At 64.3% G+C, this 113083-nt stretch carries 111 protein-coding genes, 1 other RNA gene and 1 pseudogene (1 of these 113 cut by a window edge); 62 read left to right on the top strand and 51 right to left on the bottom strand.

Going from position 1 to position 113083, the window contains the following annotated elements:
• Nucleotides 1-75 precede the first annotated feature (75 nt).
• From L5014_RS17905 to L5014_RS17925, 5 genes and pseudogenes are all read left to right on the top strand, one after another.
• Nucleotides 76-564: pseudogene (locus tag L5014_RS17905) on the top strand (SIS domain-containing protein); the annotation flags it as partial.
• 158 nt (nt 565-722) lie between these two features.
• Nucleotides 723-1559: a glycosyltransferase family 2 protein gene (locus L5014_RS17910; protein WP_238465210.1), complete on the top strand. Its 837-nt coding sequence runs from the start codon at nt 723-725 to the stop codon at nt 1557-1559.
• A complete protein-coding gene (locus L5014_RS17915) occupies nt 1556-2512 on the top strand; it encodes an NAD-dependent epimerase/dehydratase family protein (RefSeq protein WP_238465081.1) in 957 nt (318 codons plus the stop codon). The genes L5014_RS17910 and L5014_RS17915 overlap by 4 nt, the downstream gene beginning before the upstream one ends.
• Before the next feature lie 38 nt (nt 2513-2550).
• Entirely contained in the window at nt 2551-3552 is a 1002-nt protein-coding gene (locus L5014_RS17920) for an MraY family glycosyltransferase (RefSeq protein WP_238465211.1), read from the top strand.
• A 12-nt stretch (nt 3553-3564) separates the two neighbouring features.
• Nucleotides 3565-5448 carry a polysaccharide biosynthesis protein gene (locus tag L5014_RS17925; RefSeq protein ID WP_238465082.1) on the top strand — a complete coding sequence of 628 codons (1884 nt, stop codon included), beginning with the start codon at nt 3565-3567 and terminating at the stop codon, nt 5446-5448.
• Nucleotides 5449-5510: 62 nt separating this feature from the next.
• On the opposite strand, the gene galE is transcribed toward L5014_RS17925, so the two are convergent.
• Together galE and L5014_RS17935 are read right to left on the bottom strand one after the other, a co-directional pair.
• A complete protein-coding gene (gene galE, locus L5014_RS17930) occupies nt 5511-6542 on the bottom strand; it encodes a UDP-glucose 4-epimerase GalE (protein WP_238465083.1) in 1032 nt (343 codons plus the stop codon).
• A 28-nt stretch (nt 6543-6570) separates the two neighbouring features.
• Entirely contained in the window at nt 6571-7689 is a 1119-nt protein-coding gene (locus L5014_RS17935) for a glycosyltransferase family 4 protein (protein WP_274389417.1), read from the bottom strand.
• 329 nt (nt 7690-8018) lie between these two features.
• Here L5014_RS17935 and L5014_RS17940 point away from each other — a divergent pair, with 329 nt between their 5' ends.
• From L5014_RS17940 to L5014_RS17950, 3 genes are all read left to right on the top strand, one after another.
• Nucleotides 8019-8387 (top strand): CidA/LrgA family protein, encoded by a 369-nt coding sequence (locus L5014_RS17940; RefSeq protein ID WP_238465085.1) that lies wholly within the window; start codon nt 8019-8021, stop codon nt 8385-8387.
• On the top strand, nt 8387-9130 hold the full coding sequence (locus L5014_RS17945; protein ID WP_238465212.1) for an LrgB family protein: 744 nt from the start codon (nt 8387-8389) through the stop codon (nt 9128-9130). The genes L5014_RS17940 and L5014_RS17945 overlap by 1 nt, the downstream gene beginning before the upstream one ends.
• Nucleotides 9131-9248: 118 nt before the next feature.
• Nucleotides 9249-10040 (top strand): phytanoyl-CoA dioxygenase family protein, encoded by a 792-nt coding sequence (locus tag L5014_RS17950; RefSeq protein WP_238465086.1) that lies wholly within the window; start codon nt 9249-9251, stop codon nt 10038-10040.
• Nucleotides 10041-10079: 39 nt separating this feature from the next.
• Here the strand turns inward: L5014_RS17950 and L5014_RS17955 are convergent, their stop codons facing one another.
• Nucleotides 10080-11231, bottom strand: coding sequence for an aromatic ring-hydroxylating oxygenase subunit alpha (locus tag L5014_RS17955; protein WP_238465087.1), 1152 nt, complete (start codon nt 11229-11231; stop codon nt 10080-10082).
• Nucleotides 11232-11437: 206 nt separating this feature from the next.
• Between L5014_RS17955 and L5014_RS17960 the strand changes: the two genes are divergently transcribed.
• Nucleotides 11438-12355, top strand: coding sequence for a LysR family transcriptional regulator (locus L5014_RS17960; protein WP_238465088.1), 918 nt, complete (start codon nt 11438-11440; stop codon nt 12353-12355).
• A gap of 25 nt (nt 12356-12380) precedes the next feature.
• On the opposite strand, the gene L5014_RS17965 is transcribed toward L5014_RS17960, so the two are convergent.
• The 6 genes from L5014_RS17965 to L5014_RS17990 all read right to left on the bottom strand — a co-directional run bounded on the left by L5014_RS17965 (nt 12381) and on the right by L5014_RS17990 (nt 19091).
• Nucleotides 12381-13208: an ABC transporter permease gene (locus L5014_RS17965; protein WP_238465089.1), complete on the bottom strand. Its 828-nt coding sequence runs from the start codon at nt 13206-13208 to the stop codon at nt 12381-12383.
• Between the two features lie 15 nt (nt 13209-13223).
• A complete protein-coding gene (locus tag L5014_RS17970; RefSeq protein ID WP_238465090.1) occupies nt 13224-14471 on the bottom strand; it encodes an ABC transporter permease in 1248 nt (415 codons plus the stop codon).
• 62 nt (nt 14472-14533) lie between these two features.
• Nucleotides 14534-15580 carry a polyamine ABC transporter substrate-binding protein gene (locus L5014_RS17975; protein WP_238465091.1) on the bottom strand — a complete coding sequence of 349 codons (1047 nt, stop codon included), beginning with the start codon at nt 15578-15580 and terminating at the stop codon, nt 14534-14536.
• Nucleotide 15581: 1 nt separating this feature from the next.
• Entirely contained in the window at nt 15582-16811 is a 1230-nt protein-coding gene (locus L5014_RS17980; protein WP_238465092.1) for an ABC transporter ATP-binding protein, read from the bottom strand.
• Between the two features lie 29 nt (nt 16812-16840).
• A complete protein-coding gene (locus tag L5014_RS17985; RefSeq protein WP_238465093.1) occupies nt 16841-17989 on the bottom strand; it encodes an SRPBCC family protein in 1149 nt (382 codons plus the stop codon).
• 175 nt (nt 17990-18164) lie between these two features.
• Nucleotides 18165-19091, bottom strand: coding sequence for a LysR family transcriptional regulator (locus L5014_RS17990; RefSeq protein WP_238465094.1), 927 nt, complete (start codon nt 19089-19091; stop codon nt 18165-18167).
• A 216-nt stretch (nt 19092-19307) separates the two neighbouring features.
• On the opposite strand from L5014_RS17990, the gene L5014_RS17995 reads away from it, so the two are divergent.
• The 6 genes from L5014_RS17995 (at nt 19308) to L5014_RS18020 (ending at nt 25902) form a co-directional block, all read left to right on the top strand.
• Nucleotides 19308-20657, top strand: a complete 1350-nt coding sequence (locus tag L5014_RS17995) for a flavin-containing monooxygenase (RefSeq protein ID WP_238465095.1) — start codon at nt 19308-19310, stop codon at nt 20655-20657.
• A 31-nt stretch (nt 20658-20688) separates the two neighbouring features.
• The gene (locus L5014_RS18000) at nt 20689-21126 is read left to right on the top strand and encodes a RidA family protein (protein WP_238465096.1); all 438 of its coding nucleotides are present in this window, start codon (nt 20689-20691) and stop codon (nt 21124-21126) included.
• Nucleotides 21127-21157: 31 nt separating this feature from the next.
• Nucleotides 21158-21835 carry a DUF1028 domain-containing protein gene (locus L5014_RS18005; RefSeq protein WP_238465097.1) on the top strand — a complete coding sequence of 226 codons (678 nt, stop codon included), beginning with the start codon at nt 21158-21160 and terminating at the stop codon, nt 21833-21835.
• On the top strand, nt 21828-22991 hold the full coding sequence (gene argE, locus L5014_RS18010) for an acetylornithine deacetylase (RefSeq protein WP_238465098.1): 1164 nt from the start codon (nt 21828-21830) through the stop codon (nt 22989-22991). Before L5014_RS18005 ends, argE begins: the two co-directional genes overlap by 8 nt.
• Nucleotides 22992-24153: 1162 nt before the next feature.
• The gene (locus L5014_RS38635) at nt 24154-25212 is read left to right on the top strand and encodes a hypothetical protein (RefSeq protein WP_274389413.1); all 1059 of its coding nucleotides are present in this window, start codon (nt 24154-24156) and stop codon (nt 25210-25212) included.
• A 552-nt stretch (nt 25213-25764) separates the two neighbouring features.
• On the top strand, nt 25765-25902 hold the full coding sequence (locus tag L5014_RS18020) for a hypothetical protein (RefSeq protein WP_238465099.1): 138 nt from the start codon (nt 25765-25767) through the stop codon (nt 25900-25902).
• A gap of 147 nt (nt 25903-26049) precedes the next feature.
• Here the strand turns inward: L5014_RS18020 and L5014_RS18025 are convergent, their stop codons facing one another.
• The 3 genes from L5014_RS18025 to L5014_RS18035 all read right to left on the bottom strand — a co-directional run bounded on the left by L5014_RS18025 (nt 26050) and on the right by L5014_RS18035 (nt 29561).
• Nucleotides 26050-27270 (bottom strand): glycosyltransferase family 87 protein, encoded by a 1221-nt coding sequence (locus L5014_RS18025; protein WP_238465100.1) that lies wholly within the window; start codon nt 27268-27270, stop codon nt 26050-26052.
• Nucleotides 27271-27462: 192 nt separating this feature from the next.
• Entirely contained in the window at nt 27463-28302 is an 840-nt protein-coding gene (locus L5014_RS18030) for a glycosyltransferase (protein WP_238465101.1), read from the bottom strand.
• Nucleotides 28299-29561 carry an oligosaccharide flippase family protein gene (locus L5014_RS18035; protein ID WP_238465102.1) on the bottom strand — a complete coding sequence of 421 codons (1263 nt, stop codon included), beginning with the start codon at nt 29559-29561 and terminating at the stop codon, nt 28299-28301. Before L5014_RS18035 ends, L5014_RS18030 begins: the two co-directional genes overlap by 4 nt.
• A 317-nt stretch (nt 29562-29878) precedes the next feature.
• Between L5014_RS18035 and L5014_RS18040 the strand changes: the two genes are divergently transcribed.
• From L5014_RS18040 to L5014_RS18070, 7 genes are all read left to right on the top strand, one after another.
• Nucleotides 29879-31273 (top strand): phosphomannomutase/phosphoglucomutase, encoded by a 1395-nt coding sequence (locus L5014_RS18040; protein WP_238465103.1) that lies wholly within the window; start codon nt 29879-29881, stop codon nt 31271-31273.
• A gap of 230 nt (nt 31274-31503) precedes the next feature.
• Nucleotides 31504-32718: a glycosyltransferase family 87 protein gene (locus tag L5014_RS18045; RefSeq protein WP_238465104.1), complete on the top strand. Its 1215-nt coding sequence runs from the start codon at nt 31504-31506 to the stop codon at nt 32716-32718.
• 12 nt (nt 32719-32730) lie between these two features.
• Nucleotides 32731-33831: an acyltransferase family protein gene (locus L5014_RS18050; protein WP_238465105.1), complete on the top strand. Its 1101-nt coding sequence runs from the start codon at nt 32731-32733 to the stop codon at nt 33829-33831.
• A gap of 248 nt (nt 33832-34079) precedes the next feature.
• Nucleotides 34080-34439: a GtrA family protein gene (locus L5014_RS18055; RefSeq protein ID WP_238465106.1), complete on the top strand. Its 360-nt coding sequence runs from the start codon at nt 34080-34082 to the stop codon at nt 34437-34439.
• A 95-nt stretch (nt 34440-34534) separates the two neighbouring features.
• Nucleotides 34535-35719 (top strand): glycosyltransferase family 87 protein, encoded by a 1185-nt coding sequence (locus tag L5014_RS18060; protein ID WP_238465107.1) that lies wholly within the window; start codon nt 34535-34537, stop codon nt 35717-35719.
• Nucleotides 35720-35774: 55 nt separating this feature from the next.
• A complete protein-coding gene (locus L5014_RS18065; protein ID WP_238465108.1) occupies nt 35775-36899 on the top strand; it encodes an acyltransferase family protein in 1125 nt (374 codons plus the stop codon).
• Nucleotides 36900-36959: 60 nt separating this feature from the next.
• The gene (locus L5014_RS18070) at nt 36960-38060 is read left to right on the top strand and encodes an acyltransferase family protein (protein ID WP_238465109.1); all 1101 of its coding nucleotides are present in this window, start codon (nt 36960-36962) and stop codon (nt 38058-38060) included.
• A gap of 53 nt (nt 38061-38113) precedes the next feature.
• On the opposite strand, the gene L5014_RS18075 is transcribed toward L5014_RS18070, so the two are convergent.
• Genes L5014_RS18075 through L5014_RS18085 form a run of 3 tightly spaced genes read right to left on the bottom strand, consistent with a single transcriptional unit; the run spans nt 38114 to nt 41683 of the window.
• Entirely contained in the window at nt 38114-39205 is a 1092-nt protein-coding gene (locus L5014_RS18075) for a glycosyltransferase family 2 protein (RefSeq protein ID WP_238465110.1), read from the bottom strand.
• Nucleotides 39206-39221: 16 nt separating this feature from the next.
• On the bottom strand, nt 39222-40517 hold the full coding sequence (locus L5014_RS18080; RefSeq protein ID WP_238465111.1) for a glycosyltransferase family 87 protein: 1296 nt from the start codon (nt 40515-40517) through the stop codon (nt 39222-39224).
• Complete coding sequence (locus tag L5014_RS18085) at nt 40514-41683, bottom strand: glycosyltransferase family 87 protein (protein WP_238465112.1); 1170 nt, start codon at nt 41681-41683, stop codon at nt 40514-40516. The genes L5014_RS18080 and L5014_RS18085 overlap by 4 nt, the downstream gene beginning before the upstream one ends.
• A 561-nt stretch (nt 41684-42244) precedes the next feature.
• Here L5014_RS18085 and L5014_RS18090 point away from each other — a divergent pair.
• The 16 genes from L5014_RS18090 (at nt 42245) to waaA (ending at nt 57285) form a co-directional block, all read left to right on the top strand.
• Entirely contained in the window at nt 42245-42415 is a 171-nt protein-coding gene (locus tag L5014_RS18090) for a Flp family type IVb pilin (RefSeq protein ID WP_238465113.1), read from the top strand.
• A 365-nt stretch (nt 42416-42780) separates the two neighbouring features.
• Complete coding sequence (locus L5014_RS18095) at nt 42781-42951, top strand: Flp family type IVb pilin (protein WP_238465114.1); 171 nt, start codon at nt 42781-42783, stop codon at nt 42949-42951.
• A gap of 254 nt (nt 42952-43205) precedes the next feature.
• Nucleotides 43206-43376, top strand: a complete 171-nt coding sequence (locus tag L5014_RS18100; RefSeq protein WP_238465115.1) for a Flp family type IVb pilin — start codon at nt 43206-43208, stop codon at nt 43374-43376.
• 24 nt (nt 43377-43400) lie between these two features.
• Nucleotides 43401-43961 carry an A24 family peptidase gene (locus L5014_RS18105; RefSeq protein ID WP_420800090.1) on the top strand — a complete coding sequence of 187 codons (561 nt, stop codon included), beginning with the start codon at nt 43401-43403 and terminating at the stop codon, nt 43959-43961.
• A 102-nt stretch (nt 43962-44063) separates the two neighbouring features.
• Complete coding sequence (gene cpaB, locus L5014_RS18110) at nt 44064-44900, top strand: Flp pilus assembly protein CpaB (RefSeq protein WP_238465116.1); 837 nt, start codon at nt 44064-44066, stop codon at nt 44898-44900.
• 105 nt (nt 44901-45005) lie between these two features.
• On the top strand, nt 45006-46856 hold the full coding sequence (locus tag L5014_RS18115) for a type II and III secretion system protein family protein (protein WP_238465117.1): 1851 nt from the start codon (nt 45006-45008) through the stop codon (nt 46854-46856).
• A 21-nt stretch (nt 46857-46877) separates the two neighbouring features.
• On the top strand, nt 46878-47171 hold the full coding sequence (locus L5014_RS18120) for a hypothetical protein (RefSeq protein WP_238465118.1): 294 nt from the start codon (nt 46878-46880) through the stop codon (nt 47169-47171).
• A gap of 53 nt (nt 47172-47224) precedes the next feature.
• Nucleotides 47225-48433 (top strand): CpaE/TadZ family protein, encoded by a 1209-nt coding sequence (locus L5014_RS18125; protein ID WP_238465119.1) that lies wholly within the window; start codon nt 47225-47227, stop codon nt 48431-48433.
• 12 nt (nt 48434-48445) lie between these two features.
• Nucleotides 48446-49855: a TadA family conjugal transfer-associated ATPase gene (locus tag L5014_RS18130; protein ID WP_238465120.1), complete on the top strand. Its 1410-nt coding sequence runs from the start codon at nt 48446-48448 to the stop codon at nt 49853-49855.
• A 31-nt stretch (nt 49856-49886) separates the two neighbouring features.
• Entirely contained in the window at nt 49887-50864 is a 978-nt protein-coding gene (locus L5014_RS18135) for a type II secretion system F family protein (RefSeq protein WP_238465121.1), read from the top strand.
• Nucleotides 50865-50909: 45 nt separating this feature from the next.
• Entirely contained in the window at nt 50910-51872 is a 963-nt protein-coding gene (locus L5014_RS18140) for a type II secretion system F family protein (protein ID WP_238465122.1), read from the top strand.
• A 179-nt stretch (nt 51873-52051) separates the two neighbouring features.
• Nucleotides 52052-52432 (top strand): TadE family protein, encoded by a 381-nt coding sequence (locus L5014_RS18145; RefSeq protein WP_238465123.1) that lies wholly within the window; start codon nt 52052-52054, stop codon nt 52430-52432.
• A 47-nt stretch (nt 52433-52479) separates the two neighbouring features.
• Nucleotides 52480-53562 carry a pilus assembly protein TadG-related protein gene (locus tag L5014_RS18150; protein WP_238465124.1) on the top strand — a complete coding sequence of 361 codons (1083 nt, stop codon included), beginning with the start codon at nt 52480-52482 and terminating at the stop codon, nt 53560-53562.
• 243 nt (nt 53563-53805) lie between these two features.
• Nucleotides 53806-54807: a lipopolysaccharide heptosyltransferase I gene (waaC, locus tag L5014_RS18155; protein ID WP_238465125.1), complete on the top strand. Its 1002-nt coding sequence runs from the start codon at nt 53806-53808 to the stop codon at nt 54805-54807.
• Nucleotides 54808-54905: 98 nt separating this feature from the next.
• Entirely contained in the window at nt 54906-55790 is an 885-nt protein-coding gene (locus L5014_RS18160; RefSeq protein ID WP_238465126.1) for a Kdo hydroxylase KdoO, read from the top strand.
• A 100-nt stretch (nt 55791-55890) separates the two neighbouring features.
• Nucleotides 55891-57285 (top strand): lipid IV(A) 3-deoxy-D-manno-octulosonic acid transferase, encoded by a 1395-nt coding sequence (waaA, locus tag L5014_RS18165; RefSeq protein ID WP_238465127.1) that lies wholly within the window; start codon nt 55891-55893, stop codon nt 57283-57285.
• An 8-nt stretch (nt 57286-57293) separates the two neighbouring features.
• Here waaA and L5014_RS18170 read toward each other — a convergent pair whose 3' ends face one another.
• The 12 genes from L5014_RS18170 to L5014_RS18225 form a co-directional block, all read right to left on the bottom strand.
• Nucleotides 57294-58343 (bottom strand): TadG family pilus assembly protein, encoded by a 1050-nt coding sequence (locus tag L5014_RS18170; RefSeq protein WP_274389419.1) that lies wholly within the window; start codon nt 58341-58343, stop codon nt 57294-57296.
• A gap of 103 nt (nt 58344-58446) precedes the next feature.
• Nucleotides 58447-58896 carry a TadE/TadG family type IV pilus assembly protein gene (locus tag L5014_RS18175; protein ID WP_238465129.1) on the bottom strand — a complete coding sequence of 150 codons (450 nt, stop codon included), beginning with the start codon at nt 58894-58896 and terminating at the stop codon, nt 58447-58449.
• Complete coding sequence (locus L5014_RS18180) at nt 58893-59804, bottom strand: tetratricopeptide repeat protein (protein WP_420800091.1); 912 nt, start codon at nt 59802-59804, stop codon at nt 58893-58895. Before L5014_RS18180 ends, L5014_RS18175 begins: the two co-directional genes overlap by 4 nt.
• 38 nt (nt 59805-59842) lie before the next feature.
• Complete coding sequence (locus tag L5014_RS18185) at nt 59843-60799, bottom strand: type II secretion system F family protein (protein WP_238465130.1); 957 nt, start codon at nt 60797-60799, stop codon at nt 59843-59845.
• A complete protein-coding gene (locus L5014_RS18190) occupies nt 60796-61782 on the bottom strand; it encodes a type II secretion system F family protein (protein WP_238465131.1) in 987 nt (328 codons plus the stop codon). The genes L5014_RS18185 and L5014_RS18190 overlap by 4 nt, the downstream gene beginning before the upstream one ends.
• Nucleotides 61779-63266 carry a TadA family conjugal transfer-associated ATPase gene (locus tag L5014_RS18195; protein WP_238465132.1) on the bottom strand — a complete coding sequence of 496 codons (1488 nt, stop codon included), beginning with the start codon at nt 63264-63266 and terminating at the stop codon, nt 61779-61781. The genes L5014_RS18190 and L5014_RS18195 overlap by 4 nt, the downstream gene beginning before the upstream one ends.
• Entirely contained in the window at nt 63266-64492 is a 1227-nt protein-coding gene (locus L5014_RS18200) for a CpaE/TadZ family protein (protein ID WP_238465133.1), read from the bottom strand. The genes L5014_RS18195 and L5014_RS18200 overlap by 1 nt, the downstream gene beginning before the upstream one ends.
• Nucleotides 64493-64506: 14 nt before the next feature.
• Complete coding sequence (locus tag L5014_RS18205) at nt 64507-64959, bottom strand: CpaD family pilus assembly lipoprotein (protein WP_420800092.1); 453 nt, start codon at nt 64957-64959, stop codon at nt 64507-64509.
• A gap of 7 nt (nt 64960-64966) precedes the next feature.
• Nucleotides 64967-66304 (bottom strand): type II and III secretion system protein family protein, encoded by a 1338-nt coding sequence (locus tag L5014_RS18210; protein WP_238465216.1) that lies wholly within the window; start codon nt 66302-66304, stop codon nt 64967-64969.
• A gap of 113 nt (nt 66305-66417) precedes the next feature.
• Nucleotides 66418-67473, bottom strand: a complete 1056-nt coding sequence (gene cpaB, locus L5014_RS18215) for a Flp pilus assembly protein CpaB (protein ID WP_238465134.1) — start codon at nt 67471-67473, stop codon at nt 66418-66420.
• A 59-nt stretch (nt 67474-67532) separates the two neighbouring features.
• Nucleotides 67533-68060 carry a prepilin peptidase gene (locus L5014_RS18220; RefSeq protein WP_238465135.1) on the bottom strand — a complete coding sequence of 176 codons (528 nt, stop codon included), beginning with the start codon at nt 68058-68060 and terminating at the stop codon, nt 67533-67535.
• 71 nt (nt 68061-68131) lie between these two features.
• On the bottom strand, nt 68132-68317 hold the full coding sequence (locus tag L5014_RS18225) for a Flp family type IVb pilin (RefSeq protein ID WP_238465136.1): 186 nt from the start codon (nt 68315-68317) through the stop codon (nt 68132-68134).
• A gap of 145 nt (nt 68318-68462) precedes the next feature.
• On the opposite strand from L5014_RS18225, the gene L5014_RS18230 reads away from it, so the two are divergent.
• Nucleotides 68463-68645 (top strand): hypothetical protein, encoded by a 183-nt coding sequence (locus tag L5014_RS18230; protein WP_238465137.1) that lies wholly within the window; start codon nt 68463-68465, stop codon nt 68643-68645.
• A 179-nt stretch (nt 68646-68824) separates the two neighbouring features.
• Here L5014_RS18230 and ureG read toward each other — a convergent pair whose 3' ends face one another.
• From ureG to L5014_RS18275, 9 genes are all read right to left on the bottom strand, one after another.
• Nucleotides 68825-69478, bottom strand: a complete 654-nt coding sequence (ureG, locus tag L5014_RS18235; RefSeq protein ID WP_238465138.1) for an urease accessory protein UreG — start codon at nt 69476-69478, stop codon at nt 68825-68827.
• 88 nt (nt 69479-69566) lie between these two features.
• Nucleotides 69567-70247, bottom strand: a complete 681-nt coding sequence (locus L5014_RS18240) for an urease accessory protein UreF (RefSeq protein WP_238465217.1) — start codon at nt 70245-70247, stop codon at nt 69567-69569.
• On the bottom strand, nt 70234-70935 hold the full coding sequence (gene ureE, locus L5014_RS18245) for an urease accessory protein UreE (protein WP_238465139.1): 702 nt from the start codon (nt 70933-70935) through the stop codon (nt 70234-70236). Before ureE ends, L5014_RS18240 begins: the two co-directional genes overlap by 14 nt.
• A 36-nt stretch (nt 70936-70971) precedes the next feature.
• Nucleotides 70972-72690: an urease subunit alpha gene (ureC, locus tag L5014_RS18250; protein WP_238465140.1), complete on the bottom strand. Its 1719-nt coding sequence runs from the start codon at nt 72688-72690 to the stop codon at nt 70972-70974.
• Nucleotides 72691-72730: 40 nt separating this feature from the next.
• Nucleotides 72731-73036, bottom strand: a complete 306-nt coding sequence (locus tag L5014_RS18255) for an urease subunit beta (protein WP_213297028.1) — start codon at nt 73034-73036, stop codon at nt 72731-72733.
• A gap of 37 nt (nt 73037-73073) precedes the next feature.
• Nucleotides 73074-73376, bottom strand: a complete 303-nt coding sequence (gene ureA, locus L5014_RS18260) for an urease subunit gamma (protein ID WP_017773123.1) — start codon at nt 73374-73376, stop codon at nt 73074-73076.
• Nucleotides 73377-73663: 287 nt separating this feature from the next.
• Nucleotides 73664-74566, bottom strand: coding sequence for an urease accessory protein UreD (locus L5014_RS18265; RefSeq protein ID WP_238465141.1), 903 nt, complete (start codon nt 74564-74566; stop codon nt 73664-73666).
• A gap of 45 nt (nt 74567-74611) precedes the next feature.
• Entirely contained in the window at nt 74612-74935 is a 324-nt protein-coding gene (locus L5014_RS18270; protein ID WP_134749952.1) for a rhodanese-like domain-containing protein, read from the bottom strand.
• Nucleotides 74936-74995: 60 nt separating this feature from the next.
• Nucleotides 74996-75649: a protein-L-isoaspartate O-methyltransferase family protein gene (locus tag L5014_RS18275; RefSeq protein ID WP_238465142.1), complete on the bottom strand. Its 654-nt coding sequence runs from the start codon at nt 75647-75649 to the stop codon at nt 74996-74998.
• A 246-nt stretch (nt 75650-75895) separates the two neighbouring features.
• Between L5014_RS18275 and L5014_RS18280 the strand changes: the two genes are divergently transcribed.
• The 7 genes from L5014_RS18280 (at nt 75896) to L5014_RS18310 (ending at nt 83476) form a co-directional block, all read left to right on the top strand.
• Nucleotides 75896-77026: a LacI family DNA-binding transcriptional regulator gene (locus L5014_RS18280; protein WP_238465143.1), complete on the top strand. Its 1131-nt coding sequence runs from the start codon at nt 75896-75898 to the stop codon at nt 77024-77026.
• 60 nt (nt 77027-77086) lie between these two features.
• The gene (locus L5014_RS18285) at nt 77087-78574 is read left to right on the top strand and encodes a sugar ABC transporter ATP-binding protein (protein WP_238465144.1); all 1488 of its coding nucleotides are present in this window, start codon (nt 77087-77089) and stop codon (nt 78572-78574) included.
• Nucleotides 78555-79580 carry an ABC transporter permease gene (locus L5014_RS18290; protein ID WP_238465145.1) on the top strand — a complete coding sequence of 342 codons (1026 nt, stop codon included), beginning with the start codon at nt 78555-78557 and terminating at the stop codon, nt 79578-79580. The genes L5014_RS18285 and L5014_RS18290 overlap by 20 nt, the downstream gene beginning before the upstream one ends.
• A gap of 121 nt (nt 79581-79701) precedes the next feature.
• A complete protein-coding gene (locus L5014_RS18295; RefSeq protein WP_238465146.1) occupies nt 79702-80691 on the top strand; it encodes a substrate-binding domain-containing protein in 990 nt (329 codons plus the stop codon).
• A gap of 61 nt (nt 80692-80752) precedes the next feature.
• On the top strand, nt 80753-81802 hold the full coding sequence (locus tag L5014_RS18300) for a sugar phosphate isomerase/epimerase family protein (protein ID WP_238465147.1): 1050 nt from the start codon (nt 80753-80755) through the stop codon (nt 81800-81802).
• A gap of 25 nt (nt 81803-81827) precedes the next feature.
• On the top strand, nt 81828-82982 hold the full coding sequence (locus L5014_RS18305; protein WP_238465148.1) for a Gfo/Idh/MocA family protein: 1155 nt from the start codon (nt 81828-81830) through the stop codon (nt 82980-82982).
• Nucleotides 82983-83188: 206 nt separating this feature from the next.
• Nucleotides 83189-83476, top strand: a complete 288-nt coding sequence (locus L5014_RS18310) for a type II toxin-antitoxin system RelB/DinJ family antitoxin (protein ID WP_238465149.1) — start codon at nt 83189-83191, stop codon at nt 83474-83476.
• Between the two features lie 13 nt (nt 83477-83489).
• On the opposite strand, the gene L5014_RS18315 is transcribed toward L5014_RS18310, so the two are convergent.
• A complete protein-coding gene (locus tag L5014_RS18315; RefSeq protein ID WP_238465150.1) occupies nt 83490-84734 on the bottom strand; it encodes an ABC transporter substrate-binding protein in 1245 nt (414 codons plus the stop codon).
• Between the two features lie 128 nt (nt 84735-84862).
• Nucleotides 84863-85804 (bottom strand): CysB family HTH-type transcriptional regulator, encoded by a 942-nt coding sequence (locus L5014_RS18320; RefSeq protein ID WP_238465151.1) that lies wholly within the window; start codon nt 85802-85804, stop codon nt 84863-84865.
• A gap of 226 nt (nt 85805-86030) precedes the next feature.
• Here L5014_RS18320 and L5014_RS18325 point away from each other — a divergent pair, with 226 nt between their 5' ends.
• The 6 genes from L5014_RS18325 to cobA all read left to right on the top strand — a co-directional run bounded on the left by L5014_RS18325 (nt 86031) and on the right by cobA (nt 92338).
• Nucleotides 86031-87710 carry a nitrite/sulfite reductase gene (locus L5014_RS18325; protein WP_238465152.1) on the top strand — a complete coding sequence of 560 codons (1680 nt, stop codon included), beginning with the start codon at nt 86031-86033 and terminating at the stop codon, nt 87708-87710.
• 33 nt (nt 87711-87743) lie between these two features.
• Nucleotides 87744-88313 (top strand): DUF934 domain-containing protein, encoded by a 570-nt coding sequence (locus tag L5014_RS18330; RefSeq protein WP_238465153.1) that lies wholly within the window; start codon nt 87744-87746, stop codon nt 88311-88313.
• Nucleotides 88310-89065, top strand: coding sequence for a phosphoadenylyl-sulfate reductase (locus L5014_RS18335; protein ID WP_238465154.1), 756 nt, complete (start codon nt 88310-88312; stop codon nt 89063-89065). The genes L5014_RS18330 and L5014_RS18335 overlap by 4 nt, the downstream gene beginning before the upstream one ends.
• A 98-nt stretch (nt 89066-89163) precedes the next feature.
• Nucleotides 89164-90126, top strand: coding sequence for a sulfate adenylyltransferase subunit CysD (gene cysD / locus L5014_RS18340; RefSeq protein WP_238465155.1), 963 nt, complete (start codon nt 89164-89166; stop codon nt 90124-90126).
• Between the two features lie 25 nt (nt 90127-90151).
• The gene (locus tag L5014_RS18345) at nt 90152-91468 is read left to right on the top strand and encodes a sulfate adenylyltransferase subunit 1 (protein ID WP_238465156.1); all 1317 of its coding nucleotides are present in this window, start codon (nt 90152-90154) and stop codon (nt 91466-91468) included.
• 99 nt (nt 91469-91567) lie between these two features.
• Entirely contained in the window at nt 91568-92338 is a 771-nt protein-coding gene (cobA, locus tag L5014_RS18350; protein ID WP_238465157.1) for a uroporphyrinogen-III C-methyltransferase, read from the top strand.
• 640 nt (nt 92339-92978) lie between these two features.
• On the opposite strand, the gene L5014_RS18355 is transcribed toward cobA, so the two are convergent.
• The 3 genes from L5014_RS18355 to lptF form a co-directional block, all read right to left on the bottom strand.
• Nucleotides 92979-93356 (bottom strand): sirohydrochlorin chelatase, encoded by a 378-nt coding sequence (locus tag L5014_RS18355; protein WP_238465158.1) that lies wholly within the window; start codon nt 93354-93356, stop codon nt 92979-92981.
• A 76-nt stretch (nt 93357-93432) separates the two neighbouring features.
• Nucleotides 93433-94578, bottom strand: a complete 1146-nt coding sequence (lptG, locus tag L5014_RS18360) for an LPS export ABC transporter permease LptG (RefSeq protein ID WP_238465159.1) — start codon at nt 94576-94578, stop codon at nt 93433-93435.
• Between the two features lie 3 nt (nt 94579-94581).
• On the bottom strand, nt 94582-95682 hold the full coding sequence (gene lptF, locus L5014_RS18365; protein ID WP_238465160.1) for an LPS export ABC transporter permease LptF: 1101 nt from the start codon (nt 95680-95682) through the stop codon (nt 94582-94584).
• A 134-nt stretch (nt 95683-95816) separates the two neighbouring features.
• On the opposite strand from lptF, the gene L5014_RS18370 reads away from it, so the two are divergent.
• The 3 genes from L5014_RS18370 (at nt 95817) to L5014_RS18380 (ending at nt 98247) form a co-directional block, all read left to right on the top strand.
• Nucleotides 95817-97328, top strand: coding sequence for a leucyl aminopeptidase (locus L5014_RS18370; RefSeq protein ID WP_238465161.1), 1512 nt, complete (start codon nt 95817-95819; stop codon nt 97326-97328).
• Nucleotides 97325-97741, top strand: a complete 417-nt coding sequence (locus L5014_RS18375) for a DNA polymerase III subunit chi (protein ID WP_238465162.1) — start codon at nt 97325-97327, stop codon at nt 97739-97741. Before L5014_RS18370 ends, L5014_RS18375 begins: the two co-directional genes overlap by 4 nt.
• Nucleotides 97742-97803: 62 nt before the next feature.
• Nucleotides 97804-98247 carry a DUF2486 family protein gene (locus tag L5014_RS18380; RefSeq protein ID WP_238465163.1) on the top strand — a complete coding sequence of 148 codons (444 nt, stop codon included), beginning with the start codon at nt 97804-97806 and terminating at the stop codon, nt 98245-98247.
• Nucleotides 98248-98370: 123 nt separating this feature from the next.
• Here the strand turns inward: L5014_RS18380 and L5014_RS18385 are convergent, their stop codons facing one another.
• Nucleotides 98371-98724 carry a c-type cytochrome gene (locus L5014_RS18385; protein ID WP_238465164.1) on the bottom strand — a complete coding sequence of 118 codons (354 nt, stop codon included), beginning with the start codon at nt 98722-98724 and terminating at the stop codon, nt 98371-98373.
• A 213-nt stretch (nt 98725-98937) separates the two neighbouring features.
• Entirely contained in the window at nt 98938-100611 is a 1674-nt protein-coding gene (gene ilvD, locus L5014_RS18390; RefSeq protein ID WP_238465165.1) for a dihydroxy-acid dehydratase, read from the bottom strand.
• A gap of 224 nt (nt 100612-100835) precedes the next feature.
• Between ilvD and L5014_RS18395 the strand changes: the two genes are divergently transcribed.
• Both L5014_RS18395 and lgt read left to right on the top strand, forming a co-directional pair.
• On the top strand, nt 100836-101816 hold the full coding sequence (locus L5014_RS18395) for a LysR family transcriptional regulator (RefSeq protein WP_238465166.1): 981 nt from the start codon (nt 100836-100838) through the stop codon (nt 101814-101816).
• A gap of 310 nt (nt 101817-102126) precedes the next feature.
• Nucleotides 102127-103041 (top strand): prolipoprotein diacylglyceryl transferase, encoded by a 915-nt coding sequence (gene lgt, locus L5014_RS18400; RefSeq protein WP_238465167.1) that lies wholly within the window; start codon nt 102127-102129, stop codon nt 103039-103041.
• Between the two features lie 147 nt (nt 103042-103188).
• Here the strand turns inward: lgt and L5014_RS18405 are convergent, their stop codons facing one another.
• The 5 genes from L5014_RS18405 to L5014_RS18420 form a co-directional block, all read right to left on the bottom strand.
• The gene (locus tag L5014_RS18405) at nt 103189-103920 is read right to left on the bottom strand and encodes an SIMPL domain-containing protein (RefSeq protein ID WP_238465168.1); all 732 of its coding nucleotides are present in this window, start codon (nt 103918-103920) and stop codon (nt 103189-103191) included.
• 225 nt (nt 103921-104145) lie between these two features.
• Nucleotides 104146-104604 carry an EVE domain-containing protein gene (locus L5014_RS18410; RefSeq protein WP_238465169.1) on the bottom strand — a complete coding sequence of 153 codons (459 nt, stop codon included), beginning with the start codon at nt 104602-104604 and terminating at the stop codon, nt 104146-104148.
• A 120-nt stretch (nt 104605-104724) separates the two neighbouring features.
• Nucleotides 104725-104905, bottom strand: a non-coding RNA gene (gene ssrS, locus L5014_RS39205) — 6S RNA.
• A gap of 83 nt (nt 104906-104988) precedes the next feature.
• Nucleotides 104989-105303, bottom strand: a complete 315-nt coding sequence (locus L5014_RS18415) for a cell division protein ZapA (RefSeq protein WP_238465170.1) — start codon at nt 105301-105303, stop codon at nt 104989-104991.
• Nucleotides 105300-105650: an ATPase gene (locus L5014_RS18420; RefSeq protein WP_238465171.1), complete on the bottom strand. Its 351-nt coding sequence runs from the start codon at nt 105648-105650 to the stop codon at nt 105300-105302. Before L5014_RS18420 ends, L5014_RS18415 begins: the two co-directional genes overlap by 4 nt.
• A gap of 452 nt (nt 105651-106102) precedes the next feature.
• Between L5014_RS18420 and L5014_RS18425 the strand changes: the two genes are divergently transcribed.
• From L5014_RS18425 to cobC, 5 genes are all read left to right on the top strand, one after another.
• Nucleotides 106103-107116 (top strand): FecCD family ABC transporter permease, encoded by a 1014-nt coding sequence (locus L5014_RS18425; RefSeq protein WP_238465218.1) that lies wholly within the window; start codon nt 106103-106105, stop codon nt 107114-107116.
• Nucleotides 107113-107928, top strand: a complete 816-nt coding sequence (locus L5014_RS18430; protein ID WP_238465172.1) for an ABC transporter ATP-binding protein — start codon at nt 107113-107115, stop codon at nt 107926-107928. The genes L5014_RS18425 and L5014_RS18430 overlap by 4 nt, the downstream gene beginning before the upstream one ends.
• Before the next feature lie 66 nt (nt 107929-107994).
• The gene (gene cobT, locus L5014_RS18435; protein ID WP_238465173.1) at nt 107995-109074 is read left to right on the top strand and encodes a nicotinate-nucleotide--dimethylbenzimidazole phosphoribosyltransferase; all 1080 of its coding nucleotides are present in this window, start codon (nt 107995-107997) and stop codon (nt 109072-109074) included.
• A gap of 16 nt (nt 109075-109090) precedes the next feature.
• Nucleotides 109091-109858 carry an adenosylcobinamide-GDP ribazoletransferase gene (locus L5014_RS18440; RefSeq protein WP_238465174.1) on the top strand — a complete coding sequence of 256 codons (768 nt, stop codon included), beginning with the start codon at nt 109091-109093 and terminating at the stop codon, nt 109856-109858.
• Nucleotides 109843-110442 carry an alpha-ribazole phosphatase gene (gene cobC / locus L5014_RS18445; RefSeq protein ID WP_238465175.1) on the top strand — a complete coding sequence of 200 codons (600 nt, stop codon included), beginning with the start codon at nt 109843-109845 and terminating at the stop codon, nt 110440-110442. The genes L5014_RS18440 and cobC overlap by 16 nt, the downstream gene beginning before the upstream one ends.
• 30 nt (nt 110443-110472) lie before the next feature.
• Here cobC and L5014_RS18450 read toward each other — a convergent pair whose 3' ends face one another.
• The 3 genes in view from L5014_RS18450 to cbiB are tightly spaced (each overlapping or abutting the next) and all read right to left on the bottom strand, a layout consistent with a single transcriptional unit that may run on beyond the window.
• Nucleotides 110473-111495: a cobalamin-binding protein gene (locus L5014_RS18450; protein ID WP_238465176.1), complete on the bottom strand. Its 1023-nt coding sequence runs from the start codon at nt 111493-111495 to the stop codon at nt 110473-110475.
• Nucleotides 111495-112568, bottom strand: coding sequence for a threonine-phosphate decarboxylase CobD (cobD, locus tag L5014_RS18455; RefSeq protein ID WP_238465177.1), 1074 nt, complete (start codon nt 112566-112568; stop codon nt 111495-111497). The genes L5014_RS18450 and cobD overlap by 1 nt, the downstream gene beginning before the upstream one ends.
• On the bottom strand, nt 112561-113083 hold the 3' portion of the coding sequence (gene cbiB, locus L5014_RS18460; protein ID WP_238465219.1) for an adenosylcobinamide-phosphate synthase CbiB. 413 nt of this gene lie beyond the right edge of the window; only the last 523 of its 936 coding nucleotides appear in the window; its start codon lies off the right edge, out of view — the gene reads right to left on this strand; its stop codon occupies nt 112561-112563. Before cbiB ends, cobD begins: the two co-directional genes overlap by 8 nt.

Below are 113083 nucleotides of genomic sequence, written 5' to 3' on the forward strand. Positions count from 1 at the left end.
TTGTCGCGCAAAAGGAACGCGCGCTTAAGGACGCTGGTGCGTTACTAGACGCCGAGGTCGCGGTCGTGCGGTGGCGTGCTGGCGCTGGAGCCGCAGATCATTGCGTGGTCGCAGGAATTCGCGCGCAAGGAAAACGCGCTGTTCCTCGGGCGCGGGCTGCACTACCCGATCGCACTCGAAGGCGCGCTCAAGCTCAAGGAAATCTCGTATATCCACGCCGAGGCGTATCCGGCGGGTGAACTGAAGCACGGGCCGCTCGCGCTGGTGACGGAAGCCATGCCGGTGGTGACGGTCGCACCGAACGACGCGCTGCTGGAGAAGCTCAAGTCGAACATGCAGGAAGTGCGCGCGCGTGGCGGCCAGCTCTATGTGTTCGCCGACGCGGACACGCATATCGCGAGCGAGGAGGGCATTCACGTGATCCGCATGCCGGAGCACTATGGGCTGCTCTCGCCGATCCTGCATGTGGTGCCGCTGCAGATGCTCGCGTATCACACGGCCTGCACACGCGGCACGGATGTGGACAAGCCGCGTAATCTCGCGAAGTCGGTGACGGTGGAATAAGGGGGGAGTAAGGGTGGAGTAAGCGCCTTCGTTTGAATTAGCGGTCGCTGCGCAGGACATACTATGGTCGCCCGTCACCGACGGTGCCAAAATGGAGCCCGATGTCTTCAGCCAATCCATCATTATCGGCTTCCAGTCTGGAGCGCCATCGGACGACAATGAACGCAGTGTCAGGCGGCAATTCTTTCGAAGTTTCAATATCCGTGGTCGTATTCCGGCCCGATCGGACGTTGCTGGCTCGCACGCTGGCGAGCCTCGCAGCTGCCAGTGATGCGCTTGCGGCGGGTAAAGAGCAGGCGTTCCATCTCTACCTGATCGATAACGGCGGCTTGCCCGATATGGGCGAAAGCCTCGAAACGCTTGAGCGTGCCGGAGTCGGTCACACGTTGATCGAGGGGCATGGCAATGTCGGTTACGGGCGTGGACACAATCTCGCGATTACGCAGCCTCTAGGTCGCTATCACCTGATCCTCAATCCCGATATCGACATGAATCCAGACGCGCTGGCTATGGCGATTGAATTCATGGAGTCGCACCCCGACGCAGGTTTGCTTACTCCTGCCATATTCGACGATAAGGGGGAGATGCAATTCCTCTGTCGCCAATACCCGACCCTGATCGACCTGTTTGTGCGCGGCTTTCTACCCGCATCGACACGGCGCCCGTTCGCGCGCCGGCTCGCGCGTTATGAAATGCGCGCCCAGATCAACGGTAGTGACACGGTTTGGGATCCGCCAATCGTGAGCGGCTGTTTCATGCTGTTCAGATCGGACGTCCTGGAAAAGCTCGAGGGATTCGACCCCCGCTATTTCCTCTACTTCGAGGATTATGATTTGAGCCTGCGGGCTCACGATGTGGCACGCGTTGTCTACGTGCCCGCGGTGCGCGTGCTCCATCACGGCGGCGGCGCTTCGCGAAAGGGCTTCGAGCACATCCGCATGTTCGCGGCATCCGCTTTCAAGTTCTTCAACCGTTTCGGATGGAAGTGGCTTTGAGCAGCATTCTGGTCACAGGCGCCAACGGCTTCGTTGGCCGCTCGGTATGCCGCACATTGATGGCCAACGGCCACGACGTGACGGCGCTTGTACGTCGTCACGGCACGTCCACTGAGGCAGCGCGCGAATGGAATCATGACGGGGCGGACTTCGCAGGCCTCGCCGAGGCATGGCCGCGCGAGCTCGTACCTGACTGCGTCGTGCATCTCGCGGCGCGCGTGCACGTGATGAACGACACGGCGGCCGACCCATTCGCCGCCTTTCGCGCCACTAACGTCGAAGGCGTATTGCGAGTGGCGCGTGCCGCTCGCGAGCGCGGTGCACGGCGTATGGTGTTCGTGAGCAGCGTGAAAGCGGCGGCCGAGTTCGATGGTGGCGTGCCGCTTGCCGAGTCCATGCCGGCGACTCCTGATGATGCGTATGGCCTCTCGAAGCTGCTGGCGGAGGAGACACTCTGGCAATATGGCGAACAGAGCGGTCTCGAAATCGTGATCGTGCGGCCACCGCTCGTATATGGTCCCGAAGTCGGCGCGAATTTCCTGCAGATGATGAACGCGTTATGGCGGCGTCTGCCGCTACCGCTCGGAGCAGTCGACGCGCGGCGCAGCCTCGTCTACGTCGAAAACCTCGCCGATGCGCTCATGCGCTGCGCCGTCGACCCGCGTGCTGCGAACGCCTGTTTCTACGTTCGCGACGATCAGGATCCATCGGTGGCCGGGCTGCTGCGCGCGCTGGGACGCCATCTGGACCGTCCCGCGCGGCTCCTGCCGGTACCGGTATCATTGTTGCGCGCGGCCGGCGCGCTGACGGGGCGTGGCGCGCAAATAGACCGGCTGACCCAAAGCTTGAGAGTCGACGATTCGCGCCTTCGCGAGACGCTCGGCTGGACAGGCCCTTACACATTGGACGAAGGACTGGCCGCGACGGCGCGCTGGTACCGCTCCACCCATTGAACCAACGAAGAGCGCTGAAGCAGATGTTGCAGGCCCCGATGTCGATATCCTTGTGCGCCGCCGTAACCGCAGTCACGTGCGCCGCCTTATGCGCGGCGGTGCTAGGCGTACTGCTGAAGACGGGTCTCGCCTGGCGTCTCGCCACCGATATTCCGAACGAACGTTCCCTTCACGAGCGACCGACACCGCGTGTTGGTGGTTGGGGCATGATGCCCGTGATCGTGCTGGCGATCTTGATTCTGGCCCCATCAATGTGGCTGATCGCCGTTGGCGTTGCTTTTCTGGCCGCGGTTTCGCAGATCGACGACCGTCGTGGCTTGCCCGCGCGCGTGCGTTTTGCGGCGCACTTCGTGGCCGTCATGGCGGTGATCGTTGTCTATCCGGCTCCGGTCCCCTGGTGGTGTCTCGCCGGATTGGTATTTTTGATGCTGTGGCTAGTCAATCTTTACAATTTCATGGATGGTTCGGACGGCCTTGCCGGCGGCATGGCGCTGTTCGGCTTCGGCGCGTACGCGGTCGCGGCGCTGTTTGGGCCGGCGCCGATGCGTGAGTTGAGTTGGGCTTGTGCCGCCGTAGCGGGTGCGGCAGCCGGATTTTTACTTTTTAATTTCCACCCCGCAAAGATTTTTCTCGGCGATGCCGGATCGATCCCCTCGGGCTTTCTGGCCGGCGCGCTGGGCTACTGGGGCTGGCGCGGCGGCGCCTGGCCGGTCTGGTTTCCGGCGCTCGTGTTCGCGCCCTTTATTGGCGATGCATCGGTGACGTTGATCCGGCGGCTCCTGCGCGGCGAAAAATTTTGGCAAGCGCATCGCGAACATTACTATCAACGCATGGTTCGTCTTGGGACCGGGCATGCAGCAACGGCACTGACATGGTATCTGGTCATGTTTGCCGGCATAATACTTGCTCTTTGGGCCTTGGCATTATCAACGGCCCTGCAGTGGGGGATCGTTGCAGGTTGGGCTGTCGTTCTTGTTCTGATGGGCGCGGCAATTGACGTGCGCTGGCGCCATTTTCAGTCTCTCACCAGACAACCCTGAGGTCGAATGCTGATGCTCCGCAATAAAGCCTCCTGGCTCTCATTCAGCGCCTTTTTCTTCGATATCGGCGCGGTGGCCGCTGCATGGCTGACGGCCTATCTGCTGCGCTTCAACGCATCCGTCCCGACTGAGTTCTGGCACGGCGCCATCGAAAATCTGATCTGGGTATTGCCCGTCTACGCCATCATGTTCCGCATTTTCGGGCTGTATCGCGGCATGTGGGTTTTCGCGAGCCTGCCCGATCTGATGCGCATTTCGAAGGCGATCGTCTCGGCTGCGCTCATCGTGATGGTGGCGTCGGTCATGCTGCAGCCGTCGCCAATCATTCCGCGCTCGGTGCTGATCGTCTCGCCGCTGCTGCTCTTTTTCGTCATGGGCGGCGCGCGCGCTCTCTATCGCGCGACCAAAGAGTTTTATCTGTACGGTGGCCTCGTTGCGCAAGGCAAACCTGTGATCGTCGTGGGCGCGGGTGGGGCCGGCGCGAGTCTCGCGCGTGAGTTGTCGCGCTCGGCGGAGTGGCGCCTCGTGGGCCTGCTCGACGACGATCCGGCCAAGAAGGGGCGCGAGATTTACGGTTACAAGGTGCTTGGTCCAATTAGCGACATCGAGCACTGGGCCGCTACGCTGCGCTGCGAGTTTGCCATCATCGCCATTCCTTCCGCGTCGGCTGAGGTGCAGCGCCATGTCGCCTCGCAATGCCTGCGCGCTGGCGTGAATGCGTTGATGCTGCCCGCATTGACAGAACTTACGCCTGGTCAGGGGTTTCTTTCGCAGGTCCGCAACATCGATCTCGAAGACCTGCTTGGCCGCGATGCGGTCAACATCGATACGCCACACGTCGAGGCTCTCTTGAGCGGGCGAGTGGTCATGGTGACAGGGGCGGGCGGCTCGATTGGCTCGGAGTTGTGTCGCCAGATTCTGCGTTTCGCGCCCGCGCAACTCGTCGCGCTCGATCTGTCCGAATACGCGATGTACCGGCTCACGGAGGAAATTCGCGAGCGCTTCCCAGAGCTTTCCGTGATGCCCATCATCGGCGACGCGAAGGACGCGTTGCTGCTCGATCAGGTGATGGCGCGCTACACGCCGTACATCGTGTTCCACGCGGCGGCATACAAGCACGTGCCGCTGATGGAAGAGCTCAACGCGTGGCAGGCGATCCGCAACAACGTGCTGGGCACGTATCGCGTGGCGCGGGCGGCAATCAAGCACCAGGTCCGGCATTTCGTCCTCATTTCGACCGATAAGGCTGTCAATCCGACGAACGTGATGGGCGCGAGCAAGCGTCTGGCGGAGATGGCCTGCCAGGCCATGCAGCAGACGAGCGAGCGTACCCAGTTCGAGACCGTGCGCTTTGGCAATGTGCTGGGCAGCGCGGGCAGTGTGATTCCAAAATTCCAGCAGCAGATCGCGAAGGGCGGGCCGGTGACGGTCACGCATCCGGAGATCACGCGCTTCTTCATGACGATTCCCGAGGCTTCTCAACTCGTGCTACAGGCTTCGAGCATGGGGCACGGTGGCGAGATCTTCATTCTCGACATGGGCAAGCCGGTCAAGATCGTCGATCTTGCTCGCGACTTGATCCGCTTGTATGGCTTCACGGAAGAGCACATCCGCATCGCTTTCACGGGCTTGCGTCCCGGCGAGAAGCTGTATGAAGAGCTACTCGCCGACGATGAAACCACGACACGTACCCCGCATCCGAAGCTTCGTATTGCGCGTGCGCGTGAAGTGCCTGAAAACTTGCTTGATGATTTGCTGCCCTGGTTGATGCAGCACCGAGTGCCCACCGATGATGAAGTGCGCCGGGATTTGCGCCGCTGGGTGCCGGAATATCAGCCGTCTAGCGCGCCTAAGCTGCAGAGCGTAGGTGGGGCGCCGGCGCGAGCGGCCGGCTAAGGCGAATGCGAGGACAGTCTGTCCTCGCGTGCTGAGCGGCGTCTGGCGCCGCCCCTTCTGCCTTACTTGAACCCCCTCGGATTCCTCTCCTGCCAGCGCCAGTGATCGACGCACATGCGCTCGATTCCGAACTGCGCCTTCCACCCAATGAGCTTTTCCGCGTTCACGGGATTCGCATAGCATTCCGCGATATCGCCAGGCCGACGCGCGACGATTTCGTACGGGACAGGACGGCCCGAAGCCTTCTCGAATGCCTTCACGACTTCGATCACGCTGTAGCCCTGGCCGGTGCCGAGATTCACTACAAAGCCCTTCTCGAGCGAAACCAGCGCATCCAGCGCCTTGAGGTGCCCCTGCGCCAGATCGACCACGTGAATATAGTCGCGCACGCCGGTCCCATCCGGCGTCGGATAATCGCCGCCGAACACGCGCAGTTTCTCGAGTTTGCCCACCGCCACCTGCGCGACATAAGGCATGAGGTTGTTCGGCACACCGGCCGGATCTTCGCCGATTAGACCGCTCTCATGCGCGCCCACCGGGTTGAAATAGCGCAGCACCGCAATACGCCACGTTGGGTCCGAGATTTCGACATCGCGCAGGATCTGTTCGGCGATCAGCTTGGACTGACCATACGGGTTCGTTGCCGAAAGCGGGAATGTCTCGTCGATGGGTGAGCGCTCGGGCACGCCATACACGGTTGCGGACGAACTGAACACGAACTGCTTGACGTCGTACTGGCGCATGACGTCGAGCACGACGAGCAGGCCGTCGACGTTGTTGCGGTAGTACTCGATGGGCTTGGCGACCGATTCACCCACGGCCTTGAGCGCCGCGAAGTGGATCACGCCCGTGATCTTATGGGCTTCAAAAATACGCGTGAGGGCTTGTGTGTCGCGCACATCGGCTTCATAGAACGCGACCGGCTTGCCGGTGATCTGCGTGACGCGCGCAAGCGATTCCTGGCGGCTGTTGACGAGATTGTCGACCGCGACTACGTCGTAGCCGTCGTTGAGGAGCTCGACGCAGGTGTGCGAGCCAATGTAGCCCGCGCCGCCCGTAACGAGGATCGTGCCTTTGGAGTTCGTTGCTGCCATTCGATATTCCCGTGTCATCCCTAATTGTTCAAAACGTCAATCCGGTCAACTCCCGGATCAGTTCCCGGTAGCGTTGTACCACAACCCGTTCGTCGAATTCTTTCGCAATTTTTTTCCGGCCCCGCTCGGCCATGGCAGCGCGCGCTGTTGGGGCCATATCGAGCATGCGAGAAAGCGCGTCCGCAAGCGACGCTGCATCGCGTGCCGCGCAAAGCAGTCCGTTCTCGCCATCCGACACCACTTCGCGGCAGCCGGGCACGTCGGTGGCCACGATCGGGCGGCCCATTGCGCTCGCCTCCATCAGCGTGCGCGGCACGCCCTCGCGGTACGACGGCAGGACGACACAGTCCGCATCGGCGATATAGGGACGCACGTCGGCGGTCTCGCCCAGATATTCGATCACGCCTTCGCGCTCCCACGCGGCCACTTCCTCACGCGTAATGGCGCTCGGGTTGTCGGCGCCCACCGGGCCAAGCAGGCGAAACCGCGCATGCGGATAGCGCGCACGCAACTGCCGGGCGGCCTCGACATATTCGCCCACGCCCTTGTCCCACAGCAGCCGGCCGATCAGCACGAACGCGAACTCGTCGCGCTCGGGCAGCGGTGTAAAGGCGAATTCGTCCAGATCGACGCCTTCGCCATGCAGCAGGCGCGCGCGTTCGGGATGCACGAGCAGGTTTTCCTGCCGGAAGGCGGTTTCGTCATCGCGGTTCAGGAACCAGACTTCGCGCGGAAAGCGGAAGGCGAAGCGGTAGAGGCGCTTGGCGACCTGTGCCGCGCGGCTCTTCTGGATAAATACGTAACCGAGACCGGTTGTGACCGCAACCGATTGCACGCGCGCCAGCCAAGCCGCGACCGAGCCGTAGATATTCGGCTTGATCGTGTAATGGAACACGACGTCGGGCTTGAGCGCGCGATAGTGCTTGAAGAGGGCGAGCAGCGTGCGCAGGTCGTCGAGCGGATTCGTGCCCTTCGAGGCAACCGGCAGATCGACGCAATTGCAGCCCATCGCTTCAAGCGGCTCGAACGTGCGGTCGCGCGGCGCGATCACCGTGACTTGCGCGCCCGCTGCGTTGAGTGCGCGCAGGAAGCCCTGACGGTAGGTATAGATCGCCCACGCGGTGTTGCAGACGAGGGCGACGTGCAACGAGAGCCGGTGGGGCGGGGCTTCACGCGGGACAAGCGAGGTTGGAGCAGCGGGGGAATTCACGAAGGCCTGGTCGCTGATGAGCGTCGATAGGTGGAGAAAGCGGGGGCGTCGGTGCTGCGTGCTGCGCCGACGGGGCTATATTTTAGCCGAGCCTGGATGCGTTTCGCCGTAGCCCCATGACCCCATAACGACCCCATAGCGCCTTCCCTCGGCCAATGCGGCCGATCCGGCAGATTGGCCGCTACCCTGCGCATTTGCTCCTCCTCGGCTACACTGCCGGCCGCGCGGACCGCCGTCGCGCGCCATTTTTTCGCTGAATCCCAGCCATGCTCCGTTCCCTAGCCGCCTTACTGATCTTCCAGTGCCTCGGCGAGAGCGTTTCCTACGTTCTCTCGCTGCCCGTTCCCGGTCCCGTGATCGGCATGCTGTTGCTGTTCGCGTTCGCGATGTTCCGGCCCGCTGCGGCCGAGGCAATCGAGCCCACCGCGCTCGAGTTGCTGCGCCATCTCTCGCTGCTCTTCATTCCCGCGGGCGTGGGCATCATGGTTTCCGCGCAGGCCGTGCGCGGCGAGGCGCTCGCCGTGATCGCGAGCCTCGTCGTGAGCACGACGCTCGGCATCGCGGTCACTGCGCTCGTCACGCGCGCATTGCTGCGGCGTCAGCGTGGCCGCGAGAACGCCGGGGAGGGCGCATGATGAATTCGCACCTGCCGTTGGCGAAGCTCGATGCCATCTGGGTCTATCTTGCCGCTTCGCCGCTGCTCGGCCTCACGGTCACCCTGGTCGCGTATCTGATTGCGCTGAGCATCTACGCCCGCGCGAAGCACAATCCGCTCGCCAACCCCGTGTTGATCGCGGTGGCGATCGTCGTTGCCGCGTTGAAGATCACCAACACGCCGTATCACACTTATTTCGAGGGCGCGCAGTTCGTCCACTTCTTGCTCGGGCCAGCGACGGTCGCGCTTGCGTTGCCGCTGTACCGGCAGTGGGACAAGCTCAAGCGCGGTGCGCTGCCGCTCTTGGGTGGGCTCGTGGCCGGCTCGCTCACGGCGATCGTTTCGGCGGTCGGCATTGCCAGGCTTTTTGGCGCCTCGCATCAAACGCTGGCCTCGCTTGCGCCGAAGTCGGTCACGACGCCCATCGCCATGGCCGTCGCCGAGAAGGTGGGCGGGATTCCCTCGCTCACTGCCGTGCTCGTGATTTCGACGGGTGTGTTCGGCGCCGTGAGCGCGCGCTGGATTCTCGATATCGTGCGCGTGCGTGAGACGGAGGTACGCGGTTTTGCGATTGGCGTGGCGTCGCACGGCATTGGCACTGCGCGGGCGTTTCAGGTGAGCGAGGAGATGGGCGCGTTCTCGGGTCTCGGCATGGGCCTGAATGGTGTGTTCACGGCGTTCGTCGTGCCGGTGTTGCTGCCCGTGCTTCTACGGTGGTTATAGAGCGGCACGAAACAAGGCCATAAGACTTTGCTGGTTCGGTTATAGGATTTTGTTAATTTCGCGAAGCTCTACGTCGTGTCATTCTCGCTCTACACCACCGAACTGAAAGGAGACGAGCATGCCGAGCGCCGAGCGAGAAGCATTTGCACGCGATGGAGTGACCGTTTTGCGGGGCGTGTTCACTGATTGGGTGGACGTTTTACGCGACGGCGTGGACTTCAACGAAAAGCACCCTGGACCCGATTTTCGCGACTACACCAAGGGCACGTCGTCAGGGCGGTTCTTTGGAGACTATTGCAACTGGCAGCGTATCGAGCCATTTCGCCGGTTCGTCGAGGAAAGCCCGGCGGCAAGCATCGCAAGAGCGTTGATGGCGTCAAAGCGTGCGCGAATCTTTCACGAGCACGTTCTCGTCAAGGAGGCGGGCGCGGACAAGATCACGCCCTGGCATCACGACGAACCCTACTATTGCGTGAGCGCCGAGCAGTCGGTGAGCATGTGGGTGCCGCTCGATCCCGTGCCGCGCGAAACCACGCTCGAATTCGTCGCCGGCTCGCATCGTTGGGGAAAGCTCTTTCGGCCGAGGAAATTCACGGGTGTCGCATACGACCGTAATACAGACGGACTGGAAGAAATGCCGGACATCGACGCTCATCGTAGCAATTACGAAATTCTTGGCTGGGATCTGGAGCCCGGTGACGCAGTGGCTTTTAACTATCTCACGGTGCACGGTGCGCCGGGAAATCGGTCGGGGTCCGTTTCCCGACGCGTGGTGTCGTTTCGCTGGCTCGGCGACAATGCCGTGTATGTCGACAGAGGCGGCGAGACTTCGCCGCCGTACCGCCATCTGGCCGATCGACTCGCTCCGGGCGATCCGCTGCCGGAAGAGGAATTTCCGTTCGTCGTCTGATCGTGTTCAGCGTGAAAGTGACGGAAGGCCTATTCGGAATCAGTCACAGATCCGATGAGCTATGTAGCTATAAAAGTCGCGTAGCGTGCCTTCCAGATTCTCAGTTGAAAGTGGCCCGGGTGAATAGAAGGTCGAGCCGAGTCCCTTCTGCAGCGTCTCCAGCTTTGCGCGATCTTCGGCATTGAACGCGTTGGCGAACGCAACGTATCGTTCGATGCTGTCCTTACCCGGGCTGCGCTCGTGTCCGGCGATACCCCACCTCAACGCGACCTGATCGGTTGCCACTGGCCTCAGACAAAGATAGATCGTCTGATGAGGCATATACGTGACGACGAGGTTGGGAAATACACTGAAAAGAAAACTGGATCGCCGTTCGATCTGCGTGAGTTTTTCGTGAAACGGCGTGCGCTGAGGCGAGTCGAGCGTGTAATGCGCGCGATAGGCCGAGAAGTGACCGTTTCCGGGCACGTATTCGCACAGTTCGGTTGGCGTCACCGGCCTCAAGGTTCGCGGATGGGTGGCGTTCAGGTGATAGCCCTCCATGAAGTTCTCCGCCAGGCATTTCCAGTTCGTGTTCCAAACTTCCTCCTGGAAGTGGTAAAGCTCGCGATCCTCGTGGTGATAGTTGCGGATATGGGCCTCGAGAGGACGAAGCACATCGCCGAGCGGCGGTGCGTTACCGTCGATGTTCGCGAAGATGAAGTTCTGCCAGATCGTTGAATGGATTTTTGGCAGCGCGCATCGCGCGGCATCGAGATCCTTGCAATCTTGCATCAGCGGAGCGCGTTTGAGCTTGCCGTTGAGCTCATAGCTCCACGCGTGATATGCGCACGCGTGCACCCGGGCATTGCCGCGGCCGAGCGCAACCAGGTTGCCGCGATGCCGGCACACGTTCGCGAGCACATGAATTTCGCCCTGCGCGTCGAGCTGAACCAGCAGGGGTTCTCCGACTATTTCAGTCGTGTAGTAGTCGCCTGCATCAGGAATTTCGCCGACGTGGCCGACGCAAACCCAGGTCTGTCGAAAGACGCGTTGTCGTTCGAGTTCAGCGAAGTGAGCAGAGGTATAGAACGCTCCTGGCATGCCGTGAGTGGCCCGATCGGGCGAGCACGACAACGTCGACAGTCTGTCCAGCAGAGCCCGGTCGCCCGGCGCAAGCATATCGGTAGGTAGAACTGCTGGCGCATTCATCACTATTCAATCTCCTGACCCGGCCGAGCGCCGATAACTCATAAAATAAACGGGTTAAAACATCGAGGAAACCATTGTTTTTCAATGCGCTCCCCAGCTTTTCGCTATGCAGGATTGCCTCAGAAAAAAGGTGAATACGTGGGGCAACCGAAATAGTTCGGCCACCGTTATCATTCATGGTTTGAGCACATACACAGCGAGCGCGTATGTCACCTCCATTCACGTTGCGCCAACTGAAGTACTTCGTTGCCACGGTGGACTACGGGAGCGTCGCGGAGGCCTCACGAAAGCTCTTTATCGCGCAGCCGGCGATATCGGTTGCCATCAAGAGTCTCGAAGAGGGTTTCGGCACACAGCTCATCATCCGGCATCATGCGCAGGGTATTTCACTGACTCCGGCCGGCACGAGATTCTATGAGCGCGCAAAAGCGCTGCTTCAGTCGGTGCACGAGTTCGAGCAAAACGCGCTTGCTGATGGAGACGTTTCATCCGGCCGAGTCGATATCGGGTGTTTCGAGACATTCGCGCCGCTGTATCTTCCGAGTTTGATTCGCGGCTTCAATACGCTTTATCCCGGCATTGAAATCAAGGTACGGGATGGAGATCAGGATGAGCTTCTGCAAGGGCTCGAGAAAGGTCGATTCGATCTTGTCGTGGTGTACGACCTGGGACTCGACGAGACGCTCTCTACTCACCAATTGACGTCGGGGCAACCGCCGTATGTCTTGTTGCCAGCGACACATCGGCTTGGTGGTGCCGATAAGGTCAGTCTCTTCGACCTGTGTGACGAGCCATTGATTCTGCTCGATGTCGCACCGAGCAGAGACTATTTTGTCGGCCTGTTTGAACCTTATGGACTGAGCCCGAAAGTAGGGTTCAGTTCACCCTCGCTGGAACTGGTTCGCGGTATGGTGGGGCAGGGATTCGGATATTCCCTTCTGGTCACGCGGCCGCACGCGCCGACGACCTATGACGGGCACGAAGTCGTTGCGGTCGAGATCGCGGAGTCAGTTGCCTGTTCGGGCCTCGTGGCTGCGTGGCTGAAGCGGAATCAACTGACCGTGCCCGCTCGATTGTTCCTCGAGTACACCGAGACTCGATTCCGCTCGATGTCCCATTCCTGAGTCTGTTCGCCCGTCTTCCGCCGAATCAGATCAGCGCCTGACTCGCGGCTGCGGCGCGGCTCCGCAGCCAGTTGATGCTCATGAATAACACCACAGCGAACACAATCAGCATGGTCGCCACGGCCAGAATCGATGGATCGATGGAGTCCCTGATGCCGCTCCACATCTGTCGTGGAACGGTCTTCTGATTGGGGCCGCCGATAAACAGAATAACGATCACTTCATCGAACGAAGTTGCAAAGGCGAAGACGCTTCCCGTCGCTACGGCGGGCGTGATCATCGGCAGCGTCACGCGCCTGAACGCGACCCATGGCGGTGCGCCCAGCCCGGACGCTGCGCGCAGCAGGCTCTGATCGAAAGACAGCAGCGACGCCGTCACCGTGATGACGACAAACGGCGTGCCGAGCGCGGCGTGCGCAAGAATGACACCGGGGTACGAATTCACGAGCCCAAGCGGAGCGAACACAAGATAGAAGCCGGCCGCGACCACGACAATTGGCACGATCATCGGCGAGATGATGATCGGCATGACGATCGAGCGCAGTGGAAACTGCGTGCGCGAGAGGCCGAGCGCTGCCAGCGTCCCGAGACAGGTTGCAATCAGCGTGGACGCAGCGCCTATCCCGACACTGTTCAAAAGCGCAAGTTGCCAGTCCGGGCTCGTGAGCGCCTGTTCATACCAGCGCAGCGAGAATCCTTGCAGCGGATATGAAAAGTACGAGCCGGAGTTGAACGAAAGCGGAATGAGCGCGAGAATCGGCGCGACCAGAAAGAACAGAACGAGCGCGCAATGCACGCGTGCCCAGCGGAAAGCGACGCGCTCCGTTAGTACCGTATTGCGTTTGTCTTGCATGGTCGTTCCTGTGTCTCAACCAAACCGCAAACGGTCGATGCCGACGATGCGGTTGAAGATGAAATAGAAAATCGCCGTAAAGATCACGAGATAGGCCGATAGCGCGCCCGCGAGTCCCCAGTTGAGCTGTGTGTTCGTCTGGTTCGCGATGAGCTGGCTGATCATCTCGTCGCCCGCGCCGCCGAGCAGGGCAGGCGTGATGTAGTAGCCGAGGGCCAGCACGAACACCAGGAAGCAGCCTGCTCCAACGCCTGGCAAAGTTTGGGGAATATAGACGCGCACGAAAGCCGTGAATGGGTGAGCGCCCAGCGACTTCGCGGCGCGCAGATACACGGGCGAAACGCCTTTCATCACCGAGAAAATCGCGAGAATCATGTATGGCAGCAGCACGTGCGTCATGCCGATCAACACGCCAGTGCGATTGAAAACGAGCGGTACGGGATGCGTCACGATGCCGAGACTCATCAGCACGCTGTTGACGATACCGCCCGGTTGCAGGAGCACGTACCACGCCGTCGTTCGCACCAGCAGCGAGGTCCAGAACGGCACGATGACAAACAGCATCAGTCGGCTGCTGCTTTTCTCGGGCAGATTCGCGAGCAGCCACGCAACGGGATAACCGAGCAGCAAGCAAAGCAAGGTGACGGTGACGCTGATCGAGATCGTGCGCAAGAACGCCTCGCGATAGACCGTGGCGTTCGCGGGCAGGGAGACGATCGAGCCTTGCGGCGTCACCTTCGCGTCCACGGCGTTCAACAGATAGTCGGGCGTCGGCGACGTAGCGGCACGCTTGAGCAAGCGCCATGTCTCAGGCGAGTTCCACCGTTCATCGATTTCGATCAGCGCCGGTTTCCACGCGGGAGGCGCATCGTGACGAACGCCACGTGCCGTTTTCAACAACAGGCTGCGGAATTCCGGTTGCGCGAAGTTCATGCGCCTTGCGACGGCGCCGAGTTCTCCGCTTTGCTGTGCATCCTTGATTCCGGATGCGAGCAGGGCGAACGTATGTTCATCGGGCACGCCATGGCCATCCCAGGCATCGAGTGTGCGGGAAAGCGCGGGCATGCTGTCGGGCACTTCGCTGTTCTGCACGCTGCGCGCGAGCAAAAGCGCAATGGGCGCAATGAACGTCGACAGCAGGAATACGATCAGCGGAAGCGCCAGCATCAGCGCTCGAATCGAAGCACGGCGTTGCGCCTTTTGATAAGACGCGCGGCCGACGGCTCTCGTCGGAGAGCCCGTGGCCGGAGAACTGGCCGTCATGGGCTTATGGGTAGTCGCGGTCACAGCGGGCTCTCTTTCGATGGGAGTATTACTGCGGAGTGTTACTGCGTCAGCCAAACCTGGAAGCGCTTGTTGATCTCGTCGGCGTTATCGGCCCAGAAGGTCGAATTGATCTGGATCGCGCGCTTGAAGTTATCCGGCGCGGTCGGCAGATCGGCGAGCCGTTGTTTGTCGACGAGTGCGATCGCGTCCTTGCGCGGCGGCGCGTACGCGATGTACTTCGAAAGGTCGGCATAGGCTTTCGGCTGCGATGCGAAAGCGATGAACTTCGCCGCCTCGTCGGCGTGCTTTGCGCCTGCCGGAATGCCCCACCATTCATAGTCGTAGACTTGCGCATCCCAGACGATCTTGAAGGGCTTCTGGTCTTTCTTCGCGGCATCGTCGATTCGGCCGTTGTACGCCTGCGTCATCACGACGGCGCCATCGGCGAGCAGTTGAGGCGCCTGCGCGCCGGACTCCCACCACACGATGTTCTTCTTGATCGTGTCGAGCTTCTTGAATGCGCGATCAACGCCCGCTGGCGTTCCGAGAACCTTGTAGACGTCTTTCGGATCTACGCCATCGGCAATGAGCGCCCATTCCATCGAACCTTTCGGCGACTTGCGCAAGCCCCGCTTGCCGGGAAACTTCTTCAAGTCGAAGAAGTCGCTGATGGTTTGCGGCGGTGTCTTGAGCTTGCTCGCATCGTAGGCGTAGACCGTGGACCACACCATGCTCGCCACCGCGCAGTCGCTGATGGACCCCGGAATGAAGTCGCTCGTATTGCCGAGGCTCTTCTTGTCGAACTTCTTGAGGAGCCCTTCATCGCAGGCCGTGATCGCGTCATTGCTCTCGAGATCGATGAGATCCCAAGTTGTGTTCTTCGCCTGCTCCATCGCCGAAAGCTTTGCGAGGCCACCGTCATACGATTCCAGCGAAAAATTGACGCCAGTGGATTGCGTGAACGGACCGAAATAGGCCTTCTTCGCCGCCGCCTCATAGGCGCCGCCGAAGGTGACGACATTGAGCGTCTGCGCAGCCTGCGCCGAAACAGTAGCGAAGGCGACTACAGCGAGTGCGGCGCATTGTGCTTTGATGTGAGTGCGCATATCAGTTGGCTCCTGCGGGTGCGGTCGAGATGATGGAAGGTGAGGGCGATGCTGGGGGAGGCACTGCGGGGGCGCTGCGAGGTACGCTCGAAGCGAGAATCTTGCAGTCGTCGTGGCGCCAGGCCACCTCGATGGTGTCGCCGGCCGCAGGCAAGCTGTGGCGTTGCGTGTTGGGGACCTTCACAACGAGCGCGTCGCGCGAGCCGAGCGTCAAATGCACTCGATGATGATCGCCGCAATACACGAGTTCCTGCACCCTGGCGCGCACGACGTTGCTCTGCGTATGGGCTTGCGTGTCGGCCTGCATGTAGGCCTGTGCATTGGCCTGTGCATTGGCCTGTGTTCGCTCGGCGCCATGAATATGCGCGCGCTCGGGCCGCAAGGCGAGCATCGCCTCGTTTCCTTCGCTCAGGTCTTGCTCGCAGCGGCCACGAATGATGCTGCCATCGGCGAGCATCAAGGTCGCCCAGTTGTCCTTCACCGTCACGACGCGCCCGCGCAGGCCGTTGTTCTCGCCCACGAAGTTCGCGACGAAGGCGTTGCGCGCGTTTTCATAAAGCTCGGTGGGCGTCGCGGCCTGCTGAATGCGTCCATCGGAAAAGACGGCGACCCGATCCGACATGGTCAGCGCCTCCGCCTGATCGTGCGTCACGTAAACGATGGTGAGCGACAGTTCGCGATGCAGTCGCATGATTTCGTACTGCATGGTTTCGCGCAGCCGCTTGTCGAGCGCGCCGAGCGGCTCGTCCATCAAAACGACGCTGGGTTCGAAGACGAGTGCGCGCGCCAGCGCCACGCGCTGCTGTTGTCCGCCCGAGAGTTGCGCTGGACGCCGGTTTGCCAGATGCGGCAACTCGATCATCTCCAGCGCACGCTTCACGCGCACTTTCTGGTCCGCGCGGCTCACACGTCGCACGGATAAGGGAAAGGCGACGTTCTCGGCAATCGTGAGATGCGGAAAGAGCGCGTAGTTTTGAAACACCATGCCGATGTCACGCTGATGCGGAGGCTTGTCGTCGAGACGCTTTCCGTCGAGGCGTATTTCGCCTTGCGTGGGCGACTCGAAGCCCGCAAGCATCATGAGCGTGGTCGTTTTGCCCGAACCCGACGGGCCAAGCAGCGACAGAAACTCGCCCTTTCGCACATCAAGGTTCAAATCGTCGACGACGTAATTCGCGCCGTCGTACGACTTGCTCACACCTGAGAACGAAATGAAGGATGGGTTAGACATCGTGATAGCGTCCTGTCGGGGGGCTTCGATTAACGCGCAGTGAGCTTCGACGCGAGATAACGGGCGAAGTCAAAGTTCGGGCGTTCGAGGTGGCTCAGGTGGCCGGGCTTCGCAAGCGGGGCATGCACACCGCGAAACACGGCTTCCACGCCGCGCTTGTCCTCCGCATTCACTTCGTCGAGCAATGTCTTGAGCGTCGCCATGTGCGCATTGGCTTCGGGGTCGGCGATAAATTCGGGCGCAAGACCGCCACCGAAGCGGATATGCACGCGGCCGACGCCTTGCGGCTGCAACACCAGATACCAGAAGTAACCCGGCGTCAGCGTGATGAGATGCGTCGGATAGATTGCGAGCAACGCGGTGGTCTTGCGCCAGTGTCCGGTCAGGCGGTTATTGTCGGGATGGGCATTCCCGATGGGAAGCGATGCTTCCTTCGTGATCCAGTGATAGTTGAACGCGGGATAACCCGGCGGGCACTCCATCTCTTCGAGTCTGGAATGCGGCCCGACCGTGGCGCGATGCAACATCGGCAGGTGATAGCTTTCCATGAAGTTCTCGGCGAGGATTTTCCAGTTGGTATCCCAGACGTGTTCTTCATAGAAAGTCTCGACGTAGTCCGTCATGCCGTATGCGCCAATCAACTCCCCCAGTTGCGCGAGTTGCTGATTAACGGGCTGTGCATGCTGATCGAGCGTCACGTAGATCCAGCCTTGCCATTCTTCGCAGCGGATCGCCGGCAACTGGTAGCTCTCCTTGCAGAAGCCCGCTTGCTGGTCCATCAAAGGCGCGCCCTTCAATGCGCCGTCGAGTCCATAATTCCACGCGTGATACGGGCAGACGATCCGTCTTATGTTTCCTCGGCCTTCGAGCAGAACGGACATGCGATGCAGGCACACATTCGACATTGCGCGCAGCGCCATCTTCTCGTCGCGCACCACAACGATCGGTTGAGTCGCGATGTTCGCGCTCAGATAATCGCCGGGCGCCTTCAGCGCGCTCGCACGCCCCACGCATTGCCATTCCTTCGCAAAGATCGCGCGCTCTTCGAGCGCCAGGAACTCGGGCGATGTGTACACGCCAGGCGGCATCGAGCGCGCATCGCTGAATGGTCGCTCGCAGCCGGTCACAAGCGCGTCGACCAAAGCATGGGTTGCCGTTTGCACGGTGGGGTTTTCCATGAGGCGCTCCTGATGTCGAGTGCGTTCGCGCTACGGGAAGGTTTGCGCTTTAATCGCCTCGCCTGACAGTTAATCTACCAAGCCAAATTACCAGTCAAAATATTGTTTTCGGATACTAAAGAAAGGATTTGGCTATGCAGCCCGCGAAGAACGCCCGCGCCGTTGCGATGGACGGTTACGTATCGAGCTTCAGGCGGCGTATATAGCTTTCGCTAAAGGCTGAGAATCGGGACACCACCTGCCGCGCCTTCATCGTTTTCGATTGGGCGATCCCGAGCGTTGTCGCGTTGACGTTGTCCCTGAAGCGCTTGATCACGAACTCGCTGCCGTCGACGGTTCGCGTCGAACTCAGCGGGAAGTTCAGGATGCTGTAGCCAAGCCCGTTGGCGACCATCCCCCGCACCACTTCGGGCTGGGACGAACGAAAAGCCGGCACAGGCCGGCTGCCGACGGCATCGAAGAGCGCGGCGAAATAGTCCCGGCTGTGCGGCAGATCCAGCATCACATAGGGTTCGTCGATCAAATCCTGCAACGACACTTTGCGCGCGCGAGCGAGCCGATGCGTGGCGGGCAGGATCGCGTAAGGCGGCAAGGGGAGCAGCGGGGTAAACGCGATGTCTTCGGTCAGGTCGAGACTATAGGTGAGCACGAGGTCGAGCGAACCGTCGTGCAGGCCTTTTATTAGCTCGTCCTGATGCGCCTCGACGGTGCGAAAGCTGATGCCGCTATGCTCGCTCGTAAAACGGCTGATGAGCCCCGGCATTAGCGGCGGCGCCAGAGAAACGAGGCAGCCGAGCGCAATCGAACCCGTCATGCCGCCGTCCATTTCGGTGGCGGTCGTCTGCAGTTCTTCCGCAATCTTCAGGAGATTGCGTGCCTGGCCGAGAAGATCGCGCCCCGCCTGAGTAAGCGACAGGCCGCTCGCGTGATGCCGGATGAACAGTTGCACGCCGAACGAGATCTCGAGATCGGCGAGAGCGGTCGAGATGGACGGCTGCGAAATATGCAGCCGCTTCGCAGCGGCGGTGAAAGACAAGATTTCGGCAGTCACCACGAAGTACCGCAACTGGCGCAGTGAGTAACGCAACGGCTGACTTTCCATATGCTCCGCTCCGGAATGACGTCCTCAGATGGATCGCATTGTGAAGTGATCAAAATTCACTGCATAGGTGAATCCGATGCTCTGCATTTTTTTAATATATTTTTCGGATTCTGCAAGCGGGCGTAGATTCCTATCCGAAAGATCACGCAGGGTGTCTGGAGGCCGCGCGAGGCCGACGCAAGCACACCGAACATTGCTTCTTCGAAGGACTCAGCCATGACAGTCGAAATAAAGGCAACGGACACGCTCGTTGTGGGCGCAGGGCAAGCTGGCATCGCCATGAGCGAACACCTGGGCAAGCTCGGCGTCCCGCATATCGTGCTCGAGCGCGATCGCATTGCCGAGCGCTGGCGAACCGGGCGATGGGACTCGCTCGTGGCCAATGGACCTGCCTGGCACGACCGTTTTCCTAACCTCGAATTCGCCGATTTCGATCCCGACGGCTTTCCGGGCAAGGAGCAGATCGCAGACTATTTTGTTGCCTACGCGAAGAAGTTCGACGCGCCGATTCGCACCGGCGTCGAAGTGAAGAAGGTCGTGCGCAATGTCGGGCGGCCCGGCTTTACCGTCGAGACATCGGATGGAACGATCGAAGCGCAGCGCGTCGTTGTCGCGACCGGGCCGTTTCAGCGGCCCGTGATTCCGCCGATTGCGCCAGGCCCGGATCGAATCACGCAGATTCATTCCGCCGACTATCGCAATCCGCAGCAATTGCCCGAAGGCGGCGTGCTGGTGGTCGGCGCGGGGTCGTCGGGCGTGCAGATCGCCGATGAATTGCAGCGTTCGGGCCGGCGCGTTTATTTGTCGGTCGGCGCGCACGATCGTCCGCCGCGCGGGTATCGCGGACGCGACTTCTGCTGGTGGCTCGGCGTGCTCGGCGAATGGGACGCGGAAGTCATGAAGCCAGGCCGCGAGCACGTGACGATCGCGGTGAGCGGCGCGCGCGGCGGGCATACGGTCGACTTCAGGCGTCTCGCGTATCAGGGCATCACGCTCGTCGGCCTGACGAAATCGTTCAACGATACGACCGTCACGTTCGAAGCCGATCTCGCCGATAACATCCGTCGCGGCGATGAAAACTATCTGTCACTGCTAGATGCGGCCGATGCCTATGCACGCCGCAATGGCCTGGACCTTCCTGAGGAACCCGAAGCGCGCATCATCGGCTCCGATCCGGAATGCATGACGCATCCGCTTTCCGAACTCGATCTGGTGAAGGCCGGCGTGACGTCGATTATCTGGGCCACGGGTTATGCCGTCGACTTCAACTGGCTGAAAGTCGATACGTTCGACGAGAAGGGCAAGCCGAAACACCAGCGCGGCGTCGCGAAGGAGCCAGGCATCTATTTCCTCGGCCTGCCGTGGCTTTCGCGCCGTGGCTCCGCGTTTATCTGGGGTGTGTGGCACGACGCGAAACACATTGCCGATCACATCGTCACGCAGCGCAAATACCTCACCCATTACGATACGCCGCAACGGCACGTGGAAGACAAGCGCGTCGAAAGCGTCGAGAGCGCGCCTGACGAATCGCGCGTGGGCAAGGTCAGCGAGTTGGGCGTGAACTGATTTCAAACCTATCCAGTATCAAGGTGCATCGATGAGTCAACCTACGCATACCCGTATCCGCATGTTCAACACCAAGGATACGTACCCCAATCAATCGCTCGACAACGATCTTTGCCAGGCCGTGCGTGCCGGCAATACCGTCTATGTGCGCGGCCAGATCGGCACGGACTTCGACGGCAACCTCGTTGGTCTCGGCGATCCGCGCGCGCAGGCCGAGCAGGCAATGAAGAACGTGAAGCAGTTGCTCGAAGAGGCGGGCAGCGATCTCTCGCATGTCGTCAAGACGACGACCTATCTCACCGACGTGCGCTTTCGCGAGCCCGTGTATCGCGAAGTCGGCAAATGGCTCAAGGGCGTGTTTCCCATTTCCACCGGTCTTACCGTCGTGGCGCTGGGGCAGCCGGAATGGCTGATGGAAATCGACGTGATCGCCGTCATTCCCGATGGATGGGGGCAGCCGCAGGACTGAAAGACGTTAAAGGGGTGTTAAAGGAGGGGACATGACTTTTTCTATCGTCGGGCGTTGTGAGCGGACCGGGCAGCTTGGTATCGCGATCAGTTCATCGAGCATCGCGGTGGGCGCGCGGTGTCCGTGGGTACGCGCGGGCGTCGGCGTGGTCGCGACGCAGAACGTCACGCTGCCCGCACTCGGTCCGCGGGTCCTCGACCATATGGAGAGCGCGAAGCTCGATCCAGCCGCAGCGCTGGATCGCGCGTTGAGCGAGAGCGAATGGAACGAGTACCGACAGGTGACGGTGGTCGATGCACAAGGGCGCACCGCGTTTTTCAGCGGCAAGCAAGCGCTCGGCACGTATCACGCGGTCGCGGGCAAGCAATGCGTCGCGGCGGGCAATATGCTCTCGGGTGTTTACGTGATCGAGGCGATGATTCCCGCATTCGAGAGCGCGTCGGGTCATCTTGCGGACCGACTGCTTGCGGCGATGCATGCGGCGATCTCGGCGGGCGGCGAAGCGGGGCCCGTGCATTCGGCCGCGCTGAAAATCGCCGGGGAACAGAGCTGGCCGCTCGTCGATCTGCGCGTCGATTGGGCCGACGATGATCCCATCGGCAAGCTCGATGGTCTCTGGCAGGCGTACCAGCCGCAGATGCAGGACTACGTGACTCGTGCATTGAACCCAACCGCCGCGCCAAGCTACGGAGTCCCTGGCGATGAGTGAAATGACGAGCCGCGATCTGCTTGAGCAGTTGATCGGCTTTGCGACGGTCAGCCGCGATTCGAATCTGAAGCTGATCGAGTTCGTTCGCGATTACCTTGCACAACTACACATCGAGTGCGAGCTGTTCTACAACGCGGAGCGCACGAAGGCGAACTTGTTCGCGACCATCGGGCCGAGTGACCGAGGCGGCATCGTGCTGTCGGGGCATACCGATGTCGTGCCGGTCGACGGTCAAGCGTGGAGTGTCGATCCGTTCAGCCTGAGCGAGCAAGACGGGCGGCTCTACGGACGTGGGACGGCTGATATGAAAGGCTATCTCGCGTCGGCTTTAGCCGCGGTGCCGTTGTTCCTCGAAAGTGAATTGAAGATTCCGGTGCATCTCGCGTTCTCATACGATGAGGAAGTCGGATGCCTGGGCGTGAGGCCGATGCTCGCGGAGCTAGAAAAGCGGCCGCACAAGCCGTTGTTGTGTTTGATCGGCGAGCCTACCGAACTGAAGCCTGTGCTCGGCCACAAAGGCAAGCTCGCGATGCGCTGCCAGGTGAAGGGCGCGGCTTGCCATTCCGCGTATGCGCCATACGGCGTCAACGCCATTCAGCACGCGGCGCGTCTGATCAATCGCCTGGAAGAGATCGGCGCGCGCCTGGCGCGGCCCGAGCATCATGACGAGCGGTTCGACCCACCGTATTCGACCGTACAGACAGGCGTCATCAAAGGTGGTCGCGCACTCAACATCGTACCGGCGGAGTGCGAATTCGATTTTGAAGTGCGCGCGCTTCCGGGCTTCGATGCGAACGCGGTTGCCGACGACTTGCAGACGTATGCGCAAACGGAACTGCTACCGAAGATGCGTGCCGTGAAATCCGATACCGAGATCCGTTTTGAACTGCTGTCCGCCTATCCGGGGCTCGCGACACCGCCCGATAGCGAAGCCGCGCGCATTCTGTCGATGCTCAGCGGCTCTCAGGCGTTTGGTACGGTCGCGTACGGATCCGAGGGCGGGCTGTTCAACTACGCGGGTATTCCCTCCGTCGTGTGCGGCCCGGGCAGCATGGATCAAGGCCACAAACCCGACGAATATGTGACGGTCGAACAACTTCACGGCTGCGATTCGATGATGGAGCGCGTCGCACGGTACGCCGTTGGCGCCGGTTGAGTCATCGCGGCAGGCACATAATGCATCGCCCGGCGTGTTGCTCACGCTCCGCGCGTGAACGAAGCACGCTTCAGCAGGAGTGGCTGCTGTCCGACGCGAAAGCTTGAAAATGTTGCATGGACATCGGAGTGGCTACCGGTGTTAACCCTCTCGCTCCTGCCTTTCGACAACGAACCGGACTGCGTCACCGAGTCTTGTCCAACCATCGATCGCCACATCGGTGGTTGCTTCGCGCCGCGCGCAAACGATTCCGGCCATCGCCCAGTGAATCGTCCCGTCAGGTTTTCTGCCGTCGATCAACAGGTCTAAAAACGCCGAAGTCTACCGATCTGCCGATCCCTGCGCTTTTACGCGCGCTCGGCCTCGGTCAAATGTTGCCGCCCGCACATTCCGCCATGCCGTCATTCGAACGGCCGATCCCATCCGTAACGCGCTGGACGCCCAATTGCGACGTTTCTGCCAAGGCGATCGTTGGCTTGGCAACCTGTCCGCTATCGGCACGATTGACTTCCTGAGACCGGTCTGCCCAGCGGTCGTCCGTCGGGTTCTTTATTTCAGACTTCCTCCCGCTTTCAATCGCTCAGTGAGGTAGCGAACGGTTCCTTCTTCGTGTCCCGGATACCTTGGCGACACAAGGGGGGCGGCAAGCGCTGAGCAATCGGCGGTGCTGCTCGAGGTAGCGTCGAAAGTTGACGTCGACAATTTATTAATTAGGAATTCAAAATGAAAAGGAAGAGCCGGGGAGGTAGGGAGCGGGCGTCATTGAAAATTCTGGCGATGCTGGCGGTTAGTCTGCAAGCGGGAACGGGGATGGCGAGCCCGTCCACTGCGGAGAACGCGCCGGATGTCCTCGCAGATAGCGTAGGTCCGTCATTCCGACAAGGCGGCATCGATTGGCCTATAGGCGCAACTGATGCTCTCGCTGCGACCGGCCCGCAGATGCCAGGAGGCGCACGCGCCACGGGGGCAGGCGTCGGTTCGGCAGCCAGCCCGGGATCGGGTGCGAGCGATGGCGACGGGTCCGGTGGGGCCGGCATGGCTGGCGTTGCGACGGACGGCGGCACGGGCGCCAGCACCGGAAATCCGGGTATTGCCGGTGGGACGGGGATCGCTGGCAGTGTCGGAGCCAACGTGGGGGCCGCGACCGCAGGAGCTGCAAACGGTGGCGCAGGTGACGCTGGAACGACGGGTACTGGGGTGGGAGGTACCACTGTGGGCAGTTCAAGTAGCGGGGGCGCGGGTGCAGGAAGCACAGGCGGCACTGGTACTGGAAGCACGGGAAGTCAAGCTAGCGGCGGCCAGCAGGGTGCCGGTGGTCAGGGCGCGGGAGCACAGACTGGCAGCGGCCAGGGTAGCGGTGCGCAAGGTACTGGCAGTCAAGGTAGCGGTGGTCAGGGCAGCGGAGGCCAGGGCGGCGGAGGCCAGGGCGGCGGTGGTCAGGGCGGCGGCGGTCACGGTAACGGAGGCCAGGGCAACGGAGGCCAAGGCAGCGGAGGCCAAGGCAGCGGAGGCCAAGGCAGCGGCGGTCACGGTAACGGCGGCCAGGGCAGCGGAGGCCAAGGCAGCGGCGGCCAGGGCAACGGAGGCCAGGGCAACGGAGGCCAGGGCAGCGGCGGTCACGGTAACGGCGGCCAGGGCAACGGAGGCCAAGGTAACGGAGGCCAAGGTAACGGTGGCCAAGGCAGCGGCGGTCACGGTAACGGCGGCCAGGGCGGTGGAGGCCAAGGCAGCGGAGGCCAGGGCAGCGGCGGCCAGGGCGGCGGAGGCCAAGGCAGCGGAGGCCAGGGCAGCGGCGGTCACGGTAACGGCGGCCAGGGCAACGGAGGCCAGGGCAACGGAGGCCAGGGCAGCGGAGGCCAGGGCAGCGGAGGCCAAGGCAGCGGCGGCCAGGGCAACGGCGGTCACGGTAACGGCGGCCAGGGCAGCGGAGGCCAAGGCAACGGCGGTCACGGTAACGGCGGCCAGGGCAGCGGAGGCCAAGGCAGCGGCGGTCACGGTAACGGCGGCCAGGGCAGCGGAGGCCAAGGCAGCGGCGGCCAGGGCAACGGAGGCCAGGGCAGCGGAGGCCAAGGCAACGGAGGCCAAGGCAACGGAGGCCAGGGTAACGGTGGTCAGGGTAACGGTGGTCAGGGTAACGGTGGTCAGGGTAACGGTGGGCAAGGCAACGGTGGGCAAGGTAGCGGCGGCCACGGTTCGCACTAGTAAATCAATCGACTGCTGATGCCTGGAAAGCCCTTGCAGTGAACAGCCGCACCTCGCGGCTGCTTCCTCCAGAAATCCTCCCCCCCTTCATGGGGCGGAGGATTTCAACCGGCACAAGCGCATTCTCTCCTCGTGAAAACGAGGCTGACGGAACGGCGGAAAATTCAGACAGTCACCGGTACGCGCGACGCATATCGCGCCATAAAACGCGACTCCCACTAGTCCTCGAAGTCGGTGCCACGTGGCCTGTGCAGCATGACCTTGTTCGCCACCGTGCGTGCCCAGCTCGATCTGGTTCAGGTTGAGGCAGTGGACCTGACGCAACGGGCCGATCCTGGCCGAATCTTGCTTACTGATTGCCGGGCCACGAGGAACATCATGAAATCCACGTTCGATACGACGTTCTATGCGTTTGCGCACGGACCCACTACGCGCGGACGTGGAAACATTGCACATCCACGCGCAATGCGGAATTGATCACAATTTTGGGTCACTCGATGATGTACAGCGACGCGAAGAAAGCGGCAGCAGAAGCAAAGCGACGCAATGCAACCCTCATCATGGTGCGCTCATGATGAGTGCATTCACTTTCTGGCTGTCGAGTGTGATGGCAGGTGCTGGACTAGGCACGTCCAGTCTGTTCGGCGATCTGTTCGTCTGGTCGTCCGTTCTGCTGCTGCTTGTGTCGATCGCACTCGATAACGAATAGCTCGCGACCTCCAACCTGGTTATCGTCAGCCACAACGAGCAGCTATTTGGCGATCTCGTCGCGCTCAATGCGTCCCCACGACGCGTCCCACAACGCACCCGAACACCTGACCGATGATGACGCCCACGAGCGCATCGAGCGTGAAGGCTAGCGTGCCGAAAGGAATCCGTTATCCCGGCAGTGAACGACCATAGTGGCTGTTCTCGACGACCTGGCTGCACGACGCACGGCGATGATCAGCAGCGCGATCAGGACAAACGGGGCAATTTGAACATGCAGCACGATCGCCACCGGATCCATCGCCAACGGTAATAACCACGCCGCCACGAGCACTTCCCTTTCACCGCGTAGCCAGCCGCTACGCAGGCCGGCCAGCGCTAGCCACCCGATTGGAAACGCTAGCCATGCGAGGTCATAGTCATACATGTAGGGACTGCAAAGGAATGTCGCTGCGAACAGAGTGGCGCCGCGCAGTTCCCAGTCTGCGCAACGGCGCCAGACGTACCACACGGCAATTACGGCGCCCGCAGCGACCAGGCCATGCACGGCATACGCGCCGATAACAGGCGTGCCGAGTAGCCGCAGGAACGCGAAGACGTTCGGCATCTTGGCCCAGGGGAGCACGCCGCTTTCGAGAAATTGCCGCGCATCGCCCAGTCCGGCAATACATCCTCTAATCGTGGCGGTCCCTAGCACTGCGGTACCGAGACCGAAAAAGCACAGGGCAGTCAAGGCGGCGGAGATCAACGTACGCCACGCGCCGATCGCGAGTAATGCGACCGGAAATAACACGGCAAGTTGGGGCTTCAGAGTGAGCAGCCCGATGAACACGCCGGCCAGGATGGGCCGCCGCCTGAGGCAAAGCATTGCGGTCCCGGCGAGCGCCGCCGTCAGGAACGCGTTCTGACCATGAAAGACGTTCATCCATAAGCCGGGGAACGCCGCCAGACACCACTTCGCGGTAGTGTTGAAAACGATGCGACGCAGGGCCAGCAGATAGCAGGCCAGCGTCGATAGCGTGAAGGTCAGATATGCCGCCAGGTAGGGCAATAGCGCCAGTGGCAGCACGACCAGATAGAAGCTGGGTGGATAGTACCAGGCGAAGATCGACTGCGAAGCAGGCACTGCGACCTGCACGGCCTTGAAAAACGACGAGAGGTTGTAGGCGTCCTCAGCATGCCCGGCAAGTGCGATATGAGAGGCAGCCCAGAACGCAATGAAGTCGCCGCCGAGGGGTTTGCCTTGCAGGTCCAGCAGATTCTTCGACAGGAGGACCCAGGCAATGGAGACGGCCACGATCAAACCCAGCACGGTTCGCGGGTAGATTTTGAGGCGCTCCTGATTCAGCCAGTGTGTACTGCGGCCCATGAACGGCTCCCCCGCAATTCCTGCTTGTGCATTGATTCCGCCAACGGTGGAATCGTGACAGTTTGGGGGAGTCACAAGAGACTGTTTGTCGGCAAACGAACAAACATTCTTTCTTTTTGTTCTCGGATGGCCCGTTCGTATGCGAGCGAGTCCGGCCGGAACGGGCGAGGGTTTTGTGCGCGCCGCTGGTGCTCACGCGCCGCGCGCAAACAACGCGCGCTTCATCCGCTGCAACGCTCCATAAGGCGTCACGAAATGCAGCAGGCTCTTGGCGATCCCCGCCCAGTCACGCCAATTCAACACGTTCAGATAGCGCGCCTGCAAACGCAGCGTGGAGGTAATCTGACGCCGCCGTTTCGTCGCGCTGATGCCACCTTCATTGAGCTCGTAATAAAGCCCAAGCTCCGGCAAGTTAGCGCAGTCATAACGTTCCATCAGGCGCAAAAACAGATCGAGGTCCTCAGCGGCCGGATACTGCACGCGATAATTTCCCACCGCGAGCACCGCATCGATTCTCAGCATCACCGAAGGATGTACGAGCGGCGAGCGCAGCATGCGCGTGCGGCGCAACGTGCGTGCATCGGCGGCGGGCCGCAGCATGAAGAGTGGCGCGCCAGCGCGGTTCACTACCTGCGTCCACGTCCCGAGCGCGGCCAGCCTGGGCTCCGCTTCCATACGCGCGCGCTGCTTCGTCAGGCGCTGTGGCGCGGCGAGATCGCCCGAATCGATGCGCGCCGCGTAGCGAAAGCCGCGCGCCTCAAGCGCGTCCACGCCAGCCTTTAGCGCGCGCTCGATCCCGCCGTTTTGCGGCATGCGCAGCACCTCGATCTGCATGCCCGGCACGCGCGGCGCGACGATCGGCGGCGTGCTGCCGTCGTCGACGACTAGCGCGTACACCGGCGCTTCTTCTTCGAACGAGGCGAGCGTGCGCTCGACGTCGGCCTGACCGTTGAAGGCGGGCATCAGCACGGCCACGTCGGCGAGTGCGCCGGTGCGTGCATCGGCGTGCGTGGCGGCGGGGGAATTCGTCATGAAGCCAACTTGAAGCGGATGTAATAGAAGTTCACGCAGGCCGCCGCGAGATAGCCGCACGCGAGACCGACGAGCGCGCCATAGGAACCCAGGCGCGGAATCGCCACGAGATTCACGGCAAACGCCACCGCGAGCGCGAGCAGCCATTTGGCGAGCAGCACGAACTTCGCCTGGTACTTGAGCACGACGAGATTGCCGATTGCCTCGATGCCCGCTGGCAGCGAAAGCCACACGGCCCAGCGGAAGATGCCGATCGCGTCCGCATAGTCCGGTCCGAACACGTGACCGATGATGAATCCCGCGAGCGCATCGAGCACGATTGCGCCCGCAACCATCAGCGCGGCGGTCATCGCGAAGAGGCGCACGAGATTGCGGCGCAGTTGCGCGGTCTGCTGCACGCGGTAGACGAAGGCGGGCGCGATCGTCTGCGAGAGCATGAGCGCGAGCGTGATCCAGTTTTCGTTGAGCTGCTGCGCGGCGGAGTAGCGGCCGAGATCGGCGAACGAGATCGTGCGCTCGAGCATGAGCCGATCGAGCTTCAGGAACAGGTACATGCAGATCAGGCCGAGCCAGAACACGGTGCCCGCGGTCGCGAAATGCTTGAAGAGCGTGCGGTCCACGTGCCAGCCGAGCTTGCCGCCGTGCTGGCGCCGGAAATAGAGCACGAGCGCCGCGCCGATGGCCGCCGATTCGAGCGCCCAGAGCCAGCCGAAGCTGGCGGGCGCGAACGCCGCGCGCGCGAGCAGGAACACGAGCAGCGCCTTGACCACGGCCGTGCACATGCTCGCGAGCAACTGCGGCTTGCTGTACGTCATGCTCTGTAGCCAGGCGTTGATCACGCCGACGAACGGCTCCCGAAACAGCATCGTGACGGCGAGCCCAGCGAGCATCGCGCCCACGAGCGGGTCGGTCACGCCCAGCGCGATTCCGCCCCAGGTCAGGAGCAGCGCCGCCGCCGAGACGCCGATACGCAGCGCGAAGGCGCTGCCGAGCACGGTGCCCAGCGCCTCGCGCGGTTTGTTCACAATGGTCGGCACGAGAATCTCGGCGCCGCAGACCCAGGTGATGGGCGCGAGCACGAGCAGCAGCGTGTTGGCGTATTGCCACTTGCCGAACACATCGGGGCCGAAATAGCGTGCGAGCACGCCGCTGATGACGATGGCCACGGCAATCTGCGTGACGCGTTCGAGGCCGAGCCAGACGATGTTGGCGAACGCGCGCCTCACGTCGGGGTTCGCGTAGCGTTTGAGGCTCAGCATCGCGGGGAAGCGCCGGTGGCGCCCGGGGCAAGGTGGCGGGCACGGCGCATGCTCGCGCATGGGGTCAGGTCCGACCTTGACGGGTCTGGCGCGGTTTTTGTCGTCTGAAGGAAACGGCGAGGCATTAAAATAGGTGCGTAATCAGCGGGTAACCGGCAGTAACCGAAAGGTAAGGTAACCACGACTGAGCAACGGCTGACGCCGAAAAACGGCAATTATAGTTGTAACGATTCCGACTTTTCGTAACCACTGGCCCCGCCACGGGTGAACCATGTTACGAATACACCCCGACTTTCAATCGCACTGTGAGCCTCACTATGATTTCTCAATCGATTTTCAAGGCCTATGACATTCGCGGCGTCATCGGCAAGACACTCGACACCGACACCGCACGCGCGATCGGCCGGGCGTTCGGCAGCGAGGTGCGTGCGCAGGGCGGCGATGCGGTGGTGATCGCGCGTGACGGCCGTCTTTCGGGGCCGGATCTCTCGGCGGCGCTGGCCGACGGCCTGCGCGCCGCGGGCGTGGACGTCGTCAACGTGGGCATGGTGCCCACCCCGGTCGGCTATTTCGCGGCCAGCGTGCCGCTCAAGCTGGCCTCGGGCGAGCGCAGCATCGACTCGTGCATCGTGGTCACGGGCAGCCACAATCCGCCCGACTACAACGGCTTCAAGATGGTCCTGCGCGGCAAGGCCATTTATGGCGACCAGATCCAGGCGCTCTATCAGCGCATCGTCGATAAGCGTTTCGAGTCGGGCGCGGGCAGCTACGCCGACTACGATATCGCCGATGAATATGTCGCGCGCATCGTGGGCGACGTGAAGCTCGCGCGCCCGCTGAAGATCGTCGTCGATACCGGCAATGGCGTGGCAGGTGCGCTCGCGCCGCGTCTGTTCAAGGCGCTCGGCTGCGAACTGGTCGAACTCTTTACCGAAGTGGACGGCACCTTCCCGAACCACCATCCGGACCCGGCCCACCCCGAGAACCTCCAGGACGTGATTCGTGCGCTCAAGGAAACCGACGCCGAAGTGGGCTTCGCATTCGACGGCGACGGCGACCGCCTGGGCGTGGTCACGAAGGACGGCGAGATCATCTATCCGGATCGCCAGCTCATGCTGTTTGCGGAGGAAGTGCTCTCGCGCAATCCGGGCAAGCAGATCATCTATGACGTGAAGTGCACGCGCAATCTGGCGAAGTGGGTGAAGGAGAAGGGCGGCGAGCCGCTCATGTGGAAGACGGGCCACTCGCTCGTGAAGGCGAAGCTGCGCGAGACCGGTGCGCCGCTGGCCGGCGAAATGAGCGGCCACGTGTTCTTCAAGGACCGCTGGTACGGTTTCGACGACGGCCTGTACACGGGCGCGCGCCTGCTCGAAATCCTCGCGCGCGTGGCCGACCCGAGCAAGCTGCTCAACGACCTGCCGAACTCGCACGCCACGCCCGAACTGCAACTGAAGCTCGAAGAGGGCGAGAACTTCGCGCTGATCGCGAAGCTCCAGAAGAACGCGAAGTTCACGGGCGCCGACGACGTCATCACGATCGACGGCCTGCGCGTGGAGTATCCGGACGGCTTCGGCCTCGCGCGCTCGTCGAACACCACGCCCGTGGTGGTGATGCGCTTCGAGGCGGACAACGACGCCGCGCTCGCGCGCATTCAGGCCGACTTCAAGCGCGTGATCCTCGCCGAGAAGCCGGACGCGAAGCTGCCGTTCTGAGGCTACGGTGTGCGTTTAACGCCGTCCTGACGCGATATTCGAAGTAAGGCCTAACGCGGCGCCGCGCGGTTTCACCGCCCGGCGCCGTGCCCTTTTTTGTCCGTCCGGTGGACGGCTGGTCGTTCAACTGCTACATGGGTGTTCGCTGGCACACACCTCATTTCGTTTTCCCCCGACACAATCTCCCAACGGATGAATCGCCACTCATAACATACCGATCGGGGGTCCTCTTGAAAGCGTTGGTTAGCCAGGAGGTCCAACAACCGGCGTTCTTCACACGGGAAAGAATCGCCGCGTACAGCAGCGCGTTGCTTGTCGGGCAGATCATTGTGATCGGGGTCTGGGTTGTGTCGTGCTGGCTATTGCACAGTCGCTATGTGCCGCCTCCCGGTCTCGACTTTCGCGTGTTCTGGAGCGCCTCCTTTATTTCCATCCATCAAGGGGCCATTGCTGCATTCAATCCAGATCTCCTGCATGCAGTCGAAAACACGTTGCTTCAAGGAACGGGAGTGGAAAGCCCGTGTGCCCTCTGGGTCTATCCCCCTCCGTTTCAGCTGCTCATCTTTCCGCTCGCGATACTTCCTTACCCTGCGGCGTATGCGCTGTTTTGCGGCGCTAGCATCGCGTGCTGTCTGTTAGCGTGCGCCCCATTGATGAAATCCAGGCCGCTGCCATGGGCGGCCGTCATCGCCTTTCCCGGCATTTGGGTCGCCACCATTCATGGCCAGAATTCACTGATTACGCTCGCGCTCGCCGCCGGCGCGCTGGGGTTACTCGAGAAACGTCCGGTTGCAGCCGGTGTGTGCGCTGGACTGCTTGTCATCAAGCCGCAGCTCGCGCCCATATTTCCTCTGCTTTTCCTGTTCGGCCGGAACTTCAAGGCGTTTTTTGCAGCCGCGGTGACAGCAGCACTGCTCTGCCTCATGAGCGGCATCGTTTTCGGGGCGCCTCTCTGGCTTCGCTTCTCCGAGATGGCTGCATGGTTCAGCTCGGCAGTCCAAAATAACTATGCCAACCTATGGGACGCCATGCCTACGGTCTTCGCGATCGCGCGTCACTCAGGGGCCAGCATCGCTGTCGCGTACGCGCTTCATGCATTTGTTGCCTTGGGCTCGTTGCTGTTCACGATCACGATATGGCTTCGCAAGCCGCACTCATCGCTGGCCAAGGCGGCAGCCGTTACGACCGCATTGCTGATACCGACTTATTTGCTGTACTACGACCTGGCATGGCTTCTGTTGCCAATTCTTTATCTAGCCGAGGATCTTCGGAAATCGCGTGGACCCGCGCGCGCGGAGTATATCGTTGCAGTGCTCGCCTGGCTCGCTCCTCTTGCGTCACTGATTACGTGGTTCATGCCCTTCAAGAGCCGGTGGGCAGCCGTCTTGCTGGTCGTCTTGATGGTGATCGTCGCCCGTCGCTTCCTTCAGGAAAACCGCTTGTAGCGGGAGGCCAGATTGCACACAACGAACCGAAGTCTCGAAGGCCTGCGCGGAATTGCGGCGCTTGTGGTCGTGATTTTTCACATGGAGATACTGTCTGCGTGGTCCGGGGTCATCCAGAACGGATATCTCAGCGTCGACCTTTTTTTCGTGCTTAGCGGGTACGTGATCGGCTCTGCTTACGCATCCCGGCTGACGAATACCCGCGAAGTTCTCCGCTTTCTGGTTCGTCGCGTCGGACGACTTTGGCCGCTGCACGTCGTCTCATTCGTGCTCTTTTACGGGCTGCTCTGCATGCACTCAGTCATGTCCAGGCAACCCGTCGTGGTACCGAACCCAGCGGAATTCGTTTCCCTGCTCACGATGACAAACGGATTCAATCTCTTTGACCACAACATCGGGAACAGTGTCAGCTGGAGTGCGGGGGATGAGCTTTACGTCTACATTCTTTTTGCGGCGATATGCATGGCACTGCGCATGCGAGTGTCGCTGCTCTTTGCCGCCCTCATGATTACGGGCTTCGCGATAGCTTTCCGGGTCAATGCCGATTCCTGCTTTAGATATGGCGCTTGCTACGACATGACCTATTCTTTCGGCTGGGCACGCTGCCTGGCTGGCTATTTTCTCGGTGCACTGTTGGCTCGACATGCAGACGCCCTGCATTTCCTGACGTCGCCAAAATGGCAAGTGATCGCAGCGCTCAGTGCGCTTGTGTTGCTCCAACTCACCGCCGTTGTGCCGGCACTTGCGTTTGCGGCGCCGATTGTATTTGGTTTGCTCGTCGCCTCATTGGCGCGCGACTGCGGACCCGTGGCCAGTCTGCTAAGCAAACGACCGCTGCAATACCTTGGAGAGGTGTCTTATGCGCTGTATATGAGCCATGCCATTTTCAGGGTCTACTTTGTGAATCTGGTCGACATTCCCGGACACCGTAATTGGGTATGGCAGACAGCTTGCTGCGCAGGCTTTCTCTTCGCTTCCTTCGCGCTCGCCCATTTCTTCCATCGATACATTGAGATTCCGTTGCGGGAGCGGATCTACGCTTTGGCCGACAAGTTGCCTTCCGTTCGGAGAAACGCAACTATGGGAGGGCGCCTTGAAGACTATAAATCGTAGCCTGCAAGGGTTGTGAGGTGCCCGGGCAGCCTCGAGCGGCATGGCGGCTATCGCCGATTCGATAGCCATGTGTGGGTTCGCGAACGATACCGCAGTTGTTCCGGCTGTCGTGCGGCTCGTGGTTCTCTCATACTTGGCGATACAAGCTATTGCGATGCACGACCGGAACGAAGCGCGCTACCTGAGCAAGAAGCGGCGCGCCAGCATCACCCGGCCCGAGCGTCGCGCATTTCAAGGAGCGACGGGGGATGCCGCGTATCATCAGGTTTGGAATCGCTGGGGTCATTGCGACCGGCGTTCATGTTTCGGTCGCCTGGTCAGTATTCAACTGGCTGGTCCGCGACTCCACCGTCGCTAATGTTGCGGCGTTCGTTATCGCCAACATTGTCTCGTTTCTGCTGCAGACGCTGTGGAGCTTTTCGTCGCGTCCGACCGTAGCGCGCTTTCTGCGCTTTGCCACAGTCTCGATCGCAGGGTTTCTGGCCGCGGCACTGATCCCTTTGCTGTGCGGGCGGGAGACGATCTGGCTGCCTACCTTCGCCGTGGTTCTCTGCATACCCGCGCTGTCTTACGTTTTGCATGCCCGATGGACCTATCAGACGGTGTGACCATGGACGAAAAGACCGTTCAATCCGCCTGTGTGCCGTTGCATCGACCGCCCCGCTGGCTCGACGCGCAACGTATTCGCGCCTACGCGGCCTTCGTGCTGCTGGTGAATATCGGCTACTTCTCTCTGCGGATATGGCTCGGAGCGATCGACCCCGTGCCCAACGTCAGTCCGCCTGGCTGGGATTTCGCCGTATTCTGGAGCGCCTCCTGGCTCGCGTTGCACGGGCCGGCAGTCAATGCGTTCGATACCGCGCTGATCGAGCCGATTGCCTTGCCGCTTCAAAACATGCTGCCATCCCCGTTCGTCACGCCGTGGACCTATCCGCCGACGTTTCTCCTCGTCATGCTTCCGGCTGCCTTATTGCCGTTCCAGGTCTCGTGCATCGCGTACGTCTCGGCCTGGATTGTCCTCGCGTTCAAGGCGTGCGCACGTATTCTGCCACCGGTACGGGACTTGTCATGGTGGCTGCCGGTCGTCGCTTTTCCCGCAATCTGGGTGACCATAGGCGCGGGGCAGAACTCGTTTCTGACGTTTGGACTCCTGGGGCTTGGCCTTGTCTGTCTCGATCGGCGGCCATGGCTCGCAGGAATTTTATTCGGCTTGCTTGCTATCAAGCCGCAGCTGGGTCTCATGATTCCCGTTGCGCTGTTGTTCGGCAGGAATTGGCGCGCGTTCGTCTCGGCGGCACTGACCGTTGGCGTGTTTTGCGCGCTTTCGGGGTTCGTGCTCGGATTCGGCACATTCTCCCGGTTTGCCGAGGCGCTGCCCGCGTTTAACCAGTTCGTGGTCCAGTATTCGGACCGCTGGCCGCGCGGCATATCGACGGTGTTCGGCGTCGCACGGCATTTCGGGGTGGCGGTGTCGACAGCGTATCTGCTTCACGCGGTGGTGGCGGCGCTGACTGTGAGCGTCGTTGCATGGCTTTGGGCCGGGCGGGCAAGTTTCGAGTTGCGGGCGTCGGCGCTCGTGCTTGGCACGCTGCTGGTGCCGACCTATTTGATGCCCTACGACTTGCTTTTGCTGGGCTTGCCCATTTTGTGGCTGGTGCGGGACAGCGCCCGCAAAGGCTGGATTCGGGGCGACGCCATGGTGATGGTGTGCGCGTGGCTTTCGCCGGTTGTCGCTTATACGCCGGGAGATTGGGCGGCCGGCGCTTATGTGCCGTTCATCGTATTCGCGTTGCTGCTGGTCGTCGTGCGGCGCCATGTTGCTCAGCGGGCCGTACACACTAACGAATGCGCCTGCACGGTCGCGGCGGAGTGCGGTGGCTCGCGCTGAACTTCGCTGACTCGATCTCTGTCTTCTGCTTCCCCGCGTCACATCGGAGGGCAGCTTGAAAACGATAAATCGAAGCCTGGAGGGCCTGCGCGGCGTGGCAGCGCTGCTGGTCATGCTGCTTCACATGGGGCTGCTGTCACGCTTCTCCGGCGTTATCCGGAACGGCTATCTCGCCGTCGACCTTTTTTTTGTGCTGAGTGGATTTGTCATCTTCTCGGCCTACGGCGATCGACTCAAAACCGGCCGTGATATTCGGCGTTTCGTCGCGCGCCGGATCGGGCGCTTGTGGCCGCTGCATATTGTTACCGCGATCCTTTTCTATCTAATCGGAGGATTGCCCTTGATGCTCGCACTCAAGGGCATGTATGTGCCGACAGCAGGGGAGGCGTTGTCAATCGCGACCCTGACTCAGGGGTTCAATCTCTTCGATCATTCCATCGGCAATCCAGGCGCCTGGAGCACCAGCGACGAGTTTTATGTTTACCTCTTGTTCGCGGGCATTTGCCTTATCGCACGTAGCCGCACACAGATGGCTTTCGCATTCGCTAGTGCCGCCGTATTCGGACTCGCGACCGCGATTTATGTTGATGCAGCGTCATGCACACACAACCCTCCCTGTATGGATTTATACATTTCCTTTGGATGGGCGCGTTGCCTTGCAGGATTCTTTGTCGGCGCGCTGGTCGCGCTTTTCCGCAATCACCTGCAATCACTTTCCGCACCCTGCGTCCAGTTCGCCATGGCCGTCGCTACGCCTGTGTTTATTGCAAGCACATCCGCATTGCCTCTTGCCGCTTTTGGGGCGCCCTTCGTCTTTGCCTTGCTCATTGCGTCGCTCATTTCCGATCGCGGACCGCTAGCGGCGCTCCTGCAAACGCGCCCGACGCAATATCTGGGCAAGGTTTCCTACTCCCTTTATCTTGGACATTCCCTGTGCGTATTGCCGCTCGCTGGATGGCTCTTGTACGGGAAGTCCGGAATTGCATATCAACTGACGGGCGGTGTGGCTTTCCTTTGTGCGTCTTTTTCCGTGACTCACTTGCTGCACCGCTACGTTGAAATCCCGTTCCGGGACCGGGTCTATGCGTGGGCCGACTCGCGTGCAAACCATCACATGCCGCCATCTGCGCCGAGCTGCGCTGAAGATCGCAGCAGCCGCACCGGAGCGTCCGCCCGCTAGTACCGCAGGATTTCTTGTCAGAGGGTGTGCTTCTCAAAGAAAAAAGGAGTGGAGGGCGGCTTGAAAGCTACAAACCGAAGCCTCGAAGGCCTGCGCGGCGCGGCAGCGCTACTCGTCGTGCTCTTCCACATTGGTCTGCTGTCGCCTTTTTCAGCCATCATTCGAAACGGCTACCTCGCGGTTGATCTTTTCTTTGTACTGAGCGGATATGTGATTTGCTCTGCATATGCAGACCGGCTGGAAACCGGGCGCGACGTATGGCGCTTCATCGTGCGCCGAAGCGGGCGCTTGTGGCCGCTGCATATTGTTACCGCCATTCTCGCTTATGCGTTTTTAGGCGTGATTTTCGCGCTCGGCGGCAAGCATCCCCATGTCCCGACGGGCGGTGAACTGATCGCTATCGCAACGCTGACACAGGGACTCGCTTTCCCCGACCGCGACATCGGGAATCTGGTCGCCTGGAGTACGAGCGATGAGTTCTACGTTTATCTTCTCTTCGCGGTAATTTGCCTGCGCCTTCGACGCTGGCGGACAACCGCGTTCGCGTGCGCTGCCGTCGCAGGACTTGCCATTGCCCTTCACGTGGGCGCAGGAAGTTGCGTTTCTATCCATCGCTGCATGGACCAGCATGCTTCGATCGGCTGGGCGCGATGCCTTGCGGGATTCTTTGTCGGTGCGCTGCTTGCTCTCTCGCGGACCCGCCTGCAGTCGTTTGGTACGCCGGCTGTCCAGATCGCCATGGCAATTGGCAGCCTTGTGTTCGTCGCTGGGACGTCTGAATTTCCTCTTTCAGCCTTCGCGGCACCCCTTGTGTTCGCTGCGCTTATCGCGTCGCTCATCGCCGACTGCGGGCCGCTCGCGACAATCCTCCAGACTCGCCCAATGCAGTATCTCGGCAAGATTTCCTACGCGTTGTATTTAGGTCATGGCGTCGTTGTGCTGCCGTTTGCAGGATGGCTGAACCAAAGCCAATACCCAATCGGATATCAACTGGCGGCTATTGTTGTACTTCTCTGTGTGTCATTCGCGCTTGCCCGGATCTTGCACCGGCATATCGAAGTCCCTTGCCGCGACCGCATCTATGCATGGTCTGATTCACGTCTTGACCATGACATAACGCGGCCATCAAGGGGTTTCCCCGAAGACCGGCCGTTACCTTGATCAGGCCGGTCGGCCCGGCCGTTCCGCATCGAAAGCCGCTCTCGAGCGACGCATCACCGGCCAGCCGCCCGGACCTGCGACGCACTGCGCCCGCGAACCAGTTCCAGCGCTGCGCCTCTGCTATGGCCTTCTGCACGTTCGACGGGCAAGGTGCTGATCTTGGTGCGCGACTCGTAGCGCCGGCGCACGAGGTAGATGGGGCGCTCTTTCGACTCGTCATAAATGCGCCCGATGTATTCGCCAATGACACCGATGCCTGTCAACTGAATGCCGCTCATGAACAGCACCACGGAGATCAGAGACGCGTAACCGGGGACCGGATTGCCGAACAGCAACGTGCGAGCGATGATGACGCCGCCATAGCAAAAAGCTAGCGCGGCTATCGCGCAACCAATATATGTCCAGCTACGCAACGGTACGGTGCTGAAACTCGTAATGCCTTCCAGTGCGAAATTCCACAGGCGCCATCCCGAGAACTTGGTCTTGCCTGCGGTGCGTGGCGTGCGTTCATAGTCGATGGTCACCGAATTGAACCCGACCCACGCAAACAGACCTTTCATGAACCGATGTCGCTCCGGAAGGCTGCGCAGCGCATTCACGACCTGGCGATCCATCAGTCTGAAGTCGCCAACGTTCTCGGGAATCTTGAGTTCCGAGAGTGCGTTGTGAACGCGATAGAACAACGCTGCGGTCGTGCGCTTGAGGAAGGAATCGCACGCGCGGCTCGCGCGCCGCGCGAGCACGACTTCGGCGCCTTCGCGCCAACGCTCGATCATCTGGGGGATCAACGAAGGCGGGTCCTGCAAGTCCGCATCGATGACGACAACCGCATCGCCCGCGGCTTCGTCGAGGCCCGCTGTGAGCGCCGCCTCCTTGCCGAAATTGCGCGAGAGGTCGATGACCCGCACGCGCCTGTCGCGCTGGCTCACCTGAACCAGTCTGTCAAGCGTGGCATCGCGGCTGCCGTCGTTCACGCAGACGATCTCGAAGCGGATCGATTCGACCGACTCCATCGTCGCGATGATTTGCGTGAAAAACGCTTCGACACCGTCCTGCTCGTTGTAGAACGGTGCAACGATGGAGATGAGCGGGTTCGAGAACGCGGATCTGGCGCGGCGCGTTTCCTCTGCGATAGGCCTGTTCATGACGTTGACTCCCTTGTTACAACGAGGTCGCGTGGGTGGCGATGGCCTGCGCGTTGCGCTCGCGCGCAATCTGCGCGACCAGCATCCAGAGCGTGGCAATCGAGATGAGTGGGGTGAACGGGACGTGCAGATTCGACACGAGCGTGAGTCCGGCGATGGGCGCGAGCCAGAGTACGGCCAGCCATTCACGTTGTCCGCGCTGGAACCCGTGTTCTCTCGCGTGCGCGGTCACCCATGCGATCAGGATTCCATACCATGCGAGGTCGTAATCGTAGAGGTACGGGCTCACGAGCAAGCTGGCGCAAACGAGTACCGCGGCGCGCAGACCGAAGGCGCTTGGGCGGCCCCATGCATAGCAGACGGCGGTGGCGGCGCACACGACGGACAGGGCTTGCGCGGCGGCGGCGAGGGCCGTTGGCGCATGGAGCAGCTTGAACGCTGCGAACAACGTGGGCACTCGAAACAGCAGTGCCCGTCCGGTTTCGACGTAGCTGTTGGCGAGCGCCATGTTGTGAAGGAACGCGACGAACGTTTCGGTGCCGAACGCCAGCACGGCGAACGCCATCGAAATCGCCACGCCGGCGATCATCGCGCCCAGTGCGCGCCACGAGCGCGAAGCGAGCAGCGCAAGCGGAATCAGCACGGCAAGTTGCGGCTTCATGGCAACGAGTGCAAAGCACAGCCCGGCCAGTATCGGGCGGCGGCGCAGCAGCACCAGTCCGAGCCCCGCCAGCGACGCCGTGAGCAAGCCGTTCTGGCCGGACGTCAGCACGAGCGCGGAACCCGGGAAGGCGATCGCGATGAGTGCGGTGCGCGGGTGGGGCACGATTGTCCTGACCACCTTGACGAACAGGGCGAGCGTGCCGAACAGGAAGATGGGCGCCGAAAGCGTGAACGGCAGCAGCGCCAGCGGGTAGACGAACAGCAGAAACGTCGGCGGGTAGAGCCAGGGGAGGACGCCGACGGGGCGGCCGGCCACATGCTCCTCGATGGGCGTCAGGATGCTGAGGTTATAGGCGTCGGCCGCGTGCCCCTGCAGGGCAAGATGCGAGGCGCTCCAGAACGGCAGGCAGTCCACGGCGAGCACGCTCATCTGTGGATCCTTCAGCCACACCAGGTGATACAGGTAAGCCAGCGCAACCCCAACGTAGTAGATGAGCGCCCCAAGCGGATAGATCCACAGGCGTTGCCCGCTCAACCAGTGCGAGCGCTGCGCTCCGGCGTTGGGAGACTGCGCGGGAGACTGCGCGGGAGACTGCGCGGACGCCGCCTTGGCCGCGCCGGTCAGTTCACGGAGGGTCGTCGGGTTCATTGAGTGGCCTCTCGCCTGATGGAATGGGTGCGTTCGATGCGCGCTCGGCGCAGTACCACGAGCAGCATGAGCAGCAGGATCACGGGGCCGACTTGCGGCAGCCTGAGTACCTGATTGAAGAACTCATACGCGGGCAGGAGCCAGGCGAGGAGCAGCACGGGCTGCTCACCGGCCAGCCATCCGCGACGCAATCCGGTCGCGAGCAGCCCCGCGCATGCCAGTCCGAACCACGTCAGTTCGTAGTGCCAGACATAGGGGTTGACAATCAGCGTGGCGGTCGCGAGCGCGGCGGCGCGCATGGCGGTGTCGCGCGTCGTGCGCCAGACCTTCCATGCGCCGCAGACGGCGATGACGGCAACGGCTGCTTGTGCGAGTCTTGCGACGATCAGCGACGCGTCCATGAGCCGGAGCGAAGCGAACACGGACGGAGAAGCGAGCCAGAAGCGAACGTCGTGCTCGAGGAGTAGCTCGCGCGCCATGCCGACGTTCCCGGCGAACAACCGAAGCGAAGCGGGCCCGCAAAGCGCCACGCTTGCGAGCGCAAGGAGCACGGCCGTCACGGCGGCGTATCCGAACACCTTCCAAGCGCGTGCCGCGACCAGGACGAGTGGGAACAAGACCCCCAGTTGCGGCTTGATCGCTAGCAGTCCGATGCAAATTCCGGCGATCACAGGACGCCGGTCGATCGACGCGATGGCCAACGCGGCGAGCGCCGCCGTAATCAAACCGTTCTGCCCGAAGATGGCGCACACCAATACGCAGGGCATGGCGAGCACGATGTAGCGGGCCGTGGCGATGCCGAGCGCGCCCTGTGCGAGCCCGGAAACGCGAACGGTTGCGTAGACATACGCCGACGCGCTCGCGGCAAGGAAGGCAAAGTAAGCAAGCGGAAGCGGCAACAGCGCGAGCGGCGTAATGAATAGCAGAAACGTGGGGGGATAAAGCCAGGGGACAAACGCGCTCTTGGGCAGGCCGCCCGTGGCTGCGACCACGATCCGGGAGAACGCCGAGTAATCGAAGACCGTGGCGGCTTGACCCTGCAGGACTGCGTGGCTGGCCGACCAGAACACGCGCAGATCCGAGCCTGGACGCCATCCGCCTGGTTCGGAAAAGCCGCGCGTCACCACCGCCCATAACACCACGAAGCCGACACCGATGACGAGCATGGCGGTGCTGTAAACAATGAGCCGGTCCCGCGAAAGCCAGGAGCACGCTATCGAGTGCGAACGTGTGGCATTCCACTCTAGTGGTCGCATTTTTTTCAGCCCCCGCTGATTTTTTCGGATTGGCGGCGCCGCCGCCGTTTTTTTGCCCCGTACACGCGAGAAGTGCGATGCATGGCAGTCCTCTGGCGTGTTGCGGGATTATGGTGAGCAGGGCGTTTTCGGAGCAACACAGAGTGCGTCGCCAGCGTTCGGGAGCGAACACTGACGGGAGAGGATCGAATCTGGGCGAAGGCACGTGTCGTTTATTTCGGCCTGCTGGCCGACGTTGCGCGGCGCGTTCGTTAAGCGCGGTGCCCCACATGTCGAACGTCAAAAGTGCCGAATATGAGCGCCGGCGAACGCGCCATCGTTGCGGATGTGTCCGAGCGCACAAAGGTATCGGTTTGGCTCGCGTAGAACTGCGCCTGAGGCTACCGAGCTGATCTGGTGAGGTAGTCCCACCCGCCCTCAAAACCACATGGAACGGGGGTTCACCATGTTCACATCCATTCGGAGATCCAAATGAAAAAGATCGTCGCCCAGGCAAAGCACTTTGTTCGTGATGAAAACGGCATTACGGCTCTCGAGTACGGCATCCTCGCCGGCCTGATCACTGTCCTGCTGATCGCCAGCATCGCAACGATCGGCTCGGTGCTCAAGAACGTGTTCTCCGACATCGCCGCGGCGGTCTAGCGGACGCGTTGGCGAGTGGGTGCGCAACGCGCGCACACTCGCCCAATTTCAAAACAAACGGACGTTGACGCTGGAACTGCTCGAGACCGCATTCGGAAACGTCTGGAAACCGGGCGTCCTTCATAAAGCGTCGTGTGCCGTGAGGCAGGTCCGCGACGTGAAGCATTTCCGAATGCGGTTTTGCGATTCAAGGGCAGCGGCGGGAAATGATTTCAGGCGTGGCCGATCGCACAAAAGTATTAATTTGAGTCGCGTAAAACTGCACCCCGAGACTAGTCCGCCAGGTTAAGTGACGTAGTCCCACCACCCTCAAAACCACATGGAACGGGGGTCAACCGATGTGCACATCCATTTGGAGATCAAAAATGCAAAACATCATCGCTCAGGCAAAGAACTTTGTTCGTGACGAAAACGGCATTACGGCTCTCGAGTACGGGATTCTCGCCGGTCTGATCACCATCTTGCTGATCGCCAGCATCGCAACGATCGGCTCGGTGCTCAAGAACGTGTTCTCCGACGTTGCCGCAGCGGTCTAAACGATGCATGGGCGAGTGGGTTTGCCGCGCGCGCCACACTCGCCCAGTTTCACCCGCTTTCCGAATAGCGTTTTGCAATTGAAGGGCAGTCGCAGGAAATGACTTCAGGTGTGGCCGATCGCACAAAGTTATTGATTTCGGACGGGTACAAAGTGCGAACGCGGCTGCTGAACTGCCCACGGTGAGGTAGTCCAACCAGCCCTCAATCCCACATGGAACGGGGCACAGAAGTTCACTTTCATTTGGAGATCGAAATGCAAAGGATCATCGCTCAAGCAAAGGACTTCATTCGCAACGAAGACGGTATTACGGCTTTGGAGTACGGGATTCTCGCGGGCCTGATCACGGTCCTGCTGATCGCCAGCATCGCGACCATCGGTTCGGTGCTCCAGAACGTGTTTTCCGATATTGCCGCCGCAGTCTAAGAAACAGGGCCGGGGAGCGGACAAATGGATTTCACAATGCTTTCGGTTTCCTTGCCGCCGCAACCCGTTCCGCTGTGCGTGATCGCCCTGGTGATCCTCGCTGCCAGCACGGACATCGTCAGCCGCCGGATTCCGAACCTGCTGATCGTGCTGGGGCTGGTTTCGGCGCTCGCGGTCCAGATCGCGCTGCGCGGAGCACTCTCAGGCAGCGCGATCTGGCTGGGCGGCGCGGCGACCGGGTTCGCGCTTTTGCTGCCGTTCTACCTGCTGCGGGGCATGGCTGCCGGCGATGTCAAGTTGCTGATGATGCTGGGCGCCTGGCTCGGGGCGGCCGCAACAGTCGACATCGCAGTGAACACCTTCATCATCGGCGGGGTGTGGTCGCTAGGCGTCGCCCTGATGCGGGGGCGGTTGGTCCGTCTGATAGGAAACGTCGTGGCGTTGCTTGCAGGGTCTGGCCGGTTCATGCGCGCATCGGGCGTGTCCCCTGGTGTCAGGGTGGCGCGGGAGTCGGTTGGGTCGATTCCCTATGGGGTTGCGATCGGCGCGGGAACCGTAGTGGTGCTATTCGCGATGGTGCGCTAAAGCGCTGGCCGCAGCGCAGTTTCTGGCGGTAACGTGCCCCGGCGGCCACTTGGCGGGGTTCGAAAGAAGATCGAACTTTCTCGAAAGCATATGGGGGTTGTCATGAAAAACGGCCGCGCGCTTGCCATGCTCGCGATAGCTCTGTTGGCCGGTCTGGCCGCAGTGGTGTTCGCTTCCAAATGGTTGCTGCAGACGTCCTCGGGGGCCACGGTACCCGTTGCCGTCGCATCCGACGATATCAATCTCGGTCAGCCAATCAATGAAACGATGATCCGAACGGTCAACTGGCCCAAGGACAGCCTCCCCCCCGGAACATTCAGTGCGCCGAAGGACCTGGACGGTCGCGTGGTGCGCGCGAGCCTCACGCGCGGTGAGCCAGTGCTCGATTCGAAGCTCGCGCCCGTGGGCACCAAAGGCGGTCTGTCCGCTGTGATTGGCGAGGGGCGTCGAGCGATCACGGTGCGCGTGAACGACGTGGTAGGCGTAGCCGGCTTTGCGTTGCCGGGTAACTACGTCGACGTGATCGTCAACACGCAGGAGCCGCAGAAAAAGACCGACACCCAGGAGCAAAGCATCTCGAAGATCGTGCTCGAAAAGATTCTGGTGCTGGCCGTCGCGCAGCAGGTCAACCGCGACGACACCGCGCCGAAGGTCGTGAACGCCGTGACCCTGGAGGTGACGCCCGAGCAGGCGGAGAAGCTCGATCTGGCGCGCAGCGTGGGCACGCTCTCGCTCGTCCTGCGCAACCAGGTGGACGACAAAAAGCTCGTCACCGACGGTGTGACCAAGCAGACGCTGCTGGGCCATGCAGCGCCGCTGCCGGCGTCGGCGCCCGAGCCGGCTCGCCCGGTGCGGGTGAAGTACGTGGCCCATGCGCCGGTCAAGCGTGATTGCATCGGCGTGCTGTCGGGCGTCACGGGTAGTCAGGAGTGTTTCTGAAGCAACGCAGAACGGACGCCCAAGCCCGGCGTTGACCACCCGGGACAGGGCGCGATAGCAGCGAAGCCGCTACTAAAACGCTGGTAAAGCACGGGGTATAACGATATGGATACCAAAGCAAACGTGGGGTCCACGGGGGCCTGCAAGGACATCGGTCCGTGGCGTGTCGCGACGCTGGCCTGGGTGTGCGCGGGCTTGATGAGCTCGACACCTGGCTGGGCGCAGGAGCCGGCCGCAAACGGGGCGCCTGAGAAGTCCGCCGCGACGGCTCAGGTTCCCATGGGCAAGGGCCCCATGCAGATGACCATCAGCATGGGACCTGCGCAGGGCGCCAACGCCGCGCCCAAGGCCGTGGCGGGACCGCTGCACGGACCGAGTTGCGTGGGGGCCATTCGTGGCGAGAGCAGCGTGGTCGTGCCGCTCGGCAAGTCGACGCTGGTGCCGATCGACGAGCCGGTGCGCAATCGCACGATCGGCAATCCAGAGATCGCCCAGGCGACCATGGTGTCGCCGCAGACGCTCTACCTGGTCGGCCAGTCGGTGGGAACCACCAACATGATCATCCAGGGCAGGAGCGGTGCGTGCCAGGTGATCGACGTGATCGTCAGTGCCGACTCGGGCGGCCTCCAGGCCGCGCTCGCGCAACTCATGCCGCAAGAGCGCGACATCCGGGTTTCGACAGCCGCCGACAACCTCGTGCTCGCCGGTCACGTGTCGAGCGCACAGGCGGCGCAGCAGGCCGTCGAAATCGCCAAGGTGTTCGGCGTGAGCGGCGGCAGCGGGTCGAAGTCGGGCGGCGTGATCAACATGCTGAGCGTCGACGCGCCGCAACAGGTCATGCTCGAAGTGAAGGTCGCCGAAGTCGACAAGACCCTGATCGATCAGCTCGGCTCGGCAATCAATATTCAGGGCGGCTTCGGGTCGTGGACGGGCGCGCTCGTGAGCAATCTGCTCGCGGGTGTCTCGAGCGCGTTCCTGGCGTCCAAGGCGAACAACCGGCCGTTCAATCTCGGTATCGATGCGCAGAAGACCGACAACCTCGTGAAGATCCTCGCGGAGCCGAATCTCGTCACCATCAGCGGTCAGGAGGCCACCTTCCTCGCCGGCGGCAAGATCTTCATCCCGGTGCCGCAAAGCGGCGGCGGCACCTCGGCCACGGCGATCACGCTGCAGGAAGAGGAGTTCGGCGTGGGGCTCAAATTCACGCCGACGGTGCTCAGCAACGGCCATATCAACCTGAAGGTCGCGCCGGAAGTCTCGGAGCTGTCGCCCACGGGCGTCACGTTGAGCGCGTCGAACGTGAGCGGCGTAAGCATCCTGCCGCTCATCACGACGCGGCGCGCTTCCACCACGGTTCAGATGGCCGATGGCGAGTCGTTCGCGATCGGCGGGCTCATCAACAACAACATTACGGGCTCGCTCAAGGCCGTGCCAGGCCTGGGTGAGATTCCGGTGCTGGGCGCGCTGATGCGCAGCACCTCGTTCCAGCATGACCGGTCGGAGCTGATCTTCATCATCACGCCGCACCTCGTGAGGCCCGTGAAGAGTATCGCGCAACTTCAGATGCCCACGGACAGCTTCTCGGAACCCATCGAGGCCGATGTGTACGCAACGGGCGACATGGAAGGCCGTGCCAAACGCAACCAGGGACGCTTCGCACCCGCGGCACCCGCTCCGGTGGCACCCTCGGGCGCTCAGGCCACGCCGGCCTCGCCAGCCGCACCCGCGTCGGCGCCGGCCGTGCCCGCCGCGCTGCCCGCACCGCAGGTCTCTTCGCGGCGCGAGGCGCCGGCGACCTCCGGGCCGGCACCCGAGGAAGCGGTTGCCCTGCCGGTCGCCACACAGCAAGTGAGCGTGCAGTCCCTCGCGCCGCCAGCGGGCGACGACAGCGCAGCGCGTGCGCAGCGCATCGAGCACGAAGCCGCCAGCATCGCGTCGAACCAAACCGTTCATTGAACCGGCGATCAGGAGACCAGCATGAAACTCGATACTTTCGCATTCTTTCGCCGGCTTCTGCTGATCGCGCCGCTCGGCGTTTCGCTCGGCGGTTGCATGACCAGCTCGCCCATCTGGGAAGCGCATTTCGGCGAAGCCCTGCACCACTCGATGCAAGCGCAGATCATCGACCCGGACGCGGCCATGCGCGTGAGCTCGCAGCCTGGCGTGGATGGCAAGGCCGCTGCGGCGGCGATGGACCAGTACGACAAATCGTTTGAGCAGCCACCGGTGTCCACGTCGCCCTACACGATTGGCGTGAGTTCGGGAAAGTAAGCAGGTTCCCGCGAAACAGGTCGGAGAACGAAACAACACCGGGGCATACGATCATGATCGACATACTCATTACTTCCACGGACACGGAGCGGCTCGCGCAGATCATGCGCGTGATCGCGGGATGCGGTCCTTACCGCACGACGCGTACCGTCGGCACGCCATTCGATCTCGTCGAGCGTGGCGACACGCTCGATGCCTTCGATGTCCTTATCGTCGACGCGAGAGGATTGCAGGAGGCGCAACTGCCTTCCGTGACGGAGCTGTGCCGCCGCCGCGAACGGCTCTTGTGCATGCTGCTGATTCCCGAGGCGTCGCCGGACGCGCTCATTGCGGCCATGCGCGCGGGCTTTCGGGACGTGATCACGGGGCCGCTGGATCCTCTGGCGATAGGCGATGCACTGCAGCGCGCGATCGGTCAGCGCGCTCAGGGCAGCGCCCGCTCGACGCGCATCGTCTCGTACATGTCGTGCAAGGGCGGCGTGGGGACGAGCTTCATCGCGGCGAACGTGGCACACATCGTCTCGCAGACCCAGAACCAGCGGGTGCTGCTGATCGATCTGAACCAGCTCTACGCGGACGCGGCGTTTCTCGTGACGGAGCAGACGCCGCCCTCGACGCTGCCGCAGTTGTGCGCGGAAGTGGACCGCATGGACGTGGCGTTCTTCGATGCGAGCGTGATGCATGCCGCCGAGAACTTCGACATCCTGGCGGGCGCGGGCGACCCGGTCAAGGCGGGCGAAATGCGTCTGGACCGGCTCGAATGGGTGCTCGGCGTCGCGATGCCGCGTTACGACTGCGTGGTCATCGATCTCGGGCAGACCATCAATCCGCTTTCCATGCTTGCACTGGACCGCAGTGACGAGATCCATATCGTCTTGCAGTCGAGCATGCCGCACCTGCGGGCGGGCCGCCGCCTGCAGGAGATCCTGCAATCACTCGGCTATGGGCCGGAACGCGTCCGCGTGCTGCTCAACCGGCAAACCAGGCACGGCGAGCGCATGCGCGAAGCCGCCGACGGCGTGCTGGGCGTCAAGCCGTTCCTGGTCATTCCGGACGACATGCGTGCCGTATCCGAAGCGGTCAATCAGGGTTTGCCGATTGCCGTGGCCGCGCCCGGCAGCGCGGTCACGCGCAGCCTGCGCACGCTGGCGACAACGGTAGCGGCCACGAACGCCACGGACACGGCGGCGCGCGGCAAAGGCGAATCGTTGTTCGCGCGCCTGATCGGCCGCCAGGCGCCGGCCAAACTCGGCTTGATGTAAAGGAGAAAAAACATGTCTCTTCGCGAGCAAATCTTTGCGCAGCGCTTCGAGCCGACGATTGTCGAGCGTGCCGATACCGGCGCCAGCGCCGGGGCCGGTATCGGCGCTTCAGCCGCAGCCGCCGCGCCGGCCCGGGTGAAAACCGAGGCGTATCAGAAGCTGAAATACGAAATCCATCAGGCGGTGCTCGAACGCGTCGAGCTCGAACGCCTTTCGCGCATGCCTCAGGAGCAGATCCGCAGCGAGATCAGCGCGCTGGTTGGCCGCATCCTCGAAGATCAGAAGGCGCTGGCGAACGACATCGAACGCAAGCAGCTCGCCATCGACGTGTACGACGAGATGTTCGGTTTCGGTCCGCTCGAACCGCTGCTGCGCGACCCCACGGTCTCGGACATTCTCGTGAACACGTGGCGCCAGACGTTCGTGGAGCGCCGCGGCAAGCTCGAACTCACCGACGTCAACTTTTACGATGACGCCCACCTCATGAAGGTGATCGAGAAGATTGTCTCGCGGGTGGGGCGGCGCATCGACGAGTCGAGCCCGATGGTGGACGCGCGCCTGCCCGACGGCTCGCGCGTGAACGCCATCATTCCGCCTTCGGCCGTGGACGGGCCGCTCGTCTCGATTCGCCGGTTCGCGGTTTCGCCGCTACAGGTCTCGGACCTGATCGAGTTGCAGACGCTCACGCCGCCCATGGCCCAGGTGCTGGAGGGGCTTGCGCGCGCCAAGATCAACATTCTCGTGTCGGGCGGCACGGGCAGCGGCAAGACGACGCTGCTCAACGTGCTCTCGGGCTTCATTCCGAACGACGAGCGCATTGTCACGATCGAGGATGCGGCCGAGCTTCAACTGCGCCAGGATCACGTGCTGCGGCTCGAAACGCGCCCGCCGAACATCGAGGGGCGCGGCGAGATCACCCAGCGCGCGCTCGTGCGCAATGCGCTGCGGATGCGCCCCGACCGCATCATCCTTGGCGAAGTGCGCGGCGCGGAAGCGCTCGACATGCTCAACGCGATGAATACCGGCCACGAAGGCTCGCTCGCGACGATCCACGCCAACACGCCGCGCGATGCGCTCACGCGTCTCGAGAACATGATCAGCCTGGGCGGCCTTTCGTTGCCGCCGCGCACGATGCGCCACCAGATCTCGTCGGCGATTTCGGTGGTCGTGCAGGCCGCGCGCCTCACCGACGGCCGTCGCAAGATCATGAGCATTTCGGAGCTGACCGGCATGGAAGGCGACATCGTCAACATGCAGGAAATCTTCACGTTCAAGCGTACCGGCATGGATTCGAACGGCAACGTGCGCGGCTACTTTTGCGCGACCGGCGTGCGTCCGAAGTTCTGCGAGCGCTTTGCGGCGTTTGGCGTGAACGTGCCGGACCAGATTTTCGAACCGGGCCGCCGTTTCGAAACGGCCTGATGTTCTCGACGTTCTTGCGGGGGAGCGTGGCATGAGCACAACTTTCTTTCTGGCGATCCTGCTGCTCTTCGTGGCGGTGGTGCTCGCCGCCCAAGGCGCGTGGGAATGGTGGAACAGCCGGCATGGCGCCGTCGCGCGCCGTCTCGAATCGCGCCTCGAGGCGGTGGCCACGGGGGGCATGGGACGCAAGGAGTCGATGTCGATCCTCAAGGCGCAGCGGCTCGATGGATCGACACTTTTCGGACGCGCGTTGCTGCTCGTGCCGAAGATCCGCTCGTTCGAGGCATGGGTGCAACAGTCGGGCGTCTCCTGGACAGCAGCGCGCCTCATCGCGCTCTGTGCGGTGATGCCGGTGTTCGTGTTCGTCGTGGGGCTGTTCTTTCGCGTGCCGTTTGCGATGCTGGCGTCCATCGCGGTGGTCTCCGCGCTGCTTCCGTTGCTGTACGTGAGCCGTCGACGCTCAAAGCGGTTGCTGCGCTTTCAGAAGCAGTTGCCCGATGCCTGCGACATGCTCGCGCGCGCGCTGCGCTCGGGTCATGCGTTCACGGGGGCGATCGACATGGTCGGCACCGAGTTCGCCGATCCAATGGGCGCCGAGTTTCGCGTCACGTTCGACGAGATCAACTATGGCGTCTCGCTCAACGACGCGTTGTTGGGGCTCGCGCAGCGCGTGCCGGTGGGGGATCTGCGTTACTTCGTCATTGCCGTGCTGATCCAGCGCGAGACCGGCGGCAACCTGGCCGAGCTGCTGGACAGCATTGCGAGCCTCGTGCGCGAGCGCTTCAAGCTGTTCGACAAGGTGCGCGTGCTCGCTGCGGAAGGGGTGCTCTCGGCGCGGGTGCTGTGTCTGCTGCCGGTGTTCACGGCCGGGGCCATTGCGTTCCTCAATCCGGACTTTCTCGATGTGCTGTGGAAGGACCCGACAGGCGTGATGTTGCTCGAAGGCGTTTCGGTGCTGATGGTGATCGGCACGATCTGGGTGCGCCGCATCGTGCGCATTCACGTCTGAGGACGCCAGGCTTCGCGCCAGCAGGAAATTCGAAAAGGGGGAGCCATGTTAGCGCTCGATACGACGCGGTTGATGTTGCTGGTTTGTCTCTTTGCCGGTGTGTTCGGCCTGAGTTTGGGCGCCATGTATCTCTTCGCGCCCAAAACCATGCGCCGGCGCATCGAACAGGCGGGCGGGGGCCGCACCACGCCTGTTCCCAATGCTCAGCCGGACGGTGCGGACGAGCCCTGGTACGAAAAGCTCGTGCAGGTCACGGAGCCGCTTTCGAAGCTCTCGGCGCCGAAGGAGGGCTGGGAGGTTTCGGCGTTGCGCGTGCGCCTGATGAACGCGGGCTGGCGCACGCCGGGCGCCGTGGCGACCTACTTTGGCGCGCGCACGGTGCTGGCGCTGCTCTTGCCCACCGTGGCGGCGATGTGGATGCTCGGCGGCGGGGGGGCGAGCTCGGTCACGAGTTTCGCGGTGGTCCTCGTGAGCCTGGTGACCTTCGGCTACTACCTGCCGGCCTTCGTCCTCGGGCGGGTTGTGGCGCGCCGCAAGCGTGCGATCTTCGAGGACTTCCCCGACGCCATCGATCTGTTGACCGTCTGCGTCGAAGCGGGGCTCGGTCTCGATGCAGCGCTGATGCGCGTCGCCGAAGAGATCAAATTGCGCAGCGTGGTGGTCGCGAGCGAGATGGAGCTCACGCTGCTGGAAATGCGCTCGGGGTATGCGAAGGAAAAGGCGCTGCGCAACTTTGCCCTGCGCACGGGCGTGGAAGATGTCGATTCGTTCAGCACGATGCTCATCCAGGCCGAGCGTTTCGGGACGAGCATTGGCGATTCGCTGCGCGTGCTCTCGGACACGCTGCGCACGCGCCGTCGCATGCTTGCGGAGGAGAAGGCCGCGAAAATCGCGCTCAAGCTGCTGTTTCCGCTGATGTTCTGCATCTTTCCCGCGCTGCTGGTGGTGCTGATGGGGCCGGCGATGCTGCATATCTACCGGACCATGCTTCCGGCAATGGGCGGCTAGCGGGCGGTCGCAACAGACGATGTGGAAGGACCTGGCCCGGTATGGGCGATTCGATCGGGGGACTTATGGAACCAGTAAAGACCGGCGCGCTACCACTTCAGTTACGCGCGGGACGGGAAAGAAGGGGGGCAGCGAGGCTCTTGCGTGGGCGCCTGTGGCGCACACAGCGCGGCGTGGCCATGGTCGAGTTCGCAGTCGTGCTGCCGATACTGCTGCTGTTGCTGTTCGGCATCATCGAAATGGGCTTGCTCCTTTACGACAAAGCCGTCGTTACTAACGCCAGCCGGGAGGGTGCACGCGCCGGAATCGTGCTGAAGAGTCCGAAGGCCACCTCAACCGACGTGCAGAACGTCGTGACGAACTACACCTCGAACTACCTGTTGACGTTCGGCTCGCAAAATACGCCATCGGTCACTACGTCTGGCACCGGTGGCACGTTCGGTCAACCGCTTACGGTGACCGTCTCCTATCAGTACAGCGGACTGGCTTTGGGACGGATGGTGGCGCCCATCACGGGACCGATAACGCTGTCCGCCACCACTGTCATGAACAACGAATAAAGGGGACCATCATGCGCGGGGGGAACGGACGGAAACAGAAAGGTGCAGTGGCCGTCACGGTCGCGGTGTTCCTGGTTTTCCTGCTGGGAACAGCGGCACTGGCTATCGACATCGGCAATCTGATGGTCGCGCGAAACGAGCTCCAGAACGCTGCCGACGCTGCTGCGCTCGCGGGCGCCGGTTGTCTGAAACCGCGCACCGAGTGCAGCAACACCGGCGCGACCCAGCCGGATTTTGCGACGGCGTCGGCAAAAGCGTCATCGTTCTCGACGTCGACCTCGACCAACGAGGTCCAGGGCGCCTATGTGCAAGCGAGCACGGTAGCGACTGGATACTGGAACGCCACGGGCACACCGTACGGCCTGGAGGCGCTGCCGTTCACCCCGGGCGCGAACGACCTGCCTGCCGTGCAGGTGACGATCAACAAAAACGGGTCAAACGCGAACGGAGCGGTGTCGGGCTTTCTGAGTGGCGTGCTCGGAGTCAATGTCCTGAAAGCCAGTGCCGTGGCGACGGCCGTGCTCTCATCGCCCGGCAATGTAGGGCCTGGCGGACTGTTCCCATTGGCGATGTCGCAGTGCTTGTACAACACCTACTGGAATTCGTCGACCGATTCCCCGCTGACTTCGCCCACCACCGGCACCGTGTCCGGCTTCTCGGACCCGCAGATTGCGGGACAGCCGTATATCTTCCGGATAGGGTCTGCCTATCAGTACGGAACCTGTCAATCCGGCCAGTGGACGACGTTTAATGTTAACGACAACAGTGCCAGCTATGCCACTAGCCTGTTGACGAGCGGTAACAGCACCGGCTTCTCCGTCGGTGCTCAGCCGGGGACGTGGATTCAGACGGGCGAGAAAAACTCGATCTTCAACGCTACTGCCGCGTGTAGCGCTGCGGGCAATGGGCAATGCGCGTGGGCCACGGTGGTGGTGGTGGGCGATCCGTCGACCAGTGGGTTTCAGCCGGTCCTGGCATTTGCGTGCCTGCACATCCTCGATGCGAGCAACGGCTCTACGCCGTATGTGCTCGTGCAGATGAGCAACGACATGAGTCACTGCGAGACACCCAATTCGGGAGGGGTTGGGCCGGGTTACGGCGCTTACACGCCGCCTCGGCTGGTCCAGTAGGAAAGATTTTTTCCGCAGCGCAGGCGGCAGTACTTCGACCTGCATGCCCGGCAACCCGGGCGCGGTGATCGGCGTCGCGCCCTTTTTTCTTGCCCGCGGCTTCGCTGCGCCTTGATGCTGCTTCGATGCCCTTGGGGCGCCGATTCCCCGCGCCCATATCCGCACTTTCTTCCCGCTTTTCCGTTTAACTTCATCTGACGCGCTAAAATTGCGGACCTTTTAATCAGTCCGCCCATTTCTGCCTTGAGCGTGCAAAAGATCCTCATCGTGCGCGTGTCGTCGCTTGGCGACGTCGTCCACAACATGCCCGCCATCGCCGATATCCGGCGGCGGTATCCCGACGCGCAGATCGACTGGCTCGTCGAAGAAGGCTTTCAGTCGCTCGTCGAGCTCGTGCACGGCGCGCGCCGCGCCATTCCGTTCTCGCTGCGCCGCTGGCGCAAGGCGCTTTTTTCGGCCGCCAACTGGCGCGAGATCGGTGCGTTCCGCCGGGCGCTCGCCGCCGAAAAGTACGACCTCGTGATCGACTGCCAGGGGCTCGTCAAGACCGCCTGGGTCGCGAGCTGGGCGCGCGGGCCGCTAGTCGGCCTCGGCAACCGCACCGACGGCGCGGGCTACGAATGGCCGGTGCGCATGTTCTACGACCGCTCGATTCGCATCGAGCCGCGCACGCACGTGGTGGAGCGCACGCGGCAACTGGTTGCGGCCGCACTGGAGCTGGCGCCGCCGCAGCCCACCGACGACATCGACTTCGGCATCGACACCTACCGCGCGGCGCAGGCGCTCGCGGGCGTCGGCCTGAATTTGCCGGTGCCCTATGTGGTATTCGTGCACGCCACCTCGCGCGCCGACAAGCAATGGCCCGAGGCGCACTGGATCGAAGTGGGCCAGGCGCTCGTGCGCCGCGGCGCCTCGCTCGTGCTGCCGTGGGGCAGCGAGGCCGAGCGCGCGACGAGCGAGCGTCTTGCCAAGGAATTCGGCGAGGCGGCCATCGTGCCGCCCAGGCTCTCGCTGCCGGCCGTGGTCGGCCTGATCGACGGCGCGGCGGCCACGGTGGGCGTGGACACCGGCCTCGTGCATATCGCGGCGGCGCTCAAGCGTCCGACGGTCGAGTTGTACAATTTCGCGACCGCCTGGCGTACCGGCGGCTATTGGTCGCCGAAGGTCGTCAATCTCGGCACGGCGGGGCATCCGCCGACGCTCGCCCAGGTGAAGGGCGCGCTGGCGGGCTTCGGTCTGCTCTAACTGCGGCGCGTCAAGGCGCGCCACGCGGCCCGCGCGGTATAAGGGTCGGCGCCGGGCATCCCGCCAGGCCTCCAGATCCATCGCTTCGAGGGGCGACCATGAAAGAATCCCAGATCATCGAAATCACTTCCGCCGACTGGCACGGCCAATATCTTTCGCAGCCGCGCGAGACGTTGCTCGATGCCGTCGAGCAGGGCAAGGTCCTGTATTTCCCGAAGCTCGAGTTTCCGGTCGAAGGCGGCGAGCGCGCGTTGCTCGATCCGGCCATTGCCGACCCCAAGCGCAAGAACATCAGCCTCGACCCGAACGGCGGCGCGCTGCGCGGCGTGCTCGGCGACACGGTCACGCAGGCGGCGGTGCGCGCCATGGTCGGGCGCTATCAGGCCTGCGCGCGCACGCTCGTCGACGGGCTCTTTCCCGAGTACACGGGCAAGCTGCGCGTTGCGCCCACGAGCCTGCGCCTGCATCAGGTGGAAACGCGCCAGACCTCGTGGCGCAAGGACGATTCGCGCCTGCACGTGGACGCCTTTCCGTCGCGCCCGAACTACGGCGAGCGCATTCTGCGCGTGTTCACCAACGTGAACCCGAACGGCCTGCCGCGCGTGTGGCGCGTGGGCGAGCCGTTCGAGGACATGGCGCGGCGCTTCCTGCCGAACATCAAGCCGCAGATGCCGGGCTCGGCCTGGCTGCAGAATCTGCTGCACATCACCAAGTCGCCGCGCAGCGAGTACGACCATCTGATGCTCAACCTGCACGACAGCATGAAGGCCGATCTCGACTATCAGAAGACGAGCCCGCAGGAAACCATCGACTTTCCGCCGGGCTGCGTGTGGGTGTGTTTCTCCGATCATGCGTCGCACGCGGTCATGTCCGGCCAGTTCATGATGGAGCAGACCTTCTTCCTGCCCGCGAAGGACATGGTGCATCCGGACTGGGCGCCGCTCGGCATTCTCCAGCGCATCAAGGGCAAGGAACTGGTTTGAAGCCTGGCTTGAATCTCATCACGATCGTCACGATCATCACGAAGGCAATGCCCCCGATACTCACGATTGCCGGTGCGGCGCCACGCAGCGCGGAGGCCCGATGCTGAGGGCCGTCTATCGCGCGGCCTGGTGGCTGATCGCGCCGCTCGCGGTGCTGCGTCTCATCGTGCGCTCGCGGCGCGAGCGCGGCTATCGCGAGCATATCGGCGAGCGTTTCGGTTTTAGTGCGGCTCGCGTGCCCGAGGACGACGCGCCGCTCATCTGGGTGCATGCCGTTTCGGTGGGCGAGACGCGCGCGGCGCAGCCGCTCGTCGACGCATTGCTGGCGGCGCGCCCCGACGCGCGCATCCTGCTCACGCACATGACGCCCGGCGGGCGCGCGGCGGGCGAGCAGCTATTCGGCAATCGCGTGCTGCGCTGCTATCTGCCCTACGACATGCCGCATGCCGTGCGGCGCTTCCTGCGCGCATGGCGTCCGTCGCTAGGGCTCGTGATGGAGACCGAGGTGTGGCCGACGCTCATCGACGAATGCAAGCACGCCGACGTGCCGCTCGTGCTCACGAACGCGCGCATGTCGGCGCGTTCGTTCAAGCGCGCGGCGAAGTTCGGCGCTCATGCGCGCGAGGTGTTCGGCGGCTTCACGCGCGTGCTCGCGCAAAGCCCGTCGGATGCCGAGCGCTTGACTTCACTGGGCGCGCGCAATGTGAGCGTGCTCGGCAATCTGAAGTTCGACATGGCGAGCCCGCCCGGGCTCGTGGCGCGCGGGCGCGACTGGCGCCGCGCGATTGGCACGCGGCCCGTGTGGGTCGCGGCGAGCACGCGCGAGGGCGAAGAGGAACTGGTGCTGGAGGCGTTCGCAGCGCTTAAGCTGAAAAATGCGGTGGGAAGTGCAGTGGGAAGTGCGGTGGATAATGCGGTGCAAGATGCGGTCGAAGACGCGCTGCTGATTCTGGTGCCGCGCCATCCGCAGCGTTTCGACGAGGTGGCCGCGCTGGTCGCGCGCAAGAACCTCAAGCTCGCACGGCGCTCGAAATGGGCGCCGGCCGCCGCGAACGTGAGCGCCGCTGCGCCGCATGAAGGCGTGCGCGCGCTGCCGCAGGACGTGAATGTGCTGCTCGGCGATTCGATGGGCGAGATGGGCGCGTATTATGCCGCCGCCGATCTTGCGTTTATCGGCGGGAGCCTGCTGCCGCTCGGCGGCCAGAATCTGATCGAGGCGTGCGCCGTGGGCGTGCCCGTGCTGATCGGCCCGCACGTGTTCAATTTCACCCAGGCCACCGCCGATGCCGTGGCGGCCGGCGCGGCGCTGCAAGTCCAGGACCCCGCCGATCTCGCGCGCGCATTGCGCGAACTCTTCAACGACAAGCCGCGCCGTGTCGCCATGGCCGGGGCCGCGGCTGCGTTCGCGGCGCGCCATCGCGGCGCCACGGGGCGCACGGTGGACGTGCTCGCCACGCTCTTGCCCGAGCGTGCATCGGCGTCGCTCGATCTTTGACGATCGGCTCAGAACGCAAGACGCGGCGCAACATAGCCACCGTAGTTCCACGTCGAGACACCGGTTCCCTGGGTGGGCATCGTGTAGCCTGCTACGAAGTGCCCCTGGATGTATTTGCTGTCCTGACCGACTGAACTGTCGATATAAAAAGCAGCGAATGCGACGATCGGAACAGACGTCTTGCTGTCGATTTGCGTGCCAACCGGCATGAGAACGGTCGTCCCCGTGGGGACGTTGCTGTAGATGGCATCCTTCACGCCCGGCAGGATGTAGATGCTGTCTCCGACCGATAGAGGCGTCGGGTTCCCGCTCGTGATCAAATTGATGATCGTCGGCGTGTTATTGGCGATCACGTTGAACGATGTCCACTGGCCCGCCTCGCATGTCCCCCCGTAGGTCTGGCCGTTACCGACCTGGAATTCATAGGGTTGGCCTGACGCGTCGACTTTGGGCGCATTCTGCGTCGAGTCCCAGTATTGGTTGTACACGCACTGATCCATGACCATGGGAAAGAGCGATCCGGCCGGCACCGCGGACGGCGGCGCGATGACCGCCACGGCTGTTGCGCTGTCGGCCGTCGTCGGCACGCCGAGCAGCGAGCCGAGCAGCAGCGACACCAGCCCGCCATTGCTCGAAGCATTGCGCGCGATCGTCACCTGCACCGCGGGTTCGAACATTTGCCCCGATGGCGCGGGCAGCGTGACCTGGCTTGGGGCGAGCAGCGTGGGCGAGGATGCCGCGACGTCCCAATATCCTGCCTTGACCGTGCCGCTGGAAAGCGTGACGCCATCCGACTTGTTCAATGCGATGGCGGTCGTGGCGGACGCGGCCGCCGCCGTCCAGTTCGGTCCGCTCGTGCTGCCCCGGGAGAGCGCCCCGGCACCGGCGAGCGCCGCCGCGTCGGCGCCGTTTTGCAATTCGCCGCTGACCGCGAAGACACGCGGCAGGTCGATCGCAAAGGCGCCAATGATCAGCAGGGCGGTGAACGTCAACAAGAACCAGAGCGTGACCGAGCCGCGCGAGCGCAATCGTAGGCGCCGGCCGCGCCGCACAGGCAACGGATAGCAGGCGGGTGTTGCTGCCGGGCCGGAAGGCACACGGGAAGGCACGCGCGAATGAACCCGGGAAGGCGCCCGGGAATGCACGAGGGAAGGCACGCGTTTATTCACAGTTTTTCACCGCGACGGCCGTAACGGTGATAGGGCCGGTCAGCACGCTCAATGCCGAGCCGAGCACGACCCCGTTATAGGTGTACGCGATGCTCACCTGTAGCGGATTGCTGCTCCCGGCCGTTGCGCAGCCGCCCGCGGGGCTCACCGTCACGGTCGGGGGCGTGGCCGTGCCGCTGGTCACCAGGCTGTTGTTCGTATAGGCGAGCGCGACATTCGCGATCTGCGTTTGCGTATAGAGCGGCACGCGCAGCACGACGCCCTGGCGCGCCGCCTCTCCGGCGGCATTCGTGATCACGGCCTTGTCGCAAAGCACCATGCTCACATCGACGATGCCGAATAGCACCATCAGCAGGAACGGCAGCACCAGTACGAACTCGAGCGAGACGACGCCGCGCGCATGGACGCGGGCACCGTGACTGGCGCGCCCGTGCGTTTTCATCGGAGCACTCCCACGGGCGCGACGCTCGCTGCCGATACCGGCCGGGTCTCAGCCATGCCTGCGGCGCCCGCACCACCCGCACCACCCGCATCAGGCCCAGGGGCGGCGAGGCGCTCGCGCAGTTGCCGGTAGAAGCGCAGATTGTCTTCCGCCGAATCGGGCGGCATGTCGGTGACCAGGATACGCCTCGCGGCCTCGTTGTTGCCGAGCAATCCGTAGGCCAGCGCGAGGTTCTCGCGCGCCTGTGGCGGCGCATCGGGCAAGCCCGCGACATCGAGCAGGACATTGGCGCCGGCGCGCACTTCGCCGCCCAGAATGAGCGAGAGGCCCAGATCGGCCTTGAGCCCCGCGACTTCGGGGTGTTGCTGCAACGCTGCCCGATAGACCGCCTGCGCTTGCGCGTGCTTGCCCTGGAGATCCAGCGTCGCGCCCAGGCCTTCGGCGGCGACGGCATGCTCGGGGTGGGTCGCGAGGAGTTGCCGATAGCGCTTCTCGGCTTCGTCGAGCCGTCGCTGGCGCAGCGCGACGCGTGCGAGCCCGAGCATGGCGCGCGCATCGTCCGGTGCAATGGCTGCAACCCGCGCATAGAGGACGCCGGCACGCGCGAGATCGCCGCTTTGATACATCGTGTCGCCGAGACCGAGCTGCGCGGCTTTCGATTGCGGATCGGCCTTCAACTGCTTGCCGAACAGCGACATGGCGAGTTGCGTATCGCCCGCTTCGAGGGCGCTTTCGGCGACATGCATGTCGGCTTGCGCATCGGGCAGGTGCGTGGCGGCGGCAGGCTGCGGCGTCACGAAGTGAGTGCTTGCGCATCCCGTGGCGAGCAACGCGGCGGCCAGCGGTGCCAGCAGCGCCATCAGCGCGGCAGGCGTCTTGCGCGCAAGCAACGGTCGAGATGGGATCAATTTGGGCTCCTGAAATCTTGAAGCGCTCAGTGGCACGCTCAGTGGCCGCGAAACACGGCGATGAGCCGAATGACGGCTGGGCCCGCCGCAATGAGCGAGACGGTCGGCATGATGAAAAACATCATCGGCATCGTCATCTTCGGTGCGAGCTTGGCGGCCTTTTCCTCTAGCGCGACCATCTGCATGGAGCGCTCCGTGCGCGATAGCGTGCGCAGCGATTGCGTGATCGGCGTGCCGTACTTTTGCGACTGCACGAGGGTAGTCACCAGTGCGCGCATGGTAGGGAGGCCGACCCGCGCCGACATCGCATTGAGCGCCTGCGCCGTGTCGCCGCCGATACTGAGCTCGTCCGCGGTGACCGTGAATTCATCGGCAAGCGGCGGGCAGATGACGCGCAGCTCGCTCGCCACGCGCTTGATGGCAACGACGAGGCTATTGCCCGCGTTGGTGCAGACCACGAGCAGGTCGAGCGCATCGGGCAGCGCGGCAGCGATGGCGCGGCGACGATGCCGCACGAAGAAGGCGAGCGCATATTCCGGCAACATCATGCCGATGACGAATCCGCCCGCCATCAGCAGCGCCCGGATCACGAATATCTGGGCGGCCGCGGGCAGGTGCCCGCCGAGGGCGATGGCGCCGAGCGCGGAACAGACCCCCACGACGATCTTGATCCCCGAGAGGACGGCCACCGCGCGGCGGTCGCGAAATCCCGCGCTGGCAAGCCGCATGGCGACTTTGGCGCGGTCTTCGGCCTGCACGACCGGCAGCCGTTCGCCCAGTGCGGCGATGCGTCTGGCGAAGCGCTGCGGCATGCGCTTCGCGACGTCGGCCGTCGTGCTGCTGTCGACGCCCACGACGCCCACGCGCGCCACGGCTTGCCGGGTGCGCTGGGCAATGCGCGCGCGCTGGCTCTTCTCGCGCAGGGCGAGCCACAGCGTGAAGCCTGCCAGCAGGACGAGCAAAGCGGCATTGCGCCAGAAGTCGGCGTTCATCATCGCGAGGTGTCCAGGTTCGAAATCTTGTTGATGAGCCACAGTCCGATCGTGAGCAGCACGGCGGCCAGCGTGAGGATCTTGTGTCCGGCGTGGGTATGCGTGAGCGTGTCCAGGTAGGGCCGGTTCACGATGTAGATAAACCCCATGAGCGCGAACGGCACGGCGGCAATCATCTTGCTCGCGAGCCGTCCCTCCGCCGTGAGCGCCTTGCTTTTTGCGCGGATGTCGCGCCGCATGCGTACGATTGCCGAGAGGTTCTCGAGCGTATCGCCGAGATTGCCGCCCGTTTCGCGCTGCAAGATCAGGCAAACGGTAAAGAACGAGAAGTCGGCGAGCCGCATGCGCGCCGCTGCCTGTTCGAGCACCTCCTTCAGGTCGGCGCCCACGAGCAGCGCATCGCCCATCACGCGAAAGGTGGTCCGAACCGGCTCGTCGCTTTCGACCCCGGCGACGCAGATCGCCTGCACAACGGGAATGCCGGCGCGCACCGCGCGGATGATGAGGTCGATCGTATCGGGAAAGACCGCGAGAAAGCGGTTCCTGAAACGCGCAATCAACCAGTGGTAGGCCGCGCGCACGACCAGAACGGGGATGACGATGCAGCCGAGCACGCGCAACACGGGGCCCACGGGCGCGAACGCGGTGCCGATCACCGATGCAATGAGCGCCACGATTGCGACGACGTAAAGCGCGCGAATGCCGCCCGGACCACTGACCGTATGGACGCGTTCGTGCCAGGCCGGGATGATGGCGAAAAGAGCGTCCTGATCCGCGAAGCGGCGCTTGGGTTGCAGCAGTTGCGCCTGCTGCTTCGCGTCGCGATCGACGAGGGCGGCTTTGCTTTCATCGCGTACCTTGACCATGCGCGCGCGGATGCGCGTGCGCGGTTGCTGGCGGGCGATGCTGCGCAAGGAGCGGACGATGAGCCCGACCATCACGAAGGTAAAGAAGGCGCCAAAGCCGATGATGTCCGCGGATCTCATGATTGCATCGCCGCGAGCAGCGCATCCTCGAGGCCGAAGTAAGCGGCGCGCTGGGCGAACACGGGCCGCAGCGACGAGCATTCGAACGTCCCGCGCACCTGCTCTTCGTAAGCGGTGCCGTTGTAGCGGAAGGTGAACAGGTCCTGCGTGATGACGACGTCGCCTTCCATGCCCGCGATCTCGGTCACGTGAGTCACGCGCCGCACGCCGTCGCGCATGCGCTCGACTTGCAGGATCAGATGGACGGCGCTGGCGATCTGTCTACGAATCGACATCAGCGGCAGATTGCCGTTGGCCATCATCACCATGCTCTCGAGGCGCGTGATCGCATCGCGCGGCGTGTTCGCGTGGACGGTCGTCATCGATCCGTCGTGGCCCGTATTCATGGCCTGCAGGACGTCGAATGCTTCAGTGCCGCGCGTCTCGCCGAGGATCAGCCGGTCCGGGCGCATCCGCAGCGCGTTGCGAACGAGGTCGCGCTGCGAGATGCCGCCGAGGCCTTCGCTGTTTTCGGGGCGCGTCTCGAGACTCACGACGTGCGGCTGCTGGAGTTGCAGCTCGGCGGCGTCCTCGATCGTGACCACGCGCTCGGTCTCGTCGATAAAGCGCGAGAGCGCATTGAGCAGGGTGGTCTTGCCGGAGCCCGTGCCGCCCGATATCACGACGTTCAGGCGGCACGCGGTGGCGATGCGCAGCACGTCCACCATCTGCATCGAGATATTGCCTTGCTGCGCCATCCGGCCGAGCGTGATGTTGCGCTTGGCGAACTTGCGGATCGAGATCGATGCGCCGCGCAGGGCGATCGGCGGCAATACGACGTTCACGCGGCTGCCGTCGGCAAGACGTGCATCGACCATTGGACTGCTTTCGTCGACGCGCCGCCCGATTGCCGCCGCGATGCGCTGCGCCACGTTGATGACGTGCGCGTTGTCGCGGAATTTGAGCGCCGTGAGTTCGAGGCGGCCGCCGCGCTCCACGTAGACCTGGTCCGGTCCGTTCACGAGAATATCGGTCACGCGCTCGTCGGCGAGCAGCGGCTCGATCGGCCCGATGCCGAACATGTCGTTGAGAATCTCGTCGACGGCGAGCGTCTGCTCGGCCAGCGTCAGCGACAAACGCTCGCGCGCCGTCGTCTCGGCTGCGATCTGCTCGATGCCCGTGCGCACTTCGGTGCGCGACATCATGAGCGCCGCCGACATATTCATCGATGAAAAGACGGCCGAACGAATCGCCTTGAACGTCTCGGAGCGGACCAGCGCTTCGTGGCGGTCCGTGCTCGAGACGCCGGCGGCGGCGTGCGGCCCTGCCTGCGAGGCCAGCGGCGCCTCGCGCTTGCCTGCTTCCGGCTCGGCGGCTGCGGGGGCGCAGGCCGCGCTGCGCGGCTCGTCGTCCGAGGCGGCTGAAGCTGCCGAGGCGGGCGAGGCGGCTGAAGCGGCTGAAGCGGCTGAGGGGCCGCCCGCGAAGGGGTTGCGGCGGCCGAACATCAGCTCGCCCTCCGCGCGGGCACGAAGCGCCTGTACCACGGCTCGCGTGGCACGACCGTTTCGCTGCCCGTTATCGCATTGGCGAGCGACACGATGGCCGCTGCGAACGGCGAGCGTGGTGCGTTGGCCAGCGTTTGCGTTTCGCCGAGGTTTTCCGCGAGCGCGAGGCTCTGCGGCTCGTAGGGCAGCGAATGCACGGAGCCGCGTGCGAGCACGTTGATGAAATCGTCCTCGCGCACGCGTCCGGACACGGGTTGCCGCGCTTCGTTGAGCAGCACGGTGATGGCGGGCGTGCCGTCGAGCGTTTGGGCGAAGCGGCAAAGGCGTGCCGCTTCGCGTGCCGAATGCACGGAGAGATCAGCCACGACGTGGATCGTCGAACTTGCATCGAGGGCTTCCTCGACAACCCTGCCGGCGCGCCCGGGCAGATCGAGCATGATGTAGTGAAAGTGGTGCTTGAGCATCGCGACAAGCTCGCCTAGCGCACCCTGGCGCAAGGTGAACTCCTGGTTGTACGGAAGCTCCGAGGCCAGCATGAGAAGGCGATCGCTCTGCGCGACGAAAGCCTGATTGATCAATTGCTGATCGAGCCGCTGCGGATTTTGCAGCAGTTCGATGAGGCCGTTGTTGGCGGCGACGCCGAGCATCGACGTGGCCGCACCGCCATACGGGTCGAGATCGATATAGGCAATGCGGCGCCGCGTGGTGTCGGCGAGATGAGACGCGAGCGCCGTTGCGATCGTCGTGACGCCCACACCGCCTCGCGCGCCAACGAACGAGAGCACCTTGCCCATGCGCGTGGACGCGCCGCCGTTGGTGGACGTGAGCGCGCGCCGCACGAGCTCCGCGGTGAGCGGCTTGACGAGATAGTCATGCACGCCGATATGCAACAGGCTGCGAAAGAGCCCGACATCGTTGCGCTCGCCCACGACAATGACGGCGACCGAAGGGTCGACGGCCTCGGCGAGCCGCGTCAGATCGGAAATCGGCATCGTCGATCCGGTGATATCGACGATCAGATGGCGCGGCGACTCCTTTAGCGAAGTCATGATCTCGACCGCATCGTCGAGCGAGCCGAGCGTGACATGCGAGGTCGCGATGCCCTGGTCGATGACGACGCTCTTGATGACTTCCGTGCTTTGCGCGTCGGCGACGACAGCGATGAGTTTTTCGGCGCCGGACGGCTGTGCCCGGCGTTTGAGGATGGTCGATTCGAACACGCCCATGAGTGCACGCTCCGTTATCGGGATCCCGTCGACGAATTCGATGAATTCGACGAGGACGGCGAAGAGGACGAAGTGCTCGAATAGTCCGAGTTCAGCGGTTTCGTCCGGTCTTCCTCGTAGCGCCGCACTGCGCTCGCGGCGAGCGGTGCGTCCGCGCCCGCGTAGGGCACGGGCGCCACGAGGTCAGCCGGCCGCGCGAGCATCGCGGCCAGGTTCGAGTAGGTCGCGCAGCCGAACGCCACGCCGGGCCGCGCCTGGCCCGCATCGCGCATGCCGGAGCGCTGAGTGAGCATCGCGCACGCCGGAGGCGTCGCGCGGCCGCCGTCGCCGGGCACAAAGCCAATCACTGACGGATCGGGCATGCCGATCGGCGGCTGCGCCGACATGCAGGACGCGAGGCCGGCGCAGGCCACGCCGGCGAGAATCGTGGCAATGCGCGAGAGCCGGGCCTTCATCGTGGTTCCCATATCAATCTCAGTAAACGAAGCCCGCAGCGCCAACAAGGCGCGGCGAATTGCCCGAAAGCGGGTCGATCGAGAGCGACTGGCGCACGGCAAACTCGATGTCGCTGCTGGGCGTGATGACATCGTCCAGCGCGCCGTGCAGTTGCCCCGGCCCCGCCGGTCCGACGATATACGGCGTCACGATGACGACGAGCTCCGACTTGTCGTTCTGATATTTCTTCGACGAGAACAGCTTGCCGAGAACGGGCAGACTGCCCAGACCGGGAAGCTGGGAGAGCACATCGCTGGTCGAGCTCTGCAAGAGTCCGCCGATGGCGAAGCTCTGCCCGCTCGATAGCTCGACGGTGGTCTCCATGCGGCGAACCGTGAGCGCCGGCACCGCGATCGAATTCAAGGTGACGCTGTTGCTCGGGTCGATCTGGCTGACTTCAGGCCGCACGTTCAGGCTGATGCGGTTGTCGGCGAGGACGGTTGGCGTGAAATTCAGCGCGACGCCGTAGGGCTTGTACTCGACCGTGATCGTGCTCGTCGTGCCGCTTTGCGGCACGGGGATCGGCAGCTCGCCTCCGGCGAGGAAGCTCGCCGTCTGACCCGACATCGCCGTGAGGTTCGGCTCGGCCAGCATGGTCAGCAAGCCTTCCTGATCGAGCGCGTCGAGCACGCCTTCGATCGTCGTCCTGCCGGCCTTGAAACCGCCGACCACGGAATACGCGCCACCAGACTGAAGGTTGAAGAGATTCGTGGTCGCGTCGAAAATGGCGCGCCCGTTGAACAGCCCACCGAAGAAGTTGCCGCCCGCGGCAATGGCATTCCAGTTGATGCCGAGCTGTTGCGTGATGTTGCGATCCACCTCGGTAATGCGCACGCGCAGCAGCACCTGGATCGGGTGCGCGATCGAGAGGCGGTTCACGAGTTGCTCGTTGGCGTGAAGATACGGCTGCAGCGTCTGGACAATGGCATCAGCGTCCGCTGCGCTCGGTACTGCGCCGGTCACCATCAATGAGCCGGGCGCGCCCGACACCGTGACCGCGAGTTTGGGAAAGCGCGCATCGATAAGGCGCTGAATCGAAGCCGTATCCGTGGACACGCTGATGGTCTTGCGCAGGATTTCCCGATTGTTCGGGCCGAGTGCGAAGAGTGTCGTCGTGCCGGACTTCTTGCCGAGCACGAAAACCGAGCGCGGCGTCGGCACATGGACGTCGGCGACGCTCGGGTCGGCAACGAAGACGGCAACAGCGGGCTGCGGCAACTCGATTAACGCGCCGCTGCCTGCGGCAACCGACAGCACATCGGCGGGCTGTGCGGGCTCCTTTGCCCATGCGGCCCCGGCTCCCGGGACCGCGAGCATGGCGATGGCAAGCAGCGCGGAGCAAATGGCGGCGGCGGCAGGACGGCCACCCGCGCAACGCCGCGCGCAGCGTGAAAACAGCTTGCCGTATGTGAGGCTGAACATGTGTCGTCCTATGATCCTGCGGCAGGGGCGGGAGCCGCTTGCGCCTGGGCGGGTGTGCCGGGTGTACCGGGCGTACCGGGCGCAGCGGCCGCAGCGGCCGCAGCGGGCGGCATGCCGCCAGGTAGCGGCGGCACCCCCGGCGTGCCCGTGGAAGTGCTGCCGGGCAAGTCGCCGTCTGCCTGCTCGACCTTCGAGCCGCGGTAGATGACGACATGCGGCGCTTGTGCCGGCGCTCTCGCCTGGCGTGGCGCTGTGGCCGGCGCGCTCATGCCGCGTAAGGCGCGCGAGACGTCTCCGGCCCATACGGGCGGCGTGTGCGCCATGGCGATGTCTTCGGCATCCGATGCGTGCCTGTCGCGCGTAGCGAAACTGCGCAGCGCAAGCGAAAGCGTGCCGAGGTGCGCCGCCACGGTGATCGACTGGGCGCTCGCCGGTGTGACCTCGATGGTCACGGTGCGGGCGTTGGTGCTCGGCGCGCTGTCGTCATCCTTCGGACGACGAAACGCCGTGCCGGCCGCGAGTACTCGCACCCGCTCGGCAACCGTTTCCGATTCGACCGCGCGCGCGGGATCGACATGGGCACCTGCTTCGGTGCGCATCTGCTGTGTGAGCAGGATGTCGACATAATCGCCGGGTTGAATCAGCCCCGCATTGCCGGACACGTCATCGACGGCAACCGAGATCGCGCGCATGCCGGGCTTGAGTGCAGCGGCAAGAAAGCCTGGGGCGCCGGGCAAAATCACGTCGGCAACGCCAAGCGGCGTTCCCGCGCGAACCGCGTGCCGCAGCAGATCGCCCTTGAGGTCTTTGGGGTTGGCGGATTCGGCGGCCCCTTCCACGAGTGCGCCAGGCGGAACCTGATCGCGCGGCACCGTTTTCCATACGAGGTCCGCGTCGCGCAGCAGCAATCCGTCCGGCAAATCGTCAGCTGCGGCGCGCACGTGCACCATCGACGCATGAGCCCCAGCCTTCGGGCTCGATGCGGCAATGAACAGCGCGCGGATGATGAATGCGCCAATCGCGGCGATGACAACGAGCGCGGCTAGCTTGATGAAATTTTGCATATGGACGGCGTTGCATTCGGGCAAGCGGTGTACGACGCGGCGGACAGGACTTTGGTGAACTAAACAAGTCGTTGCAACATGGCAAATATCGCGCGATGGCCGGACGTGGGCTGAAGCAAGACCGCGACGATGCCGCCCAACGCGAGCGCGACGCCATAGGGGACGCCGCGTGCCGGTGCGATCCAGTCAAGCCGCAGGCTCACGCCCGCGAGGGCGGCAATGCGCTGCATGCCGGCTACCGCGAGCACGACAAGGGCCACCAACAATCCGCATGTCGAAACGACTACCAGCACTGGCCAGGATTGCGGTCCTGCCCAGAGGAAAACCGCGGCGGCGAGCTTCACATCGCCGCCGCCGAGCCAGCCCCATCGAAACATCACAGCTGCCACGGCAAGCGCTGCCACCCCCGCGGCCACATGGATGTCGCATGATGCTCGGCCGAACCCGGTCACCGCGGCGTTGACGAAATACAGGGCGGCAACCGCCGCCACGGCGGCATTCGGCAGACGCCGCATGCGCAGATCGCAGCCTGCGAGCACAACGAGGGTCACGCAGGCACCCGCTTTCACGACATCCACGGATAGCATCGCTTGCCTTTGTGCCGACGACGGTGCTCTGCGGCGCTCACACGCGCTCGTGTTGCGCCGGACCCGTCAGGTTATTTATTGATTGCCGTAGTTGCCTGGTTGAGCAGCGCCGTGAAGACGGCCTGGAAGCCACCCGCGCCCGACAAATACGTGCCGAGTGCGACCAGGACCGCAACGATGATGCCGCCAAGCACGGCATATTCCAGCGAACTCACGCCGCGCTCGTCGCGCGACAGGGAACGAATAAAACGCAGCATGGGAAACTCCTTGTTAAGTGACGCCTGCGTGACAATGCTTGCGATGCCGAAAGGCCGCGAAGGATGAGCAACTTCTCCCCCGAGACCCTTTAACGGCAATTGGCCCGCAAGCTTGAGCCCATTGCACGTAACCAGGAACCGGTGTGTGAACGCCATTCCTTTAGGCGAATCGTATTGCTGGTCGAAGCAATGCGATTCGTTGAATAGAGGCGAAAAGCAGCGCCAGTTTTTGCCTTATAAACGGCTTTCAAATCAGATGATTACAAAAGGTTTTCGGCGCAGACGGCCGCGTGAAAGCGGCGGTGAAGTGGCGGTGAAGCGGCGGTGATCGGGGCGAAAAAAGGGTGGGATATTCGACGGGTTGGTCGTGGCTCGTGGCCAGACGATCGGGCGAAACCACGATCGCCATGCAAAGCACTACTTAGGGTTCGAGGTCAGGATTCGACAGGCGCAGAAGGGCACGTGCTCCCCGTTTACGCCAGGACGCGCATAGGCATGCGGTGGTGCTTAGGTGCCACGGGGTCCGTTGTTCACGAACAGTCCCTGCTTTTCAATGAACGCGATCACCTGATCGAGGCCTTCGCGCGCCTTCAGGTTGCACATCACGAAGGGACGCTCGCCGCGCATTTTCTTCGCGTCCGAAGCCATCACGTCGAGATTCGCGCCCACGAGTGGCGCGAGATCGGTCTTGTTGATCACGAGCAGGTCTGACTTCGTGATGCCGGGGCCGCCTTTGCGCGGAATCTTCTCGCCGCCCGCCACATCGATCACGTAGATCGTGAGGTCCGAGAGTTCGGGGCTGAAGGTGGCCGCGAGATTGTCGCCGCCCGATTCGATAAAGACGATATCCGCATCGGGAAAGCGCGTGAGCATCTGGTCGACGGCTTCGAGGTTGATCGACGCGTCTTCGCGGATCGCCGTGTGCGGGCAGCCGCCCGTCTCCACGCCCATGATGCGCTCGGCGGGTAGGGCGCCCGCCACCGTCAGCAGGCGCTGGTCTTCCTTCGTATAAATGTCGTTGGTGATGGCGACGAGGTCGTAGCGCTCGCGCATGACCTTGCAGAGCATTTCGAGCAGCGTGGTCTTCCCGGAGCCGACCGGGCCGCCTACGCCGACGCGCAGCGGCGGCAGTTTCTTCGTGCGTCTGGAGTGCGAATTCATGGTTCGTTTCGTGTGAGGTTGTCCGCGGATCTGCCCGACCGAATCTGCCTGACCGAATCTGCCCGACCGGATCTATGCAGCCAGGCGGCTAGGAGCGGAAGATCCGCGAGTATTGCGATTCGTGCCGTGCGCTCAGAATGCCGAGCTGCGGCGCGAAGGTGTTGAGCGAGTCGGGCGGCGTGGCGAGCGCGCGGGCGACCGCGCTTTCGATGGCCGGGCGCAGCGCGACGACGATACGCTGCCCTGCGACCTGGCCGAGCGGCACCGCCTTGAGCGCGGCGGCGACCTGGTTCTCGACCCAACTGAATGCGTAAGCAGCGAGCGTGGCGTCAGCCGGCGCGTCGTGCGCGAAGGCAGCGAAAGCAAAGGCCGTGGGTTGCGCGATGGGCGTCATGCGTTCGAGCGTTTCGCGGCGCGCGGCGTCGCCCCATTCGAGCTGTGCGCAAAGCTGGCGCAGCGACCAGCCCATTTGCGAGGTCTCGCGGCGCAGTTCCGCTGATTCGCGACTCGCGACGAATTCCGCGTTCGCTTCGATCAATGCGGGGGCGTCGTGCGTGCGCCAGCGTTCGAGTTGATGCGCGATGAACGCCAGCTCGCCTGGCGCGAGCACGTTTGCGAGGCCGCCCGCGATCCAGTGCGCGGCGTCGTCGGCGTTGGCGATCAGTTTGGCGTCGATGGCCGCTTCGAGCCCCTGCGAATAGCTGAACGCGCCAATCGGCAGCGCCGGCGACGCGAGATGCAGCAGGGCGGTGAGTTCAGCGATGTTCATGGCTGTGGTCGTGCGCGTGGCCGTCGCAGTGACCGTGGTCGTGGCCATGATCGTGGCCATGGTCATGGCCGCAAGCCGCGCCGTGGGCGTGATCGTCGTGACTGTGATCGTGCGCCTCCCCGTGACCATGCGAGTGATCGTGCGCATGGCCGTGATGCTCGTCGAACACGCGCTGCGCGAGCGCGTAGTCTTCCGCGAAGGTCTCGTCGTGGCCGTGGCGATGGCCGCCACCGCTGTGACCACTATAAGCGCCTGCTTCCGGTTGAAACGGCAGCTCCGCGCGCTCGACCTGCGCGCCGAGGCGCTTGAGCATGTCTTCGAGCACCGGGTCGGCTTCGAGCTTGAGTTCGTCGGCACCCACTTCCACGGGCGTATGGCGGTTGCCGAGGTGATACGCGGCGCGCGTGAGCGTGAGGCGCTCCGGCGCGCGCACGAGCAGCACGCTTTGCGGGGCGGCGATCACGCGCACGAGGCCGCCGTCGTTGTTGAGCGGCGCATCGGCGACCAGCACGTCGCCGTCGCGCAGCACCGTGCCGCGCGGCAGCACCACGCCCACTTCCTCGCCGGAATCGAGCGTGGCTGCGAAGCGGCTCTTGCAGCGCGCGTCATACGTAAGGGTGAGCGTGGCCGCGCGCTTGATCAGCACGGGCGCGACCTTCGCGTTGAGTCGTTTGTCTATCGTGCGCATGTCAGTACTCGCTCGCCGCGCGGGGAGCGTTTCATTTCAAAAGAGGAAATAGCGCTGCGCCATCGGCAGCACCGTGGCGGGCTCGCAGGTCAGCAACTGGCCGTCGGCGATCACCTGGTAGGTCTCGGGATCGACGCTGATCGACGGTTGCCACGCGTTGTGGATCATGTCGGCTTTCGTGACGCTACGGCAGTTGCGCACCGCCACCACGCGTTTTTGCAGGCCATAGCGCTCGGGCATGCCGCGATCGAGCGCAAGCTGCGAGACGAACGTGAGCGAGGTTTGCGTGAGCGCGCGTCCGCGCGTGCCGAACATCTCGCGGTAATGCACGGGCTGCGGCGTGGGAATCGAGCCGTTCGGGTCGCCCATCTGCGCCATCGCGATCATGCCGCCCTTGAGGATCATTGCTGGCTTGACGCCGAAGAACGCCGGGTCCCAGAACACGAGGTCGGCCCACTTGCCGGGCTCGATCGAGCCGAGCTCGTGCGCGATGCCATGCGTGAGCGCCGGGTTGATCGTGTACTTCGCGACATAGCGCTTCACGCGGAAGTTGTCGTTGCGCGCGCTGTTGGCACCCCCGTCCTCGGGCAGCGCGCCGCGCTGCACCTTCATCTTGTGCGCGGTCTGCCACGTGCGGATGATGACTTCGCCCACCCGGCCCATTGCCTGGGAATCCGAAGAGAGCATCGAGAGGGCGCCGAGGTCGTGCAGGATATCTTCGGCGGCGATGGTCTCGCGGCGGATGCGCGACTCGGCGAACGCGATGTCCTCGGCAATCGACGGGTCGAGGTGATGGCAGACCATCAGCATGTCGAGGTGCTCGTCGAGCGTGTTGACCGTGTACGGGCGCGTGGGATTGGTCGACGAGGGCAGCACGTTCGCCTCGCCGCACACTTTGATGATGTCGGGGGCGTGGCCGCCGCCCGCGCCCTCGGTGTGGTACGTGTGAATCGTGCGGCCCTTGAAGGCGTTCACCGTCGCCTCGACGAAGCCGCCTTCGTTGAGCGTGTCGGTGTGAATGGCCACCTGCGTGTCGGTGGCATCGGCCACGCTCAGGCAGTTGTCGATGGCCGCGGGCGTCGAGCCCCAGTCCTCGTGCAGCTTCAGGCCGATCGCGCCCGCGGCGATCTGCTCTTCGGCGGGCTTGGGCAGGCTCACGTTGCCCTTGCCGAGAAAGCCGAGGTTGATCGGCCAGCCGTCGGCGGCCTGCAACATGCGCTCCAGGTGCCACGGGCCCGGCGTGCAGGTCGTGGCATTGGTGCCCGTGGCGGGGCCGGTGCCGCCGCCGATCATCGTCGTCACGCCCGAGGCGAGCGCCTCGTCGATCTGCTGCGGGCTGATGAAGTGGATGTGCGTGTCGATGCCGCCCGCGGTCACGATCTGGCCTTCGCCGGCAATCACTTCGGTTGCAGCGCCGATGGGGATCGTCACGCCCGGCTGCACGTCGGGGTTGCCGGCCTTGCCGATGCGCCAGACGCGGCCGTCCTTGATGCCGATGTCGGCCTTCACGATGCCCCAGTGGTCGACGATCACGGCATTCGTGACGACGGTGTCCGCGACTTCGGCGTGAAGGCGCTGCGACTGGCCCATGCCGTCGCGGATCACCTTGCCGCCGCCGAACTTCACTTCGTCGCCGTAGACCGTGTAGTCGCGTTCGATTTCGATCACGAGTTCGGTGTCGGCAAGACGCACGCGGTCGCCGGTCGTGGGGCCGAACATCTCCGCGTAGGCGCGGCGGCCGATCTTCAATGTCATATCGGAATCCTGATGAATTCGGGGGCGGGCGCGGCGCCGCTCAGAGCGGGCCCATCACCTTGCCGTTGAAGCCGTAGACGGCACGCTCGCCCGCGAACGCGACCAGCTCGACGGTGCGCTCCTGGCCGGGCTCGAAGCGCACGGCGGTGCCCGCCGCAATGTTCAGGCGAAAGCCGCGCGCGGCCTCGCGCTCGAACGAAAGCGCCTCGTTGACTTCGTAGAAATGATAGTGCGAGCCGACCTGCACGGGGCGGTCGCCCGTGTTCGCGACCGTCACGGTCACGGTTTCGCGGCCTGCGTTGAGCTCGATTTCGCCATCGTCGATCAGCATTTCGCCGGGGATCATGGGCGGCACCTTAAGGAATCCAGGGAATCTCGGGAATCTAGGGAATCGGATGGTGGACGGTCACGAGCTTGGTGCCGTCGGGGAAGGTGGCCTCGACCTGGATGTCGGGGATCATCTCGGGCACGCCTTCCATCACATCGTCGCGCGTGAGCAGCGTGGTGCCGTAGTGCATGACCTCGGCGACGGTCTTGCCGTCGCGCGCGGCTTCCATTAGCGCGGCGCTGATGAAGGCGACCGCTTCCGGATAGTTGAGCTTGAGGCCGCGCGCGCGTCGCCGTTCGGCGAGCAGCGCGGCGGTAAAGATCAGGAGCTTGTCTTTCTCGCGTGGCGTGAGCTTCATCGTTTTTAGTGGGTTGGGGGGCTATCCGTGGGCGTCCAGCCGTGGGCGCGCGAGCCGGGCCCGATCGTGCGTTGATTCAGCTTACGGGAGCGAGGTTACGGACAGCTTGCAAACCCAGGCGCCGGGCGCGCCTGATGATGGAAATGGGCTGCAAGGTATGTGCCAGGTATGTCCCAACCAGGCGGCAATATGAAAGCGCCGTTTGTGTGTGGCGCGGTAGACGACGATGCGCAGCGATGAAGCACGCGCGCGCCGATCTGGTGCACGGGAGTTCGGTTCGAGCGGCTTCAGGTCGTCCAGAGACGCAGCGGCGCGGCCTTCACGCCGTGCACGATGGGCCGCAACTGCGTCCAGCATTGCGTGAGCGTCCGTTGCAGCGGCTCCATCGAGCGCGCGATGACGCGCACCAGCAGCACGCCCGGCGCAACGCAGGTCGCGCCCGCGCGCAGGGCGTCGTCGAAGGGAAGCGTGAGCGCGAGGTCTTGCGCGAGCGCCTCGTCGCAGGCCGGGCCAACGGCCCACAGCATGCCGAATGCCGGATAGCCCGCGAGGCCTTGCGGCGCGTCGCGCAGCGGATCGGCGGCATCCATCAGGGCGCGCTCGAACCAGAGAAGCGGTTCATCCGCGCCGGGTGCGGCGGCGCGCACGACCCTTGTTAGCGAGCGCACCATGCCGGCCGACCAGCGTTCGCCGGCCGCCTGGCGGCCGAGTTGCACGGCGTCCCAGCCGATGGCCGTCGCGCTTTCGGCGAGCGTGAGCGAGAAGTCGAGTTCGGCGTGCGCGTGATCGAAGACAAGATTGTTCTGCGGCAGCCAGTCGAGCCGCGCGCCCGCGCCCACGCGCAGCCTGATGCGCTGGCGCGCCACGCGGCCGTTGGACTTGTACCACTTGGTGGCGCCCGGCGTGGTGAGCACCGCATGGGCGCCGTCACCGACACTCACGTCGATATCGAGCCGGTCGCCGCCCGCGATGCCTGCGGGCGGATGCACGATCACCGCGTGACAGATCGCATCGCCTTCGGGATAGAGCGGTCGTTGCACGCGCAACGGCCCGACGTGCAGCCGATGCTTGAGCGTCGTGCGCTGGCCGTGGCGCTCGAAGCCGAGTTCGAGCTTCGCGGCCCACTCCTGGTGAACCGGGTTGCGCAAGGGGATGCTGGCAAGCGCGGCGTGATCTTCGTGAAGCGACATGCTGGAAATGGGGGCGGGTGGGCAGCCTGCTGCCGCGCACGGCGATCAGTACGTGGGGACCTTCGGGTCGACCTGGCGCGACCAGGCGTCGATGCCGCCTTGGAGGTTGAACACCTTCGTGAAGCCGCGCGATTCGAGGAACATCGCGACCTGGGCACTGCGCGCGCCGTGGTGGCAGACGCAGACGATCTGCGCTTCGTCGTCCAGTTCTTCGCTGCGCGCCGGAATCTGGGCCATCGGAATCGAGACGCTGCCGGCGATATTGGCGGTCTGGATTTCCCACGGCTCGCGCACGTCGAGGAGCACGGGGGCCTCGCGCGAGGTGTCGGCGAGCCATTCGGCGAGGGCGGGGGCGGTCAGATTCTGCATGTGAGACTCGGTCGTTGAAATAAAACGAGCCACCAGAGCGGCTCGCCAGAAACAATAAGTTTAGAACTTGAAGCGCGAGGGCTGCACCGCGTTTTCGAGCGCCTCGACATACGTTTCGAACACGCTTGCGATGCGGTATTGCTTCTCGTCCATGCGCGTGATGATCTGCGCTTCCATGACGGGTGCGCCGCCGACGAAAGCGGCCAGACGCCCGCCCACCTTCAGTTGTTCGAGCAGTTCCTGCGGCACCACCGGCAGGCCGCCCGAGACGCAGATCACGTCGTAGGGCGCATTCGCGGCCCAGCCGCGCGAGCCGTCGCCCTGCACGACTTCGGCGTTCAGCACGCCGTTCTTGACGAAGTTGGCGCGCGCGAAGTCGGCGAGTTCCGTGTCGATCTCCACGGTGAGCACCTTCTGCGCGCGATGCGCCAGCAGCGCCGCCATGTAGCCCGAACCCGCGCCGATCTCCAGCACGCTCTCGTGCTTTTTCACCGCGAGTTCCTGCAGCACGCGCGCTTCGACGCGCGGCGCCAGCATGTGCCGGTCGTTGGGGAGCGGCAGTTCGAGGTCGGCGAACGCGAGATCGACATAGGCCGCAGGGACGAAGTGCTCTCGCTTGACGATAGAAAGCAGGTTCAGAACGTCCTGGTCGAGTACTTCCCAGGGGCGGATCTGCTGTTCGATCATGTTGAAACGCGCTTGTTCGATGTTCATGGTGACTCGGCGTTATGGTTCGGATTCTGTGCGAACGGCCCGGCCCCGGACATGCAGTGAACGTGGCGCTGAAAACGGTGCCAGGCAATCGCGAGATTGTACCAAAGGGCTTTCGCGGCGCGCCTTGCCGACGGCGATGGAAAGACACAGGCGGATCAGTATTTGTCCTGGCTACCGGCGCCTTGAAGTTTGGCGCGATCCGAACCAAGAATGTAATCGATTACATTTTCTGACGGACGACGTGCGATGCCCGCTCAGCCGCACCCTGAATCCGCAAGCCGGGCTGAGGTCGATGAAGCCGATAAAGCCGACAAAGGCGATGAAGCCGGTAAGGACAAACCGGGCGGCGCACGCGGCGTGGCCACGGCGCACGGCGGCTCGATTGCGGCGGTGGCCCGGCGCGCGGGCGTGTCGGTTGCGACCGTCTCGCGCGTGCTCAACGGCCATGCCAACGTGCGGCCGGCCACCCGCGCGCGCGTGCTGGCCGAGGTCGAGTCGAGCGGCTATCGCGTGAACGAGCTCGCGCGCAATCTGCGCACGGCGGAAAGCCGCCTGCTGCTGACGATGGTGCCGGACTTCGGCAATCCGTTTTATGCCGAGATCGTGCGCGGCATCGACAGCGTCGCGCGTCGGGCCGGCTATTTCATGCTGCTATGCGACACGGGCGCGGATGCCGGCCGCGAGCGCAGCTATTTCGACCTGCTGCGCCGCCACCGCGCGGATGGCGCGATCTGTCTCGACCCGGCCACGGTCCAGCAGGCCAACCGGATGATGGCCGACGAATCGCAGGCGCTGCCGTGGGTCGCCTGCTGCGAGTTCGATCCGGCCGTGGGCGTGCCGTATGTCGGCATCGACAATTTCCGGGCCGCGCGCGACGCGGTGCGGCATCTGATCGCGAGCGGGCGCCGCCGCATCGCGCTCATCAATTCCGACGACCACTATCTCTACGCGCAGCAGCGCCGCGACGGCTATCTGGCGGCGCTCGCCGAAGCCGGCATCGAAATGCGCGACGCGTGGCGCGTGAACGTGAATTGCCTCGACTACGAGGCGGGCGCCCAGGCCGCCGCCGCGCTGATGCGCCTGAGCCGCGAGGCGGCGCCCGACGCCATCTTCGCGGTCTCGGACACGCTCGCGGTGGGCGTGCTCAACGGCTTGCGCGGCGCGCGCTCGCGCGTGCCCGAGGACGTCGCCGTGGTGGGCTTCGACGACATCGCGCTCGCGGCGCAGGTGGATCCGCCGCTCACGACCGTCGCGCAGCCGATGCGCGAACTGGGTGAGACCGCGGCGCGCCTGTTGCTGCGGCGGCTCGCCGATCCGCAGGCGCAGGTGCCAGGCGTGCTGTTGCCGCATCGGCTGGTCATCCGGCAAAGCGCGTGAGCGCCGGGCGACCGAGGCCAGAACGGAGCCAGGATAAAACACGAGGAGGAGCGGTCGGCCATGAGCGTCGCGGTGCGATTCAACGACATCCGCAAGGACTTCGGCCCCGTGCGCGTGCTGCACGGCGTCACCTTCGAGCTTGCGCCCGGGCGCATTCACGGGCTGCTCGGCGAGAACGGCGCGGGCAAGTCCACGCTCATGAAGATTCTCGCGGGCTATGAGCGCGCGAGCGCCGGCGAGATGCTCGTGGATGGGCGTGCGTGCAGCTTCGGCGGTTCGCGCGAGGCGGAGGCCGCGGGCATCGTGCTGATCCATCAGGAATTCAATCTTGCCGAGCATCTGACGATCGCCCAGAACATCTTTCTCGGTCATGAGAAAAAGCGCGGCCTGTTTGTGGACGACACCGCAATGCGCCGCGAAGCGCGCGCACTGCTCGCGCAGGTCGGGCTTGCGCGCGGGCCCGATACGCCGGTGCGCGAGTTGATCGTCGCGGAAAAGCAGTTGGTGGAGATTGCGAAGGCGTTGTCGCGGCACGCGCGGTTGTTGATCATGGACGAGCCCACCGCGACGCTCACGCCCGCCGAAACCGCGCGCCTTTTTGCGCTGATGACGAGGCTGCGCGCGGACGGCACGACGATCGTCTACATCTCGCACAAGCTCGACGAAGTCGAGCACATCACCGACGACGTCATCGTGATGCGCGACGGCCGCTTCGTCGCGGCGAGCGCGACGGCGGGGCTCGCGCGTCAGCAGATGGCGAACCTGATGGTGGGACGCGAGCTCTCCGACATGTTCCCGGAGAAGACGCCCGCGCCCGCCGACGCGCCCGTCGCGCTGCGCGTGAGCGGCCTCGCGGTTCCGGGCTGGGTCGAGGACCTGAGCTTCGAGGTGCGCGCGGGCGAGATTCTCGGTTTCGCGGGGCTCGTGGGCGCGGGGCGCAGCGAGGCGTTCGAGGCGATCGTGGGCCTGCGCGAGAAGCGCGCGGGGACGATCTCGGTCGACGGGCGCGAGGTGGTGTTCCGGCATGCCCGCGACGCCGTGCGCCACGGCATCACGTATCTGAGCGAGGACCGCAAGGGCCGCGGCCTGCATCTGGACCTGAGCCTGCAAGACAACCTCACGCTGATGACGCTCGAGCGCTACGGCCGCCCGCTCATCGATCTCAAGGCGGGCCGGCGCGCGCTGGAAGCGGCCGTGCGCGAATTCGGCATCCGCACGGGCGACCTCTCCAGCCGCGCGCGCATGCTCTCCGGCGGCAATCAGCAAAAGCTCGCGCTCGCCAAATTCCTGCAGCCCGACCCGCGCGTGATCGTGCTCGACGAGCCCACGCGCGGCGTGGATATCGGCGCCAAACGCGACATCTATTTCCTGATCCAGCGGCTCGCGGCCTCGGGGCGCGCGGTGATCGTGATTTCGTCCGAGCTCATCGAATTGATCGGACTCGCGCATCGTGTCGTCGTGATGCGCGCGGGCCGGCTCGCCGCCACGCTCACAGAGACGCAACTGAACGAAGAGGAGCTTATCGCTCATGCAACCGGCACCCACTGAGGCCGCGCACCCGCACGGGCGCGCCCGGCGCCTCGCCGCGCTCGCACACCGGCTCGCGGGCGTGGGCCCGCTCATCGGCCTGATCGCGCTGTGCGTGCTCGGCACGCTGCTCAACCGCGACTTCGCCACCGTCGACAATCTGCTCAACGTGCTCACGCGCACATCGTTCATCGGCATCATTTCGGTGGGCATGACTTTCGTGATCATCTCGGGCGGCATCGATCTTTCGGTCGGCTCGATGGCCGCGCTCATTGCCGGCGTGGTGATCTGGACGATGAACACGCTCGCGGCGGGCGTGGGTGGCCACGCATTGCCGCCGCTTGCCATCGTCGCGATCGGCATGGCGATTGCGCTCGCGCTCGGCGCGCTGTTCGGGCTCGCGCACGGCTTGCTGATCACGCGCGGACGCATCGAGCCGTTCATCGTCACGCTCGGCACGCTGGGCATCTTCCGCTCGGTGCTCACGTGGCTCGCCGACGGCGGCGCGCTCACGCTGCAGAACAATCTCGCCGATCTCTACGGGCCGGTCTATTACGCGAGCCTCTTCGGCGTGCCGGTGCCCGTGTGGGTGTTCGCGCTCACCGCGCTGGGCGGCGCGCTCATGCTCAATCGCACGGCGTTCGGGCGCCATGTGCAGGCGATCGGTTCGAACGAGCAGGTGGCGCGTTACGCGGCCATCCGCGTCGATCGCGTGAAGTGCGCGACTTACGTGCTGGTGGGCATGTGCGTGGGCGTGGCAACCGTGCTCTACGTGCCGCGCCTCGGCTCCGCCACGCCGACGACCGGCTTGCTGTGGGAGCTGGAGGCCATCGCGGCCGTGGTGGTGGGCGGCACCGCGCTCAAGGGCGGCGAAGGCCGCGTGGCCGGCACCGTGGTGGGGGCGGTGCTGCTCTCGGTCATCGCGAATATTCTCAATCTCACGAGCATCATCAGCGTGTATCTCAATGCGGCGGTGCAGGGTGTGGCGATCATCGCCGTGGCGTTCTTGCAGCGCGGCAGGCGGTGAAGCAAATTGATCCGGATTTCGAAATTATTGCCGGGGCATCGGCAAGTTGGCGTTTGAATGGCGGAAGGAGGCAGCACTTTCACACCGACGCTCGCGTGAGCGCACATGAGGAGACGGCAACATGAATAAAGCGATTCGTGCAATTCGCAGGGCACGCAGCTTGTGCGGGGCGGGCGCGCTGGCGCTCGGCATGGCGGCGGCATTGGGCGCCCCGAGCGCGCAGGCGCAGGAGAAAGTCACGCTGGGCGTGGCGATTCCCACCGCCGACCACGGCTTCACGGGCGGCATCGTCTGGTGGGCGAACGAAGCGAAGAAGGAACTGGAAAAGGCGCATCCGGACCTGAAGATCATCGTCAAGACCGCCGCCAATGCGCCCGATCAGGCCAACCAGTTGCAGGACCTCGTGACCGTCAACAAGATCAACGCGCTCGTGATCTTCCCGTTCGAATCGGCGTCGCTCACGCAGCCGGTGGCGCAGGTGAAGAAAAAGGGTGTCTACGTGACGGTGGTGGACCGCGGCCTCACCGATACGAGTGCGCAGGACGCCTATGTGGCCGGCGACAACACCGCGTTCGGCAAGATTCCCGCCGAATATCTCGCGAAGCAGTTGAACGGCAAGGGCGACATCGTCGCGCTGCGCGGCATTCCCACGACGCTCGACAACGAGCGCTGGACGGCCTTCACGTCGGTGCTCAAGAACGATCCCGGCATCAAGATCCTCGACGCGAAGTACGCGAACTGGAACCGCGACGACGCGTTTCGCACGATGCAGGACTTTCTCACGCGCTTCAAGCATATCGACGCGGTCTGGGCCGCCGACGACGACATGGCCGTGGGCGTGCTCAAGGCCATCGACCAGGCCAGGCGCAGCGACATCAAGATCGTGTTCGGCGGCGCGGGATCGAAGGACATGGTCAAGCGCGTGATGGACGGCGACGCGCACATCAAGGCCGACGTGTCGTATTCGCCCAAGTTCATCTACGACGCGATCAAGCTCACGGCCGAGGCACGCTTGCAGGGCAAGTCGCTGCCGCCCACGACGATCATTCCTTCGGTGCTCATCACGAAGGAGAACGCGAAGCAGTTCTACTTCCCCGACTCGCCGTTCTGAGCGCGGGCCGACGAGACGACGGACCGACGGGACAACGAGACGACGAAAAGGGGACGTGGCGATGAAAACCATCAAGGGCCCGGCGATTTTCCTCGCCCAGTTCCTGGGCGACGAGGCGCCGTTCGAGAGCTTCGCGCACATGGCGCAGTGGGCCGCGCAACTGGGCTACAAGGGCATTCAGGTGCCCTGCGACGCGCGCCTGATCGATCTCGAACAGGCCGCGTCGAGCGTCGCGTACTGCGACGAGCTGCGCCAGATTGCCGACGATGCGGGCGTCGTGATCACCGAGCTCTCGACGCATCTGCAAGGGCAACTCGTGGCCGTGCATCCGGCCTACGACGTGCTGTTCGATGGCTTCGCGGCGCCGCACGTGCGCGGCGATCGCGAGGCGCGCGCGGCGTGGGCGATCGGGCAAATGCTGCTCGCGGCGAAGGCGTCGAAGCATCTGGGGCTGACTGCGCACGTGACGTTTTCGGGCGCGCTCGCGTGGCCGTATCTGTATCCGTGGCCGCAGCGGCCGGCAGGGCTCGTTGAGACGGCGTTCGAGACGCTCGCGCAACGCTGGCGGCCGATCCTCGACGCGTTCGACACCGCGGGCGTCGACGTGTGCTACGAGCTGCATCCGGGCGAGGACCTGCACGATGGCGTGACGTTCGAGCGATTTCTTGCGGCAGTGGACGAGCATCCGCGCGCGAACATCCTCTACGACCCAAGCCATTTCGTGTTGCAGCAGCTCGACTACCTCGCTTTCATCGACCTCTATCACGCGCGCATCAAGGCTTTTCACGTGAAAGACGCCGAGTTCCGGCCCAGCGGCCGACAGGGCGTGTACGGCGGCTACAGCAGTTGGGTCGAGCGCGCGGGGCGCTTTCGCTCGCTCGGCGACGGGCAGATCGACTTCGGCGCGATCTTCTCGAAGCTCACGCAGTACGACTATCCCGGCTGGGCCGTGCTCGAATGGGAGTGCGCGCTCAAGCATCCTCAGGACGGCGCGCGCGAGGGCGCCGAGTTTATCCGGCGGCACATCATCCGCGTGGCCGAGCATGCGTTCGACGACTTCGCGGGTAGTGGCGTCGATGCCGCAGGGCTGAAGGGCGTGCTCGGGCTCTGAAGCGCGGACAGAAAGGAGCAAAGCGATGGCGGCTACGGCACCACGAAGACTCCGGCTCGGCATGGTCGGTGGCGGAGAGGGCGCTTTCATCGGCGCCGTGCACCGCATTGCGGCGCGGCTCGACGACTGCTTCGAGCTGGTCGCGGGCGCCCTGTCGTCCGATGCGGCGCGCGCGCAGGCCAGCGCCGGGGCACTCGGCGTCGCGCGCAGCTATGCCGACTGGCGCGAGATGGCGCGTGTGGAAGGCGCGCGCGATGACGGCATCGACGCCGTGGCGATCGTCACGCCCAACCATCTGCATGCCCCGGTCGCGCATGCATTCATGGATGCGGGCATCCACGTGATTTGCGACAAGCCGCTCGCGGTGTCGCTGGCCGAGGGCGAGGCGCTCGCTCGGCACGCGCGCGAGGCGAATCTCGTGTTCGCGCTCACGCACACTTATTCGGGCTATCCGCTCGTGCGGCACGCGCGGGAGCTTGTCGCGGCGGGCGAGCTTGGCGAGGTGCGCGTCGTGCAGGTCGAATACGCGCAGGACTGGCTCGCCACGCCGCTCGAACGCGACGGCGCGAACCGGCAGGCGAGCTGGCGCACCGATCCGGCGCAGGCGGGACCGGCGGGTTGTCTCGGCGATATCGGCACGCATGCCTATCAGCTAGCGGCGTTCGTGAGCGGGCTGACGCCCGAATCCGTTGCCGCCGAAGTGCATACGTTCGTGCCCGGGCGACGCGTGGACGATCACGTCCAGGCCATGCTGCGCTATGCGAGCGGCGCGCGCGGCATGCTGTGGGCGAGCCAGGTGGCGAGCGGTGCGGAGAATGCGCTGCGGCTGCGCGTCTACGGCACGAAAGCGGGACTGGCGTTCGACCAGGAGGAGCCCAACGTGCTGTGGTTCACCCCGCAGGGCGGCGAGGCGCGGCGCCTCACGCGCGGCCGCGTGACGGGGGAGGCCGCGCGGCACGCCACCCGCGTGCCGGCGGGGCATCCCGAGGGCTATCTGGAGGCGTTCGCGCAGCTTTATCGCGACGCGGCGGCTCAGATTCGTGCGCGCGGGGAGGGCGTCGCGCCGCCGCAGGAGAGCCTGTTGCTGACCACGGTTGACGATGGCGTGGCCGGGCTGCGCTTCATCGAAGCCGTGCTGGCGAGCAGCGCGGCGAACGGCGCCTGGCGAAGCATCGGTTGAGGTGCTCGAACGTCGGCGTGAGCGGGCGGCAAGGCCTCCCCCACAGCACCCCCCAAGTCCCCCCATAGCCATTCGGATGAATTGAGCGGATCGCGTCAGACAGCGAAACTCGAAGCGTGTTTAACCTGCTTCAAAGGAACAGCATGTCTGACGTAATACAACTGAATTACAATGCAGCTTCGAACATCACGCGAAGGAGTTGGGGGATGAGCGCAAGCGCATTGGTACAGGTCCGCATCGATCCGGCGCTCAAGGAGCGCGCGTCGGCGGTGCTCGAAAATATGGGGCTCACCGTTTCGGACGCGGTGCGCATCCTGCTCACACGCGTCGCGAACGAAGGGGCGCTGCCGTTTGACTTCGCGGTCGATCCGGCCACGCACGATGCGTGGTTCCGCGCGAAGGTGCGCGAGGCGCTCGAAGACCCGCGGCCGGGCATCGAGGCGGATGAGGTGGAGGCGCATTTTGCAAAGCGGCGCGCGGCCACCATCCGCTAGCCGCACAGCCGCGTTACTGCGTGAGATACACGAACTTGCCGCCGCGTATCGTGCCCATCACGCTCGCGCGCTGGTCGAGGCCCACGTGGTCCTTTTCGCTGGTGCTGACCACGCCGTTGGGCACGACCAGTTCGTGAGCGTGCTCGAGCGCCTGGCGCAACGCCACGCGAAACGCCTCCGTGCCGGGTTGCGCGCTCTTGAGCGCGCGCGTCACGGCATCCTGAAGGCGCGGGTACACGCCGGCCGCGTCGCCCGCGAACTGCGTGACCGTGCCCGGGCCGTATTTCGCTTCATACGCATCGACGAACGCGAGCGCGGCCTTGTGCGCCGGGTGGTCCGCTGGCAGCGTGCGCGCGACCACGACGGGCTGTGTCGGGAACAGCGTGCCCTCCACGTCCTTGCCACCGAGCTTGATGAACTCGGGCGTGGCAATACCGTGCGTCTGATAGATCGCGCCCTTGTAGCCGCGCTCGACCAGTGTGCGCTGCGGCAGCACGCTGGGCGTGCCGGCACCCGCAATCAGCATGGCGTCGGGCTTCGCGGCCATCAGCTTGAGGACCTGGCCCGTCACGCTGGCATCGGTGCGGTTAAAGCGCTCCGTGGCCACGATCTGGATGTTGCGTTCCTTCGCGAACTTCGTGAACTCGTTGAGCCAGCTATCGCCGTAGCTGTCCGCAAAGCCGATGAAGCCCACGGTCTTCACGCCGTGCGCGGCCATGTAGCGCGTCATCACGTCGGCCATGGCGGCGTCGGTCTGCGCCATCTTGAAGGCCCACACGCGTGCGCCTTGCTGCGGTTCGACCACGGAGCCCGAGCCTACCAGCGTGATCATCGGCGTTTTGGCCTCGGCCACGGGGTCGAGCGCGGCGAGCGCCGCCGGCGTGATGTTCGGCCCGACGATCACGTCCACGTGATCCTCGTTGATGAGCTTGCGGATGTTGCGCACCGCCGCGCCCGGATCGGAGCCATCGTCGAGCACGATGTAATCGGTCTTCTGGCCGGCGATCTCGGAGGGCCACATCAGCATGGCGTTCTTGCTCGTGATGCCGATGGCCGCGGCGGGGCCGGTGCTCGACAGGTCGATGCCGACCTTGAGATCGGCATGCGCGGCAGGGGCGAACGCGGCGGCGGCGAGCGCGGCTGCCGCCGCGAGCAGACGCAGCGGACGCAGCGAGCGCCGCGGCGAAAGGAAGCGCGGGCTCAGTGGCGAAATCAGGGACGAGGGCAGGAGCGAACTCAGACGCGGTTGCAGCTTCATGCGATGGGTCTCCAGGAGGATATGAAGCGAGAAGCGTTGTTGTAATGGGGCTTGATTGTTCTGCTTGATTGTTTTTCCAGCGCGCTCCGCGCGCCGCCACGGCTAGTGAATTGCCGCTCGCGAGTTACTTACAGCTCGTAGGTCTCGTGCCCGCCCTTGAGCGCCTGCTCGATCAGCTTGCGGTTCAGGCTCGGCGAGAGCAGCTCCACCAGCGTATAGACATAGCTGCGCAGGTACGCGCCCTGTTTGAGCGCCACGCGCGTCACGTTGCTGCCGAACAGGTGGCCCACCGGCACGGCGCGCAGATGGCGGTCGCGCTCGGCGTTAAAAGCGATGTCGGCCATGATGCCCACGCCCAGACCCAGTTCCACGTAAGTCTTGATCACGTCCGCGTCGATGGCTTCGAGCACGATGTCGGGCGAGAGGCCGCGCAGGCGGAACGCGTCGTTGATCTTCGTGCGGCCCGCGAACGCGTTGTCGTAGGTGATGAGCGGAAATTGGGCCAGATCGTCGAGCGAGAGCGGCTTGCGCTCAAGCAGCGGGTGATCGGGCAGCATCATCGCCACGTGGTGCCAGGTGAAGCAGGGCAGCGATACCAGCTCCTTGTAGCCGGAGATGGCTTCCGTCGCGATGCAGAGGTCGGCCTGGTCGTGCAGCACCATCTCGGCCACCTGGGTCGGGCTGCCTTGCAGAATCGAAAGGTGCACCTTCGGAAAGCGCCGCTTGAATTCGGCGATGGCCGCCGGCAACGAGTAGCGCGCCTGGGTATGGGTGGCGGCGATGGTCAGGTTGCCCTGATCCTGCGCGGCGTAGTCCTTGCCCACCCGTTTCAGACTCTCCACTTCCTGAAGAATGCGCTCCACCGAGGCGAGGATGATGCGCCCCGGCTCCGTGAGCGAGCGCACGCGCTTGCCGTGCCGGGTAAAGATTTCGACCCCAAGCTCATCCTCCAGCTCGATGATCGCCTTCGAGACGCCGGGCTGGCTTGTATACAGGGCCTTGGCCGCTTCCGTGAGATTGAAATTCTGACGCACCGCCTCGCGCACGAAGCGGAACTGGTGCAGGTTCATATATAACCCCTTGGCATATCAACCTGATTTTTAGATCGTTTGAAATATAAAGCGAGTTTATTACCATTCATCGAAGTTTTCCAATATGGATATCTGTTTTGGTCATTAGCAACGGAGCGGCGCGCTGAAGGGTGCCGGTCTTTAGCCAGGATCAAGGCGGTCGAATTGAAATCGGAGCGCGCGGCGTAACCGGAACGCTGCGAATGAACAACCCTGGGGTCCCCGAATGTACCAATACGATCAGTACGACCAGACCATCGTTGACGAGCGCGTCGCGCAATACCGCGATCAGGTTCGCCGGCGCCTCTCGGGCGAATTGAGCGAGGAAGAGTTCCGCCCGCTGCGCCTGCAGAACGGCCTGTACTACCAGCGCCACGCCTATATGCACCGCATCGCGGTGCCGTACGGCAACCTGCGCAGCGACCAGCTTCGCATGCTCGGTCGCATCGCCCGCGAGCACGATCGCGGCTACGGCCACTTCTCGACGCGCACGAACGTCCAGTACAACTGGATCAAGCTCGAAGAAACGCCCGAGATCCTCGCCAAGCTCGCGTCGGTGCAGATGCACGCCATCCAGACCTCGGGCAACTGCATCCGCAATATCACCGCCGACCAGTTCGCGGGCGTCGCACCCGACGAGATCGTCGATCCGCGTCCGTGGGCCGAGATTCTGCGCCAGTGGTCGACGTTCCACCCCGAGTTCGCGTGGCTGCCGCGCAAGTTCAAGATCGCCGTCTCCGGCACGAAGGAAGACCGCGTGGCCGTGCAGATCCACGACCTGGGCGTCTACCTCGACCGTAACGAGAAGGGCGAAGTCGTCGCGAGCATTCTCGCGGGCGGCGGCCTCGGCCGCACGCCGATCGTCGGCGCCATCATCAAGCGCGACCTGCCGTGGCAGCATCTGCTGACCTACTGCGAAGCGGTGCTGCGCGTGTACAACCGCTATGGCCGCCGCGACAACATGTTCAAGGCGCGTATCAAGATCCTCGTGAAGGCGCTCTCGCCGGCGAAGTTCGCCGAGCAAGTGGAAGAGGAGTGGCAGCACCTGAAGGACGGCCCCTCGACGCTCACGCAGGAAGAGCTCGACCGCGTCTCGCAGTACTTCGTGCCGCCGGTCTACGAGAAGCTCGCCGATACCGATGCGTCGTACGAAAAGCATCTGCTCGAAAACCGCGCGTTCGCGCGCTGGGTCGAGCGCAACGTGCGCCCGCACCGCGTGCCGGGTTATGCCTCGGTGACGCTTTCGCTTAAGTCGGGCAAGGTCGCAACGGGCGACGCCACCGACAAGCAGATGGAAGCCGTGGCCGACTGGGCCGACGAATACTCGTTCGGCAAGATCCGCATCTCGCACGAGCAGAACCTGATCCTCGCCGACGTCAAGAAGCGCGACCTCTTCGCGGTCTGGGAAAAGGCCAAGGAGCAAGGTTTCGCCACGCCGAACATCGGCCTCTTGACCGACATCATCTCGTGCCCGGGCGGCGACTTCTGCTCGCTCGCGAATGCGAAGTCGATCCCCATCGCGCTTGCGATCCAGGAGCGCTTCGAGAATCTCGACTACGTCTACGACCTGGGCGACCTGTCGCTGAACATCTCGGGCTGCATCAATGCGTGCGGTCACCACCACGTCGGCAACATCGGCGTGCTGGGCGTCGACAAGGACGGCTCGGAGTGGTACCAGGTCACGCTCGGCGGCGAGCAGGGCAGCGGCGCAAACGGCGCGCGCCTTGGCCGCGTGATCGGCCCGTCGTTCTCGGCAGAAGAGATGGCCGACGTGGTGCAGAAGGTGATCGACACGTTCGTCGAGCAGCGCGTCGATGGCGAGCGCTTCATCGACACGTATGACCGCATCGGCATCGCGCCCTTCAAGGAGCGCGTGTACGCATCGCGCCAGCCGGTCCACGCTTAACAGCAGCACGCAACGAGACACGAGAGTCAAGCAATGGCATTGGTTATCAAAAAACGCGAGATCGTCGAAGACAACTGGCAAGTCGTGCGCGCGGCTGAAGACGGCGCACTGCCTGAGGCTTCGGCGCTGCCCGCCGGCAAGGTGCTGGTGCCGCTCGCGCTGTGGCAGGCGCACCGCGACGCGCTGGTTGCCTCGCGCGGCAAGGATGAGCTCGGCGTGTGGCTTGCGCCGGACAGCGAACCGGCTGACATCGCCGGCGATTTCGACAAGGTCGCGCTGATCGGCGTGGACTTCCCGGTGTTCCGCGATGGCCGCGGCTTTTCGATCGGCCGCCTGCTGCGCGAGCGCTTTGGCTACAAGGGCGAGCTGCGCGCGATCGGCGACGTGCTGCGCGACCAGCTGCGTTTCCACGAGCGCTGTGGCTTCGATTCGTTCGCCGTGCGCGCCGACAAGGACATCAACGACGCGCTCAACGCGTTCACCGAGTTCACGGTGCAGTACCAGGGCGCGTTCGACGAGCCGTCGCCGCTGTTCCGCCGTCGTGCGGCGCTGGCGGCGCAAGCGGTGGCACAAGCAGCGGCACAGCAGGGCGCCGCAGCATGAGCACCGTCGCCACCGGAATCACTGCGGACTTGCAGGCGAAGATCGAGCGACTCGACGCGCTGCTCGATTCGATCGCCGCGCGTCACGCCAACGTGAAGCTTGCCAGCAGCCTCGCGGCCGAAGACATGCTGCTTACCCACGCGATCCTTTCGCGCGGCGTGAAGATCGGCGTCTTCTCGCTGAACACGGGCCGCCTGCATGCGGAAACGCTCGGCATGATCGACCGCGTGCGCGAGCGCTACGGCTACGAGATCGAGCAGTTCCTTCCGCAGCAGGACGCGGTGGACGAATACGTCGCGCAGCACGGCCTGAACGCGTTTTACGAGAGCATCGATCTGCGCAAGCGCTGCTGCGAGATCCGCAAGGTCGAGCCGCTCAATCGCGCGCTTTCGGATGTTTCGGCGTGGGTCACGGGCCAGCGCCGCGAGCAGTCGGTCACGCGTGCGGAGCTGCACGAGGAAGAGCACGACGGCGCGCGCAACATCGCCAAGTTCAATCCGCTCGCGGACTGGACCGAGGCCGACGTGTGGGCGTATCTGCGTGCCTTCGACGTGCCGGTGAACCCGCTGCATGCGCGCGGCTACCCGAGCATCGGTTGCGAGCCCTGTACGCGGGCCGTGCGTCCGGGCGAAGACAGCCGGGCGGGCCGCTGGTGGTGGGAGTCGCGCGACACGAAGGAATGCGGGCTGCACATCACGTCGGTTTCCGCGATTCCGGTCGTGCAAGCGCCGGCCGCCGGCCAGACGAACTAGTATTGAAGGTTGTCGCGCCGTTTCCGTAAGGCGGCGCGAAGTCGAACACAGAGCACCGCGCTCCACTCACGCGGGGCGCATAGACGAAGGATCTGAACATGAGCACGACGCTCGATTCCGCAGTGAACGCACCGCTCCAGGTCACGGCGAACCGCATGGACCATCTCGACTGGCTCGAAGCCGAGTCGATCCACATCCTGCGCGAACTCGTTGCCGAGTGCAGCAAGCCCGCGCTGCTGTTCTCGGGCGGCAAGGATTCGGTGGTCGTGCTGGCGCTCGCACTCAAGGCCTTCGGCCTCGGCGCGAACCGCAAGACCTCGCTGCCGTTCCCGCTCGTGCACATCGACACGGGCCACAACTACGAGGAAGTGATCGACTTCCGCGATCGTCGCGCAGCCGAGATCGGCGCGGAACTCGTGGTCGGCCACGTCGAAGATTCGATCAAGCGCGGCACCGTGCGTCTGCGCCGCGAAACGGATTCGCGCAACGCCGCCCAGGCCGTCACGCTGCTCGAAACCATCGAGCAATACGGCTACACGGCGATGATCGGCGGTGCGCGCCGCGACGAAGAGAAGGCCCGCGCGAAGGAGCGCATCTTCTCGTTCCGCGACGAATTCGGCCAGTGGGATCCGAAGGCGCAGCGCCCGGAACTCTGGAGCCTTTACAACGCGCGCCTGCACAAGGGCGAGCACCTGCGCGTGTTCCCGATCTCGAACTGGACGGAACTGGACGTGTGGCAGTACATCGCGCGCGAGAAACTCGAACTGCCGTCGATCTACTACGCGCACCAGCGCGAGATCGTGCGCCGCAACGGCCTGCTCGTGCCGGTCACGCCGCTCACGCCGATGAAGGACGGCGACGTCAGTGAAATGGCGCAGGTGCGCTTTCGCACGGTGGGCGACATTAGCTGCACGTGCCCGGTGGAAAGCGATGCCGACGACGTCGAGAAGATCATCGCCGAGACGGCCGTGACCGAAATCACGGAACGCGGCGCGACGCGCATGGACGACCAGGCGTCGGAAGCCGCGATGGAACAGCGCAAGAAGCAAGGTTATTTCTAAAGAGCACGCAAAGGAAACATTGATTATGGTTACGACGCATCAACCTGAAGACCTTGGCGTGCTGCGCTTCATCACGGCCGGCAGCGTGGACGACGGCAAGAGCACGCTGATCGGCCGCCTGCTGTACGACAGCAAGGCGGTTCTTTCGGACCAGCTCTCGGCGCTCTCGCGCGCGAAGAACAAGCGCACCGTGGGCGACGAGATCGACCTGTCGCTGCTCACCGACGGCCTCGAAGCCGAGCGCGAGCAGGGCATCACGATCGACGTGGCGTACCGCTACTTCGCCACGGCCAAGCGCAAGTTCATCATCGCCGACACGCCGGGCCACGAGCAGTACACGCGCAACATGGTCACGGGCGCCTCCACGGCCCACGCGGCCATCATTCTCGTCGACGCGACGCGCGTGACGGTCGAGAACGGCGTGACGCAACTGCTGCCGCAGACCAAGCGCCACAGCGCAATCGTCAAGCTGCTGGGGCTCCAGCACGTGATCGTCGCAATCAACAAGATGGATCTGGTCGACTACAGCGAAGCCACCTTCGACCTGATCCGCGACGCCTACGTGGCGCTCGCGCGCCAGCTCGGCCTCGAGAACGTGCGCTTCGTGCCGGTCTCGGCGCTCAAGGGCGACAACATCGTGGCCGCGAGCGAGCGCATGCCCTGGTACGCGGGCGAGCCGCTGCTCGACGTGCTCGAGGCGCTGCCGGTCGAGCAGGCCACGGGCGACGCGCTGCGCTTCCCGGTGCAGTGGGTCGCGCGCCAGGACGGCTCGAGCGCCGACGACTTCCGCGGCTACATGGGCCGTGTCGAAGCGGGCGAAGTGAAGGTCGGCGACGCCATCACGGTGCTGCCGGCGGGCCGCGCAGCGACGGTCGCCGAGATCATCGCGCCGGTGCCGGGCGGCACGGCGCAGGTCGACCGCGCGTTCGCGGGTCAGACCGTCACGATCCGTCTGGCCGAAGACGTGGACGTCTCGCGCGGCGATACCTTCGTGCCGGCATCGGACGAGACGCAGCCTGCGAAGAAGCTCGAAGCGGACCTCTGCTGGTTCGACGAAGAGCCGCTCTCGCCGCAGCGCAAGTACCTGCTCAAGCACACCACGAGCACGGTGTTCGCGAAGATCGGCGCGGTCAAGCAAGTGCTCGACGTGCATACGCTCTCGCACGCCACCGACCGCCAAAATCTCGCGATGAACGACATTGGCCGCGTGGCGCTCACGCTGCAAAAACCGGTCGTCGCGGACCTGTATGATGTGCATCCGGGCACCGGCGCGTTCGTCCTCATCGACGAGGCGACGCACCACACGGTGGCGGCAGGCATGATTCGCGCGCTTGCCGACTGAAGCGGGCCAGCGCGAACGCTGGCCGCGCGCCGCCGGGATCCAATGGCGGCGCGCGGTTGCGTTGTGACTTGCGTTGCGACATATGAGTCAACGAGGCAAATGGGCAAGGTTTATCTGATCGGCGCGGGACCAGGCGCGGCGGACCTCATCACGGTGCGCGGCGCGCGCCTGCTCGCGAAAGCGCAGGTCGTGCTGCACGATGCGCTCGTGGAGCCGGCGATGCTGGATTACGCCCCGCAGGACGCGAAGTTCATCGCGGTCGGCAAGCGTTGCGGCCAGCGCTCGACGGCGCAGCACTTCATCAACAAGCAGCTCGTGGATGCGGCGCGCGAGCACGACGTGGTCGTGCGCCTGAAGGGCGGCGACCCGATGCTGTTCGGCCGCGCCGACGAAGAGATGCGCGCACTCGAAGCGGCGGGCATCGAGTACGAGATCGTGCCGGGCATCACGGCGGCGCTGGCCAGCGCGGCCACGCTGCAACGCTCGCTCACGCTGCGCGGCGTGTCGCGCAGCGTCGCGCTCGCGACATACTCGCGCGCGGCGGGCAGCGAGGAGATCCGCGAGCAGGTCAATGCCGATTCGCTCGTGTTCTACATGGGCCGCGACAGCGCGCCGGAAATCGCCCGGCAGCTGATCGAAGCGGGCCGCGCGGGCGCGACGTCCGTGGCGATCGTCGAGGCATGCAGCACGGCGCGCGAGCGCACGCTCACGCTCACGCTGGCGGGTCTCGCCGCCGGCGAGGCGCAAGACTGGCTCGACCCGGCGCAGCCGAGCCTGCTCATGATCGGCGATGCATTCGCCGAGCGTGCGGGGCAGGCGCAAGCTGGAGACAACACCCAGGATGAAGGCTCTGGCCGTCGGGCAGCCTGAGGCAATGAAGAGCAAGTAGTTCGCGTTTCCTTGTTGCTCGCGTTTCCTTGTGTTCGTGTCGGTCTATTAGCGTTGCCCCTGTGCGGGGCGGCACCTACTTTTCTTTGCAGCGGCAAAGAAAAGTAGGCAAAAGAAAGCCGCTCACACCGCCAGTGTGACGCCGTGGACCACTTGCCCATTACCGGAGCGGTTCCGGAGCATCTGCCACCACGCGCCCTACAACGGAGTGACTAAGGGCTCATTCCTCCGGCGGCGCTCCGCGCGCCGTGAGGCATAATCCCAAACCATCAGGATGCCTACGCATTGGCGGGGTGCATGCGCATTCGAGTGCCCAGGCAGCATGCCTGGTTTCCCTTGCATACCCGACCGCTGCGCGCGTAGCGAGCAGCGGGATGGATGAGTCCTTTGTCACTCAGTTTGAAGGTGCGAGGTGACGGATGCCCCGGAACCGCTCCGATGATGGGCAAGTGGTGTACTGCGTCACACTAGCGGTTTGAGCCGCTTTCTTTTGCCTACTTTTCTTTGCGGCTGCAAAGAAAAGTAGGTGCCGCCCCGCACAGGGGCAACGCTGGCAGACCGACACGAACACAAGGAAACGCGAGAAACAAGGGACCGCGAGAAACAAGAAAACACTAACGCCCTAATCGCGCGCTTGCTCAACACAGTACTGCACGATCGCATCGAGCACGCCGTCGTCCTCGCCCACGGCGGTCGCACACGAAATCTGCACACCAGGATGCGCGGCCTGGCATTGCGCGATGAGCGCGGGCAGATCGCGCCGGATATGGCCGCCCTGGCCGAAGAACACCGGCACCACCGTGATGGCATCGCAGCCTAGCGCGACTTGCTCGGCGATGGCCTCGGGCAGGCTCGGCGCCATGAGTTCGAGGAAGGCGAGACTCACGGGCCGCGCCGCGCCGCGCGTGGCGGCGAGCTTGCCCGCGAGGCGCGTGAACGGCTCTTTCCAGCGCGCATCGCGCGCGCCGTGGCCGAAGAGGATCATGCCGTGAGTGCCCATCGTCGCGTTTTCCTGCAGAGCAAAGCGTGGCCCGGCCTGTGCGACGCCGATCGACGTCAACCGACGCGGACTAACGTCAATGCCGGTCGACCCATTTCAGGCCAATCAGCCCGAGCGCCAGATAAATGAGGCCCGGCGTCGCCGCAGTGAGCGGCGCGGGCCACGTGTTCAGTGTACCGATGTGCGAGAACAGCGTGTTCACGAGCTGGAAGCTCATGCCGAGCATGATCCCGCCGAACACCTTCACGCCCACCACGCCGGCGCGCGTATGCAGATACGCGAACGGCAGCGAGAGCACCAGCATCACGAACACCGCGAACGGGTAGATCAGCTTGCGCCAGAAGGCGATCTCGTAGCGCTGCGTGTCCTGATGGTTTTCCGAAAGATGCTGGATGTAGCGGAACAGGTTGAACATCGACATGCGATCCGGCGAAACCAGCAGCACCGAGAGAATCTGCGGCGTGAGCTCCGAGCGCAGCGAGTACTCGGGCACCGAGGTCTGCTGCGCGCGATAGACCGGATTGAGCGTATCGGCGGGCTGGTTCGGCGGCGCCACGCTGATGAGCTCGGTGTCCGTCACGTCCTTGAGTAGCCAGTGGCCAGGCGGCTGATACTTGCCGCTTTTCGCGACACGCACGTTCGAGAGCCTGAACTGCGAATCGAATTCGTAGATGCGCACATTGGTGATCGTCGCGTCGGGCTGCAGTTCGCCCACGTTGACGAAGCGCGTCGCCTGCTCGCCGTCGGCGCGCGCGGTGAGCGTGTCCTTCACCCAGACGCCCGACTTGAAGTCCGTCGACACCGCGGAGCCCAGCGCCTCGAGGCGCACGCGCTCGGAGAGCTGGTCGGTGTACGGACCGACCACTTCGCCCATGAGGTAAGTGAGCAGCACGAGCGGGATGCCGATTTTCAGGAGCGAGCGTAGCGCCTGGCCGGTCGCGAGACCGGAGACGCGAAAGATCGTGTACTCGGAATTGGCGGCCATCTGCGCGAACACATAGATCGCGCTGATGAGCGCCGCGACCGGAATGATCTCGTAGAGCCGCGACGGCGCCTGCAGCGAGACGCGCAGCACCGCGTACATGAACTTGTAGTTGCCGTGGCCGACCGAGTTCAGTTCGTTGATCAGGTCGAAGAAGAAGAACAGACCCGAAAAGGCAAACAGGATAAACACGAACGTCACGTAGACCTGACGCGCGAAGTACTTCTCGTAGATGCGCATCGGTCAGCTCCCCTGCGACGCGCGCTGGAACAGCGCACGCGTAAAGAGCGGCCGGTTGCGCACGCGCAGCCAGAAAATGAAGACGACGAGCGCGAGCACCACGGCGTGCAGCAGCACGAGCCCGAGGCCGAACGACATCTTGCCTTGCTCGATCTGCGATTGCACGACGTTGAGCAGGTTCGAGTAGGTGAGGTAGATCAGCACGGCCATCACAAGGTTGATGGTGCGCCCGCGGCGCGGATTCTGATACGCGAGCGGAATCGCGAGCAGCATGAGGTTGATCGCGATGAGCGGCAGGCCTGCGCGCCACGCGAATTCGCCGAGATTGTCAGCGCTCGGATGGCGCAGCAGGTCGGGCGTGGACGTGCTGCTCGCCGTGGGCGTGGCGACCACCGGCTGGCTCTGAATCTTCACGCCGTAACGCTGGAATTCGGTGATGCGAAAGTCGGGATGGCCGGGCTCGCCGTCGTAGCGGCGGCCGTTCTCGAGCACGACGAAACGGTCGCCGTTCTTCGTGCCTTCCGTGTAACCGGTTTTGGAAACGATCACGCTGACCTTGCCGTGCTCCGTGCTCGTGACGAATACATTGTCCACGCGGCCCTGGTCGGGGTTCATGCTCTCGATGAAGAACACGCGGTGCGTGGTGGGCGATTCGCGGAACTGGCCAGGCGCCAGCAGCGATACTTCATCGCGCTGCTGAAAGCGTGCGCGGATCAGCTTGCTTTGCGCGTTCGACCACGGCCAGCCGACGAAGGCGAAGAACACGATCAAGAGGATGATCGGCGTGGAAAAAACGGCGATTGGTTTGATGAGGCGCGTGAGGCTCACCCCGGAGGCGAGCCAGACGACCATTTCTGAATCCTTGTACCAGCGCGTGAGCACGAACAGGATCGACACGAAGAGCGTGACGATGAGCATCACGGCGAGGTAGCCGATCACGGTCAGGCCGATGAGGACCAGCACGTCGCGCGGGTCGATCTGGCCTGACGCAGCGAAGCCGACGATGCGGATCATCATCGTCGTCAGCATGATCGTGAGCAGAACCATGAACACGGCGCCGGCCGTGTACGCGAGTTCGCGCTGCAGGGAACGTTCGAAAATCATTATTGATGAGCGGGGCGGGCGGTCCGCGCCGGGCGCCGCGCTGCCAGCGCAACTGCCCAGGAGCCGCCGCAGGAAAAATAGCGGATAATTGCGGCTTTCATCCTAAGCCCTGATTTTATCCGAGGACAAGCGCGATGGACTTTAGCATAAAAGCCTGTGACTGGAGCAAAGGCGGGGAAGGCCCCTTTCTGACCGGCAAGTCGGATTGCGTCGTAGTGGGCATCTTCGAGGCGCAGACCCTCTCCGGTCCGGCATTCGTGATCGACAGCGCCATCGGCGGCGCGATCGCCCGTCTCGTCAAGTCCGGCGACATCGACGGCAAGGCCGGCTCCACGCTGTTTCTGCCGGAAGTGAGCGGCATCGGCGCGTCGCGCGTGCTGCTGGTCGGCCTCGGCAAGCAGGATGCATTCGGCCAGAAGGCCTATGGCGAGGCTGTCAAGGCGGCCTGGCGCGCGATCCTCGGCACGAAAATCGCACAGGTCACGTTCACGCTCGCCCAACTGCCCATCAAGGAACGCACGGGCGACTGGGGCGTGCGCGCGGCGATTCTCGCATTGCGCCACGAGACCTACCGCTTCACGCAGATGAAGAGCAAGCCCGACGTCCTGCAGCGCGCGCTCAAGCGCGTCGTCTTCAGCATCGACGCCGGCGAAGACAAGGCCGCGAAGCTCGCCGTCAAGCAGGCCGTGGCGCTCGCCAACGGCATGGATCTCACGCGCGACCTCGGCAATCTGCCGGGCAACGTCTGCACGCCTACCTACCTCGCGGCCACGGCCAAGAAGCTCGCGCGCGACTGGAAGCTCAAGGTCGAAGTGCTCGGCCAGCGCCAGATCGAAGCGCTCAAGATGGGCTCGTTTCTTTCTGTTACAAAAGGCTCGGTCGAGCCGCCGCAATTCATCGTGCTGCAATACCAGGGCGCGAGCGCGAAGGCCGCGCCTGTCGTGCTGGTAGGCAAGGGCATCACGTTCGACACGGGCGGCATTTCGCTCAAGCCCGGCGAGGGCATGGACGAGATGAAGTACGACATGTGCGGCGCGGGCTCGGTGCTCGGCACGATGCGCGCGGTCGCCGAAATGGGCCTGAAGCTCAACGTGATCGGCATCATCCCCACGTGCGAGAACATGCCCGCGGGCAACGCCACGAAGCCGGGCGACATCGTCACGACGATGGCGGGTCTCACGGTCGAAGTGCTCAACACCGACGCCGAAGGGCGCCTGATCCTGTGCGACGCGCTCACCTACGCCGAGCGCTTCAAGCCGGCCGCCGTGATCGACATCGCCACGCTCACGGGTGCGTGCATCATCGCGCTCGGCCATCACAACAGCGGCTTGTTCTCGAAGGACGATGCGCTCGCGGGCGAACTGCTCGACGCCTCGCGCGAGGCGAACGATCCGGCATGGCGCTTGCCGCTCGACGACGAGTATCAGGACCAGCTCAAGTCGAATTTCGCCGATATCGCCAATATCGGCGGGCGTCCGGCGGGCAGCGTGACGGCGGCGTGCTTCCTCTCGCGCTTTACCGAAGCGTATCCGTGGGCGCACCTCGACATCGCGGGCACCGCGTGGAAGAGCGGCGCGGCGAAGGGCGCGACGGGCCGTCCCGTGCCGCTGCTCGCGCAGTTCTTGATCGATCGCGCAGGGCAATGACGAGGATCGACTTTCACACGAACGTCGGCGATTCGCTGATGTACGCGTGCCGGCTCGTGCGCAAGGCGTATCAGGCCGGCCAGCAAGCCGTCGTGCTGGCCGAGCCCGCGCGCCTGCGCGCGTTCGACGAGATGCTCTGGACTTTCTCGCCGCTCGACTTCGTGCCGCACTGCATGGCTGGGAGCGCGCACGCCGCGCAAACGCCCATCGTGCTGGCCTCGGATCTCGAGCGCGCGCCGCATCACGGCGTGCTGCTCAACCTGGGCGCCGAGGTACCGCCGCAGTTCGCGCGCTTCGAGCGCCTGCTCGAAGTAATCGGCGATGCGCCCGAGGAACTTGCCTCGGGCCGTGAACGCTACCGCTTCTACCGCGACCGCGGCTACGCGCTGAACAATTACAAGCAGGGCGGCTGAACCCGGCATGCCTGCTGCTTGTCTCTCCTTTATTGTTTGATCGAAATCCAAAGGAGGTGATCGTGTCCGATTTTCATGATGCTGAAGGGGCTCCGATCCCGCTCTTGAACGAGCCGCTCGTGCAGGGCAACCTGTTGCGCGGTCGCCAAGGGTCGCCGTTCGAGACGACCGCTGCTCCCGCCCCGGCGGCTGCTGCGCCTGGCCAGGCTGCGCCCGAACCAGGCCCCGGCGCGCCGGCCGGCGACTCCTATCGTCTCCCCGGCGATGCCGAAGCGCTCGTCGAACGCGTAAGCGGGCGGGCCATGAACTGGCTCACCGGCGACGGACGTAGCGTGATCGAAGCGCGTTGTGCCGCCGCGTTGCAACAGCATTCTCACTGGATCGTGGGGCAGGTGTCGCGCGAGATCGGTCTCGCGCTCGAAACCGAATTGAAGGGTTGGGTGAGGGACGCAGTGCGCGAGGAACTGGCCGCGCGTCCGGCGCAATCGACGCCGCCGGAGGCCTGAGGTTGGCAGGGCGTTGAGTGCCGTCGTCAACGCGGTTGCGCCTCGTGCGCGGCGAGGCTTCAGGTCCCGCGAAACTCGACACATCGCGTGCTGCGACGCCCGCCCAAGCTTCTATTGCCCAGGTTACTTCAACGTGAGAATCCAGTTCGCGAGCGTGGCCGCCTGGGACGGAGTCAATTGGGTGTTCGCGGGCATGGGCACCGAGCCCCACACGCCGCTGCTGCCTTCCAGGATCTTGTGCGTGAGATAGTTCTGCGCGTCGGGCTTGCCCGCGTATTTGGCCGCGACAGCGCGCAGTGCAGGGCCCATGAAGCTGCGCGTGACCGAATGGCAACTCATGCAGTTCTGCTGTTGCGCGAGTGCAGGTCCGCTGGGACCGTTCTGCGCATGAGCGCTCGTCGTGGCTAGCGCCAACGCCAATGCGAGTGTGGCAGCCTGCGTCGCTGTCTTGTTCTTCGCCTGCGACTTCACTTTCATACTGGTCTCCGCCAGCGTGGTCGCCGGCTGTGTCGTCGCATTATAGAAGCAAAGGGCGCACGGTCCATGCGCCCTCCATGCGGCTTCCTTGCAGCCTCCATATCGCTTTAACGTGGCTTTAACCTGGCTCAAGACGGCGCACCGCGCGGTTCACGCGGCGCGCTTCGCAAAGCGCGCAGCCAACTGGCATTTACCGGTGCTCCTTGCCCGCGTTCAACCCGTCACCGCCCCCTTGTTCGCCGGACGCGCCAGCGCCGCATACTTCGCGAGCACGCCACGCGTATAGCGCGGCGCCGGCTGTTTCCAGGCTGCGCGCCGGCGTGCGAGTTCGGCATCGTCGATATTCAATTGCAGCAGCAGCTTGTGGGCGTCGATGGTGATCGAGTCGCCTTCCTGCACCAGCGCGATGGCGCCACCTTCGAACGCCTCGGGCGCGACGTGGCCGACCACCATGCCCCATGTGCCGCCCGAGAAGCGGCCGTCGGTGATGAGGCCCACGGATTCGCCCAGACCCTTGCCGATGATCGCCGACGTGGGCGCGAGCATCTCCGGCATGCCCGGGCCGCCCTTCGGGCCGAGGTAGCGCAGCACGACCACATCGCCGGCCTTGATCTTGTCGGCAAGGATCGCTTCCATTGCGCTTTGCTCGTCGTCGAACACGCGCGCCGGGCCCGTGATCACCGGGTTCTTCAGGCCCGTGATCTTGGCGACGGCGCCTTCGGTCGCGAGGTTGCCCTTGAGGATCGCGAGGTGGCCTTCCCTGTACAGCGCCTGGTCGATGGGGAAGATGACCTTTTGATCGGCGCGCGGCTTCGACGGCACGTCCTTGAGTTCTTCGGCCATGGTCTTGCCGGTGATGGTCATGCAGTCGCCGTGCAACAGCCCTGCGTCGAGCAGGATCTTGAGCACCTGTGGAATGCCGCCGGCCTTGTGCAGGTCGGTCGCCACATACTGGCCCGAGGGCTTCAGATCGCAAATCACCGGCACTTTCTTGCGCATGCGCTCGAAGTCGTCGATGCTCCAGTCGATTTCGGCAGCATGCGCGATGGCAAGATAGTGCAGCACCGCGTTGGTCGAACCGCCTGTGGCCATGATGAGCGCGACAGCATTCTCGATGGACTTCTTCGTGATGATGTCGCGCGGCTTGAGGTCCTTCTTGACCGCTTCGACGAGCACGCGCGCCGACTCGGCGGCTGAATCGACCTTCTCTTCGTCGGGGTTGGCCATCGTCGACGAATACATGAGCGACATGCCGAGCGCCTCGAACGAAGAGCTCATCGTGTTGGCCGTGTACATGCCGCCGCACGAACCCGTGGACGGACACGCATTTTTCTCGACGCCTTCGAAGTCCTCTTCGGACAGGCGGCCAGCCGTGAATTCGCCCACGGCCTCGAACGCCGACACGATGGTCAGATCCTTGCCCTTCCAGTTGCCCGGGCGGATCGTGCCGCCATACACATAGATGCCGGGCACGTTCATGCGTGCGAGCGCGATCACGCCGCCCGGCATGTTCTTGTCGCAGCCGCCGATCACGACCACGCCGTCCATCCATTGCCCCTGCACGCAGGTCTCGATGCAGTCGGCGATCACCTCGCGCGACACGAGCGAGTACTTCATGCCTTCGGTGCCCATCGACATGCCGTCCGAGATCGTGGGCGTGCCGAAGATCTGCGGATTGGCGTCAGCGCCCTTGACGGCGGCCACGGCTGCGTCGGCGAGACGCTGCAGGCCCGCATTGCAGGGCGTGATGGTCGAGTGGCCATTGGCGATGCCGATCATCGGCTTGTCGAAGTCGGCCTTTTCGTAGCCGAGCGCGTAATACATCGAACGGTTCGGCGAGCGGGCGACGCCTTGCGTGATGTGCTTCGAACGACGGTTGTATGCCATGGGGACGCTCCGTGGAAGGTGTCTCGTGTTTTGTTCGGTTGCCGGAGCGGAGGGCTTGGGAAGGCATGCGCCGGCATGTGCGAAGAAAGAATGGAGTTTCGCGAGCGCAATGTCCAATATATTATTCTTGGCCTGGTGAGTCGTAAAAAGAATCACAGGGCGCGCTTGCTGCGTTTTCAGCGCACGTTTATCCCGTTTTTGCCCCGTTTTTGCCCCGTTTATCCATGAGCACCACGATTCCCGATCTGCGCCAGTTGCGCTACTTCGTGGCCGTGGCCGAGGAGCAGCATTTCGGCCGCGCCGCGGCGCGCCTTTCGATGACGCAGCCGCCGCTTTCACAGGCCATTCGCGCGCTGGAGGAGACGCTTGGCGTCGAGCTTTTCGCGCGCACGCGCCGCTCGGTCGAGTTGACGGCCGTGGGCGCCGATCTGCTGCCCGAGGTACGGCGCCTGCTCGCCGCCGCGCAGGCGCTGCGGCCGCTTGCCCAGAGCCTCGCGCGCGGCGAGGCGGGCGTGCTGGCGTTGGCCTTCGTCTCGACCGCCGATTACGGGTTGCTGCCGCTGCTGCTGCGCGACTTCGGCGCGCGCCACCCGCGCGTGCGCCTGCAACTCGCGGAGGCCACGAGCGACGTGCAGATCGACGAGCTGGTGGCGGGCCGCATCGACGCGGGCCTCGTGATCGCGCCCTTGCCACCGCGTCACGCGGCGCAGCTCGCGTATCTGCCGGTCGCGCGCGAGCCGCTCGTGGTGGCCATGCCGGCCGGGCTTTCGGCGCGCACGGGCGATCAGAATCGAGGTGATTCGGGCAATGGCGGCGACCCGGCCGCGCACGACTGGTGCGAGACGCCCGTGAGCCTCGCCGATCTCGCCGATGTCCCGCTCGTGGTGTTTCCGCGCCATCTGGCCCCGGGCTTTTACGACACCATCATGGATTGCTACGGCGCGGCCGGGCTAGTGCCGCGCGTGGGCCAGGAGGCGATCCAGATGCAGACGATCGTGAGCCTCGTTTCCGCGGGCATGGGCATCGCGCTCGTGCCCTGGTCGCTGCGGCATCTGCGGCGCACGGGCGTGGTCTACCGGCCGCTGGCCGAAGCGGCGCCGACGATCGAAACGGGCCTCGTCTGGCGTGCCGAGGAGGTGAGCCCGGTGCTGGCGGCGTTCATCGAAATCGTGCGCGCGCACGCGGTGACGGCGGGCCTGCCATAGGCCCGATGAGCGTTCTTCGCGACAAGGCGACAGGCTCGGCGCCCCCGGCTTTCTTACCCGGCCCTGGAATCTGCATCGAGCCGTATTGAAGGTGCATTTTGGTGCTGGCTCCCTCGTCTCGGCGATAATGTGTCGCTGCGGCGCACGATGCGAACTGTGCAGCTTTGAAAACGTCCAATGCACGCGCCATGGCGTTTTTGCGCACGTTTTTGGCACGCCTTGGGCACGCTTTGGCCATTTCCCTGCCGGTCTCGCGCCGATTTTTACAACTCGATTTCAATCCTCACCGCCGACAAGCACTGATTCCACGATGCTCATCCACCCGAATTTCGACCCCATCGCCATTCATCTGGGGCCGCTCGCCGTGCGCTGGTACGGCCTCATGTATCTCGTCGGCTTCATCCTCGCGATCGTGATCGGCCGCCTGCGCCTGCGCTTGCCATACGTGGCCGCGCAGGGCTGGACCGTCAAGGACATCGACGACATGCTGTTCTACGGCGTGCTCGGCACGGTCCTCGGCGGGCGCCTCGGCTACGTCCTGTTCTACAAGGCGAGCTGGTACTTCGCGCATCCGCTCGACATCTTCAAGGTGTGGGAAGGCGGCATGTCGTTCCATGGCGGCTTTCTCGGCGTGACTTTCGCGATGGTCCTGTTCGCGTGGCAGCGCGGACGCACCTGGCTCCAGGTCACCGACTTCGTCGCGCCGATGGTGCCCACGGGTCTCGCCGCGGGACGTCTCGGCAACTTCATCAATGGCGAACTGTGGGGCCGCGTGACCTCGCCGGACGCGCCGTGGGCGATGATGTTCCCGGGCGCCGCCAACGACGACGCCGCGTGGCTCGCCGCACATCCGCAACAGGCCGCACAGTGGCATCTGAACGAAGTGTTCGCGCAATATCATCTGCTGCCGCGTCATCCGTCCGAGCTTTACGAAATCGCACTCGAAGGCATCGCGCTCTTCATCGTGCTGATTCTGTTCTCGCGCAAGCAGCGCCCCGTGGGCGCGATCTCGGCGATGTTCCTGATCGGCTATGGCCTCGCGCGCTTCACTGTGGAGTTCGCGCGCGAGCCCGACGATTTCCTCGGGCTGCTTGCGCTGGGTTTCTCGATGGGGCAGTGGCTCTCGTTGCCGATGATCGTCGTGGGCGTACTGATGATGATCTGGGCGTATCGTCGCGCCAAACGCGGCAACGGTGCGCAGCAAGTCGTGGGTTCCAGGAGCTGATGCGACTCGTGTCGTAATGAACCCGCCGCACTGAATGCATCATGAAAAAAGCCACGGTTTTTGCCGTGGCTTTTCTGTTTGCGCGCACCACGCGGGCGACGCGCGCGAACTGGATGATGTGAGCGGCTGATATGAGCCGCGCGTGCGTTACTTCATCTGCACCGAGCCCGACACGTTGACGCTCACGGTGGACGTGCCGCCTTCGAGCGGCATGGGCGGTGCGGCCTTCGCATCGGCCGACATCGCGCGCGCGCTCATCATCATCATCGGACGCGGCGGCACGCCTTGATGGCCCACGTTCACATCGCGGACCGTGTAGCTGCTATAGCCGAACGCGCGTGCGTTCGTGGCAGCCTGCTCGCGGAACGAGGCGATTGCCTGACCCGAAAGCTTCTGCTCGGCGGCGCGCTGCGCTTCGGGCGAGAGCGAGAACTGCACGTTGCCCACCTGCATCACCGAAGCAATATCGCCGGCGAGCTTCGAAGCGGCGGCGAAGTCGTGCGATTCGAGCACGACTTCCGTGCGGCCGCGCCATGCCGAAATGCGTCCGTCGCGATCGGTCGACGGATAGATCGAGAACTGGCCCGAACGCGCGGTCACGCCCGCGACGCCCTTGGCTTTTTGCAGCGCCTGGTCGGCGCGCTGATTGAGCGTGGTCGTGAGCGACGCGGGATCCTTCGCTTCCTGCTCGTAAAACAGTGTGATCGTGACGACGTCCTGCGGGATCTCGGCGCTGGCCTGCGCGGAAAGCGAGAGCACGCCCGAGGGTTGATAGTGCGCTTCGCTCTGCGCAAGGGCAGCGCGGGGCGCGAGCGTCATGGCAAGCGGCACAGCGGCAACGAGGGCGGCGGCGAGCGTGACGGCGGTTTTTCTCTTCATTTTGGGCTCCTGGCAGAACGGATTCGCAAACGGCGCGCACACCAAGGCGCCGAAGCGAGCGCATGATTGTGCGTAACTGTGCGCCGGCACGTCGTGCATGCGTGTCGGCTGCGTGCGTGTACGTGTGCGTGCGTGTTCTTTAGGCGAGGTGGGCCACGCAGGGTTCCCGTCGGAGCAAGCGGGCTTGGCAATCTTTAAAGACTGGCGGCGTGCGTACGCCCAGGCTTACATCAGCCGCTTCGTGATGAAATCCCACTCGGCCTTCGTGACCGGCGTGATGGACAGACGATTGCCTCGCGCGAGCACGCGCATCTCGGCGAGTTCGTCATGCTCGCGCAACGCGGCGAGCGCGATGAGTGGGCACTTCTTCTTGAACACCACATCGATGAGCATCCAGCGCGGACTTTCCTGCGTGGATTTCGCGTCGTAGTAGGGGCTCTTCGAGTCGAATTGCGTGGGATCCGGATACGGCGTGGACGAGACTTGCGCGAGGCCGGCGATGCCGGGCTCGGGGCAACTCGAGTGATAGAAGAGCACGCCGTCGCCGATCTGCATGATGTCGCGCATGAAGTTGCGCGCCTGATAGTTGCGCACCCCGGTCCATGGCAGCGTGCGCTGCGGGGCGTTCGCGAGATCGTCGATGCTTGCTTCGTCGGGTTCGGACTTCATCAGCCAGTAGCGCATGAGTCGAAGTAACGCGTCGAAAGTGGAGGGGGCGATACAGCGTTGGCGCGCAGAAAAAGAACGCCAAAAGGGAGCGCCAAAAGGAAAACGGCATCGAACGTGAGTCCGATGCCGTTTGAATAGGTCCCCGCCATAGCCGCTAGGCCGGCATCCTGAACCGGGGGTTCAGAATTGGTCGCAGTTAGCAGCACTTCGGGTACATCAGACTAGTGACGCGCACGCCCGTGCTACAAATTTCCGCAACCGTGCACATGGCATTGGTTCAAGGAATATATGACCTTGGCGAACCAGGCAGGGAAGCTGACTAAACTTTTACGACCGCTGTTTAGAAACGTCTTGTGGACGTTTCCATGAGCATCATTTTAACGCATTGTGCAGCAGGTTTTATTGCACACCGTACTGCTGGATCACTGCGCCAAGTTGCTCGTTCATTTGGCGCATTGTACGACGGATTTCTTCCGCTGGGAATGCTTCGCCGTGCCTCACGCTGGTCTGCAGACGCAGCAATTCCGACGCGATCGAAAGCGCGGCCATCACCGCGATGCGGTCCGTGCCGCGCACGTTGCTGTGATTGCGGATCTTCGACATTTCCGCATCCACGCGCGCCACCGCTTCGAGCAGCGCGCCTTCGGTTTCAGGTGAACAGGCGAGGCGATAGGTCTGGCCGAGAATCGTCGCTTCGATCTGTTTGGTCGTCATGCATTTTCTCCGTGGCGAGCGGCGTTGTCGTCGTCGGCGTTCTGCGACGGCTCGAGCAAATCGAGCTGGTTGTCGCGCTCCGCGCCCGTGCGTGCACGCGGCAGCTTTTCGAGGATCGCGTTCAGACGGACCTGGGCGTCGTCGATTTTGGCCGAGAGCCCATCGCGCTCGGCCTGCAGCGCGTTGCGCTCTTCGCGCACCTGTTCGAGTTCGGCACGCGCCGCTTCGCATTGCGTGTGCAGTTGCGCGAGTTGCTCTTCGAGCGCCACGCGAGCTTCATGATGGCGCTGATTGATCTCGATCAGCCGCCCGATGTTTTGTGAGAGTGTTTCGAGTTCGTTGAGCATGTGCTGCGTCCTCTAAAGACAGGCATTCTAGCGCGGATTGTCGCGTATTCCGACAATTGCGTCGTTTCCAGACGTAACAGCACCGCTTCGTGTTTGCTTCTTGCGGTTTTTGAAAGCCTTGTGTGAAAGCCCTGTGTGAACGCCGTGCCGGCGCGCGACATTCGGGACCACATCTTGCTCTGCGCGCGAGACCGAGTCTCATACCACGATCGGAACCGCATTTCGCGCAATAATGGCGCTTCCTTGACGCTCCCACGGGCCTCCTGCACTTGCCGGCGCTCGGGCGCCGGGGCACTGGAACCGGGGCGGCCCTACGACCACTTTCGACGATGCGAACCGTCAACCCCGATAAATCGCTCCGCACGCCAGCGCAGGTCTCGCCGCGCGTTTCTGGTGCGAATGCGGGTGCCAGTGCGGTTGCCAACGCCGGCGCCAAAGCGCTGCGCCGCACGATGAGCGCGCGCCGTGCGGTGGCGATCTGGTGTGCGCTCGCCGTCGCGGCGCTCGTGGTGTTCGTGGCGTCGCTCGCGACCGGCAGCGTGCCGGTGACGCTCGGGCAGGCGCTGCACGCGCTCGTGCCGGGCACGTCATCCATACCGGGCAACCACGACATGGCAAGCGAAATCGTGCGCACATTGCGTGCGCCGCGCGCGCTCGGCGGCTTCGCGTGCGGCGCGCTGCTCGCGCTCGCGGGCGCGCTGCTTCAAGTGCTGCTGCGCAATCCGCTCGCCGAACCCTATGTGCTGGGCGTCTCGGGCGGTGCCGCCGCGTTCGCGCTGGTAGCGATGATCGTGGGCGCGGCAGGGTGGGCCATGCAGGCGAGCGCCTGCGCGGGCGCGTTCGTTTCGATCCTTCTGGTGCTCGGTCTCGCGCGCCGCGAACTATGGCGCGGCGAGCCGCAGGACAGTTCCCCGCGCCTGTTGCTCACGGGCGCGGTAACGGCTGCTGGATGGGGCGCGCTCATCACGCTCCTGCTGACACTCGCTCCCGAAGCGAGCCTGCGCGGCATGCTGTTCTGGCTCACCGGCGACCTCAATGGCGCCGCCATGCCATGGCCCGCGTTGATCGCGCTCGCACTCGTGCTGGCGTTCGGCGTCAGCGCCGCGCCGCGCCTGAATGTGCTGTTGCGCGGCGACGCCGCTGCCCAGGCGCTCGGCGTGCCGGTGCTGCGCCTGCGCGTGGGCGTCTATCTCGCGGCATCGCTCGCGGCGGCGGCGGCCGTCACCACGGGCGGCACCATCGGCTTCGTCGGGCTCGTCGTGCCGCACATGCTGCGGCTCGCCTTCGGCAACGACCAGCGCATGCTCGTGCCCGCGGCCGCGCTGGCGGGCGGGCTTGCGGTCATGGGCGCCGATCTCGTCGCGCGTACCGTTGCCGCGCCCACGCAGTTGCCCGTGGGCGTCGTGACCGCGCTCGCGGGCGTGCCCGTGTTCCTGTGGATGCTGCTCAAGCGGCGCGCGCCATGAGTTACCAGGAGCGCACCTGTGCGAAGCCGCTGCTCGCCACGCACGCGCTCACGCTGCGTGCGGGCGCGCGCACGCTGGTCGAGGGCCTCACGCAGCGCTTCGACGCAGGCGAGATCTGGTGCGTGGCCGGTGCGAACGGCGCGGGCAAGACCACGTTGATCGCGACGCTCGCCGGCCTGCGCGAGACCGCCGCGGGCCATGTGGAAGTGGACGGCGTCGCGCTGCGCGACTGGCAGCCGGTGCGCCTCGCGCAGCGCCGCGCGTTGATGCCGCAAGACGTGCGCGATGCGTTCAGCGCGAGCGTGCTCGACATCGTGCTGCTCAACCGTTATCCACACCTCGCGGGCTGGGGCTGGGAAAGCGAGGACGACCGCGCGGCCGCGCACGCCGCGCTCGCGATGCTCGGGCTCGAAACGTTCGCGGCGCGCGACGTGCTCTCGCTTTCGGGCGGCGAGCGCCAGCGCGTCGCGCTGGCGGCAGTGCTCTGCCAGGACGCGCCGCTGCTGCTGCTCGACGAGCCGCTCTCGCATCTGGACCTCCATCATCAGATCGCCTGCCTCGAAGCGCTCGCGCACTGGGTGAACACCGGGTCGCGTACAGTGGTGTTTTCCTGTCACGATCTCAATCTTGCGCGGCGCTACGCGACGCACGCGCTGCTGCTCGACGGCCGCGGAGGCTGTTGCGCGGGTCCGGTGCGCGACGTCCTGACGGCCGAGCGCGCGAGCGCGGCTTTCGGCCACCCGCTCATGCTGATCCGCGAGGGAGCGCACGAGGCGCTCGTGGCTGCCTTCGAACCGCCACGCGAGCGCTGACGCTTTGTGTCTCGGCGTGCCCCCTGCGCGCGAATAGAACTGAAGAACTGAAGAACTGAAACCCATATGACTTCAACGCTTTCTGAATTGCTTGCCGTCGAGACGCTCGACCTGTCGCTGCGCGACGAACTCCAGCACATCATCGACACGAAGACCAAGCCGCCGGGCAGCCTCGGCCGCCTCGAGGCGCTCGCGCGCCAGCTCGGCCTGATCCAGCGCACCACGCGTCCGAGCGTCGAGCGTCCCGCGATGATCGTGTTCGCGGGCGATCACGGCATCGCCAACGAAGGCGTGAGCCCGTATCCGCAGGCGGTGACCGCGCAGATGGTCGCGAACTTCCTCGCGGGTGGCGCGGCCATCAATGCGTTCAGCGGCGTGGCCGGGCTCGAGCTCGAGATCGTCGATGCCGGCATCGCCACGCCCTTGCCGCCGCTGCCGTCGTCGGCTTTATCGGCGCTCGTCTCGGTGCCTGTCGCGCACGGCACGCGCAACTTCGCCAACGAAAGCGCGATGACCCGCGACGAGGCCATCGCCGCGCTCGCGGCGGGCGCCGCGCGCGTGCGTCATCACGCGGCGCTCGGCACCAACGTGATCGGCTTCGGCGAGATGGGCATCGCGAATACGTCGTCGGCCGCGTGCCTGATGAGCCGCCTGTGCAACGTGCCCATCGACGAATGCGTGGGGCGCGGCACGGGGCTCGACAACGCGGGCCTCGCGAAAAAGCGCAACGTGCTCGCGGCGGCGCTCGCGCGCCACGCGAATGTGCGCGAACCGATCGATGTGCTCGCAACTTTCGGCGGCTTCGAGATCGCGATGATGGCGGGCGCGTTTCTCGAAGCGGCGCGCCAGCGCATGGCGATTCTCGTCGATGGGTTCATCGCGACCTCGGCGCTGCTCGTGGCTGACTCGCTCGCGCCGCACGTGCGCGAATATTGCGTGTTCGCGCACGCGTCGAACGAGGCAGGACATCGGCGCATGCTCGATCATTTCGGCGCGCGCGAGCTGCTCGCGCTCGACCTGCGTCTGGGCGAGGGCACGGGCGCGGCGCTGGCCGTGCCGCTGTTGCGCGCGGCCGTGGCATTTCTCAACGAGATGGCGAGCTTCGAGTCCGCGGGCGTCGATGAGCGCAGCGAGCATCCGCATTGACCGCAATGAGCGCGCCATGAATCCGCTCGCGGAACTGCGTTACTTCTTCACGGCGCTCGGCTATTTCACGCGCGTGCCGGTGCCGCGCTGGGTCGGCTTCGAACCGCAATGGCTGAACGCCGCCGCGCGCTATTTTCCGCTCGTCGGGGTGTTGATCGGCGCGCTGGGGGCGCTCGTGTATCTCGCGGCGCTCCATGTTTTTCCCGCAGGCGTGGCGGTGCTGCTCTCGATGGGCGCAACGCTGCTCGCGACTGGCGCGTTCCATGAAGACGGTCTCGCCGACTGCATCGACGCATTCGGCGGCGCGTACCAGCGCGAGGACGTGCTGCGCATCATGCACGACTCGCGCATTGGCGCGTTCGGCGCCATCGGCCTCGTGATCGCGCTCGCGCTCAAATGGCAAACGCTTGCCGCGCTGCCGCCGTTGCGCGCCGCCACGCTCATGATCGCCGGCCACGCGGCGAGCCGCGCACTGGCGATCAGCTACCTCGTCTCGCTCGACTACGTGCGGTCCGAAGGCAAGGCCAAGCCGCTCGCGCAGCGCATGAGCGCGCTCGCGCTAGGCTGCGCGTTCGTGTTCGGCCTGCCCTGGCTCTTCTGGCCCGCGTGGCCGGATTGGCGCGCGGGCGTGGCGGCGCTCGCTTTGCTCGCCGTGCTGCGCTATGCGCTCGGGCGGTATTTCGTGCGGCGCATCGGCGGCTATACGGGTGATTGCCTCGGTTTCGCGCAGCAGGTGTTCGAACTGGCGATCTATCTGATGGGGCTCGCGTGGATCTCGTCCTGATTCGTCATCCTGCCGTGGCGGTGGAAGCGGGCGTGTGCTACGGCAAATCCGACGTGGCGCTTGCCGGGGCCGCCGATGCCGCCGATGCCGCCGCAGCGTCGATTGCCGCGCGCCTGGCCGCGCTCGGCGCGCGCGCGCCGCAGCGTATCGAAACGAGCCCGCTTGCGCGCTGCGCGAGCGTTGCCCGGGCGCTCGGGCAGATGCATGGAGGCATTGCCCCGCACGACGATGCGCGTCTTGCGGAGATGGACTTCGGCGCGTGGGAGATGCAGCGCTGGGACGCCATCGAGCGCGCGCAGATCGACGCCTGGGCCGTCGATTTCGAGCACGCGCGCGCGCATGGCGGCGAGAGCGTCGCGCAGTTCGATGCGCGCGTCGGCGCATGGTTCGATGCGCTGGATATGCGCGCGCACGAGAGTCTCTGGGCCGTTGCACATGCAGGCGTGATTCGCGCGATCACCGCGCGTGCACTGGACTTGCCGCTCGCACGCTGCGCCCGCTGGCCGCTCGCGATGGCGGCGATCGTCACGCTGCGCCGCGAGGCGTCGAGCGGCGAGTGGCTGCTCGCGCGCTGGAACGTGTGACGCGCGCGTTCAATCTATCTGGATTCCAGATTAATTCGTGGCGCTGGCATTAGCACCGGTATTAGCACCGGCATCGCGCGAGCGGGCGCGATCCAGGTCTTCGCACAATCGTGCCGCGCCTTGCGCGATGCGCGGTCCGGGCCGCGTGAGCAGATCGCCGTCGATGGCGAAGAGATTGCCGCGCGCCACCGCATGCAACTGGGGCCACGCGCGCCAGTGCGCGAGCGCGGGAAGCGGCCTGTCCGGTGCGCTCGCGCCTGGCGAGGCGGCGACGATCGCGTCGGGATTGGCGGCCAGCACCGCTTCCGTCGAGAGCGTGGGCACCAGCGGGCGCAGCGCGGCAAAGACGTTGCGCCCGCCGCATAGCGCGATGACGTCGCTGATCATGTGCTCGCCATTGATCGTCATGAGCGGCTGGTCCCAGACTTCGTAGAACACCTTCACCGGTGCGCGCTGCGCGTAGCGCGCGCGCAGTTGCGCGATCTGGCGGCGATACGCATCGGCTGCATCTTGCGCGGTGTTTTGCGTGCCGAGCAGCACGCCGAGCCGCGTGAGCGAGGTCGCCACGTCGTCGAGCCGATGCGGCTGGCTGAAGAAGAGCGGGATGTGCATCTCGCGCAGACGGTCGATTTGCTGCTGCGCATTGCCATGCCGCCAGACGACGATCAGATCGGGCTTGAGCGCGGCGATGCGTTCGAGGTCGAGTGCGCGGTTGTCTCCCACACGCGGCACGCTCAGCGCCTGCGGCGGGTAATCGCTGTAGGCCACCGCGCCCACCAGCTTCGCGCCGCCGCCCGCCGCATAGATCAGCTCGGTCGCATGCGGCGAGAGGCTGATGACGCGCTGGGCAGGCGCGGCGAGCGTGATGGTGTTGCCGCTATCGTCGACGGTGCTGACGGCGGGGCTGGCGGGGTTGGCGGGGTTGGCTTTAGCGGCGTGGGCTGCACCGACTGGGAGCGCGGCCGCGGCGCAAACGGCGAGCGTATAGCCGCGCAAGCCTATGCGCCTGCGGTTGCTTACGTAGGCGCGACGGCGTGCGATCGACCCACGCATCAGCCGAGCGCCTGCATGGCCTGCGCGAGCGCCGCTTCGAAGCGCCGCCATTCGTCTTCCGATGCGGGCAGACCGAAGCGCAAGCTCGCGGGCGAATCGAAGCGCCGCGTCCACACGGCGCGCGCGGCGAGCGCGTCCTGCAACTGCGCGGCGCGCGCGTGGACGATCCAGGCGAAGAGCGGCGTGGCGCGCGGCGCGAGGCCGTGCGAGCCGAGCAGTGCCGCGAGGCGCGCGCTTTCTCCCGCAAGCCGCTCGCGCATCGCGCCTTGCCACGCGGCGTCTTCGAAGGCGTGCGTCACCGCATGACGCGCGGGTCCGCTCACGGTCCACGCGCCCAGCCGCGCGCGCAGTGCCGCGAGCAGTTCGGGCGCGGCGAGCGCGAAGCCGCAGCGCGCACCCGCGAGGCCGAAGAACTTGCCGGGCGAGCGCAGCACCACGAGGCCCGCGCGTCCGCTGAAGTTCGCGAGCGAGGCCGCCAGGGGATCGCCGAAGGCGTCGGCGAAAGCTTCGTCGACGATCAGCGTGCCGCCGCGTGCGGCGAGTTGCGCATGCCAGCGCAGCAGCGTCTCGCGGTCGATCAGGCTCGCCGTGGGATTGTTGGGGTTCACCACGACCGCATGCGTCGTGTCGTCGGGCAGCGCGGCGCTTTCGATGTCGAGCGGCGCGACGGTGTGGCCCGCCTGCGCGAATGCGGGCGCGTACTCGCCGTAGGTCAGCGGTGCGATTGCCACGCGCGACGTGCGTCCCTGTGCGGGCAGCGGCGTGGACAACAGAGTGGACAACAGCGCGGGCAGTGCGCGGATCGCGGCCTGACTACCCGCCACGGGCAACACGTGCTGCGCATCGGGCGCGCCGTAGTAGCGCGCGGCGCAGGCGGCGAAGCCGTCGCCGTCCTCGGGCAGGCGTCGCCATGCCGAGGCGGGCACCGGCGGAACCGGATAGCCGTGCGGATTGATGCCGGTCGAGAGATCGATCCACTCGTCCCAGGCGATGCCGTAACGGCGCGCGGCGTCGTGCAGATTGCCGCCGTGCGCGATCACGCGCGGTGTAGTGTCGAGATCTGTTTCAGACATGGGTTGCCACGCTCAAGAAGGCCAGTGCGAGGAGCACGGCGAGCCACAGGATGGTTGTGCGCTCAACGAGGCGCAGCGCGGCCGTGACGTCCTGGGCGCGCGGCGGCGCGCCGGCGCCAAGCGCGGGGCGTTCCTCCACAGCGCCGTGGTAGACGGCGGCGCCGCCCAGCAGCACGTTCAGGCTGCCCGCGCCCGCGGCCATCACCGGGCCCGCGTTCGGGCTCTCCCAGCGCGGCGCCTGCTCGCGCCAGCAGCGCAGCGCGACGCGCGTGTCGCCGAGCAGCGCGTAGCTCGTGGCCGTGAGGCGCGCGGGAAGCCAGTTGAGCACGTCGTCGATGCGTGCGGCGGCCCAGCCGAAGCGCAGAAAGCGCGGTGTGCGATAGCCCCACATCGCGTCGAGCGTGTTGGCCAGGCGAAACGCGAGCGCACCCGGCCCGCCCGCGAGCGCGAACCAGAACAGCGCGCCGAAGATCGCGTCGTTGCCGTTTTCGAGCGCCGATTCGCAGGCCGCGCGC

The organism is Paraburkholderia tagetis, assembly GCF_022213065.1.
GTDB classification, from domain to species: domain Bacteria; phylum Pseudomonadota; class Gammaproteobacteria; order Burkholderiales; family Burkholderiaceae; genus Paraburkholderia; species Paraburkholderia tagetis.

Excerpts from the sequence above, each read along its gene's own strand:
- L5014_RS17910 (WP_238465210.1), top strand. The coding sequence starts at position 723 with ATGAACGCAGTGTCAGGCGGCAATTCTTTCGAAGTTTCAATATCCGTG.
- L5014_RS17920 (WP_238465211.1), top strand. The coding sequence starts at position 2,551 with ATGTCGATATCCTTGTGCGCCGCCGTAACCGCAGTCACGTGCGCCGCC.
- L5014_RS17925 (WP_238465082.1), top strand. The coding sequence starts at position 3,565 with ATGCTCCGCAATAAAGCCTCCTGGCTCTCATTCAGCGCCTTTTTCTTC.
- galE (WP_238465083.1), bottom strand. The coding sequence starts at position 6,542 with ATGGCAGCAACGAACTCCAAAGGCACGATCCTCGTTACGGGCGGCGCG.
- L5014_RS17940 (WP_238465085.1), top strand. The coding sequence starts at position 8,019 with ATGCTCCGTTCCCTAGCCGCCTTACTGATCTTCCAGTGCCTCGGCGAG.
- L5014_RS17945 (WP_238465212.1), top strand. The coding sequence starts at position 8,387 with ATGAATTCGCACCTGCCGTTGGCGAAGCTCGATGCCATCTGGGTCTAT.
- L5014_RS17950 (WP_238465086.1), top strand. The coding sequence starts at position 9,249 with ATGCCGAGCGCCGAGCGAGAAGCATTTGCACGCGATGGAGTGACCGTT.
- L5014_RS17955 (WP_238465087.1), bottom strand. The coding sequence starts at position 11,231 with ATGAATGCGCCAGCAGTTCTACCTACCGATATGCTTGCGCCGGGCGAC.
- L5014_RS17960 (WP_238465088.1), top strand. The coding sequence starts at position 11,438 with ATGTCACCTCCATTCACGTTGCGCCAACTGAAGTACTTCGTTGCCACG.
- L5014_RS17965 (WP_238465089.1), bottom strand. The coding sequence starts at position 13,208 with ATGCAAGACAAACGCAATACGGTACTAACGGAGCGCGTCGCTTTCCGC.
- L5014_RS17970 (WP_238465090.1), bottom strand. The coding sequence starts at position 14,471 with ATGACGGCCAGTTCTCCGGCCACGGGCTCTCCGACGAGAGCCGTCGGC.
- L5014_RS17975 (WP_238465091.1), bottom strand. The coding sequence starts at position 15,580 with ATGCGCACTCACATCAAAGCACAATGCGCCGCACTCGCTGTAGTCGCC.
- L5014_RS17980 (WP_238465092.1), bottom strand. The coding sequence starts at position 16,811 with ATGTCTAACCCATCCTTCATTTCGTTCTCAGGTGTGAGCAAGTCGTAC.
- L5014_RS17985 (WP_238465093.1), bottom strand. The coding sequence starts at position 17,989 with ATGGAAAACCCCACCGTGCAAACGGCAACCCATGCTTTGGTCGACGCG.
- L5014_RS17990 (WP_238465094.1), bottom strand. The coding sequence starts at position 19,091 with ATGGAAAGTCAGCCGTTGCGTTACTCACTGCGCCAGTTGCGGTACTTC.
- L5014_RS17995 (WP_238465095.1), top strand. The coding sequence starts at position 19,308 with ATGACAGTCGAAATAAAGGCAACGGACACGCTCGTTGTGGGCGCAGGG.
- L5014_RS18000 (WP_238465096.1), top strand. The coding sequence starts at position 20,689 with ATGAGTCAACCTACGCATACCCGTATCCGCATGTTCAACACCAAGGAT.
- L5014_RS18005 (WP_238465097.1), top strand. The coding sequence starts at position 21,158 with ATGACTTTTTCTATCGTCGGGCGTTGTGAGCGGACCGGGCAGCTTGGT.
- argE (WP_238465098.1), top strand. The coding sequence starts at position 21,828 with ATGAGTGAAATGACGAGCCGCGATCTGCTTGAGCAGTTGATCGGCTTT.
- L5014_RS18020 (WP_238465099.1), top strand. The coding sequence starts at position 25,765 with ATGATGAGTGCATTCACTTTCTGGCTGTCGAGTGTGATGGCAGGTGCT.
- L5014_RS18025 (WP_238465100.1), bottom strand. The coding sequence starts at position 27,270 with ATGGGCCGCAGTACACACTGGCTGAATCAGGAGCGCCTCAAAATCTAC.
- L5014_RS18030 (WP_238465101.1), bottom strand. The coding sequence starts at position 28,302 with ATGACGAATTCCCCCGCCGCCACGCACGCCGATGCACGCACCGGCGCA.
- L5014_RS18035 (WP_238465102.1), bottom strand. The coding sequence starts at position 29,561 with ATGCTGAGCCTCAAACGCTACGCGAACCCCGACGTGAGGCGCGCGTTC.
- L5014_RS18040 (WP_238465103.1), top strand. The coding sequence starts at position 29,879 with ATGATTTCTCAATCGATTTTCAAGGCCTATGACATTCGCGGCGTCATC.
- L5014_RS18055 (WP_238465106.1), top strand. The coding sequence starts at position 34,080 with ATGCCGCGTATCATCAGGTTTGGAATCGCTGGGGTCATTGCGACCGGC.
- L5014_RS18075 (WP_238465110.1), bottom strand. The coding sequence starts at position 39,205 with ATGAACAGGCCTATCGCAGAGGAAACGCGCCGCGCCAGATCCGCGTTC.
- L5014_RS18080 (WP_238465111.1), bottom strand. The coding sequence starts at position 40,517 with ATGAACCCGACGACCCTCCGTGAACTGACCGGCGCGGCCAAGGCGGCG.
- L5014_RS18085 (WP_238465112.1), bottom strand. The coding sequence starts at position 41,683 with ATGCTCGTCATCGGTGTCGGCTTCGTGGTGTTATGGGCGGTGGTGACG.
- L5014_RS18090 (WP_238465113.1), top strand. The coding sequence starts at position 42,245 with ATGAAAAAGATCGTCGCCCAGGCAAAGCACTTTGTTCGTGATGAAAAC.
- L5014_RS18095 (WP_238465114.1), top strand. The coding sequence starts at position 42,781 with ATGCAAAACATCATCGCTCAGGCAAAGAACTTTGTTCGTGACGAAAAC.
- L5014_RS18100 (WP_238465115.1), top strand. The coding sequence starts at position 43,206 with ATGCAAAGGATCATCGCTCAAGCAAAGGACTTCATTCGCAACGAAGAC.
- L5014_RS18105 (WP_420800090.1), top strand. The coding sequence starts at position 43,401 with ATGGATTTCACAATGCTTTCGGTTTCCTTGCCGCCGCAACCCGTTCCG.
- cpaB (WP_238465116.1), top strand. The coding sequence starts at position 44,064 with ATGAAAAACGGCCGCGCGCTTGCCATGCTCGCGATAGCTCTGTTGGCC.
- L5014_RS18115 (WP_238465117.1), top strand. The coding sequence starts at position 45,006 with ATGGATACCAAAGCAAACGTGGGGTCCACGGGGGCCTGCAAGGACATC.
- L5014_RS18120 (WP_238465118.1), top strand. The coding sequence starts at position 46,878 with ATGAAACTCGATACTTTCGCATTCTTTCGCCGGCTTCTGCTGATCGCG.
- L5014_RS18125 (WP_238465119.1), top strand. The coding sequence starts at position 47,225 with ATGATCGACATACTCATTACTTCCACGGACACGGAGCGGCTCGCGCAG.
- L5014_RS18130 (WP_238465120.1), top strand. The coding sequence starts at position 48,446 with ATGTCTCTTCGCGAGCAAATCTTTGCGCAGCGCTTCGAGCCGACGATT.
- L5014_RS18135 (WP_238465121.1), top strand. The coding sequence starts at position 49,887 with ATGAGCACAACTTTCTTTCTGGCGATCCTGCTGCTCTTCGTGGCGGTG.
- L5014_RS18140 (WP_238465122.1), top strand. The coding sequence starts at position 50,910 with ATGTTAGCGCTCGATACGACGCGGTTGATGTTGCTGGTTTGTCTCTTT.
- L5014_RS18145 (WP_238465123.1), top strand. The coding sequence starts at position 52,052 with ATGGTCGAGTTCGCAGTCGTGCTGCCGATACTGCTGCTGTTGCTGTTC.
- L5014_RS18160 (WP_238465126.1), top strand. The coding sequence starts at position 54,906 with ATGAAAGAATCCCAGATCATCGAAATCACTTCCGCCGACTGGCACGGC.
- waaA (WP_238465127.1), top strand. The coding sequence starts at position 55,891 with ATGCTGAGGGCCGTCTATCGCGCGGCCTGGTGGCTGATCGCGCCGCTC.
- L5014_RS18175 (WP_238465129.1), bottom strand. The coding sequence starts at position 58,896 with ATGAAAACGCACGGGCGCGCCAGTCACGGTGCCCGCGTCCATGCGCGC.
- L5014_RS18185 (WP_238465130.1), bottom strand. The coding sequence starts at position 60,799 with ATGATGAACGCCGACTTCTGGCGCAATGCCGCTTTGCTCGTCCTGCTG.
- L5014_RS18190 (WP_238465131.1), bottom strand. The coding sequence starts at position 61,782 with ATGAGATCCGCGGACATCATCGGCTTTGGCGCCTTCTTTACCTTCGTG.
- L5014_RS18195 (WP_238465132.1), bottom strand. The coding sequence starts at position 63,266 with ATGTTCGGCCGCCGCAACCCCTTCGCGGGCGGCCCCTCAGCCGCTTCA.
- L5014_RS18200 (WP_238465133.1), bottom strand. The coding sequence starts at position 64,492 with ATGGGCGTGTTCGAATCGACCATCCTCAAACGCCGGGCACAGCCGTCC.
- L5014_RS18205 (WP_420800092.1), bottom strand. The coding sequence starts at position 64,959 with ATGGGAACCACGATGAAGGCCCGGCTCTCGCGCATTGCCACGATTCTC.
- L5014_RS18210 (WP_238465216.1), bottom strand. The coding sequence starts at position 66,304 with ATGCTCGCGGTCCCGGGAGCCGGGGCCGCATGGGCAAAGGAGCCCGCA.
- cpaB (WP_238465134.1), bottom strand. The coding sequence starts at position 67,473 with ATGCAAAATTTCATCAAGCTAGCCGCGCTCGTTGTCATCGCCGCGATT.
- L5014_RS18220 (WP_238465135.1), bottom strand. The coding sequence starts at position 68,060 with ATGCTATCCGTGGATGTCGTGAAAGCGGGTGCCTGCGTGACCCTCGTT.
- L5014_RS18225 (WP_238465136.1), bottom strand. The coding sequence starts at position 68,317 with ATGCTGCGTTTTATTCGTTCCCTGTCGCGCGACGAGCGCGGCGTGAGT.
- ureG (WP_238465138.1), bottom strand. The coding sequence starts at position 69,478 with ATGAATTCGCACTCCAGACGCACGAAGAAACTGCCGCCGCTGCGCGTC.
- L5014_RS18240 (WP_238465217.1), bottom strand. The coding sequence starts at position 70,247 with ATGAACATCGCTGAACTCACCGCCCTGCTGCATCTCGCGTCGCCGGCG.
- ureE (WP_238465139.1), bottom strand. The coding sequence starts at position 70,935 with ATGCGCACGATAGACAAACGACTCAACGCGAAGGTCGCGCCCGTGCTG.
- ureC (WP_238465140.1), bottom strand. The coding sequence starts at position 72,690 with ATGACATTGAAGATCGGCCGCCGCGCCTACGCGGAGATGTTCGGCCCC.
- L5014_RS18255 (WP_213297028.1), bottom strand. The coding sequence starts at position 73,036 with ATGATCCCCGGCGAAATGCTGATCGACGATGGCGAAATCGAGCTCAAC.
- ureA (WP_017773123.1), bottom strand. The coding sequence starts at position 73,376 with ATGAAGCTCACGCCACGCGAGAAAGACAAGCTCCTGATCTTTACCGCC.
- L5014_RS18265 (WP_238465141.1), bottom strand. The coding sequence starts at position 74,566 with ATGTCGCTTCACGAAGATCACGCCGCGCTTGCCAGCATCCCCTTGCGC.
- L5014_RS18270 (WP_134749952.1), bottom strand. The coding sequence starts at position 74,935 with ATGCAGAATCTGACCGCCCCCGCCCTCGCCGAATGGCTCGCCGACACC.
- L5014_RS18275 (WP_238465142.1), bottom strand. The coding sequence starts at position 75,649 with ATGAACATCGAACAAGCGCGTTTCAACATGATCGAACAGCAGATCCGC.
- L5014_RS18280 (WP_238465143.1), top strand. The coding sequence starts at position 75,896 with ATGCCCGCTCAGCCGCACCCTGAATCCGCAAGCCGGGCTGAGGTCGAT.
- L5014_RS18285 (WP_238465144.1), top strand. The coding sequence starts at position 77,087 with ATGAGCGTCGCGGTGCGATTCAACGACATCCGCAAGGACTTCGGCCCC.
- L5014_RS18290 (WP_238465145.1), top strand. The coding sequence starts at position 78,555 with ATGCAACCGGCACCCACTGAGGCCGCGCACCCGCACGGGCGCGCCCGG.
- L5014_RS18295 (WP_238465146.1), top strand. The coding sequence starts at position 79,702 with ATGAATAAAGCGATTCGTGCAATTCGCAGGGCACGCAGCTTGTGCGGG.
- L5014_RS18300 (WP_238465147.1), top strand. The coding sequence starts at position 80,753 with ATGAAAACCATCAAGGGCCCGGCGATTTTCCTCGCCCAGTTCCTGGGC.
- L5014_RS18305 (WP_238465148.1), top strand. The coding sequence starts at position 81,828 with ATGGCGGCTACGGCACCACGAAGACTCCGGCTCGGCATGGTCGGTGGC.
- L5014_RS18310 (WP_238465149.1), top strand. The coding sequence starts at position 83,189 with ATGAGCGCAAGCGCATTGGTACAGGTCCGCATCGATCCGGCGCTCAAG.
- L5014_RS18315 (WP_238465150.1), bottom strand. The coding sequence starts at position 84,734 with ATGAAGCTGCAACCGCGTCTGAGTTCGCTCCTGCCCTCGTCCCTGATT.
- L5014_RS18320 (WP_238465151.1), bottom strand. The coding sequence starts at position 85,804 with ATGAACCTGCACCAGTTCCGCTTCGTGCGCGAGGCGGTGCGTCAGAAT.
- L5014_RS18325 (WP_238465152.1), top strand. The coding sequence starts at position 86,031 with ATGTACCAATACGATCAGTACGACCAGACCATCGTTGACGAGCGCGTC.
- L5014_RS18330 (WP_238465153.1), top strand. The coding sequence starts at position 87,744 with ATGGCATTGGTTATCAAAAAACGCGAGATCGTCGAAGACAACTGGCAA.
- L5014_RS18335 (WP_238465154.1), top strand. The coding sequence starts at position 88,310 with ATGAGCACCGTCGCCACCGGAATCACTGCGGACTTGCAGGCGAAGATC.
- cysD (WP_238465155.1), top strand. The coding sequence starts at position 89,164 with ATGAGCACGACGCTCGATTCCGCAGTGAACGCACCGCTCCAGGTCACG.
- L5014_RS18345 (WP_238465156.1), top strand. The coding sequence starts at position 90,152 with ATGGTTACGACGCATCAACCTGAAGACCTTGGCGTGCTGCGCTTCATC.
- cobA (WP_238465157.1), top strand. The coding sequence starts at position 91,568 with ATGGGCAAGGTTTATCTGATCGGCGCGGGACCAGGCGCGGCGGACCTC.
- L5014_RS18355 (WP_238465158.1), bottom strand. The coding sequence starts at position 93,356 with ATGGGCACTCACGGCATGATCCTCTTCGGCCACGGCGCGCGCGATGCG.
- lptG (WP_238465159.1), bottom strand. The coding sequence starts at position 94,578 with ATGCGCATCTACGAGAAGTACTTCGCGCGTCAGGTCTACGTGACGTTC.
- lptF (WP_238465160.1), bottom strand. The coding sequence starts at position 95,682 with ATGATTTTCGAACGTTCCCTGCAGCGCGAACTCGCGTACACGGCCGGC.
- L5014_RS18370 (WP_238465161.1), top strand. The coding sequence starts at position 95,817 with ATGGACTTTAGCATAAAAGCCTGTGACTGGAGCAAAGGCGGGGAAGGC.
- L5014_RS18375 (WP_238465162.1), top strand. The coding sequence starts at position 97,325 with ATGACGAGGATCGACTTTCACACGAACGTCGGCGATTCGCTGATGTAC.
- L5014_RS18385 (WP_238465164.1), bottom strand. The coding sequence starts at position 98,724 with ATGAAAGTGAAGTCGCAGGCGAAGAACAAGACAGCGACGCAGGCTGCC.
- ilvD (WP_238465165.1), bottom strand. The coding sequence starts at position 100,611 with ATGGCATACAACCGTCGTTCGAAGCACATCACGCAAGGCGTCGCCCGC.
- L5014_RS18395 (WP_238465166.1), top strand. The coding sequence starts at position 100,836 with ATGAGCACCACGATTCCCGATCTGCGCCAGTTGCGCTACTTCGTGGCC.
- lgt (WP_238465167.1), top strand. The coding sequence starts at position 102,127 with ATGCTCATCCACCCGAATTTCGACCCCATCGCCATTCATCTGGGGCCG.
- L5014_RS18405 (WP_238465168.1), bottom strand. The coding sequence starts at position 103,920 with ATGAAGAGAAAAACCGCCGTCACGCTCGCCGCCGCCCTCGTTGCCGCT.
- L5014_RS18410 (WP_238465169.1), bottom strand. The coding sequence starts at position 104,604 with ATGCGCTACTGGCTGATGAAGTCCGAACCCGACGAAGCAAGCATCGAC.
- L5014_RS18415 (WP_238465170.1), bottom strand. The coding sequence starts at position 105,303 with ATGACGACCAAACAGATCGAAGCGACGATTCTCGGCCAGACCTATCGC.
- L5014_RS18420 (WP_238465171.1), bottom strand. The coding sequence starts at position 105,650 with ATGCTCAACGAACTCGAAACACTCTCACAAAACATCGGGCGGCTGATC.
- L5014_RS18425 (WP_238465218.1), top strand. The coding sequence starts at position 106,103 with ATGAGCGCGCGCCGTGCGGTGGCGATCTGGTGTGCGCTCGCCGTCGCG.
- L5014_RS18430 (WP_238465172.1), top strand. The coding sequence starts at position 107,113 with ATGAGTTACCAGGAGCGCACCTGTGCGAAGCCGCTGCTCGCCACGCAC.
- cobT (WP_238465173.1), top strand. The coding sequence starts at position 107,995 with ATGACTTCAACGCTTTCTGAATTGCTTGCCGTCGAGACGCTCGACCTG.
- L5014_RS18440 (WP_238465174.1), top strand. The coding sequence starts at position 109,091 with ATGAATCCGCTCGCGGAACTGCGTTACTTCTTCACGGCGCTCGGCTAT.
- L5014_RS18450 (WP_238465176.1), bottom strand. The coding sequence starts at position 111,495 with ATGCGTGGGTCGATCGCACGCCGTCGCGCCTACGTAAGCAACCGCAGG.
- cobD (WP_238465177.1), bottom strand. The coding sequence starts at position 112,568 with ATGTCTGAAACAGATCTCGACACTACACCGCGCGTGATCGCGCACGGC.